Source organism: Allobosea sp. P4_C6 (genome assembly GCF_056402015.1).
The window spans coordinates 111,628-206,185 of sequence record NZ_JBFUIF010000003.1; the positions used below are offsets into that span (position 1 = coordinate 111,628).

A 94,558-nucleotide genomic window follows, 5' to 3' on the forward strand; every position below is an offset into this window, starting at 1 on the left:
CAGATTTCGACCGCTACTTGGTTTCTGCGACGAGGCTCGATCGCACCGGAAAGCCGGCCTGAATTGCGCCGCGCCGCAGGATGGCGCGATCGCGCGCATTGAAGTTGCGCGCATCGAGTTCCGCGTCGAAATCTTTGAAGAAATCCGGCCGCTGCTTCAGGAATTCGGCCCGCGATTGGGCGGTCTCCGCCTGGAGTCCCAGGCGCGAGAAGATGAGGGCAGCGACGAAATGATAGATCGAGAACTGGCGCAGGTTGGCGCGCCGGATCAGATCGGCGGCCCGTATATCGTCTCCTTCCATATAGGCGGCCAGAGCCAGGAGCCCGGTATAATAGCCGGAATGACCGGGGTTCTTTGACAATGCCTCCTCGATGAGAGCCGCGCCACGCGGCCAGTCCCCGGCCTGTGCCACCCGGCTGCCGAACTCCGCGAGCAGTTCGGTGTCGTTGGGATTGAGCTGCAGCGCCCGGGTGCCGATCCGGAGAGCCTCGGCCGGCTGCTTGCTGAAATAGAGGACAGCCATCAAGGCCTGTAGCGCCCGGACATTCTCCGGGTCGATGCGCACGGCGCGCTCTGCGGCCTCTCGCGCCCGTTCGGTGGGGCTTGGCGGGCCCGGCCGCCGGTTCAGCTGGAAGCGATCCTCGTCGAGATAGATATAGGACAACATGGCCCAGCTGGTTGCGTGCTCGGGATAGCGCGCCGTGATCTGCTCGAGGCAGTGGCGCGTCTGAGCATGCGCGCTCGGATCGAGCACGGTGCGATAAAGATAGAAGCGGTATAAACACTGATATGTTTCAAGGCTTTGCACACCTCGTAGCTGCGTCGGTCGTGGCGGTGTGCCGAAGATGATGCCGTAGGGTTGTGCGACCGCCGTAGCGACTTTCGAGGCTATCATCGCTTCGATGTCGACGAGATTATTGGCCTGTGGATCGGCATCGTAAGAACCAGACCAGACGATGGCGGACGTCTCGCCGTCGAGAACGCGGCTGGTCACCCTGAGCTTGCCCTCGAACAAGCGGACGCCGCCTTCCAGGACAAAGCGGCTGCCGAACCGTTGCCAGATCTCTGCCGCCGAGGCCGTCGGCGAGATCGTGTCCGCGGTCTCCCGCCCGAACACCGTCAGTTCCTTGAAGCGCGCAAGCTGCGACAACAGCTCCTCACCAAGCCCAGCCACGTAAAAATCGAGTTCGGGATTTCTCGAGAGGTTGGCGAAGGGCCTGACGACCAGGGACGGTCCCTCGGGCTGGGCAGCCCGTGTCCCGGAAAGCTCGGGCGTCGAGGATGTCGGCATGCGGATCAGCAAGACGGCGACGATCGCTGCCATTGCAGCCACGCAACCTGCCAACCACGAACGGTTCAGCCACGCGACCATTGACGGGCCGGATTCGCTCTGTCCGGGAGGTGGGCGTTGCGGCTCATGTTCCTGGTTTTCCAGCGGCTTCGGTCGCCAATGGAAGTGGGGCACATAGCCACCCTTCGGAATTTCGATCACGACCGGGTCGGCGCTTCCGCTGAGGAGGTAATGACGCTCCAGGGCCCGTCGTAACCGGCCGGCCTCAATGCGAACGACCGGATCGTTCCGAATATCGAAGTTTTCGCTGCGGCCGAAGACTTCCACGGCGATCGAATACGCTTTGATGCGATCCCCACGTCCTTGGAGCGTCTCGTTGGTCACATAGATCAGGAATTGCCGTACCCGCTCCGGTACGCTGAACTGAGCGCTGGCTAAAATTCGCTCCAATTCTGCGCGGACGTCGATTTCGCTTGGCTCCAGCGCGTTTTGAACGCGCGAGCCGTCAATATCCGGGCAGATGGACGGTGGCAGTTCCATGGAATTGGCGCCCCTGACCAAGAATCCACGCTCGAACCAAGTCGCAAACAGCAGCCATATCTGTGTAATCTCCCGTTAGTTACTCCCATTCCGCGGCGGCGACCAGCTAATTGTGGGYATTCGCAGGGGAGCTCGCCCCAATGGACCCAGGCGTTCAGGCAGCTATCCGACGGCTGCCGAGGCACAAGAAGGCCATCGAGGAACTGGTGCTGTTCAGCGAAAGCTTCCGCGGCTTGTGCGGAGATCTCGCCGAGGCGGAGGCCACTCTACGGCTTTGGCAAGAGTCAGGAGAGTCCGGGGCCGCCGCTCGCTGTCTCGAATACACGCATATCATCGACGGGCTGGAAGCGGAACTTCGGCAAGTGCTTCACGAGCGCGAGGCCCCGTCGAGAGAACCCCGCCAAAACTGAACGCGCCTGGCTTTTGAAACGTGGAGAATTCCAATGTCCAAGCACATGAACTGGATCTTCGCCGTCTCGCTGGCGGCAGTGGTCGCGGGGTGCGCCACCTATCCCACGGTGACCAGCCAAACCGTGATCGTTGCCGGCGTCGGGCCGGTCGAGGTCGAACAGCTCAATGTGGAGGTCGTCGACGTCATGCCGGCCGAACGCATGGTGGTTGTCCGGCAGGGCAGCCGCAGCTGGGCTGTGCTGGTGCCGGAACTCTTCGGCGACCTGCAGAACATCCGTGCCGGTGACCGGGTCGAAATCCGACGCGTCGAAGGCGTGGTCCTTAGCGCGAGACGCGCCAGGAAGGGGGCCAAGCCAGGCATCGTCTATACCGAAGCGGTCAGCGGCCCGCCCTTCCAGAACCTGCCTGATAAATACGTCGTCCGCTCGCTGGCAATCACTGCGCGCTTCGAGAGTTTCGATCCGGCAACCGGGATCGTGAACTATGTCGGCCCGGCCGGACCGCGGACCCATCAGGTCGTCGACCCCGACATCAAAATGGATCTCACGCGCCTGAAGCGCGGCGACATGGTCGAGCTGACCTTCGCCGAAGGCTTCCATTTCCAGAAAAACTGAGCCCATCGGCTCTGCCGCGCGCGAGGCACGAGGCGGTCGACCTCAGGCACGAGCAGCGATCAGGAGAGGAGTTCTCGGCTATGTCGATCGCACACGAAAACCTGAAGGCCGACACGCTGGCCGACGAGAGCTTCATGTCCGCCGATGATCTGCGGGCCTACATGACCGACCTCGAAATGGCCAAGGCCTCCAAGATGGTCGGCGCCATGGACAAGGCCGAGGAGGCGCGCCGGAAGCTGGTCGCCACCTTGCAGAAGGAGATCGCCGTAACGCCCGAGAAGATCGCCGAGGTCAAGCAGAGCCTGGCGAACAAGACCCGCATGGCAGCCGGGCGAGGGGAGACGGAGGTTCTCGTCATGCGCTTTCCGAGCGCGCTCTGCACGGATAAGGGCCGGTCGATCAACAATGCCGAACCCGATTGGCCGACGACGCTGACGGGAAGGCCGCGGCAAGCCTATGAGTTCTGGAAGGAACATTTGCAGCCTGCCAATTACAAGCTTCGCGCGATCATCATCGACTGGCCGGGCGGCTTGCCCGGCGATGTCGCTTTCTATCTCAGTTGGTCCTAGCGCAGACGGAGGCCGGCCATGAAAGCCGATGCTGGCGAGCCCCTGAAAAGAAAGCCTTATGAACGCAAGCTGCGTGACCTGCACGAGGAGTTGGTCAAGCTCCAGGAATGGGCGCAGCATGCCGGCGGCAAGGTCTGCATCGTCTTCGAGGGGCGCGATGGTGCCGGCAAGGGTGGTGTGATCAAGGCCATCACGGAGCGGGTCAGCCCACGGGTCTTCCGGGTCGTCGCCCTGCCGCCCCCGACCGAGCGTGAGCGCTCGCAAATGTATGTCCAGCGATACCTGCCCTATCTGCCGGCAGCGGGCGAAATCGTGATCTTCGATCGCAGCTGGTACAACCGTGCGGGCGTCGAGCGGGTCATGGGCTTCTGTACGGAAGACCAGGCCAAGGGGTTTCTTCAGAGCGTATCCGGCGTCGAGAAGGCCATCGTCGATTCCGGCACGATTCTTCTGAAGTACTGGCTCGAAGTCGGTCAGGATGAGCAGACGCGCCGCATGCAGGAGCGCATCAATGACCCCAGGAAGATATGGAAGCTTTCTCCGATGGACCTGAAGTCATACTCGCGCTGGTCTGATTACTCGCGCGCGCGCGACGAGATGTTCCGCGCCAGCGATACGTCGTGGGCGCCGTGGTACGCCGTCCACTCCGACGACAAGCGCCAGGCGCGGCTCAATGTCATCTCTCATATTCTCGGCTCCATTCCGTATCAGGCGCCGCGCCGACACAAGGTAAAACTCCCGAAACGGCAGAAATCGAACGGCCCCGAGGAGCTCGATTTCGCACGGAACTGGATCGGTTAGAGTTAGAATTCTGTTGTTGTGCGATCGCGTAGAATTGCAGAATGGTTTCGGCGAAACCTTTTGCGAAGATCGCCGTCGTACGACGTTTTGCCTGCATTGGGGATTTCGCATGGCAGCTGGCCTCCACCCTTTGGCGCCGCACCATCTGCCGGCTTTCATCACCGCGCCGGGCGAGACCGACACGCTGATGATCGTCACGGGGGTGTTTCTGCTCTTGGCGGTACTAGGCGTGGGCTTGCTTTTCCTGCGCCTGCACACCCTTCCGGAGCGGATGGCGCATAAATCCCAGAAGCTGCAGTTCGAGATCGTGGCCGTACTAGGCCTGCTCGCCCTCTTCACCCACGTGCATCTGTTCTGGGTGGCGGGCCTGTTGCTCGCCTTGATCGAAATCCCGGATTTTTCGGGGCTGTTCGGCAGAATGGCGCACGCGCTCGAACGTATCGCCGGGGTGGCGCCGCGTTCGACGGCAGGAGACGATGCTGCCGCCCAAGCGCAGCCTGACCCCAGACCCATCGAGAAGGTGGGCTCCACCGCCAATGAAGGGGGGCAGGGGGATGCTTGAACTTCTGGTCTGCTCGCTGCTGACGATCGTCCCCGATTACCTCTACCGGCGGTATGGGCAGGGTAAGCGCCTCGGCAAGGAAATCACCTTCTATTCGGTCTGGTTCGAACTGCGATGGGGCATCACAGCCTGCCTGATGCTCACGATCGGCCTGATCACGGTGATCTTCTACAACCACCCGTCCACGACCAACGCTACCCTGTTCTTCCGGACCGTCCCCATCGTTCCTGAGACGAACGGACGCGTCGCGGAGATCAATGTCGGCATCAGCGGCACCGTCGCGAAGGGAGATCCGATCTTCCGGCTGGACAGCAGCAGGCAGCAAGCGGCCGTCGAGGTGGCGCGGCGCAAGATTGTTGAGACCGAGGCAGCGATCACTGTCGCCAAGGCCGAGATTCTGGCTGACGAGAGCAAGATCCTCGAGGCCAGGAGCGCCTACAAGCAGGCGCTCGATGAACTTGAGACCAAGCAGGAACTCCGGCGCCGCAACGATGACATCGTCGCCAGGCGCGAGATCGAACGGCTCGAGAATCTGACGGCCGGCCGCGAGGCCGCCCTCGCGGCCGTCGTCGCGGCAAAGGAGACGGCACAGGCCCGGATCACGACCCTGCTGCCGGCCGAGAAGGCGAGCGCCGAAGCCGCTCTCGCACAGGCGCAGACGGATCTCGACAAGACGATCGTCAGGGCCGGGGTGAACGGACGCATCGAGCAGTTCACGCTGCGCGTCGGCGACGTCGTCAATCCCCTGTTGCGGCCAGCTGGCGTGCTGATCCCCGAGGAGGCCGGACGCGTCGCCTTGCAGGCCGGCTTCTCGCAGATCGAGGCACAGGTCCTGAAGGTCGGCATGGTCGCCGAAGTGACCTGTATGTCAAAGCCCTGGGTCGTCATCCCGATGGTGGTGACGCATGTGCAGGATTTCATTGCCGCGGGCCAGTTGCGCGCTGGCGAGCAACTGGTCGACGCGCAGCAGATCTCGAAGCCAGGCACCCTGCTGGCCTTCCTTGAGCCACTTTATGCCGATGGGCTGGATGGCGTCACGCCGGGCAGCACCTGCATAGCCAACGCCTATTCCAGCAACCACGAATTGATCGTTTCCGGAAAGCTCTCGACGACGCGAAAGATCGTGCTCCACGCCGTCGACGCAGTGGGCCTTGTTCACGCGCTTCTGCTGCGCATTCAAGCGCTCATACTGCCGATCCAGTCGCTGGTGTTTGGCGGCCATTAAATCGACCGGCGCGAATCCTGGGTTTAATTGTGTCTGGCAGATGGCCGGTCGGATCATCCATTCCTATCCGGTCGCGAGGGCGATCCGCAAAGGGGGCGCGAAGCGCCTCAGGGCGATCGTCCTCAAGCCTCGCATCCTGCGCTAACCCACTCAGCCGGTATCAGACGCCGCTGTCGAAAGGCGTAGCGACGTGACATGCGCCTCGTGGACCACAATCAGGCGACGGGTCGATCGATTCGGCGCGACCGCCGGCTTTTGCAGACGCTGTGAACTTGACTGGCCGGCGGGAACCGATCCAGACTCCGCTTTAGCGGTCAGCCCCAAAGATGGCGTCCGATGTGCTCGGCTTCATCGCTTGGTCATTCGAGAATGTCCGCGCCGTTGCGCCAGGCGGTCTCGCCGAACGGGGCCTGCAGGGCCGCCGGATAATTGGCGCGGAAATAGTAGGTTCCTCGCCGCCCTCAGGAGGCGCTCAGCATCTCATCTCCGCCCGGGTGCAGCACTCCGGTGCAGTAGATTCGGGGCTTTTCCCTGAGATTCTCTGCACTTAGAGAAAAACCCACGCCTTGGCGGTGTGATGGCGGAAGGGGTGGGATTCGAACCCACGGTGGGCTTGCACCCACGGCGGTTTTCAAGACCGCTGCCTTAAACCACTCGGCCACCCTTCCGGTGAGCGTTCAATGCCGCCCGGACATTCGATTTGCAAGAGGGCTTGCGTTTCCCGCTGCATTTTGCGGGCGAAAGGGCGCCAAGGACGCCGTCAAGCGGCTGGAAACACATGTTGGCGGACCGTGGCCTCCAAGCCACTCGCGGTGGAAAAATGGCGAAGTTCTGTTCGTCGGGTTGACAGGGGCCGCTTTTCGAACACCTTTGTGCCCGCTCAAGGCAGGGACGTCCTGTTCGGCGAGGCCTCGAATGCAGGTCATTCGCTATTTAACGGTCCCTTAAAGGAATTGGCCGAAAACTCGGTCAAGCCGTGCATGCGGCTTGGGCGAAGCCGTGGTTTTTTGGCGCAGAAAGCGGAACGAGCAGAATGATGCGAGACGCCAGCTCTTCGTCCAAGGCGATTTCCAGCTCAGCCGGGCCGAATGCAGTGTCTCCTCCTGTCCCTTCCATTGCGCGTTTGGGCTGCGTCGTCCTGGCCGGGCTGTTCGTCGCGAACTGCGCCGGCAATCAGGTCGCCGGTCGCCGCTCGAAGGAGATCGGCGCTTTCCCGCAATCGAAATACGGTCCCGCCAGCCCGCGCGTCATCGCTGAGGGCGAAGACGTGCCGAAGGGCGGCGGCCGCCAGCTCGTCGGCAAGGCCTATTCCGTCGCCGGAAAGCGCTACGTGCCCTATGAGAAGCCGACGGGCTTTACGGCCGTCGGCACCGCGTCCTGGTACGGCGAGGCCTTCCATGGCCGGCGCACCGCCAATGGCGAGGTCTACGACCGCAACAGCATCTCTGCGGCGCACCCGACCATGCCGCTGCCGGCATATGCGCGCGTCACGAACCTGATGAACAACCGCTCGATCATCGTGCGGGTCAACGATCGCGGCCCCTATCACGGCGGCCGTCTGATGGACGTCTCCCAGAAGACCGCCGATGCGCTAGCCTTCCGCCATCTGGGTACTGCGCGCATCAAGATGGAATATCTCGGCCAGGCCTCGCTCGCCGGCTCCGACGACAACCTCCTGATCGCAACGTTGCGGACCGATGGCAGCCCGGCCCCGATCCCGGGCACAAGCGCGCGGACCATGGTCGCCAGCGCGGAACCCGTGGCCACCGCACGCTCGCGCAGCGCCGATCTCGATACCCAGGCCCCAACCGAGCCCGAGCCGCTTCCCGTCGCGAGCCAGCCTGTCGCTCATGCCTATGCGCCTCCGGTGACGCGTACCATCACGCCTTCGGCGCCTATGATGGCCACACTGGCCTCGACAAGCTCCACGCCCGTGGAGGCCACGCCGGTCCGTGCCGCGCCGCTCCCTCCGAGTCGGCCTTTCGATCTGGACACCATCGCTAACGCCGGGAAGCCGGTCGCGGTTCCCGCGACGCTTCGATCGACCTTACCGCCGCAGCGCGGGACTTCCGCGAGCCTGCTGAACACGCCCGGGAACGGCCTCGCCAAGGGCCAGCCGGTCAACAGGCTTGCTTTCCAGGCCGTCCTGCCGCCGACGCGGAACTGACGCCAATTCCCTTGACCTGATACGGGCGCTCTGCTTCACATCGAGGCATGAGCGCCTTGTGTTATGCGAAGCTGTCTGCTGCGGCTCTGCCGCCGGTTCGGCGGCTGGGCAACGGCTTGCTCGTCCTGCTCGTCTGGCTGGGTCTCTCAGTCACCGCACACGCACAGAGCTTCCAGTCGCAGGCTCCGTTCGCTGTCCTGCTCGATTCGGATACCGGCGCCGTCCTCTACGAAAAGGCGGCCGACGAGCTGATGGTCCCGGCCAGCATGGCCAAGCTGGCGACGGTGCTCGTCGCCTTCCAGGATATCGGCGCCGGGCGCCTGTCGCTGGATGGCGAGATCGGCATTTCCGAAAACGCCTGGCGCAAGGGCGGTGCTCCCTCGGGCGGCTCGGCAATGTTCGCCATCGTCAACAGCCGGATCAAGCTTTCCGACATTCTGCAGGGCATCATCGTGCAGTCGGGCAACGATGCCTCGATCGCCCTGGCCGAGGCCATCGCCGGCGACGAGCCGACCTTCGGGCGCATCATGACTGAACGGGTGAGGGCGCTCGGCCTGACGAAGTCGGTGTTCCGCAACGCGACCGGCATGGCCGACCCGCAGCAGCGGGTCACGGCGCGCGAGCTCGCGCTCCTCGCGGAGCACATCATCAAGACCTATCCCGAGTTCTACAAGATCTTCGGCCAGCGCGAATTCACCTGGAACAAGATCCGGCAGCAGAATCGCAACCCGCTGCTGGCGATGGATATCGGCGCCGACGGGCTGAAGACCGGGAATATCGATGAGTCTGGTTTCGGTCTCGTCGGCTCGGCCGTGCAGAACGGGCAGCGCCTGATCGTCGTGGTGAATGGCCTGAAGACGGGGCGGGACCGCGCGAGCGAAGCCCGCAAGCTGCTCGAATGGGGCTTTCGCGCCTTCGAGCGCCGTCAACTCTTTGCGGATGGCGAGACCGTCGGCGAGGCCAGCGTCTATGGTGGCGAGAAAGGCCGCGTCGCCCTGCGAAGCAAGGGAGCCGTCAGCCTGCTGATGCCGCGGGGCAGCGCGGAACGCCTGGCGGCACGCATCGTCTATCGCGGGCCCCTGACGGTTCCGGTTCAGGAAGGTGCCGAGGTGGCGCGTCTCCTGGTCACCCGCGGGGACACCAAGACATTGGATGTTCCGCTATACGCGGCCGAGACGGTGAAGGCCGGCTCGCTGCAGAGCCGCGCGCTCGACGCTCTGTTCGAGGCGACGACGGGCTGGGTCCGCAAAGCGTTCGGCCGGAGCTGAGCTAGTCACGTGAGCAGAGGATATTTCATCACGCTCGAAGGCGGGGAGGGTGCCGGCAAATCGACGCTGGCGCGCGCGCTTGCCACGCGCCTCGGCGAGGCCGGCTTCACCGCCAGGACGACGCGCGAACCCGGCGGCTCGCCGAAGGCGGAAGCCATTCGCGAGATGATCCTCGCAGGGCAGGTCAAGGACTACGGCACCTTCGCCGAAGCGCTGATGTTCTCGGCAGCCCGGATCGACCATATCGACAGCCTGATCCGCCCGACGCTGGATCGCGGCGAATGGGTGATCTGCGACCGCTTCATCGATTCGACCCGCGTCTATCAGGGCGCGCTCGGCAAGATCGATCCAACGCTGCTGGCCGAGCTCGAAGCGGTGACCATCGCCGGGCTGATGCCCGATCTCACACTGATCCTGGACCTCGACCCCGAAATCGGCCTCGCCCGAGCCGCCAGGCGTCGTCGGCCGGGAGAGGCGGTCGATCGCTTCGAAGGCGAGGCGCTCGCCTTCCATCGCAATCTCCGGCAAGCCTATCTCGACATTGCCGACAGGGAGCCACAGCGCTGCGTCGTGCTGGATGCGACGCTCCCGGCCGAAGAGCTTGCCGAAACCGCATGGGAAGCCGTAGGTCGGCACCTGCCCATCGAAGCGGAAGCGTGATGCGAGAGACCAGCGACGAACCCGACCGGCTGCCGATTGCGCCGCATCCGCGCGAGACGCTGGGCCTGATCGGCCACGAGGCTCAGGAACGGGCTTTCCTCGATGCCGTCATATCGGGCCGCATGCACCATGCCTGGCTGCTGGGCGGGCCGGAGGGCATCGGCAAGGCGAGCTTCGCCTATCGCGCCGCCCGCTTCATGCTCGCCGCCGGCGATCCTCCCGCTCGCGCCGCGGACAAGACCGATCTCGCCATGCCGGAAACGGATCCGGCGACGCGGCGCATCATGGCGCGATCGCATCCCGATCTGCATGTGCTGCGGCGCATCCCGAAGCCCGACGGCAAGAGCTATACGAGCAACATCCCCGTCGATGCTGTGCGGCGGGTGATCGACCGCTTCGGCGCCAGTGCCGCCGAGGGCGGCTGGCGCGTCTGCATCGTCGATTCCGCCGAGGACATGGACCGCTCGGCCGCCAATGCGCTGCTAAAGCTGCTGGAGGAGCCGCCGCCGCGGGCGCTCTTCCTGATCGTCGCGCATGCGCCGGGGCGGATGCTGCCGACGATCCGCTCGCGCTGCCGGCTGCTGAGCTTCGCTCCGCTGGGAGAGGCGGGCGTGATCGAGGCCGGCCGTCTTGCGCTCGAGCGGATGGAGTCGCCCTTCGACGATTCGGCGCTGCTGCGCGCGGCGAAGCTCGCCGAAGGCTCGGTCAGGCGGGCGCTGACCTATGTCGATCCCGAGACTTTGGCGCTGGTCGAAGCGGTGAGGGCGAGGCTCGACGCGCTGCCCCAGGTCGACATTCCGGCCCTGCTCGCCCTCGCGGAGGATGTCGCCGGCAAGGCCGGCGAACGCGACTTCGCCGTGATGATCGAGACGGTCCAGGGCTGGATCTCGGACCACCTCCACGCGCATGCTGCAGCGCAACCGGCGCGCCTTGCACCACTGGCGGAGGTATGGGACAAGTTGGGCCAGGCGGCGCGCGAGGTCGAGACCTATAATCTCGACCGCCGGCCGCTGGTGATGACCCTGTTTCATGATCTGTCGGCTGCGGTTTCCCGTTCGCGCGCAGCGTGAAGCGAAGCTCTCGGACAGATGATGGCCACGGCCCCGAAATTCTACCTGACGACCGCGATCCACTACACCAACGGGCCGCCGCATATCGGCCACGCCTATGAGATGGTGGCGTCGGATGCGATCGCGCGTTTCAAGCGGCTCGATGGCTACGACGTCTTCGCCATGACCGGCACCGACGAGCACGGCCAGAAGGTGCAGCGCACGGCGGCGCAGAACGGCCTTTCGCCGAAGGAATTCGTCGACAAGATCGCGGCGCGCTTCCAGGAGATGGAGCAGGCTCTCGGCTGCTCCTTCGACCGCTTCATCAGGACCACGGACCCCGACCACAAGGTCTCGACCGACGAGCTCTGGCGGCGGATGGAGGCCAATGGCGACATCTATCTCGCCAAGTATTCCGGCTGGTACTCCGTGCGCGACGAGGCCTTCTACGGCGAGGAGGAGACGACGCTCCAGCCCGACGGCACGCGGCTGGGCGGGCAGGGCACTCCGGTCGAGTGGGTCGAGGAGGAAAGCTATTTCTTCCGCCTCGCCTCCTATCAGGACGGGCTGCTGAAGCTCTACGAGGACGTCCCGGACTTCATCTCGCCGGAGACGCGCAAGAACGAGATCGTCTCCTTCGTGAAGGGCGGGCTCGAGGATCTCTCGATCAGCCGCACGACCTTCGACTGGGGCCTGGCCGTGCCGGGCAATCCCAAGCACGTGATGTATGTCTGGGTCGATGCGCTCAACAACTACCTGACCGGCACGGGCTTCCCCGATCCGGAAAGCCCGCGCGCGCATTACTGGCCGGCCGACGTACACATCATCGGCAAGGATATCGTGCGCTTCCACACGGTGTACTGGCCGGCTTTCCTGATGTCGGCGGGGCTGCCGCTGCCGAAGCGCGTCTTCGGCCACGGCTTCCTGCTCAACAAGGGCACGAAGATGTCGAAGTCGCTCGGCAACGTCGTCGATCCCTTCGACCTCGCCGCGACCTATGGCGTCGACCAGCTGCGCTATTTCTTCCTGCGCGAGGTCTCCTTCGGCCAGGACGGCAACTATAGCCACGACGCGATCATCGGCCGGATCAATGCGGATCTCGCCAACGACCTCGGCAACCTCGCGCAGCGCTCGCTTTCGATGATCGCGAAGAACTGCGAGGGCGGGGTGCCGCCATGCGGAACGCTGACCGAGCCCGACGAAGCCATGCTCGCCATGGCCGATGGCGCGCTCGCGAAGGCGCGCGAGGCCATGACGGACTTCGCTCTTCATAGCCTGCTGGCCGATCTCTGGGCCGTGGTGGCGGAAGCGAACCGCTATTTCGCCGCCAACGAACCCTGGCGCCTGACCAAGACCGATCCGGCGCGGCGCGACACCGTGCTCTACGTCACGATCGAGGTGCTGCGCGAGGTCGCGATCCTGGTGCAGCCGGTGATGCCGGAGGCGGCGGGCAAGCTGCTCGACCTGCTCGGCGTCGCGGCCGATGCACGCAGCTTCGCGTCGATCGGAGCCGGACACCGCCTTGCCAGCGGCACGCCGCTGCCGGCGCCGAGCGCGATCTTCCCGCGCTATGTCGAGCCCGAGGACGGGCAGGCAGCCAAGAGCCTCTAACAAAACCCGGCGGGGTCTCGATGAGCTTTGGAGGAGTCGCATGCCAGGAGGAGCGCGCAGCCGATACCCGTCGGTATCGGCAAGTCGTTCCGACGCCGCAGGCGGCCCTCCAAAGCTCACCTTCGGCGCCGGGAATTCGGCCGCCCGCCGTGTCGCGGCGCTTGCCGATACCAATGGTATCGGCTTCACCCCGCTCCTGGCGGAGCGTTCGAATTGCCGGCGTCGAGACCCCGCCGGATTTTGTTAGAGGCTCTCGATGCTGATCGACACGCATTGCCATTTGGACTTCCCGGACTTCGCCGAGGAACTGCCGGCCTATGTCGGCCGGGCGGAAGCCGCGGGCGTCGGGCGGATGGTGACGATCTCGACACGCGTGGCGCGCTTCGCCGATTATGCCGCCATCGCCGAGCGGTTCGCGTCGGTCTGGTTCTCGGTCGGCACGCATCCCCACAACGCCCATGAGGAGCTCGACGTCACGGCCGAGCGCCTCGCGGAGCTGTCGCGCCATCCGCGCTGCGTCGCCATCGGTGAAGCCGGACTCGACTATCGCTACGATTCGAGCCCGCGCGAGGCGCAGGCGCAAGGCCTTCGCACTCACATCGCGGCTGCACGGATGACGCAGTTGCCGCTCGTCATCCATTCGCGCGAGGCCGACGACGACATGATCGCGATCCTGCGGGAGGAAACGGGGAAGGGCGCCTTCCCTGCGATTCTGCATTGCTTCACGGCCGGCGAGGCTCTCGCCATGGCCGGTGTCGAGCTCGGGCTCTACGTCTCCTTCTCGGGAATACTCACCTTCAAGACCTCGGAGAATCTGCGCCGCATCGCCCGGATGGTGCCGCGCGAGCGCCTGCTGGTCGAAACGGATGCGCCCTATCTGGCCCCTGTCCCGTTCAGAGGCAAACGCAACCAGCCGTCCTATGTGGTTGAAACAGCGAAGGTTCTCGCGGAAACCATCGGGGTTTCCTTCGACGAGATCGCCCGGATCACCAGCGAAAATGCCCGCCGCTGCTACTGGAAGATGGATCATGCCGCGCCCGTCGTGCAGGTCGCCTGATCGCACGCCATGACGCTGACGGTGACGATCCTCGGTTGCGGTTCTTCGGGTGGCGTGCCGCGGCCGGGTTCCGGCTGGGGCGCCTGCGACCCGGCCGATCCGAAGAACCGCCGGCGCCGCTGTTCGATCCTGGTAACGCGCTCAGGACCGGACGGCACGACGCGGGTCCTCGTCGACACATCGCCGGATCTGCGCGAGCAGCTTCTCTCGGCCGATGTGCCGGCGCTCGACGGCGTGCTGATGACGCATGACCATGCCGACCACACCCACGGCATCGACGACCTGCGCGGCCTTGTCCTGCATACGCGTCAGCGCATCCGAATCTACGCGGACACGACGACGGAAGCCTCGCTGCGTTCGCGCTTCGGCTATCTCTTCGAGACGCCGGCCGGCAGCTATTATCCGCCGATCCTCGATCTCGACCAGATCACGGCCGGACGAAGCCAGATCATCGACGGTGCCGGCGGGCCGATCACGGCATTGCCGTTCCGGGTCGAGCACGGGCCCAATTACGAGGCGCTCGGCTTCCGCTTCGGCGACCTGGCTTATCTGCCGGATGTCAGCCTCATCCCGCCGGCCGCGATGGGAGCCATGGCTGGCCTCAACGTCCTCATTATCGACTGCCTGCGCGAGACGCCGCATCCGAGCCATTTCCACCTGGAGCAGTCACTCGAGGCGATCGCGACACTGAAACCGCGACGCGCGATCCTGACCAACCTCCACATCGATCTGGATTATGCGAGCCTGTCCAGTCGCTTGGCGGACAATATCGATATGGCGTTTGATGGAATGACGGTGACGGCCGCGGCATAGGCCGAGGGAGCCAGCCGCTTCTCCGGGCAGCAAGATAGTTCCATAATATGTCTTATGCGAATCCAGGCTACCCCCTGCGCTGACCAGTCCGGTACCGGGTCATAACTACCGGCAAGCCCCGTCAGCCGCCTTTCGGGCCGCTGACGGAGATTGTCTTCAAGCTGGAGAACTCCAGCTCCTGCCCTCACTCCCAGCTGAGCGCGCCGCCGTTCTGATATTCGATGACGCGGGTCTCGAAGAAGTTCTTCTCCTTCTTGAGATCCATCGCCTCGGACATCCACGGAAACGGGTTCTCGGTCTCCCCGAAGACGGGCGCGAGGCCGAGCTGGGCGCAACGGCGGTTGGCGATGAAGTGCATGTACTGCTCGCAGAGCGCCGCATTCAGCCCGAGGAAGCCGCGCGGCATCGTGTCCCGGCCATAGGAGGCTTCCAGCTCGGCCGCATCGCGGATCATGCCGCGCACCTCGTCCTGGAAGGCCCTGGTCCAGAGATGCGGGTTCTCGATCTTGATCTGGTTGATCACGTCGATGCCGAAGTTCAGATGGATCGACTCGTCGCGCAGGATGTACTGATACTGCTCGGCGATGCCGACCATCTTGTTGCGCCGGCCGAGCGAGAGGATCTGCGCGAAGCCGGTGTAGAACCACATGCCCTCGAAGATCGCGTAGAAGGTGATCAGGTCGCGCAGCAGCGCCTGGTCGTTCTCGGGTGTCCCCGTGCTGAAATCGGGGTCCTCGATGCTCTGCGTATGCTTCAGCGCCCACGCCGCCTTGTCGGTGATCGAAGGCACCTCGCGATACATGTTGAACAGCTCGCCCTCGTCGAGGCCGAGACTCTCGACGATGTACTGGAAGGTGTGCGTGTGGATCGCTTCCTCGAAGGCCTGGCGCAGCAGATATTGCCGGCATTCCGGGTTGGTCAGGTGGCGATAGATCGCGAGCACAATGTTATTGGCGACGAGGCTCTCGGACGCCGCGAAGAAGCCAAGATTGCGCTTGAGCATGCGCCGCTCGTCCTCGGTCAGCCCGTCCTTCGACTTCCACAGCGCGATATCGGCCTGCATCGAGACCTCGGTCGGCATCCAGTGGTTGTTGCAGCCGGCGAGATACTTCTCCCAAGCCCATTTGTACTTTAGCGGCAGGAGTTGATTCACGTCGGCGCGGCAGTTGATCATCCGCTTCTCGTCGACGCTGACGCGCCCGCCGGTGCGGTCGATGGCGCCCAGCCCGGTGGCGTCGGCCGCGGGTGTCGGGTTGGTCAGGATGGCGGGGTTGGCCGGGGTCGCGGGCTTGGTGTCGGACCAGTCGAGCATGGGAAAATTCCGTTCGTGAAATGAAGGGCGTCATGCTCGGGCCTGACCGAGCATCTCCGGCCAAAGGAGGGGTCCAGCGCCCTCCTCCGGTCGAGATTCTCGGGTCTGCGCTTCGCTTCGCCCGAGAATGACGGCGGTTGTTACTGGCAGGCTTCGCAGGTCGGGTCGTCGATCGAGCAGGCGTTGGGCACGGCCATGCCGTTCTCCAGCGGGATATCGACCAGGATCGGCGCGGCCACGACAGGCGCCTTTGCTGCGACCGGCACGCCAGACGAGACCGCGTTGAGCTTGCCGTCCGTCCCCTTCAGCGTCGACTTCTCGACATGGGTCGCCGAAAGCGCGCGCAGGTAATAGGTCGTCTTCAGGCCGAGCCGCCAAGCCAAGCGATAAGCCTCGTCGAGCTTCCGGCCCGAGGGCTGCGCCATGTAGAGGTTGAGCGACTGGCCCTGGTCGATCCATTTCTGCCGGCGCGCCGCGGCGCGGATGAGCCAGCTCGTCTCGATCTCGAAGGAGGTCGCGTAGAGCGCCTTGAGGTCGTCCGGAACGCGGTCGATCCCGCTGACCTTGCCGTCATAGTATTTCAGGTCAGAGACCATCACCTCGTCCCAAAGCCCCCTCGCCTTCAGGTCGCGCACGAGCCCGGCATTCACCACGGTGAAGTCGCCGGACATGTTGGCCTTGACGTAGAGCTGGCTGTAGGACGGCTCGATCGACTGCGAGACGCCGACGATGTTGGAGATCGTCGCGGTCGGCGCGATCGCCATCGTGTTCGAATTGCGCATGCCGATGGTCTTCACCCGCTCGCGCAGCGGCTCCCAGTCCAGCGTCGCCGAGCGGTCGAGCTCGACATCGCCGTCGCGGGCTTCCGAGAGGATGTCGAGCGAGTCGATCGGCAGGATGCCCTTCGACCAGAGCGAGCCCTCGAAGCTCGGATAGCGGCCGCGCTCGGCGGCGAGATCGACCGAGGCCGAGATCGCATGGAAGCTGATAGCCTCCATGGAGCTGTCGGCGAAGGCGACCGCGCCTTCCGAAGCCGCCGGCAGGCGCAGGGTCTGCAGCGAGTCCTGGAAGCCCATGATGCCGAGGCCCACCGGGCGATGGCGCAGGTTGGAACGGCGCGCCTCCGGGATCGTGTAGAAATTGATGTCGACGACATTGTCGAGCATCCGCATGGCGGTCTTCACCGTCTTCGCCAACCGGGCCTGGTCGAGCCCCTCCGCCGTCACATGGGCAAAGAGGTTGACCGAGCCGAGATTGCAGACCGCGACCTCATCGGCCGAGGTGTTGAGCGTGATCTCGGTGCAGAGATTGGACGAATGCACGACGCCGGCATGCTGCTGAGGCGAGCGCAGATTGCAGGCATCCTTGAAGGTGATCCAGGGATGCCCGGTCTCGAATAGCATGGTCAGCATCTTGCGCCAGAGATCGAGCGCGGCCACGCGCTTGAACACCTTGAGCTCGCCGCGGTCGGCCTTGGCCTCATAGGCTTCATAGGCCGCCTTGAACGGCTTGCCGTAGAGGTCGTGCAGGTCCGGCGTCTCGTCGGGCGAGAACAGCGTCCACTGGCCGCCGGCCGCGACGCGCTGCATGAACAGGTCGGGAATCCAGTTCGCCGTGTTCATGTCATGGGTGCGGCGGCGGTCATCGCCGGTGTTCTTGCGGAGATCGAGGAACTCCTCGATGTCGACATGCCAGGTCTCGAGATAGGCGCAGACCGCGCCCTTTCGCTTGCCGCCCTGGTTGACCGCGATCGCCGTGTCGTTGGCGACCTTCAGGAACGGCACGATGCCCTGGCTCTCGCCATTGGTGCCCTTGATATGGGCGCCCAATCCGCGCACCGGCGTCCAGTCGTTGCCGAGACCGCCGGAATACTTGGCCAGAAGCGCATTGTCCTTCACCGCCTTGAAGATGCCGTCGAGATCGTCGGCAACGGTGGTCAGGAAGCAGGAGGACAGCTGCGGGCGGAGCGTGCCCGAATTGAACAGCGTCGGCGTCGAGGCCATGAAATCGAAGGACGACAGCAGATCGTAGAACTCGATCGCCCGCGCCTCGCGATCGATCTCGCGGATGGCGAGGCCCATCGCGACGCGCATGAAAAAGGCCTGTGGCAGCTCGAAGCGGTTCCCGCGGACATGCAGGAAGTAGCGGTCGTAAAGCGTCTGGAAGCCGAGATAGTCGAAATGCAGGTCGCGCTCGGGCTTGAGAGCGGTAGCGATGCGGGCGAGATCGAAACGGCCGAGTTCGGGATCGATCAGCTCGTTCTCGATGCCGGTCTTCACATAGGCATGGAAGTAGTCGGCATAACGCCCTGACATTTCGGCCTGCGTCGCCTGTTCGGCATGGCCATGGACGAAGCTCAGCGCCTCGCGCCGCAGCTTGTCGAGCAGGAGCCGCGCCGAGACCTGGGCATAGTTCGGCTCGGACTCGATCAGGGTGCGCGCGGCCAGGATCGGGGCGAGCGCCAGCTCGTCGAGCGAGATGCCGTCGTAGAGATTGCGCTGCGCCTCGGCGAGGACCGGTTCCGCCAAAACGCCATCGAGCCCGGCGCAAGCTTCGCGCACCACCTTGGCCAATCGCCCGGCATCGAGCGGCACCAGCACGCCGTCGGCGAGCTTCATCTGCAGCGACGGGGCTGCGGCTGCGGCGGGCTTCGCCTCGGCCAGCGCCCTCGCCCGCTCCCGCGTCCGCTCGTCGCGATAAAGCACATAGGCGCGGGCGACCTTGTGATGCTCGGAGCGCATCAGCGCGAGTTCGACCTGGTCCTGCACGTCCTCGATATGGAAGGTGCGCCCGGCATCGGCGCGGCGCGTCAGGCCGGCGACGATCTGCGTGGTGAGGTCGGCGACGATGTCGTGGATGCGGCGCGAGGCGGCGGCGCTCGAGCCCTCGACAGCCAGGAACGCCTTGGTCAGGGCCACCGCGATCTTGGAGGCGTCGAAGGGCGTGACCGCGCCGTTGCGGCGGATCACCTGGAAGCCCGGCTCGCTCGCAGCGGCGCGCGGCTGCGAAACGGTTTCGGCACTGTACGACGCCGGCGCAGGCCGTTCGGCTTCAACGGAAAGAGACATCGGCTCCAAACCCCAAGATCAAGATGTTGGGGGCAAAGGCCAAGGCGGACGCGTGGAAAGGGCGCGCGACAAAGAGAGGCCGCGACCTGCCAGCGCACCACCGGGACACCCCGCCCGAGGACGTTAACTAGGGTCGCGGCAGGTCTCCTGGCTCGCGGGTCGTCGTTCTCGTCCGTCTTCCCAAGGCCTTGCGACCTCAGTGACTTAACGCTGGACGAGAACTCACCGCTGACAGTTGCGGGGGCAGCGCCGGCTTCGCACCGGCTTCCCTCTTAGCTCTCGATCTTGCGATTCGAGAGACCGTGACCACTACATTTAGCGGTCATTTCCATTCATCCGTCAATTCTCGTATGTGCTGGATACAAGCCGTTGTGGAAAGCGGGGATGAATGGCTCAGCAGCTGCCGTCGAACCCCTGAAGTGCCGCGCACGCACACGCAACGCCACCGGCGCTCCATCTGAACCACCTCAGGCGAACTGAACGTCGATCTCAGGGCCAGCCTTGCGGACCACATGCGCGAAACGCGAGAAGTTATCGGCTTCGATGGCGAGCTTGAAACGGCTGGGCACCCCGGCCGAATCGATCACGGCAAGGCTGGCGCCCTCGTCGGAAAGGCGTTTGACGGTACAGTCTATCACCGAGCGGCCACCGTTGAACACGATGCTGCCGGCCTTGAGCACGCGCCGACCGAAGGGCGAGCTGCTCGCAGCGCCTGCATGGGCCGCAATGCAGCGATTGCGACCCGCGGTCTTGGCGGCATAGAGCGCCTCGTCAGCCTGCTGAAGCACGGCTTCGAGGTCCGATGCGGCAGTTGAAAGCGCCGCGATGCCGAAGCTCGCGGTCACGGCGAACGGCCCGTCGACGCCTTCGAAGCGCTGGGCGGCGATGCTTTCCCGCAGCTTCTGCGCGACGCTGAGAGCGGCCTGCAGCCCCGTATGCGGCAGCAGGATCGCGAATTCCTCGCCCCCTAGGCGCCCGATCAGGTCGCTCTGGCGCAGCAGGTCGCGGCAGGCGGCCACGGTGCCGGCCAGCACGGTGTCCCCGCCGGCATGGCCCTGCGTGTCGTTCACCGTCTTGAAGTGGTCGAGGTCGAAGGCGATACAGCTCGTCTCATGGCGATGGCGCAGCGCGAGGGCGATCGCCTTGCCGGCTTCATTGCGGAAGGCGCGGCGTGAGAGTGCGCCGGTCAGGACATCGGTGGACACCAGCAGACGCAACCGGAGCTCGTCCATCACGATCGCGGCGAGATCGGCGAGGATCGCAACATCCTCTCCATTGAAGGCGCGGGGCGCGGTGTCCATGGCGCAGAGCGTGCCGATATTGTGACCGCCCTCGCCTCGCAGCGGTATGCCGGCATAGAAGCGCAGATGCGGCGCGCCGGTGACGAGTGGGTTGTCGGTGAAGCGCGGATCGGCACGGGTATCGGGCACGATCAACGGCTCGCCACGGCGGATCGTGACATCGCAGAGCGCGCTACGCCGATCTCCTTCGCAATCGGACAAGCCCTCGCGCGACTTGAACCACTGCCGGTGGCCGTCGAGGAAGGTCACGGTCGCCATCGGCACCTTCAATGTGCGGCGAACGAGGCGCGTGATCCGGTCGAAGGATTCCTCTCCCGGCGTATCGAGGATGTCATACTGCGCCAGCTCGTCCAGGCGGGCCTGCTCGCTCGCGGCGGCGGGGACGGACATGGTTGCTCCCGATTCGATCTTATGCTTATGGCGCGAAGCTCAACGCGTCGGCGTAAAAGAGACGTAAACGGCAGCGTCGTCAGGTGCTTTTGCCGTCAGGCTGGCGGAGTTAGAGGCCCTTAATATGTCAGAGCCTACGGTGTCGACAGCCAGCCCGGCTCCCCGGAGCAAGGTCGTCCAGTCCAACGCGAAGCGGCCATGAGCGAGAGCGTCCAGGGCTCGATCACCAACCAGCCGGCACGATCCGGCTCAACCGCGCGTATTGCCGGAACGGGTGCGCTCGGCAACGGCCTCGCCGGCTTCGGCCTGTTCGTGCTGATGATGTCGCTCCAGCCCTTCGCCGGGCCGCCCGAGGCGACTGCGCCAGGCGAATCCACGGGCAATATCGTCAACCAGATCGGCTATTTCGTCCTTGGCCTCGCATTTTTGGTCGCGATGCTGAGCTTGACGCAGCGGGYGGTTCTGGCTCGGCTCGGCAGCGGCAGTTGGGCGATCATCTTCGGCATCGCAGCGCTTTCAGCCGCCCAGTCGCTCGATCCGACCGCGTCCTTGCGCGGACTTCTGCTCGCGGCGATCGTGATGACCATCATTGCCGGCGTGCTTGTCCTGCCGCGCGACGAACGAAGCTTCGCGACCGCCGCAGCCAATGCCTGCCTCTTGCTGCTGGCACTGGTCTACGGGGCGCTACTGCTCGCACCGCATCTCGCCGTCCACAGCTCGGAAGGCGCCGAAGGCGTCCATGCCGGCGACTGGCGCGGCCACCTCAGCCACAAGAACTTCGCGGCACCGGTTTTCTCGATCATGGCGATGTTCGGCATCTACGCCTGGCGCAGCGGGTTGCGCTGGCGCGGCGGCCTGATCGTGGCGCTCGGCGTGCTCTTCGTGCTCAACAGCGGCTCCAAGACGACACTGGGCTTCCTGCCGCTGACGATCGGCCTCGTATTCCTGAGCCGCATCACCGGACGGCCCGGCCTGACGATCCTGCTGCACCTCGTCCTGGTCGCGGCCATCGCCGCCCTGACCGTCGGCTCCGTCATCTCGCCGCAGCTCCACGCACTCAGTGCGGCGCTGATCTCCGATCCGACCTTCACTGGCCGCGACGAGATCTGGAAATTCGCGCTCCGGCACATCGCCGAGCGGCCCTGGCTCGGCTACGGCTACGCCAGCTTCTGGCAGACGCCGATCGTCACCGGCCTCGAGGAGAACTTCGAGGCAAGCTGGGATGTGCGCGGCATCGGCTCCGGCCACAACAGCTATCTCGACGCGGCGTTGGCCTTCGGCGTCCCGGGTGCGGCGGTGATGATCTATCTGCTCATGGGCAAGCCGCTGCTGAACTATCTCGCGAGTTGGCGTGCGCCGGCCAATCGCAGGCTTGCCGATCTCTTCGTCATGATCGTGATCTTCATGACCTATGTAGGCATGCTGGAAGCGTTCCTGCTCAATCGCGCCGACCCGCTCTGGGTGCTGTTCGCGCTGGCGGTGATGGGGCTTTCGCTGACGGCGCGGATGCGCACTGTCGCGACACCGACTTGATCCTGCAGCTAAAGCGGCTTCCGTCCGACCGTCGCGGCATGCCATGCAGGGCGCGGCAATTCCATCAACCGCCTGCTCGAGACCTCCCATGCCCCAGACCTCAATCTCCTTCGGCCTGATCGGCGCCGGTATCATGGGCGAGCGCATGCTGCGCGCAGCGCTCGACCAGCCGGCCGCGGCCCTGCAGGTCTCCGGCATCTGGGACCCCTCCTCCGCGGCCATGGAACGGATCGCGACCGCCCTGCCCGCGGTCCCGCACCAGCCCGACGCCGCTGCCCTGATCGCCGCCAGCGACTGCGTCTACATCGCCTCCCCGCCCACCTCCCATCTCGCCCATGCCCGGGTGGCGCTTGCCGCCGGCAAGGCCGTGTTCTGCGAGAAGCCGCTGGCGGTCGATCTCGCCGATGCACGCGCCTTCGTCTCGGAAGCGAAGGAGCAAGGCGCCGTGAACTTCCCCTTCGCCTCCTCCCCGGCCGTCGGACGGCTGCAGGAATGGATCGCCTCGGGCGTCGTCGGCACGCCCCGGCGCATCTCGATCGAGGTCGCCTTCGCGACCTGGCCGCGCTCCTGGCAGGCCGATGCGGCCGGCTGGCTCGACGGGCGGGTGCAGGGCGGTTTCACCCGCGAGGTCGTCTCGCATTTCCTGTTCCTGACACGTCGTATCGCGGGGCCTTTCGCCGGCCTCGCTGGCAAGGCTGTCTATCCCGAGCCCGGCAAGAGCGAGCGCCGCATCGAGGCGACGCTGACGGCAGGCGCGCTGCCCGTCACCCTCACCGGCAGCGTCGGCACCACGGCGAAGGACGACCACAACGTCTGGACGCTCGAAGGCGACAAGGGCGCGGTGCGCCTCTGCGACTGGTCGCAGGCCGAGCGGCGTCTAGCCGAYGGCTCCTGGGAGCGCGATCCGGAGGCTCTCTCGCAGAACGAAGCGCGCCCCCTGGCGCTGCGCCGCCAGCTCGAAGGCGTCGCGAAACTGACGCGTGGCGAGCCGCATCATCTGGCGACGTTGCGCGAGGCGCTGGACGTGCAGGAGATCGTCGAGGCGATCCTGAAGAGCGCCTGACGATAGGTCGATCCGGGCGGCGCCCTCCCTTCGTGCCGGACGCTGCCGAGATGGCAAAATTTTGCGACGGATCGGCCCAAAACTCCTTCTTCAGGATAATTCTACTCTACAGCGTCGATAATACGAAAAAACCGACTACCTGATGTGAATTGAGCCATACCCCGCCTGTAGCGTAAAATCCTGTTCGGAAGACCGAACGGGGATGGGCGTTATCGTGGCAGTTCTGAACGTCGTCGATCGACAGGGCCGGAGTCATGCACTGGAAGCCGTAGAAGGCTGGCGGGTCATGGCGCGCGACGGGCTGACGCTGACTCTGCCGGAGGCCGCGTAATGGCCGCCGCGACGAAACGCGTGCCGCTGCCCGCGATCCTGCTCGCCAACGACCTGCTCGACGGCGATGTGGTGTTCGCGAGCAATGACGGCGCCGACGCTCTGGCCTGGACGCGYGATCCGGCGCTGGCGCTCGTCGCCGCCGACGACCCGGCAGCCGACCGGCTCGAAGCCTTCGCCGCCGCAGAGCTTCGCGGAAACAGGGTCGTCGACGCCTATCTCGTCGATGTGGCGGTCGAAACCGGCCGCCCGATTCCACGCCATTTTCGCGAGCGCTTCAAGACGCTCGGCCCCAGCAACCGACCCGATCTCGGCAAGCAGGCCGGTGAAGGCATCGCCTCCGGGCCGAAGGGCTGATCCATGTATCGTTATGACGAATTCGACGAGCGTTTCGTGCGGGAGCGGGTGGCACAGTTCACCGATCAGGTCTCGCGCCGGCTCGACGGCTCGCTGACCGAGGACGAGTTCAAGCCGCTCCGGCTGAAGAATGGCGTCTATCTCCAGCTTCACGCCTATATGCTACGGATCGCCGTCCCCTACGGCACGCTGAACTCCCGGCAGCTGCGCCAGCTCGCGCTGATCGGCGAGCGCTATGACCGCGGCTACGGCCATTTCACCACCCGCCAGAACCTGCAGTTCAACTGGCCGAAGCTGCGCGACATCCCGGAAATCCTCGGGCTGCTCGCCGATGTCGAGATGCATTGCATCCAGACCTCGGGGAATTGCATCCGCAACGTCACGGCTGATCATTTCGCCGGCGTGGCGCAGGACGAGATCGAGGACCCCCGCCCGACCGCCGAATTGATCCGGCAATGGTCCTCGGCCCATCCCGAGTTCAGCTACCTGCCGCGCAAGTTCAAGATCGCGGCGACCGGCGCCGAGCATGACCGCGCCGTGACCAGGGCGCACGACATCGGGCTGCGCCTGCGGCGCCATCCGGACACGCATGAGGTCTGCTACGAGGTCAGCGTCGGCGGCGGGCTCGGCCGCACGCCGATGATCGGCAAGGTCGTGCGCGACTACCTGCCGAAGAATGACCTGCTCGCCTATCTCGAGGCGATCATGCGCGTCTACAATCTCGAAGGCCGGCGCGACAACAAGTACAAGGCGCGCGTCAAGATCCTGGTCCACGAGACCGGCGCAGAGGAATTCACCCGCCGCGTCGAGGCCGAGTTCGCGCAGCTCGACGGCCCGTCGATCAATGCCGATCCCGAAGAGCTGGCGCGCATCGCCGCCTATTTCGCACCGCCGTCCTACGAGACGCTGCCGGCCGTGAGCAACACGCTGGAAGCGGCCAAGGCGACCAATCCGGCCTTCGCCCGCTGGGTCGAGGTCAATACGACGCCGCACAAATTGGCGGGCTACACCGCGCTGACGATCTCGCTGAAGCCGCTCGGCCAGGCGCCGGGAGACGCGACCAGCGAGCAGATGCGCCTCGTCGCCGATCTGGCCGAGCGCTATTCCTTCGACGAGTTGCGCGTCACCCATGCGCAGAACCTCGTGCTGCCGCATGTGCGCCAGCGCGATCTCCTGACAATTTGGCAGAAGCTCGGCGAGGCCGGGTTGGCCGCCGCCAATATCGGCCTCGTCACCGACATCATCGCCTGCCCCGGCCTGGATTACTGCGCGCTGGCGACGGCCCGCTCGATCCCGATCGCTCAGGCGATCCAGCAGCGTTTCGCCGAGGATGCCCGCCAACGCGAGATCGGGCCACTCGGCATCAAGATCTCCGGCTGCATCAACGCCTGCGGCCACCACCATGTCGGCCATATCGGCATTCTCGGCCTGGAAAAGCGCGGCATCGAATCCTACCAGATCACGCTCGGGGGCGACGCCACCGAGAACGCCGCGATCGGCGAAATCCTGGGGCCGGRCCTCGCGGCTGAAGACGTGCCGGACGCGATCGAGAGGATCGTCTCCGTCTATCTGGCGGAGCGCACCGACGGCGAGAGCTTCATCGACAACGTCCGCCGCATCGGCCTCGGGCCATTCAAGACAGCATTCCAGGAGACCGCCCATGCCGCTGCTTGATCGCAATGGAAGCCGGGACGATCGCTGGACCCGCAGCGATGGTGCCGCGATCGGCAACATCCCGGCGGCGCTCGTGCCTTGGGAGGCTCTGACGGAAGCGCTTGCAGCGCAAACTCCTGATCAGGAGATCGGTGTGATCCTGCCGAACTCCGTCCCGTTCGCCGAACTCGCGCCCTTCCTGGCGCGGCTCGCACTCGTTGCCATCGCCTTCCCGGCCTATTCGGACGGGCGCGGTTTCAGCCTCGCCCGGCAGGTCCGCCGTGCCGGCTTCGAGGGCGAAATCCGCGCCAATGGCCCGCTGATCGCCGATCAGTTCGCCTATGCCCTGTCCAGCGGTTTCGACACGATCGAGCTGCCGGAGGCGAGCGCGGCGCGCCAGCCGGTTCCGCAATGGCTGCACGCGCGCGAATCCTTCAGCGCCACTTATCAGCGCGGCTATGACGGCGCCGAGCGCAATATTCTCGACCGTCGCAAGGCGGCGCGGGCCGCATCCGGGATCGCGGCCGAATGAGCACGGCATCGACCACAAGCAGGCGCGGCGACACAGGCCGGGCGAGCCCCATCAATATCGCGGAGGACAGCATGCACGCGGAGATCGAGGCACTGCTTCCGGCACGGCCGGCGACCGAGGCGCGCGGGCGCTGGTTCGATCTTTGCTTTCGCCTTATCATCCTGGCACTGGCCGCGCTGTGGCTATTGACGCCACCGGCGGGGGGCGAGCCCGGCGCGACGAACGAGAAGGCCGTGGCGACGACGCGATGACCGAAAGACAGCCGACGACGACCCCGGGGCGAATCGAGCCGCTGGCCACGCTGCCGCTCTTCCACAAGCTGGACGGGCGCAAGGTCGTTCTGGCCGGCGCGACCGAAGGCGCGGTGTGGAAGGCCGAGCTGCTCGCTGCCGCGGGCGCCGAGCTGCATGTCTTCGCCGAAAGCGAGACGGCGCTGTTCGCCGATCTGTCGAATAGCGAAATCAATAACCGCGTGCATGTCCACGGCCGGGGCTGGCGGGCCAGCGATCTCGATGGAGCGGCGCTCGCCGTTGCCGATCTCGATGATTCCGACGCGATCCGCGCCTTCGTCGCCGCCGCGCGGCAGGCCGGCGTGCCGGTCAACATCGTCGACAAGCCGGACTACTGCGATTTCGCCTTCGGTGCGCTGGTCAACCGCTCGCCGCTGATCGTCGCCGTCTCGACGGACGGTGCCGCCCCGGTCTTCGGCCAGGCGATCCGCACCAAGATCGAGGCACTGCTCCCGGCCGGCCTCAAGAACTGGGCACAGGCTGCGGCCGATTGGCGCCCGGCGGTCCAGGCCCGCGAACTACCCTTCACGCTCCGCCGCGCCTTCTGGGAGCTCTTCGCTGCCAGGGCGATGGCCGAGCCCGAGCGCAAGCCCGGCCCGCAGGACGAAGCGGAGCTTTTCGCACGGCTCGCGCAGATCGAGGCGGTGCATGACGGCAAGGGCCGCGTCACGCTGGTCGGCGCCGGCCCCGGCGATCCGGAACTGCTGACGCTGAAGGCGATCCGCGCGCTCCAGAGCGCCGACATCATCCTCTATGACGACCTCGTCTCGCCCGGCGTGCTCGAACTGGCGCGGCGCGAGGCCAAGCGCATGCTCGTCGGCAAGACCGGCTACGGCCCCTCGGTGAAACAGGGCGACATCAACGCGCTGATCGTCTCGCTCGCCGCCTCAGGCAAGCATGTGGTGCGGCTGAAAGGCGGCGACCCCGGCATCTTCGGCCGCGCCGGCGAGGAGATCGATGCGTGCCATGCCGCCGGCATCCCGGTCGCGATCGTGCCCGGCATCTCGGCTGCGCAGGGCGCGGCCGCCTCGCTCGGGCTGTCGCTGACCCATCGCGACCATGCAAGGCGCCTGCAATTCGTCACCGGCCATTCGCGCAAGGGCGAGCTGCCTGAGGATCTGGACTGGCGCTCGATGGCCGACCCGGCCGCCTCCACGGTGATCTACATGGCCCGCGCCACCCTGCCCGGCTTCCGTGAGCGCGCGATTGCTGCTGGGCTCGATCCGCAGACGCCGGCCGTCGCCGTGCTGTCGGCGACGCGGCCCGACGAGGCGCGTATCGCCGCGACCATCGCGACCCTGCCGGAAAAGCTCTCGGAACTGCCGGCCAGCGGGCCGGTCCTTGTCCTGCTCGGCCATGCCTTCGGTTCGCTTCTGGCCGTGGCGAATCCAGCCGAGGATCGCCGCCGGGCCTGAGAGCCGCCGATGGTTTGGGCGACGGCGGGAACGCCATCGCGGTAGATGCGTTTTCTCTTCCAGCGCTTCAATTTGGAAGGGCCATACTGCCCTAAATCATTGAGAATAGGCCGTAAATTCAGTACGTTTCGTTTGTTATTCAGAACGGATAGAAGATCGCCCTTGCGACTTCGTCGTGCACACAACGGAGCCCTGACATGACGCGACCCGTATTTCGCCGCCTTCTTAGGGCCGGGCTGGTTCTGGGAGCGTTCACGCTCTGCTTCGGCGTCGTCGCCGGCGCGCGCGCCCAGACCGAACTCCTGAACGTGTCCTACGATCCGACCCGCGAGCTCTATCGCGACCTCAACGCGGCATTCCTCGAAGAATGGAACGCCAAGAATCCCGATAAAAAGATCAGCACGATCCGCCAGTCGCATGGCGGCTCGGGCGCCCAGGCCCGCACCGTCATCGATGGCCTCAACGCCGACGTGGTGACGCTGGCGCTGGCCGGCGACATCGACGCCATCGCCGAGCGCTCGAAGAAGCTGCCGCTCGACTGGCAAAAGCGCCTGCCGCACAACTCCTCGCCCTACACCTCGACGATCGTCTTCCTCGTCCGCAAGGGCAACCCGAAGGCGATCAAGGACTGGGGCGATCTGGTGAAGCCGGGCGTGCAGATCATTACGCCGAACCCGAAGACCTCGGGCGGGGCGCGCTGGAACTACCTTGCCGCCTGGGCCTATGCCGAGAAGGCGTTCAACAAGGACGACGCGAAGGTGCGCGATTACATCGGCAAGCTCCTCGCCAATGTCCCCGTGCTCGACACCGGCGCGCGCGGCGCCACCACCACCTTCACCCAGCGCGGCATCGGAGACGTCTTCCTGTCCTGGGAGAACGAGGCCTTCCTGGCGCTGAAGGAATTCGGCGCCGACAAGTTCGACATCGTCGTCCCCAGCCTGTCGATCCTCGCGGAGCCGCCGGTTTCGCTCGTCGACGCCAATGTCGACGCCAAGAAGACCCGCGAGCCGGCGCAGGCCTATCTCGATTTCCTCTACACGCCGAAGGCGCAGGCGATCATCGCCCGGAACTTCTATCGCCCGCGCAACCCCGAAGCGGCCGATGCGAAGGACGTCGCCAATTTCCCGAAGGTCGAACTCGTGACGATCGATGGGGCCTTCGGCGGATGGGCAAAGGCGCAGCCCACCCATTTCGGCGATGGCGGCACCTTCGACCAGCTCTACAAGCCGGCTCGTTGACCCCATGATGGCGGCGACGACGCCCTTCCGCTGGCGCGAGCCCAGCATCCTGCCCGGCTTCGGGCTGGCGCTCGGCATCACGGTGACGGCGCTGTCGCTGATCGTTCTGATACCGCTGGCCGCTCTGTTCCTGAAGGCGGCCAGCGCCGGCCCCGCCGACATCTGGGCGGTGGCCACCTCGCCGCGCACGCTGGCCGCGCTCCGGCTCTCCTTCACCGGAGCGCTGTTCGCCGCGCTGGTCAACGCCGTGTTCGGGCTGATCCTGGCCTGGGTGCTGGTGCGTTACGAGTTTCCCGGCCGGCGCTTGATCGATGCGGCGGTGGACCTGCCCTTCGCCTTGCCGACGGCGGTGGCCGGTATCTCGCTCGCGGCGATCTACGCGCCGAACGGTTGGGTCGGCTCGCTGCTGGCGCCGCTCGCCTTCCGCGTCACCATCCCCTTCACCGATCTCTCCTTCGGCTTCGACGGCAAGGTCGCCTATACGCCCCTCGGCGTGATGGTAGCTCTGATCTTCATCGGCCTGCCCTTCGTCGTGCGCACCGTGCAGCCTGTGCTGGAAGAGCTGCAAAGCGATGTCGAGGAAGCCGCGGCACTGCTCGGCGCCAGCCGTTTCCGGACGATCTTTCGGGTGATCCTGCCGCCGGTCCTGCCGGCACTTATGACCGGTTTCGTTCTCGCCTTCGCGCGGGCCGTCGGCGAATACGGCTCGGTGATCTTCATCGCCGGCAACGTCCCGATGGTCTCGGAGATCGCTCCGCTGCTGATCGTGATCCGGCTCGAACAGTTCGACTATGCCGGCGCGGCCGTGGTGGCGACGATGATGTTGCTGATCTCGTTTGCGCTGATCCTTGCGGGCAACCTGATCCAGGCCCGCGCCCGCCGGAGGTTCGGCGATGTCTGACGCGACGCTGCCCTCGGCCGCCAGGCCAGCCACCCGCAGGGCGCACGGCGAAAGCTTGGGTGTGCAGATCGCCCTGATCGCGATCTCGCTCGCCTTCCTGCTGCTGTTCCTGCTGCTGCCGCTCGTCACCGTCTTCGTCGAGGCCGGTGCCAAGGGCTGGGCGGCTTATCGCGCCGCGATCATCGAGCCCGACGCATTGGCGGCGATCCGGCTGACGCTGCTCGTCGCGGCGATCGCGGTCCCGTTCAATATCGTCGTCGGCATCGCGGCGGCCTGGGCGGTCGCCAAGTTCGAGTTCCGCGGCAAGAATCTGCTGATCAGCCTGATCGACCTGCCCTTCTCGGTCTCGCCGGTGATCTCCGGCCTCGTCTTCGTGCTGCTCTTCGGGGCGCAAGGTTATTTCGGACCGTGGCTGCAAGCCAACGATCTCAAGATCGTCTTCGCGTTGCCGGGGCTGATCCTGGCGACGGTCTTCGTCACCTTCCCCTTCGTGGCTCGCGAACTGATCCCGCATATGCAGTCGCTCGGCTCTGCCGACGAGGAAGCGGCGCTGACGCTTGGTGCCTCGCCCTGGCGCGTCTTCTTCTCGGTGACGCTGCCGAACGTGAAGTGGAGCCTGTTCTACGGCGTTCTGCTCTGCAACGCCCGTGCGATGGGTGAATTCGGCGCCGTCGCCGTCGTCTCCGGCAAGATCCGCGGCCTGACCAACACCATGCCGCTGCACATCGAGATTCTCTACAACGAGTACATGGGCGCGGCCGCCTTCGCGGTGGCCTCGCTGCTGGCGGGGCTCGCCCTCGTCACCCTCGTGCTCAAGAGCTTGCTGGAATGGCACTACGGCGATGTGATCGCCGCCAGCCGCCATCACTGACCCACAGACGAAGGACTTCTCGCCATGTCGGTCGCCGTCACCATCGAAACCATCGAGAAACGCTTCGATACCTTTCCGGCGCTGCGGGGGGTCTCGCTCGATATCCAGCCGGGAGAGCTCGTTGCGCTGCTCGGTCCGTCCGGTTCGGGCAAGACCACGCTGCTGCGCCTGATCGCCGGGCTGGAAGAGGCCGATCGCGGCCGCGTGCTGTTCGGGGAGACCGATACGCGCGATCTCTCGCTGCGCGAGCGCCGCATCGGCTTCGTCTTCCAGCAATATGCGCTGTTCAAGACGATGAACGTCGCCGAGAACATCGCCTTCGGGCTGAAGTCCCGGCCCCGCCACGAGCGCCCCGACTCCGCGGAAATCCGCAAGCGCGTCGGCGACTTGCTTGAACTCGTTCAGTTGCCCGGCCTCGAAAAGCGCTATCCGAGCCAGCTCTCAGGCGGCCAGCGGCAGCGCGTCGCGCTCGCCCGCGCGCTTGCGATCGAGCCGCGCGTGCTGCTGCTCGACGAGCCTTTCGGCGCGCTCGACGCCAAGGTGCGTAAGGATCTGCGGGCCTGGCTGCGCGAACTGCACGGACGCACCGGCCACACCACCGTCTTCGTCACCCATGACCAGGAAGAGGCGCTGGAACTCGCCGACCGCGTCGCGATCCTGAACGAGGGGCGCATCGAGCAGGTCGGCTCGGCCGACGACGTCTACGACCATCCGGCGACGCCCTTCATCTGCGAGTTCCTCGGCGAGGTGAACAAGCTCCCTGTGAAGGTCGTCGGCAGCCAGGCCTTCTTCGGCGACCGGCCGGTGCTGGGCGGCATCACGCAGAACCAGGGCGGTTCGGCCTCGCTCTATGTCCGCCCGCAGCATCTGCGCATCGTCGACGAGACGCCGCTGGCCCTGCCCGGCGTGGTCGAGCATCTGCGTCGCAACGGCCCGCTGCGCCGGGCGGAGGTGGCGGTCGACGGGCTCAAGAAACGGCTTGAGGTCGATCTTGCCAGCCAGGTCGCTCCGGCGATCGGTGAGCGCATCCGGCTGCGCATCACCCATGGCAACCTGTTCGCTGCCGCTTGATCGACCCGATTGTTCGGCATCGGTGATCTGGAAAAGCGGATTCCCCTTTTCGGCTCGATGCCCTAGCCTCCGCTGCGAATCCAGCCGGCCACCGCGCCGGCCGGGCCACGATCCGGATGGGAGATCGCGATGAAAGCACGCGCGAAATGGGTGGAAGGCATGGCCTTCATGGGCGAGTCCGGCAGCGGACACGCCATGATCATGGACGGCGCGCCTGAATATGGCGGGCGCAATCTGGGTATCCGGCCGATGGAGATGCTGCTGATCGGGCTCGCCGGCTGCACGGCTTTCGATGTCGTCGGCATGCTCAAGAAGGGCCGTGAATCGGTCACCGGCTGCGATGTCGAGGTCGAGGCCGAACGCGCCACCACCGATCCCAAGGTCTTCACCAAGATCCACCTCGTCTACCGCATCACCGGCAAGGGCCTTTCGCAGGCCAAGGCGGAACGCGCCGTCACATTGTCGAAGGAAAAATACTGTTCGGCTTCGATCATGCTCGGGGCGACGGCCGAGATGACCTACAGCCTCGAAGTGATCGACGAACTGCACAAGGAGGCCGCTGCATGAGCCAGGTTGAGTTCGCAGGACTGATCTCGCCGGAGGCGCTCGCCGCCCGGCTTGGCGACGAGAAACTCGTCGTCATCGACATCCGCACCGCCGCCGATGGTGGCAAGGACGCCTTCGAGGCCGGGCATGTTCCCGGCGCTGTTCATTCCGACTATGCGGCCGATGGCTGGCGCGCCAAGATCGGCAATGCGCCGGGCCTGCTGCCCCCGCTCGACCATGTCGCCGCGCTGGTCGGACGGCTCGGCATCAAGCCGCATGACGATATCGTCATCGTCCCGGCAGGCACGGCCGCGACTGATTTCGCTGCGGCGGCGCGGGTCTACTGGACGTTGAAATTCATCGGCCACGGCCAGCAGGCAGTGCTCGACGGCGGCTTCAAGGCGTGGGCTGCCGATCCGAAGCGGCCCGTCGAGACCGGCGCATCGGCACCGAAGGGCGCGGATCCCTATCCCATCATCGCCCAGCAGCGCCTGCGCAGCACGACGGACGCCACACTCGTCGCCTCGCGCAGCAAGCAGGCGAGCCTCGTCGACGCGCGCGGACCGAGCTATTTCGACGGGCGCGAGAAGGCGGCGGAGGCAACGCGCGCCGGCCACATCCCCGGGGCGATTCCCCGGGACTACGCCGAGGCCTTCGTGCCGGGTAGCGGCAAGCTCAAAGCGCCCGGAGAGCTGGAAAAGCTCTACGCAACGGTGCCGAACGGCCCGGTCGTGTCCTATTGCAACACCGGGCATTCGGCCGCCGCGAACTGGTTCGTGCTCTCCGAAGTGCTCGGCCGCGACGAGATCGCCCTCTACGACGGCTCGATGACCGACTGGACGCAGGATCCGGAGCGGCCGGTCGCGACCGGCAAGGCGGCCTGACGCGCTTTCGATTGCAAAACAGGTTGAAAAGGTTCAAAGGAAGCGCCGATCGCGTGCCGTGACGCGCGGCGCTTCCTGACATTTTGACCGAGCCACCAGCCGATGAACGCCGTCGCGCCGAAAATCTCCTTCGTTTCGCTGGGCTGCCCCAAGGCGCTCGTCGATTCCGAGCGGATCATCACCTCCTTGCGGTCGGAGGGCTATGAGCTCTCGAAGAGCCATGCGGGCGCAGACCTCGTCATCGTCAACACCTGCGGCTTCCTCGATTCCGCCAAGGCGGAGTCGCTGGAGGCGATCGGCTCGGCCATGGCCGAGAACGGCAAGGTCATCGTCACCGGCTGCATGGGCGCCGAGCCCGAGCAGATCCGCGACGTCTTCCCGAACGTGCTCGCGATCACCGGCCCGCAGGCCTATGAGAGCGTCGTCTCGGCCGTGCATCAGGCGGTGCCGCCCCGGCATGACCCCTTCGTCGACCTCGTGCCCGATCAGGGCATCAAGCTGACACCGCGGCACTACGCCTATCTGAAGATTTCAGAGGGTTGCAACAACCGCTGCACCTTCTGCATCATCCCGAAGCTGCGTGGCGACCTCGTCTCGCGACCGATCGGCGATGTGCTGCGCGAGGCCGAGAAGCTGGCCAAGGCGGGCGTTAGGGAATTGCTGGTGATCTCGCAGGACACCAGCGCCTATGGCCTCGACATCAAATACGCGCCGTCGATGTGGAAGGACCGCGAGGTTCGCACGCGTTTCTTCGAGCTTGCCCGCGAACTCGGGCAGATGGGGATGTGGGTGCGCCTGCACTACGTCTACCCCTACCCGCATGTCGACGAGGTCATCCCGCTGATGCAGGAAGGGCTGGTGCTGCCCTATCTCGACATCCCCTTCCAGCACGCCTCGCCCTCCGTCCTGAAGGCGATGAAGCGCCCGGCCCATCAGGACCGCACGCTCGACCGCATCCGAAAATGGCGCGACATCTGCCCAGACCTCGCCATCCGCTCGACCTTCATCGTCGGCTTCCCCGGCGAGACGGAGGAGGATGTGCAGTTCCTGCTCGATTGGCTGAAGGAAGCGAAACTGGAGCGCGTCGGCTGCTTCAAATACGAGCCGGTGAAGGGCGCCCCCGCCAACGACCTCGGACTTACCCTCGTTCCCGAGGAGGAGAAGGAGGCGCGCTGGCATCGCTTCATGAAGGCGCAGGCCGAGATCTCCACCCGCATCGTCAAGGCCCGAGTCGGCAAGCGCATCCCGGTGATCATCGACGAAGCCGGTCCGACAGTCGCCAAGGGCCGCTCGAAATGGGACGCGCCGGAGATCGACGGAAACGTCTATGTGGCGAGCCGGCGTCCCTTGCGTCCCGGCGACATCGTCACCGTCAAGATCGAGCGTGCCGACGCCTACGATCTGCACGGCGTCGCCGTTTGAGCGCAACCACGATCAGTTGTTGAACTCGCAGACCCGGCGGACGGCGCGTCCGCTGCGGTCCCGCGCGATCCTGAGATCGCCGCCGCAATTGTCGACGAGATGGACGACCGGCTCGCCCCGCTTCGGCGGCTCGTTGCAGGCATGGGTGATGCAGTTCGCACCGGCAACCTCGGTGCTCGTACGGACCGGGCGGGGAACCCGCAAGCGCTCCTGATCCTTCAGCCGGACCGCAATGACCGAGGTGTCGCCGCCGCCGGCATCGCCACCCGCGCCGCCACCCGCTCCGCCGCCCTGCTGGGCCATCGCCACGCCGGAAAGGGTCAAGGTCGCGAAAAGGAAGCCGGTGATCTGAAGCTTGCTGGGCATCGTCCTGGTCCCGAATGGCTGTCAGCGTGTCCCGCTGATGCCGATTTGTCGCGGCGCCGGCCCTTCGGGTTCATGGATGCCAAAACAAAAATGCGCCCGGCTGGCGGGCGCCGATTTTACACGCGAATCCGCCGTCATTCCGGGGCTTCGCGTCAGCGAAGAGCCCGGAACCCATGAACACAGGGTCGGACGAGAAGGCTTGTCGGGATCGGCGCGCTTTTGGATGGGCCGTGGTGTTCATGGGTTCCGGGCTCGGGCCTGCGGCCCGCCCTGGAATGACGGCGCGGTTCGGTCAAACCGGCGAGCGGAAGCACGGGATTGCGGTGGTGCGGCATTCTCGCGCGGAGGCGAGAGCAGACCCGAGAAAACCGGGTCGTCCTTCAATGCCCGGGGTTCCTTCCGGCCCGAGATGCCCGGGTCAAGCCCGGGCATGACGTTGCCGGATCAGGGGATCAGAACCGTCGAGCCCGTGGTGCCCCGCGACTCCAGCAGGCGGTGCGCCTCGGCGGCGTCCTTCAGCGGGAAGGTCGCGTTGACCGGCACCTTGACCTTGCCGCTCGTCACCGCCTCGAACAGGTTCTTCGCCATCGCGATCATGGTCTCGCGCTTGGCGGTGTGGGTATTGAGCGTCGGGCGCGTGACATAGAGCGAGCCTTTCGCGGAGAGGATGCCGAGGTTGAAAGCCTCGACGGCGCCAGACGCGTTGCCGAAGGACGCCATCAGGCCGAAGGGCTTCAGCGTGTCGAGCGACTTCATGAAGGTGTCCTTACCGACGCCGTCATAGACCACGTCGCAGAGCTTCCCGCCGGTGATCTCCTTCACGCGCGCGGCGAAATCCTCCTCGCGGTAGTTGATGACGTGGTCGGCGCCATGCGCCTTGGCAAGCTCGGCCTTCTCCTTCGAGCCGACGGTGCCGATCACGGTCGCGCCCAGTGCCTTGCCCCATTGGCAGAGGATGAGGCCGGTGGCCCCGGCCGCCGCATGGACGAGGATGGTGTCGCCCGGCTTCACCTTGTAGGTCCGGTGCAGCAGGTATTCGGCCGTCAGCCCCTTCAGCATCATGCTGGCGGCCGCCTCATAGGAAATGCCGTCCGGCAACGGGACGACGGAGGCTGCGGGCACGATGCGCTCCTCGGCATAGGCGCCGAGGGTCGAAACCACCGAGACGCGATCGCCGACCTTGAACTCCGTGACGTTCGGCCCGACGGCGAGAACATCGCCGGCGCTCTCGTTGCCGAGGACGAAGGGCAGCTGCGGCGCCGGATAGAGGCCAGAGCGGAAATAGGTGTCGATGAAGTTGAGGCCGATCGCCCGGTTCCGCATCAGAACCTCGCCGGGGCCCGGCTGCGGCAATGTGATGTCTTCGAGCTGGAGGACTTCCGGCCCACCGGTTTTATGCGCGCGGATGGCTTTGACCATGAAAGGCGTCTCCCTTGGGTTTGATGCCCGACCTTAGTGGATCATGCGCGAAAGCAGCAGCTTGCAGAACGCAGAACGCACCTTGCGACTTTGCGGCCCGTGGCCAAAACGCGGTTCATCGGATAGCCAAGTGTCATGAGCACGCACACCGCCGATCCGGTCGATATCGCCATCGTGGGCGCCGGCGCCGTCGGCCTCGCGGCCGCGCTGGCGCTCAGCCGCGAAGGCCGCAGTGTCGCCCTGCTCGGCCCGGTCGCGACGCCGCGTGACGGACGCACCGTCGCGCTGCTCGACGGCTCCTGGCGACTTCTGGCCGATCTCGGCGTGCAGGGCGCCCTGCTCGACAAGGCGGCGCCGCTCACCGTCATGCGCCTCGTCGACGACAGCGGCAGCCTGTTTCGCCAGCCGCCCGTCGAGTTCCGCGCATCCGAGATCGGTCTCGAGGCCTTCGGCTGGAACATCGAGAATGCCGATCTGACGGCGATCCTGGCGGAGAAGGCCGGTGCGGTACCCGGCCTGCGGATGATCCCAGGCCTGGTCCGTGCCATCGAGCCACAAGCCGATAGCATCCGGCTGTCCGGCGAGGGCTTCGCGCCGATGAGCGCCCGGCTCGTGGTCGGTGCCGACGGCCGCAACTCGCAGGTTCGCAGCGCCGCGGGAATCGAGAGCCGGGACTGGCGTTATCCGCAGGTGGCGCTGACCGCGATCTTCGAGCACCGCCGCGATCATCGCGAGGTCTCGACCGAGTTCCATACGCGACAGGGACCCTGCACGCTCGTGCCTTTGCCCGGACGACGCTCCTCGCTGGTCTGGCTGCTCGATCCGCAGGAAGCGGCAGCCGTCGCGGCGCTCGACGATGCCGCCTTCGCACTTCGCGCCGAGAGGCAGGTGCAGTCGCTGGTCGGCGCAATGACTGTGGTAGGCCCGCGCGGGAGGGTGCCGATGAGCGGGCTTTCGGTCGAGCGCTTTGGCGCCGGCCGTATGGCGCTGATCGGCGAGGCCGCGCATGTCTTCCCGCCGATCGGCGCGCAGGGGCTCAATCTCGGCCTGCGCGATGTCGCGGCGCTATGCGATGCGCTCGCAGGCGCTTCGGACACAGGCAGCGAGACCGTGATTGCGGAATACGACGCCGCGCGCCGGACAGATGTCAGGCTGCGGACCGGCGCGGTCGATGCGCTCAACCGCACGCTGCTGACCGACCTGCTGCCGGCCGATCTCCTGCGAGGCGCGGGCCTGCTCGCCCTGTCGCGGATCGGCCCGCTGCGCCGCTTCGTGATGCGGCAGGGGCTCGCGGGCGGGGCGGCTTCCTGACGGACGGTCGTCATGCTCGGGCCTGACCCGAGCATCTCATGCCGAAGCGGGCTCATGTGTTTCTTCCGGCAAGAGTTCTCGGGTCTGCGCGGAGTTTATCCTTGAGCCGAGAAGGCTCCGCCCGAGAACGACGGCGGAGTCAGGTCAGGCTTCGCCCAATGTCTTCCGCGTATCGGCGCCGCTCGCCGCGACGCGCCGGAGCCCCTCCGCCTGCTCTCGGAATACGGGTGCCAATGGCAGCGGCGTCGAGACAAGCCGCCGGCCGCCGGGTTCCTCGACCTGCGTATCGAGCAGGCCGCGCGCGGTCATCTGCGGATCGGAGACCGCCTCTTCCAGCGTCCGCACCACAGTGCAGCAGCAATCCAGCGGCTCGACCACGGCGCGCCAGTGGCTGGCGCTTTCGCCTGCAATGATGCGCGCGATCTCGATGCGGGTCGCCTCGGGATCGCGGCGGTCGTCGCGCAGCCTCTCATCGAGGCTGATCCCCTCGCAGAAGCTCTGCCAGAACTTGGGCTCTAGCGCTCCGACCGCGAGGAACCAGCCATCGGCGGTGGCATAGAGGCCATAGCGCGGGCTCGCCCCGGTCAGCATGCCTTCGCCGCCATCGGGAAAGGAGCCCGTCACCTGGCCCTGCGCCAGCCCGTACCAGGCGAAGGTCGGCATCGCATCGGCCATGGCGATATCGAGATGGCAACCCTGCCCGCTGCGGTCGCGCTGGCGCAGCGCCAGCAGGATGTTGAGGACGGCCGGCATCGTGCCGCCGGCGATGTCTGCGACGAGCGGCGGTGGCAGGGGCGGCGCGTCGCCGCGCTTGAGCGACTGCCCGAGCAGCCCGCCCAGCGCCTGATAGTTGATGTCGTGTCCGGCCTCCTGCGCGCGCGGCCCATGCTGGCCGTAGCCGCTGATCGAGCAGTAGATCAGCCGTGGATTGAGCGCCTTCAGCGCCTCGTAGCCGAAGCCGAGCCGCCCCATCACGCCCGGCCGGAACTGCTCGATCAGGATATCGGCCTTCGCGATCAGGGGGCTGAGCCGCGCCAGCGCATCCGGCGCCTTGAGGTCGACCTCGACGCTCTCCTTGCCGCGGTTGAGCACGGCGAAAGGCGCTGACGTCTCGCCGAAACGGGGCGGAAAGCCGCGCATGTCCTCGCCACCCGGCCGCTCGATCTTGACGACGCGCGCGCCGGCCTCGCTCAGGAAGAGGCTCGCCAGCGGCCCGGGCAGGAGCGTCGAGAAATCGAGGACCAGCAGGTCGTCCAGCGGCAGCATCGGCGTCCTTAGATTCTTTGCTTCATCGCATTTTCTTCACGCGAACCGGCGTCCACTTCGCTCGGAAATGCTCTAGTGAAAGAGATCGGCCGTTATCCTGCCCGTCTTCACCAGCCACAGGAAGCCCGGCAGCGTGACCATCGACACGATCGTGCCGACGAGGATGCAGGCGGAGGCGCGCTCGACGCCGACACGATACTGGGTCGAGATCACGAAGATGTTCAGGGCCGGCGGCAGGGCCGCCATGATGATCGCGGCATAGATCCAGTGGGTCGGGATACCGCCGAGCGCCGAGAGCAGAACCCAGACCAGCAGCGGATGCAGCAGGAGCTTGATCACGACCAGCGCCGGAACCTCGCCGGGCATCGTCTTCATCGGCCTGAGCGCAACGGTGACGCCGAGCAGGAAGAGCGCGCAGGGCGCGGCGGCCTGCGACAGCCAGAGCACCATCCGGTCGAGCGCCACCGGCAGTTCGAACTTCAGATAGCTCGCCAGCACGCCGGCAAGCGTCGCGACGTTGAACGGATGCGTCAGAACCCGCCAGACCACCTCGCGCGCCGTGGCGAGCACGCTCTTCTTCTCGACGCCTGCGATAGCCATGAGCAGGGGAACGAGCGAGAACAGCAGGACGCTGTCGAAGACGAAGATGAGCACGACCGGCGCACTGGCCTCCGGCCCCAGCGCGGCCAGGATCAACGGCGGCCCCATATAGCCGATGTTGGAATAGGCCCCGGCGACGCCCTGCATCACCGCCTGCGGCATGTCGCCCTTGGCGTGTCTCAGCCCGATCGCGAAGGACAGGCAGAAGGCGCAGAAGGTCGCCGTGGTCGTGCCGGCGATGAACTTCCAGTTGGCGAGCTCGCTCAGCGGCTTGTCGGCGATCAGCCTGTAGAACAGCGGCGGCAGCGCCACATAGATCAGGAAGAACTGCAGCCAGGCGAGCCCGGCCTCCGGCAGCTGCTTGTAACGACCGATGGCGAAGCCGAGCAGGATCAGCCCGAAGAACGGCGCCACCAGGTTGAAGATGCTGAGAAGGTCGGCCATCGGTGCGTCAGTCCTGCGGTCAAGGCGCCCGCTCCGAGCCCGAACCCCATCGCGGCCATCTGCATCTAGCGCATGACGCAGGCCCGGCAAGGCCATTCGGACCGTGGCGCCCTGCCATCAACGCAACGGATGGACTTTAAACCTAGGCTTAAATACCCACGCGGCATGGAAGGAAAATAAACCCAGGCATATAGACCTACTGCTTTATCGAAAGGCCGATGGACGCGTGCCATCGGCTCATCCACATTCGCTGCGTTGCAGCACGGAGCGCCCGATGACGACCAAGACGCCGCGCCAGTTCTTTCGTCCGCTCACGATCGGCGCGCCGGAGCCTTACCGCGAGCTGCCGCTGCGGCTCGAGCGCATGATCCATTTCGTGCCGCCCCATCTGGAGAAGGTGCGCGCAAAGGTCGGAGAGCTAGCGCCCCAGGTCGACATCGTGCTCGGCAACCTCGAGGACGCGATCCCGGTCGAAGCCAAGCAGGCCGCTCGCGACGGCTTCATCGCCATGGGCAAGGCCGTGGATTTCGGCAAGACCGGGCTGTGGACCCGCGTCAATGCGCTGAACTCGCCCTGGTTCCTCGACGATATAACCGCGATCACCGCGGAGATCGGCGGCAAGCTCGACGTGGTGATGGTCCCGAAGGTCGAAGGTCCCTGGGACATCCATTACGTCGACCAGCTGCTCGCGCAGTTCGAGGCGCGCCATGCCCTGCCGAAGCCGATCCTGATCCACGCCATCCTCGAGACGGCCGAGGGTGTGAAGAACGTCGATGCGATCGCCACGGCTTCCCCGCGCATGCACGGCATGAGCCTCGGGCCCGCCGACCTCGCCGCCTCGCGTGCGATGAAGACCACGCGCGTCGGCGGCGGCCATCCCGAGTACAAGGTGATCGCGGACCCCTCCCCCGATGGCGGGCCACGCGCCATCGCCCAGCAGGATCTCTGGCACTATACGCTGGCCAAGATGGTCGATGCCTGTGCGGCCGCCGGGATCAAGCCGTTCTACGGCCCCTTCGGCGATTTCGCCGATACGGACGCCTGCGAGGCGCAGTTCCGCAACGCCTTCCTGCTCGGCTGCGCCGGCGCCTGGACGCTGCATCCCTCGCAGATCGCGATCGCCAAGCGGGTCTTCAGCCCCGACCCGGCCGAGGTCGCCTTCGCCAAGCGCATCATCGAGGCGATGCCGGACGGCTCCGGCGCCGTGATGATCGACGGCAAGATGCAGGACGACGCCACCTGGAAGCAGGCGAAGGTGATCGTCGACCTTGCTCGCCAGGTCGCGGCACGCGACCCCGATCTCGCGGAACGCTACGGAATGTGATGGGACAAACGGCCTAATCCATTGATCTCGACGCATTTAGGACGCATTGCTCTCGCAAGGGCGGCGAGGACGTAAGCCGGCGGCGGATCGGCCGGTTCAGTATGGATCAACTATGGAAGCGCGTTCGGCCAAATTCCGGATCGGGCAGGTGGTCAAGCACCGCGTCTACCCGTTCCGTGGCGTGATCTTCGACGTCGACCCGGTTTTCTCCAACACCGAGGAATGGTGGATGGCGATTCCGGAGAACATGCGCCCGTCGAAGGACCAGCCCTTTTACCACCTCTTCGCGGAGAACGAGGAGACGGAATACGTCGCCTATGTCTCGGAGCAGAATCTCGTCAGCGACGATTCCGGAGAACCGGTCCGCCATCCGCGCGCCAAGGAATTCTTCCGGCGAGACCGCAAGGGCCGGTATCGGATCGACCGGACCGAACTGAACTGAAGAAAGCGTCTTCAGCCAAGCAAGTTGAGCATTTCGGTATACGGAAAACAAAAAGGCCGGCTCTTGGAGCCGGCCTTTTCTATTCTTGGCTTCAGCCGGCCGATCAGGGCTTGGGCGGGATCGCCGGGGCAGCGCCCGGAACCGGAAGAGCGCCCGGCGTGGGAGCGGCACCCGGGGCCGCGTTGGCGCCGCCGGCGCCGAGACGCTGGCGCAGCTCTTCCTGGCGCTTCGCCAGCTCGTCCTGAAGCTGCTTCTGCTGGTCCTCGAGGACCTTGGGATCGATCGGCGCGCCGTCGAAGCCCTTGGCGAAATCGGCCAGCGGAATCGCGAAGGTCACCTCACGGGCGCCCTGGTTCTGGACGCTGATGTTCAGCGTGGTGCCCTTCTTCATCGCATTGATGAAGTCGTCCTTGACCTGCGCCTCGGCGAAGCAGCCGTTCGGGAAGCAGATCGCGTAGCGGCCGCCGACCGGCTGGGCGTTGTCGACGCCGAAGCGGATGCCGGGCTGCAGCAGCAGGCCGAGCGGCATCAGGAAGCGGACGATCTTGTTCGGGTCGCCCTTGACGTCATAGATCGCGGCCGCGAGCACCGGCTGGCCCTGATCCGAAACGAAGTCGCGGGTCGTGTAGCAGATTTCCTTGTTGGCGCCCTGGTCCTTGCCGCAGACCTTGGTCCAGCTGGTCTGCGAAGGCTCCGGCTTGACCTGGACGACGGTCGGGCCGGTCGCCGCGGCGCCCGGCTGCTGGGCCGGGGCGGCGGGCTGCTGAGCCGGGGCTGCCGGCCGCGCCGGGGTCGCCGGCCGCGGGGCCTGCGCGAAAGCGGCGACGGGCGAGAAGGCGACCGCCGCGCTGAGGGCGAGCCCTAGGGCAGACGATGACAGGCGAAACGAAGCGGACATTCCTTGGCTTTCCTTATCAGGCGAATTCGGGGATCACGACTTCGCAAGCCGCGCGTGTCACCGCCGACGGCTCAATCGCATGGCGGCGCCAGCCTTTTCAAGCCGTGCACATCAAGGGCGATTGAGGCGTTTGAATGACACCCTGTCCCGCCTTTAGCGAGTTCGCGCGCCAGATTCCAGCCCGAATAGCTGCGTGACGACCTGCAGCCCATGCTATTCTGACGTAGGGAATCAGGTCGGACGATGGATTTTATGCGATTGCCCTCGGTGGCGAGCCGCCGCAGGGTCAACTTGATGCTTGCCTTGAGCCCGTTCGCCCTGCTGGCGCGCGGCAGATCGGCATTGGCCGATTCGGTGCCGGTGCAGCACGCCATCGCGATGCACGGCCAGCCGGCGCTCCCTCCCGGCTTCGCTCACCTGCCCTATGCCGACCCCAAGGCTCCGCGTGGCGGGCGTATCGTCTTCGGCATCCAGGGCACGTTCGACAGCCTCAATCCGCTGGTCGTGCTCGGCGTCGCACCCGACGCCGTGCCGAAATACGTTCAGCAGAGCCTGCTCTTCCGTTCGGCAGACGAGCCTTTCACCGCTTATGGCCTGCTCGCCTTGCGCGTGGAGCTCGACGCAGACCGCAGGAAACTCGCCTTCGATCTCGATCCGCGCGCGACGTTCTCCGACGGCACCCCGGTGACAGCCGACGACGTGCTCTTCACCGTCGAGATGCTGAAGACGAAGGGCAAGCCGTTCCACCGTTCCAGCCTGGCGCGGATCACGAAGGCCTCGGCCCCCTCGCAGCGCCGGGTGGAGTTCGAGCTGGGCGACGGCTCCAACCGCGAATTGCCGCTGGTGATCGGCGCCCTGCCGATCTTCGCCAGGCATGCGACGAATGCGGAGAGCTTCGGCGAGACCAGCTTCAAGCCTGCCCTCGGCTCAGGTCCCTATGCGGTCAGCGAGGTCAGGCCGGGCGAAGCGCTGACTCTGAAGCGGCGCAAGGATTTCTGGGCCGAGGATCACCCGCTGACGCAGGGTCTCTTCAACGCGGACGAGATTCGCTACGATTTCTACCGGGACTCGAACGCGTTGTTCGAGGCGTTCAAGGCCGGGCTCTATGATGTCCGCCTGGAGGGCGACCCGACCCGCTGGATGACGGGCTACGACGTGCCGGCGGTGCATGACGGCCGCATCGTCAGGCAGACGCTGCATTTCGACACGCCAAAGGGCATGACCGGGCTGGTCTTCAACACGCGCCGGCCGGTGTTCTCCGACATCCGCGTGCGTGAGGCGCTCGGGCTGCTGTTCGACTTCGAATGGGTCAACCGCAACCTGTTCCACGGCGTCTATCGGCGCGCCGGCAGCTTCTTCTCCGATTCGGAACTCTCGGCCCTCGGCGTGCCCGCAGACGCGCGCGAGAAGGCGCTGCTCGCAGCCTTTCCCGGTGCCGTGCGCGACGACATCCTGGCCGGGGCCTGGAAGCCGTCCGAGACCGACGGTTCCGGCCGCGACCGCGAGCAGGCGCGCAAGGCGCTCGACCTGCTCAAGGCCGCCGGCTACGCGCTGCAGGACGGCGTGCTGCGCAACGGCAAAAGCGAGCCCTTCGCCTTCGAGATCACCGTCACCAGCCGCCCGCAGGAGCGGCTCGCGCTGAACTACGCGCAGTCGATCGGGCGTCTCGGCATCGCGGCCAGCGTCCGCCTGATCGACGACGTGCAGTACTGGCGGCGTCTCTCGGCCTTCGACTTCGACATGATCCAATGGACCTGGCCTGCCTCGGCCTCGCCCGGCAACGAGCAGATCGGCCGCTGGGGTGCCGCGAATGCCGAGCGTAAGGGCTCGCTCAACTATGCCGGGGTGAAATCTCCCGCCATCGACGCCGTGCTCCAGGCCCTGCTCGGCGCCCGCGAGCGCGAGGATTTCGTCGCGGCGGTGCGCGCCCTCGACCGGCTGCTGCTGTCGGGTTTCTACGTCGTGCCGCTCTATTACCTGCCGGACACCTGGCTTGCTTTGGCGCGCAACGTCGTGATGGCGGGGCGCCAGCCGGGCTATTTCCTTTCCAACGAAATGCTGGCGCGCCTCCCGGCCGCGCCGGCGCCGGCGAACTGAAGGGCCGTCGATGCGGGCTGAACAGGACGAAGCTTCCGCCCTGCTCGACGGGCTCGATATCGACACGCTGCTCAAGGCGCTGATCCGCGGACGCGGCTATGAGGCGGCCTTGCGCGACCCGCCGGGGCGACGCGGCTGGAGCGACGTCAGCCCGGCCTCGATCAATTTTCTCCAGCTCGAACAGCGCATCGACCGGCTGGCGCGGCTCCTGACCGTCAACAAGGGACAGCCGGGGGCAAGCGTGGCGATCCTGGCGCCGCTCGGGCCGGAGGCGATCGTCTCCATGCTTGCCTGCCTGCGCGCCGGCCTTTCGCCACTGATGCTGCCGCTCCATGGGAACGAATTGGAGCTGTTGCGCCTCATCGAGGCTTCGGGCGCCGTCATGGCGCTCGGCGTCAGCAGGGTCGGACCGTTGCGGCCGCTGCTGATGCTGCGCAACCTCGCGATGCGCGCCTTCGGCACCCGGTTCGTCGGCGGCTTCGGCCCCGATGTGCCGGATGGCGTCGCCCCGCTCGACGCGCTGATGGCCAATGCGAGCCTGCATCCCCTCCCCGGCCTTGTGGAGCGGCCGTGGCTGCAGGTCGCCGATGCCATCTCGTTCGAAGGACCGCAGCGAATCTCCGAACGGGAGCTTCTGGGCAAGGCGCTCGAGATTTCGCGTGCCCTCAAGCCGATGACCTCGTCGCGGATCGTCACCACCCTGGTCGGCGGCGACCTCGCCTCGCTCGCCAGCGGGCCGGGCATGGCGATGCTGACGGGAGTCGAGCTGCTGCCGCTCGGCCTATTTAACCTCGGAGACCTGCAGGCCTGCGTCGAGGGCGGGCGCAGCGTCCATCTCGTCCTGCCGGGCGAGATGGAGCCAGCACTGGCGCATTCGCGGCTGGCGGGGCATCCGGCTCTGGCCAGCCTCGTCTTCGTGCAAAGGATGACTGGCAAACCGGCCTATCCGGCAATTGATCGCCCCGATCTCGCCATCGTCGATATCGCGGTGCATACTGCGTCCGATATCACCGTGACCCGGCGCCAGTCGCCCATCGGTTGATCGGCGCGGGGACGGTGTCGGGGCGCATTCCGCGGAGTGTCCACCATGCTTGCCTTCGGCGTTGTTCTGCTCTCCCTCTCGGCCAGCCCGGTCACTCTCGTTGCCGACGGGGTGCCGCGTTTCGATATCGCCGCCTCCTGCGAAGCCGCGGGCAAGTCCTCCACAGGGATCGGCCGCCCTGTCGCCGCCTGCCGCGACGATGAGGAAAAGGCCCGCGGCGCCCTCGAGATGCGCTGGTCGGAATTCCCAGTGCAGGCCCGTACGACCTGTACCGAAGGTGCGAGCCTCGGCGGACCGCCGAGCTACGTCCAGCTCATCACCTGTCTGGAAATGACGAAGCAGTGATGCTCGTCCTGCCCGCCGGCAGCGCCGCGGCGCGCAGCAGCGTGTAGAGCACCACCGCGTTCAGCAGGTGCCAGAGCCAATGGGTGCCCAGCGACAGGGCTCCGCAAAGCGGCCCGTCGATACTGCGCATCGTCAGCGAAACGGCGAACGCCGAGCCGGCCAGAGCAAGCAGCCTCCGCGGCCGGCGGAGGACGGGATCACGCGGCATGGCGAGCGCAATGCCGATAAGCCCCAGCAGAAACGCGGCATAGCCGGCGGAGCCCGCCACCATCGCCGGCAGGATTGATCGCCCCGCCCAGGAGAGGCCGAGCGCGAGGCCGAAGAAGGCGAGCGTCCCCGCGGCCGCCACCCGCTTCGACGCGCCAAAGAATCGCCGAAGCGCAAAGGCGAAATAGCCGAAGGCGAAGAGCTGGATCGGCAGGACATCGGCCGCCACCGTCCAGCGATTTGGCATGGTGTGGAACAGGAAGGACCCGACCCCGATCGCGAAGACCATGAGGATCAGCGCGAGCACGCTCCGGTCACGGACGCCCTGCCGGCCAAAGCCAGAAGGCCGCCAGCGCCGCGGCAAGAAACGCCGCATTGGTCGCCGCGTTGAAAGGCTCGGCCCAGAAGCTGCCGTCCAGTCTTTCGCAATAGCCGAACCGCATCCGATCGCCCATTTACAACCCGACACCGCCAGCCAAGCCCGCGTGTTGCGACATTATCGTGTCGCGGCCGAGGCTTGTCTCGGCGGCTGCGCTCCGCGAAGTTCGCTCCCTGACCATCAGGAACGACCATCATGCGCAGCCTTCGCCTTTCGCTCTCCGGAGTCTTCCTGCTCGCCGTGGGAGCTGCGAGCCCTGCTTCGGCCGACCCGGCAACCTGCGCCGGCCTCTGGACGGCCCGCAACGAGATATACAAGGCGCAGGGCTACTGCTTCCGCACGCAGCGCGCGATCGCGGCCTTCGGCAATGCCGGCTGCCAGTATGACGATATCCAGGACGTGCCGCTCTCCGCCAACGACCGGCGCGCCGTTGCCGACATCGTCAGGCAGGAGCGGGCGCTGCGCTGCCCGCGCTGACGGCGATTGCCTGTGGAATGCATCGCAGCCCTGCGCCCCGCGAGGGCGAGCCCGTGCTAGAAGCGCCGGCCGTGCCTCTGCGCGCGGCCAATCAAGGCGATTTACGACCCGCATGACGACAGCGATCGAGATGGGAACGACACGGACCGGCGAGCCCGGTCTCATCGATCTCGCCGAATTGCTGGCGACGCGGCTGCTCGTGCAGGGCAATTCCGGCTCGGGCAAGTCGCATCTGCTGCGCCGCCTGCTGGAGCAGAGCGCGCCGCTCGTCCAGCAGGCGATCATCGATCCGGAGGGCGATTTCGTCTCGCTCGCCGACCAGTTCGGCCATGTCGTGGTCGATGCCGAATGCGGCGAGGCCGAATTGCAGCGCGTCGCGCTGCGGGTGCGCCAGCACCGCGTCTCGGTCGTGCTCAATCTCGAGAACCTCGAGGCCGACGAGCAGTTGCGCGCCACGGCCGCCTTCCTCGGCGGGCTCTTCGACGTCGACCGCTCGCTCTGGTTCCCGATGCTGATCGTGGTCGACGAAGCCCAGCTCTTCGCGCCGGTGATGGCGGGCGAAGCCTCTGACGAAGCGCGCCGGCTCTCGCTGGGTGCCATGACCAATCTGATGTGCCGGGGCCGCAAGCGCGGCCTTGCCGGCGTGATCGCGACCCAGCGCCTCGCCAAGCTCGCCAAGAACGTCGCGGCCGAGGCCTCCAACTTCCTGATGGGCCGCACCTTCCTCGATATCGACATGGCCCGCGCCGCCGATCTGCTCGGCATGGACCGCAGGCAGGCCGAGATGTTCCGCGACCTCGAACGCGGGCAGTTCGTCGCGCTCGGCCCCGCCTTGTCCAAGCGGCCGTTGCCGCTCAGGATCGGCACCGTCAGTTCGGTGGATCGCGGCGGCGCGCCGGGGCTGATGCCCCTGCCGGAACAGGCCCCCGAAGACGCCGGCAAGCTGATCTTCACGCCGGGCGAGGACGAGCCGCCGCCGATGGCGCGCCCGGTCCGACCCGCGCCCCGGCCGCGCCCGGCCGCCGGCGACGTGCTGAGGCAGATCGAGAACTACCGCCCTGCCCCGCAGGCCGAGCCCGAGCCCGAGATCGAGCTGGAACCGGGCGCGCGCGAGGCGATCATGGTCGAAATCCTGCGCGAGCTGATGGCCGATCCGGAGGCGCGCTCGCGACAGGTCGCGGTGCTCTATCAGGATTTCACCGTGCGCTGCCGGATGCGCCGGCTAGGCCGCACGCATCTGAGCCTGGAGGAGTTCCGCCGCAGGCTCGCCGTCGCGCGGGCCGGCGTCAGCGACAGCATCGCGACCAGCGATGGCTGGCGGACGGCGGTCGAAGCCTCGGGCAGCTTGCCGGAGGATCTGCAGGGGCTCTTCCTGTTCATCGCGCGAACCGCGATCGAGGGCGCGCCCTGCCCGAGCGATGCCGAGCTGGCGCGGGTCTATGGCAGCCATTCGCCCAGCCGGGCGCGGCGGCTTCTCGGCTATATCGAGGAGCGCGGCCTCATCGTCTGCCATGTCGATTTTCGCGGGCTACGGACACTGGCGCTCCCGACGCTCGGCGTCGAGACCGCGCCGGGGCTGGCGCAGCCGCGTACCGCGGGCATGCCGCGCAGCGCGCGAGGCTAGCGGCCCTCGCGGGCTCGATGACTTGAACTCACCAATGCTGTTCCGGTGAGCGGGCTAATCGCGCCGGCTTGGTAACCCCACGTTCCGGCCTCCACAGGAGATCTGGATCATGGAATATCGGCGTTTGGGTCATTCGGGACTGATGGTCCCTGCCCTGAGCTTCGGCGCGGGCACCTTCGGCGGAACCGGGCCGCTCTTCAGCGCATGGGGCACGACCGATGCCCGGGAGGCGCGCCGCCTGGTCGATATCTGCCTCGAAGCCGGGCTGAACCTGTTCGACACCGCCGATGTCTATTCGAACGGCGCTTCCGAGGAGGTGCTCGGCGAAGCGATCAAGGGACGCCGCGACAAGCTGCTGATCTCGACCAAGACGACCCTGCCGATGGGCGACGGCCCCAATGATGCCGGCTCCTCGCGCAGCCGCTTGATCAAGGCGACCGAGGACGCACTGCGGCGGCTCGGCACCGATTATATCGACCTGCTGCAATTGCATGCCTTCGACGCTGGCACGCCGGTCGAGGAGGTGCTCTCGACGCTCGACACGCTCGTCCGCGCCGGAAAGCTGCGCCATGTCGGCGTCTCCAACTTCGCCGGCTGGGAACTGATGAAGTCCCTCGCCGCAGCCGAACGCCACGGCTGGACGCGCTATGTCGCGCATCAGGTCTATTACTCGTTGGTCGGGCGCGACTACGAATGGGAGCTGATGCCGCTCGGCCGCGACCAGGGCGTCGGGGCGCTGGTCTGGAGCCCGCTCGGCTGGGGCCGCCTAACCGGCAAGATCCGGCGCGGCCAGCCGGTGCCTGCCGGCAGCCGCCTGCATGAGACCGCTGAGTTCGGCCCGCCGGTCGAGGACGAACAACTCTACGCCATCGTCGATGTGCTCGATGCCATCGCCGAGGAGACCGGCAGGAGCGTGCCGCAGGTCGCGATCAACTGGCTGCTGCAGCGCCCGACTGTCTCCTCCGTCATCATCGGCGCCCGCAACGAGCAGCAATTGCGCGACAATCTCGGAGCGGTCGGCTGGAACCTGACTGCCGAGCAGGTCGCGCGCCTCGATGCTGCAAGCGTGCGGACCGCGCCCTACCCGTATTTCCCCTATCGGCGGCAGGCCGGTTTCGCGCAGCTGAATCCGCCGGTGGTGTAACTCGCGCACCCCGCGCGAAACTTGACCACCCGGCCCCCGAACGTGCATGACCTCAAGCCGAATTAACAGGTCATGCCATGCGCGTTCTGCTGATCGACAACTACGACAGCTTCACCTGGAACCTGGTCCACCTCATTGGCGGGCTGGGGGCGCAGGTCGACGTCTGGCGCAACGATGCGCTGTCGGTCGAGGATGCGCTCAGTGGCGAGCATGACGCGATCGTGCTCTCGCCCGGCCCCTGCACGCCGAACGAGGCCGGCATCTGCCTCGACCTCGTCCGCGAAGGCGCAGGCGTGAAGCCGATCTTCGGCGTCTGCCTCGGCCTGCAGGCGATGGGCCAGGCCTTCGGTGGTGAGGTCGTGCGGGCGCCCCTGCCGATGCATGGCAAGGTCTCTCCGATCCGGCACAAGGCGCGCGGCCTGTTCCGAGGCATCAACGGGCCGCTGCAGGCGACGCGCTATCACTCTCTGGTCGTCGACCGTTCGACCTGCCCGCCGGTGTTCGACATCGAGGCCGAGACCGATGACGGCCTGATCATGGCGCTCTCTCATCGCGAGCTGCCAGTGCATGGCGTCCAGTTCCATCCGGAGAGCATCGCCTCCGAGCATGGCGCGACGATTCTACGGAATTTCCTCGACCTCGCTCAGCGATGGCGCAGCGAACATGACGCCGCCGCCCTGATCCCAACAGCCTGATTCCGCAGAGTTTCCATGGACGATTTCAAACCCTTCATCGCCAAGGTCGCGACCGGCGCGACGCTCTCGCGCGAGGAAGCGCGCGACGCCTTCGACACCATCCTCTCCGGCGAGGTCACCAACGCGCAGTCGGCCGCCTTCCTGATGGCGCTGCGTGTGCGCGGCGAGACCATCGACGAGATCGCCGGCGCGGTCGGTGCGATGCGCGGCAAGATGCTGCCGGTGAAGGCGCCGCCCGAGGCGATCGACATCGTCGGCACCGGCGGCGATTCCTCCGGCTCCTACAACGTCTCGACCCTGGCCTCGATCATCACCGCCGCCTGCGGCGTGCCCGTCGCCAAGCACGGCAACCGGGCGGCATCCTCGCGCTCCGGCGCGGCGGATGTGCTGACCGCGCTCGGTGTCAAGGTCGGGCTCGATCCGGCCGGCACCGAACGATGCATCCGCGAAGCCGGCGTCGGCTTCATGTTCGCGCCGACGCACCATGCCTCGATGCGCCATGTCGCGCCGGTGCGCACCGAGCTCGGCACGCGCACGATCTTCAACCTGCTCGGCCCGCTCTCCAACCCGGCCGGGGCGAAGCGCCAGCTGATTGGTGCTTTCTCCGAGACCTGGCTGGAGCCGATGGTCAAGGTGCTGGCCTCGTTCGGCTCGACCCGCGTCTGGGCCGTGCATGGCTCGGATGGGCTCGACGAGATCACCACCACCGGCCCGACCCGCGTCGTCTCGCTCGAGAACGGCAAGATCGAGAGCTTCCTGATCAATCCCGCGGATGTCGGTCTCGCGCCGGCCAAGCCGGAAGAGCTGCGCGGCGGCACGCCGGAGCAGAACGCCGCAGCGCTGAACGCCGTGCTCGCTGGCGAAAAGACCGGTTTCCGCGATATCGCCGCCTTCAACGCTGCTGCCGCGCTGCTCGTCGCAGGCAAGGCCACGGATCTGAAGGACGGCTTCGCCCAGGCGACGGCCGCGCTCGATTCCGGCAAGGCCAGGGCGACGCTCGCCGCCCTCGTCAAAATCTCGAACGCGTGAGGGCGGCATGACCGACATCCTCGCCAGGATCGAAGCCTATAAGCGCCAGGAGATCGCGGCGGCGAAGGCCGCCATGCCCCTCGCCGAGATCGAGCGGCACGCCCGCGCTGCCGGCAAGCCGCGCGGCTTCGCCGAGGCGCTGGCAGTGAAGGTCGCGGGCGGCACCCCTGCACTCATCGCCGAGATCAAGAAGGCCAGCCCGTCCAAGGGGCTGATCCGCGCCGATTTCGACCCGCCTTCGCTCGCCCGCGCTTATGCGGCCGGCGGCGCGGCCTGCCTCTCCGTGCTGACCGACGCACCCTCCTTCCAGGGCCGGCCGGAATTCCTGACGCAGGCGCGCGAGGCCTCTGGCCTGCCGGCACTGCGCAAGGATTTCCTCTACGACACCTATCAGGTCTATGAGGCGCGGGCCTGGGGTGCCGACTGCATCCTGATCATCATGGCCGGCGTCGACGACGAAACCGCCCGGGCATTGAACGAGACCGCGCGCGAGCTCGACATGGACGTGCTCGTCGAAGTCCATGACGACGCCGAACTCGATCGTGCACTGAAGCTCGAAAGCCGGCTTCTCGGCATTAACAATCGCGACCTGCGCAGCTTCAACGTCGATCTCGCCGTGACCGAGCGGCTGGCGCCACGCGTGCCCGCCGACCGTATCGTCATCAGCGAGAGCGGCATCTTCACCCATGCCGACGTCGCCCGGCTCAACACGATCGGCGTCAGCAGCTTCCTCGTCGGCGAAAGCCTGATGCGGCAGGCCGATATCACGGCGGCAACGCGGGCGCTGCTGACCGGGCAGGCGCAAGAGAGCGCGGCGTGAGCCGGCTCAGCCACCTCGACGCCCAGGGCCAGGCGCATATGGTCGATGTCGGCGGCAAGGCCGAGACGACCCGCACGGCAATAGCCGAGGGCAGCGTCGTGATGGCACCGGAGACGGTCGCGATCGTGCGCGATGGCAACGCTAGGAAGGGCGACGTGCTCGGCACGGCGCGGCTTGCCGGCATCATGGCGGCCAAGCGCACGCATGAGCTGATCCCGCTCTGCCATCCGCTGCTGCTGAGCAAGATCGCGGTCGATCTCGATCTCGACGAGGCGCTTCCGGGTGTGCGCGTGCGCGCCGAGGTCAAGATGACCGGCCAGACCGGCGTCGAGATGGAGGCGCTGACCGCCGTCTCGGTCGCCTGCCTCACCGTTTACGACATGGTCAAGGCGGTCGACCGGGCGATGCGGATCGAGAATATCCGGCTCGTGCACAAATCCGGCGGACAGTCCGGCGACTACGACGCGAAGGCTGGTTAGAGGAGTGAGCATGATGTCGCCCGAAAACCGGTTCTCACTTTTCGGCATCATGCTCTGATGGCGCTCACCCCGGTCCCCGTCGCGCGCAAGGCGTTGCTCGACAGCATTCCGGGGCCGACCGGAACCGAGACCCTGCCGCTCTCCCAATGCGGCTGGCGCGTGCTCGGCGCCGACGTGAAGGCGCTGCGCACCCAGCCGCCCTTCGCCAACTCGGCGATGGACGGCTACGCGGTTCGCGGTGACGACATGGCGGAAGGCGTCAGCCTTGCCGTGATCGGCGAATCCGCCGCCGGCCGGGCTTTCGAGGGCCGCGTCGGGCCGGGCCAGGCAGTGCGGATCTTCACCGGCGCACCGATGCCGGCCGGCGCCGACACCATCCTGATCCAGGAAGATGCCGACGGCGTCGACAGCCCGACGATCCGGGTGCGCGTGCCGCCGGCGAAGGGCAAGTTCCTGCGCGCCGCCGGGCTCGATTTTCATGAAGGCGATGTGTTGTTGGCGGCCGGACGGGTGCTCGACAGCGCCGCGCTCGGGCTCGCGGCGGCGATGGGGCATCCGGCTCTGCCGGTGCGGCGCAAGCCCCGCGTCGCGATCCTCGCCACCGGCGACGAATTGGTCGCTCCCGGCGAGCCCGTCGGGCGCGATCAGATCGTCGCCTCGAACTCGTTTTCACTGGCCGCGCTGGTCGAGAAGGCCGGCGGCGCTCCCCTCGATCTCGGTATCGCCCGCGACGATCATGCCGATCTCGCCGCCAAGATCGGACAGGCCCAGGCCGCCGATGCCGATGTGCTGATCACGCTTGGCGGCGCCTCCGTCGGCGCCCATGACCTCGTGCAGGAGGCTCTGACGCGGGCGGGCATGGAGCTCGGCTTCTGGAAGATCGCGATGCGGCCCGGCAAACCGATGATGACCGGCCGGCTCGGCCGCATGGTCGTGGTCGGCCTGCCCGGCAATCCGGTCTCCTCGATCGTCTGCGGCCACCTCTTCGTGCTGCCGCTGATAGAGGCTTTGCTCGGCATGGCCGATGCAGATCTGGACCGGAGCATCCCCGCCATCCTGGGTCGCGACATGCCGGCGAATGACGAGCGCGAGGATTATCTGCGTTCCGAGCTGGCGTTGAGCCCCGAGGGATGGGTGGCGACACCTTTCGGCCGGCAGGATTCCTCGATGCTCGGCACGCTGGCGCGAGCCCAGGCGCTGACGATCCGCCCCGCCTTCGCCGACGCGGCCAAGACGGGCGATCCCTGCCGGATCCTGCCGCTGCGGTAGGCCGCTTGCGGAACACAAGCAGAACGCGTATGGTGTTCGTGCTTTGTTTCGAATCTGCGCTTTGAAGGGCTGGCGGCAACCATGCTGACACGCAAGCAACACGAACTCCTGCGCTTCATCCAGGAACGCTTGCGCGAGAGCGGGGTGCCGCCCTCCTTCGACGAGATGAAGGACGCGCTCGATCTGCGCTCGAAATCCGGCATCCACCGGCTGATCATGGCGCTGGAGGAGCGCGGCTTCATCCGCCGCCTGCCCAACCGGGCGCGCGCGCTCGAAGTCATCAAGAAGCCCGACGGTCTCGGCGCCCCGCAGCCGCGCCCCCGGTTCAGTCCGGCCATCGTCCAGGGCGGTCTCGGATCGCAGCCCAGCCTCGGCAAGCCACGCCCGGGTTCCGGAGCCGATGAAGACAGCCGTTCCTCCATCGCGATCCCGGTGATGGGACGCATCGCCGCCGGCACGCCGATCTCGGCGATCCAGAGCCGCAGCCACACCGTCTCGCTGCCGCCCGACATGCTCGGCTCCGGCGAACATTACGCGCTCGAAGTGCGCGGCGATTCGATGGTCGAAGCCGGCATTCTCGACGGCGACACGGTCGTCATCCGCAGGCAGGACACGGCCAATACCGGCGATATCGTGGTGGCGCTGATCGACGACGAAGAGGCTACCCTCAAGCGGCTGCGCAAGCGCGGCTCCTCGATCGCGCTCGAAGCGGCGAACCCGGCCTACGAAACCCGCGTGCTCGGACCGGACCGGGTCAAGATCCAGGGCCGTCTCGTCAATCTGATGCGGCGCTACTGAAGCCGTTCGATGTCGGCGTCGCTGTCGACGGACACCGATGCCGGGTTGGTGGGTGGCTGATTGTTGGCCCGCGGCGCGGGTGGCGTCGCCTGCGTCTGCTCGCGGCGGCGGCTCCAGGGACGGTCTGCGGCGCCCTGCTCCGAGACATGGCTGCTCCAGCCTGTCGCTGTTCGATAGAGCGAGGTCGCGGCTCAGCGCGCCACGGCTGATCAACCTCGCCTTGCAGGCGCCGCTCCAGGAAATCGCGGTGACGACGAGGTCGGCGCGGAGGCAGTCCTCGATGATTGCGAGCCGATCGCGCGTGTAAGACACGGTGCGCTGATCGGCCGTGCGGCCGATGCAGCCCAGGCTGTCGCAAACGATGCCGGCCCGCAGCGTCGGATCGTCCGGCGAGCGGCTGTCACCATCGGACGAGAGCCATTGTTGCAGGACAAAGCGGCTGGGCTTTCCGGCGATGGCGAGCCGGCCATCGGCTCCGCGCAGCGCTAGACCCGAGCCGTCGCGTTCGATCAGGATCTCCGGCCGCTCGGGCTTGCCGGCGACGGCGACGCCGAACATGAGCGGGATGGCCGCCAGCCAGCGCCAGGCCGTTGTCCAGAGCGTCAGCCAGAGCAATGTCAGCACGAAGCAGACGAGCACGGCGGGACCGAAGGCCGCGATCATCACCGTTGAATGGTCGATGGCCGCGACCCAGTGCGCCACCTTCAGCACGACATCCGAGGCGAGCCCCATCAGCGCCCAGGCCGGCCAATCCAGCCCGAAGGGATAGGCCAAAACGCCGAAGACCGCCGCCGGCATGACGAAGAGCGAGACGAAGGGCAGCGCCATGGCATTGCCGAGCAGCCCGAAAGGATTGAAGGTCTGGAAGTGATAGGCGCCGAAGGGTGCGGTCGCCGCCGTGGCGAGCAAGGTGGTGACGACGATGCCGAGCGCTGCGGTCCAGAGCGGGCCGACAGGCCAAGGCAGAACTGGCGGAGGCCGGGCGCGGTCCCGCCGCTCCCAACGTTCGGCGAAGGCGATCAGTGCCGCGACCGCGCCGAAGGACATCTGGAAGCTCGGCCCGAGCAGGGCCTCGGGCTCGCGCAGCAGCACGATCATCGCAGCGAGCGCGAGGTTGCGCATGCTCAACGCCGCGCGGTCGACCAGGATGGCGCCCAGCATCACCAGCGTCATGATCAGCGAGCGTTCGGTCGCGACGTCGCTGCCCGAGAAGATGCAGTAGGCGGTTGCACCGAGCATGGCGGCCACGGCGGCGAGCTTCTTGACCGGCCAACGCAATGCGATCGTCTGCGAGAGCGCCAGCAAGGCTCGCACCAGCCAGAAGATCGTGCCGGCGGCGAGCACCATGTGGAGCCCCGAGATCGAGACGATATGGTAGATGCCGGCGGCGCGCAGGTCGTTGTTGGTCGCCTCGGTGATCAGCCCGCGCTTGCCCGTGACGAGCGCGGCCGCCACCGCGCCGCCCTGCCCGCCGCCGGCCTCGGCGATGCGCCGGGTCAGGGCGTTGCGGGCCTTGTCGATCGCCACATCGATCGCCAGACGCGTCGGCATCGGATAGGGCGGCGGCGCCAAAGCGAGCTTGCCGGATATGCTGCCGACAGCTCCGATTCCCTTGAAGAAGGCGTCGCGGCCGAAATCATAGCCGCCCGCCCGCGCCGGCCCCGGCGGAGGCAGCAGCCGGGCGGTCGCGACGATATGGTCCCCGGGCGCGACGGAGCCGGCGCGGATGTTGACGCGCACCCGCTTCGGGCGCTCGCCCTCCGGCACCCCCGCGAGATCGGTCACCAGCACGACGATGCGGGCGCCGTTGTCCCTTGCCTCCACGGTTTCGACATAGCCTGTCAGCTTGCCGATCCGCGGCCGCTCCAGCATCGGTGCTGATATGTCGGCAGTACGCCAGACCCCCGCCCCAAAGCCGGCAAAAGCGGCGGCCGCAGCCAGGCAAGCCATCGATGGGAGGCAATGGAAGCGCAGGGCAAAGGCAAGTCCGATGCTCAGGACGAGGCCAAGCAACGGCGCCCACAAAGCCGGCTCACGATCTGCCGCGAAATAAAACACGATGCCGGCGCCCATCGCCACGGGCAGCCACAGGAACGGGCGGCGGCGCTCGGCCTCCAGCGCGAGGGCACGGCCGAACTGCGCCCGCCAGCCCTGCAACCAGGCATCGAAGCGCACCGGCGCCAGCCAGGATGGCCGCAAACGCAGAGGCACGGCGCCAACGCGGGCGCCGCGCCGTTCCCCCTGCCCTGACGGCCCCGGCTGCATCGCCTGCCCCATCCCCATCGGCATTGCGATTTGACCGCTTAACCTTTCCGGCCAAGCCATGTTACAGGGCGCGCGCCGGTTGTCATGTCATGACCTGCGCCATTTCCCACGTTTACCCCGGACGGTTTTCCCCGCCCGGCCGGAGTCGCCTCCCATGAGCAACGCCGTCGTCACGCGCTTTGCGCCCTCGCCCACCGGTTTCCTGCATATCGGCGGGGGCCGCACGGCGCTGTTCAACTGGCTCTACGCCCGCCGGCACGGCGGCAAGATGCTGCTGCGCATCGAGGACACGGACCGGGAACGTTCGACCGACGCCGCCATCACGGCGATCCTCGACGGGCTGGAGTGGCTCGGCCTCGATTGGGACGGCCAGACCGTCTACCAGTTCCAGCGCGCGGCGCGCCATCGCGAGGTCGCCGAGCAGATGCTCGCCGCCGGCAAGGCCTATCATTGCTACGCCACCCCGGCCGAGCTCGACGAGATGCGCGAGAAGGCCCGCGCCGAGGGCAAGCCGCTGCGCTATGACGGGCGCTGGCGCGACCGCGACCCGGCGACGGCGCCGGCCGGCGTCAAGCCGGTGATCCGCCTGAAGGCGCCGCAGACCGGCGAGACGGTGGTCAATGACGAGGTGCAGGGCCGCGTCGTCTGGCAGAACGAGAATCTCGACGATCTCGTGCTGCTGCGCTCGGACGGCAACCCGACCTATATGCTCGCCGTCGTCGTCGACGACCACGACATGGGCGTGACCCACGTCATCCGCGGCGACGACCATCTGACCAACGCCGCCCGCCAGACCCAGATCTACGATGCGCTTGGCTGGGACGTGCCGAGCATGTCGCATATCCCGCTGATCCATGGGCCGGACGGCGCCAAGCTCTCGAAGCGCCACGGTGCGCTCGGCATCGATGCCTATCGCTCTATGGGCTATCTGCCGGCAGCATTGCGCAACTATCTCGTGCGGCTGGGCTGGAGCCATGGCGACCAGGAGGTCTTCTCGACGCAGGAGATGATCGATGCCTTCAATCTCTCCTCGATCGGCCGCTCGCCCGCGCGCTTCGACTACGCCAAGCTCGAGAACCTCAACGGGCTCTACATGCGCCAGTCGAGCGACCAGGAGCTGCTCGATGCGCTCAAGGTCATCTTGCCGGAGATCGGGCCGGCACGCGGGGTCGGGCCGACGCTGTCGCCCGAGCTCGAGGCGAAGTTCCTTGCCGCCATGCCGGGGCTCAAGGAGCGCGCCAAGACGCTGGTGGAGCTGCTCGACAGCGCGTTCTATCTCTATGCCCCGCGCCCGCTGAAGCTCGACGAGAAGGCCGCCGGGCTTCTCGACGACGCAGCGCGCCAGCGTCTCTCGCAGATCGCCGAGAAACTCGCTGCCGTCGCCGACTGGATGCCCGCGCCTCTCGAAGCTGCCGTGAGGGCCTATGCCGAGGAGAACGGCCTGAAGCTCGGCCAGGCGGCACAGCCGCTGCGCGCCGCGCTGACGGGACGGGCGATGTCTCCGGGGCTGTTCGACGTGATGGCCGTGCTCGGCCGCGAGGAGACATTGGCGCGGCTCGCAGACCAGGCGTGAGCCGCTCAGGAGCACAGCCGGGCCGATGGATCGCCGTGCTTGCGGCTCCCGCTGCAACGATTGCAAGGGGATGGAAGAGCACCGGCGCCTTGCTCGCGGAGATATGAGCGAGGCGCGGTTCGAACCGCCTTTTGGCTCGGTTGAATGCGCTGGGCAAATGGTCTAGTGACGCGCAAGTGCGTTGCGCTGCAGCACCGTGGCGGGGCACGAATATTGCTTGTATATCAGCTACATGGATCGCCTTCTAACTCCTCCGACGACATGTTCCCGTCATATCGCGGCCTTCGGATGGGGGAAGCCCGGCGCGAAAGCTCCGGCCAGCAGGCGAAACAGGGGCTGAACAGCAGCGAGCCTTGAAAGGATCGGTATCGATGAGCGGAAACACGAGCCAGCTCCAGGTCGGCGACAAGACCGTCGACATGGCGATCAAGACGGGATCGGTCGGTCCCTCCGTCATCGACATCGCCAAGCTCTACGCCCAAACGGGCATGTTCACCTACGACCCCGGCTTCACCTCGACGGCGAGCTGCGAGTCGCAGATCACATATATCGACGGCGATGCCGGCATCCTGCTCTATCGCGGCTATCCGATCGACCAGCTCGCCGAGCACGGCGATTTCCTCGAGACCTGCTATCTGCTGCTTTACGGCGAGCTGCCGACCGCCGCCCAGAAGGCGGATTTCGACTATCGCATCACGCGCCACACCATGGTGCACGAGCAGATGGCCCGCTTCTTCCAGGGCTTCCGCCGCGATGCGCATCCGATGGCCGTCATGGTCGGCTCGATCGGCGCAATGTCGGCCTTCTATCACGACTCGACCGACATCTCGGACCCGCAGCAACGCATGATCGCCTCGATGCGGATGATCGCGAAGGTGCCGACGCTCGCCGCGATGGCCTACAAGTACACGGTCGGCCAGCCCTTCGTGTATCCGCTGAACTCGCTGGACTACACCTCGAACTTCCTGCGCATGTGCTTCGCGGTGCCTGCCGAGGAGTACAAGGTCAATCCGGTGCTGTCGCGCGCACTCGACCGCATCTTCATCCTGCACGCCGACCACGAGCAGAATGCCTCGACCTCGACGGTGCGTCTCGCGGGCTCGTCGGGTGCCAACCCCTTCGCCTGCATCGCGGCCGGCACGGCCTGCCTGTGGGGGCCCGCTCATGGCGGCGCCAACGAGGCGGCGCTCAAGATGCTCGAGGAGATCGGCTCGGTCGACAACATCCCGAAGTATATCGCCAAGGCGAAGGACAAGAACGATCCGTTCCGCCTGATGGGCTTCGGCCACCGGGTCTACAAGAACTACGATCCGCGCGCCAAGATCATGCAGAAGACCACGCATGAGGTGCTGAACGAGCTCGGCATCAAGGACGACCCGCTGCTCGACGTCGCGATCGAGCTGGAGCGCATCGCGCTCAGCGACGAATATTTCATCGAGAAGAAGCTCTACCCGAACATCGACTTCTATTCGGGCATCACGCTGAAGGCGATGGGCTTCCCGACCTCGATGTTCACCGTGCTCTTCGCCGTGGCCCGCACCGTCGGCTGGATCGCACAGTGGAAGGAGATGATCGAGGACCCGTCCCAGAAGATCGGCCGTCCGCGTCAGCTCTATACCGGCTCGCCGCAGCGCGACTATTCGCCGATCGGCCGCCGCTGAACCCAGCGCCGCGAACGATGACGACAAGGGCGCGGTGGCCTCCACCGCGCCCTTATTGTTTCAGATGATTGATGAAAGTCGCGCAGGTGATCCGCCGGCGCGGGCAGCTAAAGTCGGGGCTTCCAACGGAGGCCCGTTCATGACCGACAACCGCTTTCTCGACCGCCGCTCCTTCCTCATAGCGGCAGGAGCCGCCGGGCTCGCCGGCACCCAGGCCCGGGCGCAGGCCGCGTTTCCGACCCGGCCGATCACGCTCATCGTGCCCTTCGCCGCTGGCGGCTCGACCGATATCGTCGCCCGTCTCGTCGGCCAGAAGATGGGCGAGCTCATCGGCCAGAATATCGTGATCGAGAACCGGGCCGGTGCCGGCGGCAACATCGGGTCCACCGCCGTCGCGCGCGCGGCGCCGGACGGCTACACGCTGCTGCTCGGTACGATCTCGACGCACGCCCTCAATCCCGCGATCCTGAAGACGGTGACCTTCGACGCCGTGAAGGACTTCACCCCCATCTCGCTGCTCGCGATCGTTCCCAACGTGATGGTGGTGCACCCCGACTTCCCGGCCAAGACGGTCAAGGAGGTGCTGCAGGTGCTGAAGGACAATCCGGGCAAGTACTCCTATGCCTCGTCCGGCGTCGGCACGCCGCTGCATCTCTCCGGGGAGCTCTTCAAATCGCTCGGCGGCGTCCAGATGAACCATGTGCCCTATCGCGGCGCCGGGCCGGCGCTGAACGACGTCGTCTCCGGCGCGGTGCCGATCATGTTCGACAACCTGCCCTCCTCCGCCGGCTTCATCCGCAACGGCCAGCTGCGGGCGATCGGCGTCACGACCAAGGAGCGCGTCTCGTCCTTCCCCGATCTTCCGACCATCGCCGAGGGCGGCCTCGCCGGCTACGAGACCTATACCTGGAACGCGCTGTTCGGCCCGGCGAACATGCCTCGGCCGATCGTCGACAAGCTCAACCAGGTCGCCAATCAGGCGCTCAAGGACGAGAACGTGAAGAAGAGGCTCAACGACGTCAGTGCCGACATCGTCGGCTCGACACCGGAGCAACTCGGCGAGCACGTCAAGGTCGAGCTGGCCAAATGGGCGCCGATCGCCAAGGCCTCCGGCGCGGTCGTCGAGTAGGCGGCCCTTATAAGTTCAAGCCTCGCGGTCAGCCTGCGAGGCAACCAAGGCCAGCGCCGCTTCGACGGCGTTGGCGGCAGGGCTCGGCCCGGCCGAGCGCATGATTGTCTCGACTTCGGCGAAGCCATCGAGCTGCGCCTGTCGTTCAGTGCCTTCAGCTAGCGCTATGAGCAGCTTTCGGCTCAAGGAGTCCGCCGTCGCGTCATCCTGAATGAATTCGGGGACGACGCTCCGGCCGACGATCAGGTTGGGCAGGATCACGCTCGGCACCTTGATAAGCCGCCGGGCCAGCACCGCCTCCCAGCCTGCCCCGCGATAGGCCGCAACCGTCGGCACGCCGGACAGCGCCAGTTCGAGCGTCACGGTGCCGGAAGCGGCCAGGGCTGCGCGGGCTCCCCGAAAAGCCGCGAGCTTCCCCGCCTCGCCGCTGATGATCTCCGGTGCGACCGGCCAGCGCGCCACCGCCTCCGCTATCATCGGCTGCAGCCGGGCAACGGCCGGCAGAACGAAGCGCGCGCCGGGAACAGCAGCGGCCACCCGTGCGACCGCCTCACCGAAAACCGGCATCAGATGGTGGATCTCGGAGCGCCGGCTGCCGGGCAGGACCAGCACCTGCGGCTGCGCAGAATCATCGCGCATGCCCTGCTCGGCTGGGTTCGGCCTGAATTCGGCGAGGCGCTCCATCAGCGGATGGCCGACATAGATCGTCTCGGGACCGTGAAGCCGCGCCAGCGCGGCGGGCTCGAACGGCAGCAGCGCCAGGATGCGGTCGACATGCGGCGCCATGCGGCGCGCCCGGCCGGAGCGCCAGGCCCAGACACTCGGGCAAACCCAGTGCACGATCGGGATATGAGGCGAGCGCGCGCGAACCTTCTTCGCCACACGCAGGCAGAAATCCGGGCTGTCGATCGTCAGTAGCAGATCGGGCTGGAAATCGGCGATACCGCGGGCGGCATCCTCCATCCGCCTCAGGAGAAGTGGGAGGCGTGCGATCACCGGACCGAAGCCCATCACCGCGATATCGGCCTGCGGAAAGAACGGCACCAGCCCTGCTTGCGGAAGGCCGTGATCGCCGACGCCGCGCAATTCGATGGGGCGATCGCCCAATCGCTCGCGGAAGGCCGCAAGGAAGCGCAGTGCGAGCGCATCGCCGGAGGCTTCGCCCGCTATGATGGCGAGCTTGAAGGGGCGCATCAGGCCACGCCTTCGATGAAGAGCCCGAGCTGATCCGCCTGTCGCCCAAGCGCTTCGCGGTCACCGACCAGCACCTCGCCCGCCCTCAGCCCGATGCCCGACAAACCGGCTTCGGCGATGTTGCGCAAGGTGTCCGGCCCGATGGCTGGCATATCGACGCGAAGATCCTGCCCCGTTTTAGGAGCCTTCACGAGCACGCCGTCGCCCTTGCCGATCTTGAGGCGCCCGCGCGCGACGAGATCCGCGACGCGCCTGATCATCGCGTCCGTACCCTCGGCGGCCTCGATCGCGATGACCCGATGGTCGGCTAGGATCGCCGTCTGGCCGACATCGAACGGCGACAGCGCAGCCAGCAGCGAGAAGCCATGCCCGAGCATGGCCTGCTGCTCTGCCATCGCCTGCCTGCGGCCGAGCGGCCCCCGGGGCGCAGTCAGCTCCGGCGCAATGTCCGCCGGGCCGTGGACGCGGAAGCCTTGCTCCTCGAAGAAGCGGACGACGCCACGCAGCAGATGGTCGTCGCCGCCCTGGAACGCGCGCGCGAAGTGAGGCAGATACTTCAAGGTCGAGGCTTCCGGCCGCAGCGCCCCGAAGCTGGGCCGCGGCAGGCTTCCCAGCATGACGATGTCGCCAATGCTGCGCCGGCGCAACTCGCTCAGCAGGCTGCCGAGCTGGCCGAGACGGTAGCTCCGCACATCGGCATCGCCGAAAGCCGCGGGGTCGGCCGCGCCTTCCAGCGCCGCAATGAAGGGCCGCTCACCATGCCCGGCGAGAATTTGGGCCAATCGGACCGGATACTGGCCTGCGCCCGCGATCATCACGAGCGGGCCGTGCACGGTTCTCCCGGAGCTCACCTCTCCACGGCGGAGACGTCATGCGGCATGCACAGCGCCTTGTCGCCGCCTTCCCTGATGAAATCCAGGATCTCGTGGACCAGCGGATGCGAGGCGAACTCGGCCGCGACGTCCTCGACACGCTCGGTCAAGGTTCCTTCATCGGCGAAGAGCAGGCGGTAGGCGCGGCGCAGCTCGTGGATCTGCTCGCGCGTGAAGCCGCGGCGCTTGAGGCCGATGAGATTCAGCCCGACGAGATGGGCGGGATTGTCACGGATCGTGCCGAAGGGAATGACGTCGCTCAACACCCCGGCTCCGCCGCCGATGAAGGCATGATCGCCGATACGGATGAATTGCTGCAGGCCAGCGCCGCCACCGACGATGACGAAATTGCCGATCGTGACATGACCGGCGCACATCACGTTGTTCGAGAAAATGACGCTGCTGCCGAGACGGCTGTCATGGCCGACATGCGAGTTGGCCAGGAAGAAGCAGCGATCGCCGACGCTCGTGACCATGCCCCCGCCCTCGGTGCCGGGGTTCATGGTGACCCCCTCGCGGATCTGGCATTCCTCGCCGATCGTCAGCGTCGACGGCTCGCCACGATATTTCACGTCCTGAGGCGGATGCCCAATCGAGGCGAAGGGATAGATCCGCGTGCGCGCTCCGACCGTGGTGCGGCCGGCGACGACCACGTGGCTGAGGAGCTCGACGCCCTCACCAAGTACGACATCGGGACCAACGGTGCAGAATGGTCCGATCCGGACCCCCGCGCCGAGTTGCGCCTTGGGGTCGACAACCGACATGGGATGAATGGAAGGGCTCATCGGGAGCTGATCCTGATCTCGCAACGCCGCTGCCTCAAACGACCATGGCCGAAATCTCGGCCTCGGCCACGAGCACGCCGTCCACCCGCGCCTCGCCGCGGTAGAACCAGATATTGCGCTTGCGGGCCAGCTTGGTCATGTGGAAGCGCAGCGTGTCGCCGGGGATGACAGGCTTACGGAACTTGGCCTTGTCGATCGTCGTGAACAGGACCGTCTTGACCTCCTGCTCCCCCGCAGCGCGTGCGTTGACGACCAGCACGCCGGCTGTCTGCGCCATGGCCTCGATCATGAGCACGCCCGGGAAGACGGGCCGCTCCGGGAAGTGGCCGGTGAACTGCGGCTCGTTGACGGTGACGTTTTTGATGCCAACGCCGGACTGGTCCCCATCGATCTCGACGACCCGGTCGACTAGCAGAAAGGGATAGCGGTGGGGAATGCTGGCCATGATCTTCTGGATGTCGATCACACCCAGTGCCGTCGTCGCCTCGCTCATTGTCTGTCTTCTCCCGCGCGCCGTCCCGGGGCGACGCTTCGCATTCTCTTGAACAGGACGATTGCGAAAACCGCTTCCGCAATCGGCAACAATTCCAAAGCCTTCCGCCCCGTTTGCCGGAAACAGGGGGGCTTCGGCAACATAAATCTCTCTGCTTCTTCACGAGAAGGAGCGCAGGCCTCCCGCCCAAATCCGGTCGGGAGCTAGTCAGTCCTGAGGTGTGTCGGGTTTCCGGCCACGCTTGGCGACCAGAAGCTTGAGCAGGGCGATTTCGCGCGCCCACGCCAAAGCCGGCTGTGCCGGAGAGCCGCCATAGCGGGAGCCGCGCGGGACATCCCCGGCTACGCCGCTCTGCGCGGCGATCTGGGCACCCGCGCCGACCGTCATATGGCCGGCGAGGCCGACCTGGCCGCCGAGGACGACGAAGTCCTCCAATGTCGACGAGCCGGCGAGGCCCGTCTGGGCGCAGATCACGCAATGGCGGCCGATCACGCAATTATGCCCGATCTGGACGAGGTTATCGATCTTCGTGCCTTCGCCGATCACCGTATCGCGGCTGGCGCCGCGATCGATGGTGGTGTTGGCGCCGATCTCGACATCGTCCTGGATGATGACCCTGCCGATCTGCGGCACCTTCATGTGCCCTTTCGGGCTCATGGCGAAGCCGAAGCCATCCTGCCCGATGCGGGCGCCGGGATGGATGATCACGCGGTTGCCGATCAGTGCGGACTGGATCGTGCTGCCCGCACCGATCGAGCAATTGCGACCGATCCGGACCTGCGGGCCGATCACCGCATGAGAGGCAACGACGGTTCCTGCCCCGATCTCGGCACCGGGGCCGATGACGGCACCCGGATCGACCGTCACGCCGGGCTCAAGCACGGCGGTGGCGTGGACGAAGGCGCCCGGAGCCACGCCCTGCGAGGCAAAAACGGATTCGGGCCGCAACGCCGCAGGGAAGAACCGCGCCAATATCTTGGCGAAGGCGTGATACGGCGCGGGGCATATCAACGCGACCGTGCCGGCAGGGACGCGATCGGCGAAGCGCGACGAAACCAGACACAGCCCCGCCTTCGTCGCCGCCAGCGCCTCTGCGTATTTGGGGTTGTCCATATAGGCGAGATCGGACGGGCCGGCCGTTTCGAGGGCTGCAGCCCCTTCGACCCGACGCGCAACATCGACACCCGCGGGAAGCGAAGCGCCGGAAATGCTTGCGACCTCGCTGAAGTCGAGCGAGGTCGCAAGCGGAAAGAAGATGGGCTCTGCCATGATCAGGTCCGGAGCGGGGTACGAGACCCCGCCTCGTCAGAAGCGGGTGCCGCCCGAGAAGCGGAACGCCTGGAGGCGGTCGCCGCCGTACTTGCCAGCGATGCCCGTGGCGGGGTTGAGACCCCACTGACCATCGTCCTTGGTCAGGGCATAGGCATAGTCGAAGCGGATCGGACCCAGCGGCGACTGCCAGAGCAAGCTCACGCCAACCGAGGAGCGCAGGATGTTCTTGTCGCGCACGCAGGCGATGTTGGTCTGGGCACCGCCGGTCACAACATTGAACTGCCGCGCCTCCGAGCCCGCCGGGCAGCCCGCAAAAGCGGAAGAGCTGCCGCCGTCGTAGTTGAACAGCGTGCCGGCGTCGGCGAAGAGCGCTCCACGCAGACCCAGATCGCGGGGCAGGCCCCAGATCGGGAACTGCACCTCGACCGAGCCGCCGAAGTAGCTCGTGCCACCCACGGCGTTCGCGGTCGGATCGTTCAGCACGTCGCGCGGGCCGATTCCGGAAGGCGCGAAGCCGCGGACCAGCGTCGGTCCGAGGAAGTAGTGATCGACCATGCGCAGGTTTCCGCTGGTCGCCTGGACGTGACCGCCCTGGACACGCAGGAAGCCGACGACATCGTCGAAGATCTCGCGGTAGTAGCGAGCATCCGCCGCGATGCGCAGGAACTTGGAATCGCCACCCACGCCTGCGAATTCCGGCTTCAGCTCGGCGATGAAGCCGTTGCGCGGGCTCTGCACGCTGTCGAGCGAGTTGTAGTTGAAGTTCAGGCCGACCAGCGAGGTCAGGGTCGTGCCCTGCGCTTCCTTGACCGCCACCGTCGCTTCGCCGTTGGTCACGCAGTTATAGATCGTGTTGGCGCCGCCGGTCGGCGTGATGCCGGGGATCGGGAAGCTACAGTCGTTGTAAGGCCGGTCGGTCGTGTTCGGAATCTCGATCTCGGTCGTGTAGATCGAGTAGCGCGGCGTGATCGAGAACTCTTCCGTGATCGGGAAGGTGAAGCGCACCTGACCACCGGTCACGCGGCTCTCGAAACGGCCGGTGTTGTAGTTGTCGTTGAACTTCGAGAACAGGTCGATACCGGCCGCCACGCGGTAGCCCAGGAAATAGGGCTCCGTGAACGAGAAATCGATGCCCTGCGCGCGCTGGCCGAGCGTGCCCGCGATTCGAACGAACTGGCCGCGGCCGAGGAAGTTCGACTCCGACAGCGAGACTTCGCCGATGGCGCCGTCCGAGGTCGAATAGCCGCCGGCGATGGAGAAAGAGCCGGTCGCCTTGTCCTCGACATCGATGTTGACCACGACACGATCCGGGGCCGAGCCGGGCTCGTTGGTGATGCGGACCTTGTTGAAGAAGCCGAGGTTGTTGAGACGGCGCTCGGCGCGGTCGATCATCACCTTGTTGTAGGCGTCGCCCTCGCCCATATCGAGTTCGCGGCGAACCACATAGTCGCGGGTACGGGTGTTGCCGCGCACGTTGATGCGCTCGACATAGACCCGCGGCCCCTCGTCCACGACGTAGGTGATGCCGATCGTCTGGCCGGAAGCATCGCGGTCACCGCGCGGGCGGACCTGAGCGAAGGCATGACCGCGACGGGCGACCTCGGTCGTCAGCGCGACCAGCGACTTCTCGACCGCCTCGGCGTTGTAGGTATCGCCAGCGGACGTCGCGACATAGCGCTGGAGTGCAGCGGAATCGATATCGCGCAGAGCGGAGTCGACGCCGACATTGCCGACCTTGTACTGCGGGCCTTCCTCGACCTGGATATCGACGACCCAGCCGCCGGCAGCCTCGTCGAAGCGGGCCGAATTGCCGGCAACCTGGAAGTCGGCATAGCCGTTCTTCAGATAGAAGCGCCGGACCAGGTCGAGATCGGAGCTGATCCGCTCGGGATCATAAACGTCGGAGGTCTTGATCCAGCTCAGGAAATTCGATTCGGTCGAGCTCATCAGGCCACGCAGCCGGCTCGACGAATAGGCCTGGTTGCCGCTGAAATTGATCGACTTGATGCCGGTCTTGCCGCTCTCGTTGATCGTGAAGACGATATCCTGGCGGCCATTCGGCAGCGGCGCGATGCGCCCGCTCACCGACGACAGACCATAACCGGCCCGGCGATAAGCCTCGCGCAGACGCTCCACGTCGGAATCGATCAGCGACTGGCTGAGCGGGCCGCCGGCGCGCGACTGGACCAGCGGCGAGAGCTGGTCGCTCTTCAGACGACGGTTGCCTTCGAAGGCAACGCGGTTGACCGTGCCGTTCTGTTCCTGAACCGTCACGACGGTCTGCGAACCGCGGCGGCTGACCTGGACATTGCTGAACAGGCCGGTCGCTAGAAGGCTCTCGCGAATCTCCTGGGGGTTCTCCCGCCCGACGGTGTAGGAGCGGATCGTCTCCGCATCCACGCGCCGATTGCCGTGGACCACCACAGCCTGCGCGAACGCCACGCCACCACTCACGGCCAGCATCAAAGCCGAAAGTCCGATCGATCGAGAGAGCCGCAGCTTGGTCGTCCGGCTCTTTAGGGTCGACGTCATCGGGTCGCCTATTCCATATCTCTGGTCACCACCCCAAACGGGGACCGCCATCAGGCGACGGCAGCACGGGGACATTGCGGTTCAATCGCTTCTACAAAGTTTCCAGCAGGGTGCAAACCGCGATCATCGTTAACAAAGGATTTTTAACGATCTCGTTGCCGGCAGGCCACGCAGCCTGCCGCGATTCCGCCGCAAAGCGCAGCAGTACCCCTTATTTTTCAGAGCATTCCGCGCACATGGACGATGTCGTTCCAGGTCACGAACAACATCAGCATGAGCACCAGCGCGAGGCCGACCCGGAAGCCGATCTCCTGAGCGCGCGGGCTCAACGGCCGGCCGCGCAGTGCCTCGTAAAGATAGAACATCAGGTGGCCGCCATCGAGCATCGGAACGGGCAGGAGATTCATCAATCCGATCGAGACCGACAGGATGGCGGCGAGATTGATCAGCCCGAGAAACCCGCCGCTCGAGGCGACAAGGCCTGAAACCTGCGCGATCCGGATCGGCCCCGAGAGCTGGTCGGTGGATTCGCGTCCGTTCAGCAGCTTCGCGATGTAGTCATAGGTCCGGGTCACCACGAACCAGGTTTCGGAAACGCCCGACCGCAGGGAATCGACCACGCCGAATCGTTGCGTCGTCCAATCCTCCGCTTTCGGCGAGGCCCTGACCCCGATCACGCCGATCCGCTGTATTCCGAGCGGCGTCTTGAGTTCGGACAGAGCCGGCGTAACCGGCAGGTCCACCATGCTGCCGCTGCGATCGACCGTGACGGTCAGGCGCTCTTCGGGCCGGGTGGAAATGAGACGCTGCATTTCGGTAAAGCTGTCGACCTTCCTTCCGTCGATCGCGACGACGATGTCCCCGGCCTTGAGTCCGGCGCTCTCCGCCACGCTGCCGGCCACCACGCTGTCGACGCGCGGAATCAGCATTTGYTTGCCGAAGAAGAAGGCCGTACCGGCGAAGATCAGGATCGCCAGCAGGAAATTCGCGATCGGGCCGGCAGCGACGATGGCCGCGCGTTCGCCGATCGATTGGGCCGGCAGGGAGCGGGACCGCTCTTCCGGGCTCATCCGCCGAACGGCGGTATCGTCGGGAGAGCTGGCGGCATCCGCATCGCCCGAAAATTTGACGTAGCCGCCGAGCGGGATCAGCGCGAAGCGCCAGCGCGTCCCGTGCCGGTCGTTGAAACCGAACAGTTCCCGGCCGAAGCCGATCGAGAAGGTCTGGACATCGACGCCGCACCAGCGACCGACGAGAAAATGGCCGAGTTCGTGGACGAAGACGACAAGGGTGAGAACGAACAGGAACGGCAGCAGATAGCTGAGCGCAAAATACCCGGCATTCCAGAGTGACGCCGCAAATTCCATCGAACTCTCCCGATCCTCGTCCTTAGGTGACAGTGAACGGCGCTTGCGACAAGAGCGAGGCGGCCCGTCGTCTGGAATCGTGGTCAACGGCGAGAGCAGATGCGATGTCTTGCGGCGCCTGTCCTCCGTCGGGAGCAGCAGTACACACCGCCTCCACGAGCGCAGGGATGCCCGCGAAGCGAAGGCGGCCGGCGAGGAAAGCCGCCACGGCCACTTCATTGGCGGCGTTGAGGATGGCGGGCATCGCGCCACCCTCGCGCAGTGCCGCCATCGCCAGGCCGAGTGCCGGGAAGCGCTCGAGGTCTGAATGCTCGAAGCTCAGCGGCGCCGAAGCAGCGAGATCGAGGAAACGGGCCGGCGGCGCATCGAGCCGGCCATCGATGCCGAGGCAATGAGCCGCCGCCACCCGCATGTCCGGCACCGCCATGCCGGCGCTGACCGAGCCGTCGCGGAAGGTGACCAGCCCGTGGACGATCTGCTGTGGATGGACGAGGACGCCGAGCTGATCGGCCTGCAGCCCGAAGAGGAAACGGGCCTCGATCAACTCGAGCCCCTTGTTCATCATGCTGGCGGAATCGACGCTGATCTTGGCGCCCATCGCATAGTTCGGGTGCTTCAGCGCCTGCTCCGGGACGGCTGCGGCAATGCGCTCCGCGCTCCAGGTCCGGAACGGACCACCGGAAGCCGTCAGGGTCATGCTGCGGATCGCCGAGAGCGGCTCGGCGCCCAGGACCTGGAACAGCGCGTTGTGCTCGGAATCGAGCGGCAGCAGGCGCGCTCCGACTTCGGCGGCCCGGGCCATGACGGCCGCGCCGGCGCAGACCAGGCTTTCCTTGTTGGCGAGCGCGATCGTTCGCCCCGGAGAAAGCGCGGCAAAGGTCGCCTCCAGCCCCGCTGCCCCGGAGATCGCGCTGACGACGATATCGGCGGGGCAGGCCACCGCCTCCAACACAGCCGAGCGCCCTGCCCCGCAGCCGATGCCGGTACCAGCCAGCGCCTCCCGCAAAGCCGGGCCGCCGGCCTCATCCGCCAGGGCAGCGAAGGACGCCCCCGTTTCGATCGCGACCCGTGCCAGTGCCAATGCGTCCCGGCCGCCGACGACAGTCCGGATGGCCAGCCGTTCCGGATTCTCGGAGACGATGTCGCGGACCGAGCGTCCGACGGAGCCGGTCGCTCCCAGAAGAGTGACAATACGAAGCGGCATCGGATCAGATGTCGAGGTGGATCGCGAAAAGGACAAGCCCGGACAGAACGAGAATGGCCCAGTAGCCGTCGAGACGGTCGAGGAAGCCGCCATGCCCGGGGATGAGCTTGCTCGAATCCTTGGTGTCGAAGCGGCGCTTCAGGGCGGATTCGAACAGATCGCCCGCTTGGCTGACGATCGAGCCGGCGAGCGATGCCGCGATGACCGGTCCAACAGTGGTCAGCCCGTGGAATGCAGGCACGAACCGCCAGACCAGATAGCCGCCGATCACTCCAGCCACCGTGCCGCCGATCGCGCCGGACCAGGTCTTCTTGGGGCTGACGCTCGGCATCAGCTTCGGACCGCCGAGTCTGCGGCCGGTGAAATAAGCGGCGATGTCCGTGAGCCAGACCACCGCGAAGCTCCAGAGGATCAGTCCCAGGCCGATGCCCGGCAAGTCGCGCAAGGCGGGCGTGACGAGCGCGAAGGCGAGCGCATAGGCGACGCCGCAGAGCTCCAGCGCGAGGCGCGAGCGCACGAAGGGCGTTGCCACAGCGCCGAGCAGCGCCGCCGCTGCCGCCGCGCCGGCGAGCGCGGCGGGGCTCGCCGGAGAGAAGGCGAGCGCAAGGCCGGCGACGACCACGCCGATGCCGGCCGGGACGGCGTTGGAGCGGCTGACGATGGCGAGCCATTCATAGGCGACGAGGCCGGCGACGAGTATCCAGACCAGCCGGAACGGCCAGCCGCCCCAGATCGTCGCGAGCAGGACCAGCGCGGCCAGGACGAGCGCCGAGACGGCCCGGAGCTTCAGTTCGCCCGGGCCCGGTCGCGGCGCAGTTGGCTCAGGCTCATTCACGCGACGCCCACGCTGCGGTCGGCGGGAGCGGTCACGCCGCCGAAGCGGCGCTCGCGCTGCCGGTATTGCGCCAGCGCATCCTCGAAGGCGGCGCGGTCGAAATCAGGCCACATCACCGGCGCGAAGACGAATTCGGCATAGGCAGCCTGCCAGAGCAGGAAATTGGAGATGCGCGTTTCGCCGGACGTACGGATGACCAGCTCCGGATCGGGCAGATCATGCGTGTCGAGGCTCCGCGTGATCAGGGCCTCGTCGATCGCGGCCGGATCGATACGTCCAGCCGCAGCATCGGCGGCGAGCCGGCGCGCCACCCGCACGATCTCGTCGCGCGAACCGTAGTTGAAGGCGATCACCAGCACGAGCCCGGTATTGGCGCGGGTGCTGGTCTCGGCATGCTCGACCAGGCGGCGCAGATCGGCGGCAAGGTCCTCGCGGTTGCCGATGATCCGGACCCGGACATTGGCGGCGGAGAGCTCGGCGAGGTCCTTCTCGACGAAATGCTTGAGCAGCCCCATCAGGAAGGTGACTTCCGCATAGGGGCGGCGCCAGTTCTCGGTCGAGAAGCTGTAGAGGGTCAGGACGGAAAGGCCGAGATCGCTCGCATTGCGGACCGTGCGCCGCAGCGCCTCGAGGCCGCGGCGATGGCCCTCCTGCCGCGGCAGGCCGCGCATCTGCGCCCAGCGCCCGTTGCCGTCCATGATGATGGCGACATGCGACGGGTTGGGCACATCTGCCTCGCGCTGGCCGGATGACATGTGTACGAGCCTCGCTCGGCTAGGCCGGAAGGATTGCGCGGGACGATCCCGCGCAATGGATCAGACGTGCAGGATTTCCTTTTCCTTCGTCGCGAGCGCCTGGTCGATCTCGGCGATGTGCTGGTCGGTCGCCTTCTGGACCAGATCGGAATTGCGGGCGGCGTCGTCCTTGGTCATGTCGCCGTCCTTCTCGAGCTTCTTGACGACGTCGATCCCGTCGCGGCGGACATGGCGCACAGAGACCTTGGCCTCCTCGGCATATTTATGCGCGACCTTGACCATCTCCTTGCGGCGCTGCTCGTTCAGCTCGGGGATGCGGATGCGCAGCACCTGGCCTTCGGTCTGGGGATTGAGACCCAGATCGGATTCGCGGACGGCCTTGTCGACGGCCTGGACCATCGAGCGGTCCCAGACCTGAACGCTGAGCAGCCGTGGCTCGGGCACGGAGACCGTGGCGAGCTGGCTGAGCGGCGTGCGGGCGCCATAGGCTTCGACATGGATCGGGTCGAGCATGTTGGCGGAGGCGCGACCGGAACGCAGCGAGGCGAGATCACCCTTGAAGGACTGCACCGCGCCGGCCATGCGGCGCTTCAGGTCAGCGAGGTCGAACGTCGTCTGGGCCATTTCAATCAGGACCTTGCAGATAATCCAAAATCGGCGCGACCATGGCGGCGGGGCCGCGCAGGGTCAAGAATTACATGCTCGAACAGCATGTTCCCCCGGATTGGGCAAGGGGAAAGCAGCCGATGCGAGCCGTTGATCGGCGAAAGCGGCAGGGCACACTGGTCCACCGCATCCGGATAGCTACGTCAGTCTAGAGGCTCGCACGGCTGCAAACCAGCGCAGCCGGACAGAGAACCACGGAGAAATGACGTGCCCCGCCTGAACCGCATCATCGAGACCGCGCTCTATGTCGACGACCTCGAACGCGCCCGCGATTTCTACGAAGGCAAGCTCGGCCTCGATCCCGTGCTCAAGACCGGGACGCTCTTCGCCTATGATGTCGGCGGCGCGAGCATCCTGCTGCTGTTCCAGCGCGGCGCGTCCCTGCACACCCAGAGCGCCGCCAATGGCAGCATCCCGCCGCATGACGGCCAGGGGCCGCTGCACATCGCCTTCGCCATCGCTGCCGAGGAATTCGACGCCTGGGAGGCGAAGCTGGAGGCGCTCGGCATCACCGTCGAGGGGCGCATGGAGTGGGATCGCGGCGGCAAGAGCCTCTATTTCCGCGATCCGGACGGGCATCTTCTCGAATTGATGACGCCCGGTATCTGGAAGACCTACTGAGGCGGCGCCTCAGGGCGTCACATAGGTCGCCCTGCCCTCGCCGCGCAGGACGGCGGCGAGCGCGCCGGCTTCGGCGATCGAGAAGACGACGATGGTGAGGCCGGCGTCGCGCGCCAGCGCGAAAGCGGCGGTGTCCATCACCTTGAGGTCGCGCCGGATCGCGTCCTCATGGGTCAGCGTGTCGTAGCGGGTCGCGCTCAGATCCTTCTTCGGATCGGCGCTGTAGACGCCGTCGACCTGCGTCGCCTTGAGCAGATGGCTGCAGCCGAGCTCGGCCGCGCGCAGGGCCGCACCGGTATCTGTGGTGAAATAGGGATTGCCGGTACCGCCGCCGAGGATCACGACCTTGCCGTTGCTGAGATGGTCGAGCGCCCGCTTGCGGGCATAGCTCTCGCAAAGCGAGGGCATCGGCACCGCCGACATGGCGCGGGCCGGTGCGCCGGCCGCCTCGATGGAATGCTCCAGCGCGAGCGCGTTCATCACCGTGCCGAGCATGCCGATCGAATCGGCCGTCGTCCGGTCGAGGCCCTTGTTGAGTCCCTGCACACCGCGGAAGAAATTGCCGCCACCGACGACGATGCCGATCTCGACACCCTCGCGCGAGGCATGGGCGATGTCGGTGGCGAGCGCCGTCAGCGTGCCGCCGTCGAGGCCGGAACCCTGAGGTCCCGCAAGGGCTTCGCCGGAGAGCTTCACGAGAACGCGTTGGGGTCTCATCGATGTCTCTCCGTCCGTGCTGCGGTCCGCCTCGAATCGAAACGGGCCTGTCTTCCTACAAAAAAGGCCGCGCGATGCGCGGCCTTTCTGTCATTCACAAGCGGACTTGTCAGCCCGTGGTGCCGCCGGCGGCAGCGACCTCGGCCGCGAAATCCTGCTCTTCCTTCTCGATCCCCTCGCCGAGAGCGAAGCGGGCGAAGCCGGTGAGCTTGACCGGGGCACCGACCTTGCCCTCGATCTCCTTGAGGACCTGCGAGACCGACTTCGAGCCGTCATGGATATAGGCCTGCTCCAGCAGGCAGTATTCCTTGGCGTAGCTCTTCAGGCCGCTCTCGGTGATCTTCTCGAGCACATGGGCGGGCTTGCCGGCGTTCTTCTCGGCCAGGATCGCCTTCTCGCGCTCCAGAACCTCCGGAGCAACCGAGGCGAGGTCGAGCGCGACGGGGTTCGTCGCCGCGACATGCATGGCGAGCTGGCGGCCGAGCGCGGCGAGCTCGTCGCCCTTGCCGGTCGTCTCGAGCGCGACGATGACGCCGATCTTGCCGAGACCGTCGGCGATCGCGCCATGGACATAGGAGCCGATCACGCCCGAGGAGACCTTGAGCGAGGCCGTGCGGCGCAGCGTCATGTTCTCGCCAATGGTGGCGATGGCGTTGGCGATGGCGTCCTGGACAGTGCCGCCGCCCGGATAGTGATGGCCGAGCAGCGCCTCGACATCGCCGCCACGCTCGAGCGCGACATCGGCGATGCTCTTGGCGAGCGCCTGGAACTCGGGGTTGCGCGCGACGAAGTCGGTCTCGGAGTTCACCTCGACGACGACGCCCTCATGACCCTGCACGGAGACGGCGACGAGGCCCTCGGCGGCAACGCGGCCGGCCTTCTTGGCGGCCTTGGCCAGGCCCTTGGCGCGCAGCCAGTCGATGGCGGCCTCGAGGTTGCCGTCGTTGGCGGAAAGCGCGGTCTTGCAATCCATCATGCCCGCGCCGGTCTTGTCGCGGAGTTCCTTCACGAGCGCGGCGGTGATCGCTGCCATCTGTCTTGTCCTTGCTGTCGGTGTGGCGCATGCCCGAGGGGCCGGCCGCGGATCGGAATATCCGGACGCCTTATGGGGAAACGCCGACGCTCCGTTTCCGGTCGTCGGCGCGTCCTCTTAACTTCTTAGAGCCGGCGTCAAATCGAGAGGCTGATTGCGACGCGCCGATGACGCATCGCAATCGTGGGGCCTCGTTACGCGTCGGCGAATTCGCGAGCCTGGGCGACCCAGCCCTCGCGCTCGAGCTTGCCTCCGAGCTTCAGGTCATGGTCGATCTTGGTCACGTCGGCCGGCGACATCGCGGCGATCTGCCAGAAGTGGTAGATGCCACCGTCATTCAGCTTCTGCACCGCGTCGGGGCCCATGCCCGAGAGCTTGGTCAGATCGTCCGGCGCGCCGCGCGGAGCGGTCAGCGTCTCGAAGACCTGGCCTTCAGGGGCAGCGGCGACCGGCTCGAGAACCTCTTCGACCACCGGGGCCTCGGCAGCGCCGACATCGATGCCCTGGTCGCCCGAGGCACGGCCGATGCCGTCGATCGCCGAACGAGCGATCAGGTCGCAGTAGAACTGGATGGCGCGGCCGGCGTCGTCATTGGCCGGGACCGGGAAGGTGATGCCGTCCGGATCCGAGTTCGAGTCGACGATGGCGGCGACCGGGATGCCGAGGCGCTGGGCCTCCTTGATCGCGAGCGCTTCCTTGTTGGTGTCGATCACGAAGATCATGTCCGGCGTGCCGCCCATGTCCTTGATGCCGCCGAGCGCCTTCTCGAGCTTGTCGCGCTCACGCGACAGCATCAGGCGCTCCTTCTTGGTCAGGCCGGAGCCGCCGCCGTTCAGCAGCTCGTCGACCTTGCGCAGGCGCTGGATCGAGGCCGAGATGGTCTTCCAGTTGGTCAGCATGCCGCCGAGCCAGCGGGAGTTGACATAGTACTGGGCCGAACGCTTGGCGGCGTCGGCGATGGCGTCCTGCGCCTGGCGCTTGGTGCCGACGAAGAGAACGCGGCCGCCCTTGGCGACGGTGTCCGACACGGCCTGCAGGGCGCGATGCAGCATCGGCACCGACTGCGACAGGTCGAGGATGTGGATGTTGTTGCGCACGCCGAAGATGTAGGGCGACATCTTCGGGTTCCAGCGATGGGACTGGTGGCCGAAATGGGCACCGGCCTCGAGGAGCTGGCGCATGGAGAAATCTGGCAGAGCCATCGTGTTCTAGTCCTTCCGGTTGAGCCTCTGGAGCGCGAATGAACAAGGCATGAGCTGCCGCGTCACCGGAACGCCTCGGAAATGAGGCGGTACGCTCCATGTGGGATGGGGTGCGCCTTACAGGGGATGGCGCCGCATTGCAAGCCGGCACGGCGCAGAAAAGCCGGGCGGACCCGCGAAAAACCCGCGCGAAGCGCCGCGCGGGTCGTCGTCTCGGCCCCCTGCGGGAGCCAGGCAGCAGGCCGCCTTTTACTGCGGCAGCTTGGCGCCCATCTGCTTCACGAGATCGCCGATCTGCTTGCAGTAGGCAGCCGGCGTCCCGTTCTGCGCCTTGGCGATCACCTCGATGTTCTGTTCCATGCCCATGGCCGAAATCGTGCCCTTGCGACCGGCAGCTTCCGCGGCATCGCCGCCGCTGACGTCGGCCGGGGTCGGGATGAGGCCCATCATCTTTTTCTGCACATCCACGGCGGAGGCATCGATATGCCCCTTATCGGCGCAATAGCCGAGAATGCCGAGCTGATTGCGGGCTGCCTGATAGGCGACCTTGAGCTGGTCGGCCTGCGTCTGTGCCAGGGACGGGGCGGCGGACGCCAAAACAGCGACGGCCGAAGCGGCGATCAACGACTTATAAAAGATCATACTGGATATCCTTAGGCTATTATGTTCCCAAGCATGCCACCATGCTCGCCTCCCACCCCGTCCTGACTAGCTGCTGCGGCCGCCTACCTCAACCTGAGACAATGCAGACCGGACAGGACATCGGCAGCGACTATGGGGCGCGACAGGCTCTCCCCCAACCGCGTTGCGCCTGCCTGTCGGAGAGTGAATCACAGGAATTCAGGACGCACGGCCGGGGCGAACCGGCATGGGCCTGACCCTCGACCTCAGGACCATCTTCGTCACCGGTGCGCTGACCTGCTTCATCATCGGCGTGATGCAGCTGATGACCTTCGCGACCGGCCGCTTCACCCGCAGCCCGGTCTGGTGGGGCACCAGCAGCCTGTGCATCGGGGTCGGCCTGCTCGGCGCCGCTTTCCGCGACACGATTCCGGACCTGCTCTCGATCGAGTTCGCCAACACGGCGATGCTGGCCGGCTGCCTGCTGCTGCTCTTCGGCATCCGCCATTTCGGCGGGCGCGAACTGAACTGGTTCGGCTTCGGAATCGTCCTGCTCGCAGTCTGGATCCTGCTCTCGCTTTCGCCGGGCGAGCAGGGATACGCGGTACGGGTCATGATCGTCGCGATCGTGATGGCCTTCTGCGATGCCGCCATCGTGCGGGAAGCCGTCCGCCTGGCGCGAGAGGAAAAGCTGCGCTCGGCCTGGCTGCTCGCCGCCCTCTTTGCCCCGACGGTCGTGATCTACACCGGGCGGATCGTGCTGGCCGCCTTCGACCAGGTCGGCACCACGCTGTTTCCGAAGGATGCGGGGACGAATGCCTGGCTCGCGGCGGTTGGCGTGACCTTCATCGTCCTGCGCGGCCAGGCGCTGCTGCTGCTCGCCGCCGAACGCTCCAACCGGATGCTGGCGACTCTTGCCCGGCGCGATCCGCTGACCGGAGCGATGAACCGGTCAGGCGTCGAGCAATGGGTGGATCAGCAGATCCGGGGGCTACAGCACGGTGAGGTGCGGGTATCCGTTCTCCTCGTCGACATCGACCACTTCAAAGCCCTCAACGACACGCATGGCCACGCAGCCGGCGACGAGATCCTGCGCGTCTTCGCCAACGCCGTGCGAGGGCAGCTGCGCAGCGGCGACCTCCTCGCCCGGCAAGGCGGCGACGAGTTCGCGATCATCCTCCCCAATGTCGGCGTGCGCGAGGCCGTGCGGGTGGCCGAGCGGATTCGCGGCGTGTTCAAGGATGCGCTCGCCGAATTCGGCAACCTGCCGGGTCCGCCCACGCTCAGCATCGGCGTTGCCGAAAACGATCTGCGTGGGCGCAGCCTCGACCAGTTGCTCGCAGAGGCGGACGAGGCTCTCTACCGGGCCAAGCGGCTCGGCCGCGACCGCGTCCAGGCGCAGCTCAGGCCGATCGAGGCCTGAACCGCCGGCAGCACCGCCCTCAGCCCTCTTCGGGAAGAGGATGAAACACGCGCAGCCTATGTCCGTCCGGATCGCGCACCGTGAAGGTGCGGCCGAAATCCAGGTCGGTCGGTTCCTGCAGAATGGCGATGCCGCGCTTGCGCCAATCGGCGCAGGCTGCGTCGACGGCCTGCGAGTTCGGTACCATCATGGCTATCTCGGCCGCGCCGCCGATCGCAGTCGCGGCCGGCTCGACGGTGTGGCGAGACCACAGGCCGAGCCTCAGACCGGACGGGAGCGCGAACATCGCGAAGGTCGGCGACTGCTCAAGCGGCTCGCTGCCGAGCAGATTCGCATAGAAGCGCGCGCTCGCGGCGGGGCTGTCGACATGGAGCAGGATGAAATGGGCATCGAACATGGCGGGTCTCCCAGGGCTTCGAGATGGCGGGAGAATAGAATCAGATACTGCCAGTTTCCGGCAGCGTTGATCACGCCGGCGCCGCGATCCCTTGCTTCTCGCGCCATGCCTTGAGCAGAACCTGCCGCCGCTGCGGATAGCGGGTATCCAGCATCTCGAACCGCGTGAGCCTGTCGGTTCGGAAATGGCGGAAATCCTGCCTCAGCTCGCACCAGGCGACGAGCACGCGGACATGGTCGAAGAAGGACAGCGCCAGCGGCCAGACCACGCGCGCGCTGGCGCGGCCCTCACCGTCGCCATAGCCGATCGTGGCCTTGCGCCCGGCCCGAATGGCCCGGCGGATGGCCGCAAGATCGATCTCGGGGGAATCGACGGCCCTCTGCCCCGGGCCGAGGATCAGCGCAGTGTCCTCGACACGATCGGTCAGGTCTGGCGGCAGGACGGCGACGATCTTGGCCATGGCATCGCGCGCCGCCAGCGCCAGGGCGCCATCGGCACGGTCCGCCACCCAGCGCGAGCCCAGCACCAGCGCCTCGATCTCCTCCTCGCTGAACATCAGCGGAGGCAGCATGAATCCGGGTTTCAGCACATAGCCGAGCCCCGGCTCGCCTTCGATCGGCGCGCCCTGGCCCTGCAAGGTGACGATGTCGCGGTAGAGCGTGCGGATGCTGACGCCGGTCTCGGCCGCAAGCTTGCGCCCCGAAACCGGGCGGCGATGCCGGCGCAGCACCTGGACGAGGTCGAGCAGGCGCTGCGAACGCGACAAGAGCTTGCGCCTCAGCCCGGCAGATCGCTCACCTTGATCCGCGACACGTCGTTCTCGGCCATCTCGGCCCAGGCCCTCGCAAGCGAGCCGTCGAGATCGATGGCGCGGCAGGCATCCTCCACGACGAAGGTCTCGAAGCCGGCCTTCGCCGCATCCTGCGCCGTCCAACTGACGCAGAAATCTGTCGCCAGGCCGACGACGACCGCCCGCAGGATGCCGCGCTCGCGGAGATAGCCGGTCAGCCCCGTCGGGGTCCTGCGGTCGGCCTCGACGAAACCGGAATAGCTGTCGATATCGCGACGGTATCCCTTGCGGATGATGGTCTGTGCCTGCGGCAGATCGAGATCGGCCCGGAACTCAGCGCCCTTCGTGCCCTGCACGCAATGATCCGGCCAGAGCACCTGCGGGCCATACGGCATCTGGACGGTCTCGAAGGGCTTCTTGCCAGGATGGCTCGAAGCGAAGGAGGCGTGGCCGGAGGTGTGCCAGTCCTGCGTCAGCAAGATATTGGAGAAGCGCTTGCCCAGCGCGTTGATGACCGGCACGACCTCGTCACCCTTCGTGACGGCGAGGCTGCCGCCCGGGCAGAAATCATTCTGGACATCGACGACGATGAGAACGGTGCGCTCGTCGATCACGGGCTTCTCCTGTGCCTTGCCGGCCTGCGAAGCAGCCGTTGCAGCAAGGATCGTCGCTCCTGCGATCAATCCGCGCCTGTCGATCTCGAACCGCCCTGCCATAGCCCGCCTCCCACCGGCTCTACCGTGCTTCAGCAACGCGCATCCTGCAAGGCAACATCCATGCCCGCTGCGAAGCCTGACGCCTACCGCATCTCGACACTGACGACGCCGGGCGCTGCCCGCACCGCGTTGGCGATCTGCTGGTTGACCGGGAACTTGCCCGGCAACTCGATCTCGACCTCCTGCGCCCCGTCGTCGAGGATCATCACGATCGAGACTTTGCCCTCGGCGCGCATGGCCTCGCGCGGACGAATGCGCTCGGCGATCGAAGGCACCGCCTTCTCGTCGCGCAGATAGATCAGCAGGTCCTGCTTCTGGCGGGAAGCGAGATCGTCGAGGACCTCGACATCCTCGATGCGCGGGCGCACCTCCTCGCCGTCGAGCACGGCCGACAGGCGCAGCACCAGCGCCCTGCCCGGCTCGAGCAGGTCGCGATGGCGCTGCAGGCCTTCCGAGAACAGCACGGCCTCGAACTGGCCGCTCGGATCGGACAGGTTGACGATGCCCATCTTGGAGCCGGACTTGGTCCGCCGTTCCGACTTGTCGATGACGGAGACCGCGACCTTGCCGACGCCCGTGCCGTTGGCGCGGACAGTCTGAGCGAAATCAGCGTAACGCTGCACGCGCAGGCGCTTCAGAACATGCTCGTAATCGTCGAGCGGATGGCCGGAGAGGAAGAAGCCGACGGCCTCATGCTCGCGCTTGAGCTTCTCCGCCGGCGCCCAGGGCTCGACCGCCGGGATGCGGAAGGCTTCCTGGATCAGGCCGCCGCCCAGCAGATCGAACTGGCCGGCTGTCGCCTCGTCGCGGGTGCGGTTGGAGAGGGCCAGCATGCCGTCGATCGCCGCGATGGCGCGCGCGCGTTCGCCTTCCAGCTCATCGAGCGCGCCCGCCGCGATCAGGGCTTCGAGCGTGCGGCGATTGACCAACCTGGTGTCGATGCGGCGTGCGAGATCAGCCAGATCGCGGAACGGGCCGGCCGCCTGGCGGGCCGAGACGAGGGCCTCCACCGCCGCCCGGCCGACGCCCTTGATCGCGCCCAGCGCGTAGAAGATCTTGCCCTCCGCGACGTCGAACTCGACGCCGGAATGATTGATCGCCGGCCGCTCGACCTTGATGCCGAGGCGTTCGGCATCGCGGCGGAATTCCGAGAGCTTGTCGGTGTTGCCCATGTCGAGCGTCATCGACGCGGCGAGGAACTCGACCGGGTAATTCGCCTTGAGATAGGCGGTCTGGAAGGCGACGACGGCATAGGCGGCGGCGTGGCTCTTGTTGAAGCCGTAATCGGCGAACTTCGCCAGCAGATCGAAGATTTCGGAGGCCGTATCCTTCTTGATACCGCCGTCGATGGCGCCCTTCACGAAGCGGTCGCGCTGGGCGTCCATCTCCGCCTTGATCTTCTTGCCCATGGCGCGGCGCAGCAGGTCCGCCTCGCCGAGCGAATAGCCCGACAGCGCCTGCGCCACCTGCATCACCTGTTCCTGATAGACGATGATGCCATGCGTCTCCGCCAGGAAGGGCTCCATCTGCGGATGGAGATACGTCGGATCCTCTAGCCCGAGCTTTCGGCGGCAATAGGTCGGGATGTTGTCCATCGGGCCCGGCCGATAGAGTGCGACGAGCGCGATCAGATCCTCGATCCGGTCCGCCTTCATCTCGACCAGCGCCTTGCGCATGCCGACCGATTCCACCTGGAACACGCCGACCGTCTCGCCGCGCGCCAGCATGGCGTAGGTCGGCGGATCGTCGAAGGGCAGTTGCGCGAGGTCGATCTGGATATCGCGCTGGCCGATGAGCTTCACCGCCGTGGTCAGCGTAGTCAGCGTCTTCAGGCCAAGGAAGTCGAACTTCACCAGCCCGGCCTGCTCGACCCATTTCATATTGAACTGGGTGACGCGCATGCCGGTGCGCGGATCGACCGAGAGTGCGACGAGCTGTTCGAGAGGGCGGTCGCCGATCACCACGCCTGCGGCGTGAGTCGAAGCATGGCGGTGAAGCCCTTCCAGCTTCTGGCCAATTTCGAGCAGGCGCGCGACGATCGGCTCCTCCTCGGCGGCCTGCTGCAGCTTCGGCTCACCCTCGATCGCGTCCTTCAGTGAAATCGGCTTGGCCGGATTCTGCGGCACGAGCTTGGTCAGCTTGTCGACCTGGCCGTAGGGCATCTCCAGCACGCGGCCGACGTCGCGCAGCACGCCGCGCGCCAGCAGCGTGCCGAAGGTGATGATCTGCGCGACGCGCTCCTGGCCATAATGGCGCTTGACGTAGTCGATCACCTCTTCACGCCGGTTCTGGCAGAAGTCGATGTCGAAGTCCGGCATCGAGACGCGATCGGGATTGAGGAAGCGCTCGAAAAGCAGGCCGAAGCGCAGCGGATCGACGTCGGTGATCGTCAGTGCATAGGCGACGAGCGAGCCGGCACCCGAACCGCGCCCCGGGCCGACCGGGATGTCCTGGTTCTTCGCCCATTTGATGAAGTCCGAGACGATCAGGAAGTAGCCCGGGAACTTCATCCGGGTGATGATCGAGAGCTCGAAATCGAGCCGCTTCTCGTAATCCTCGACGGTGAAGCCCTCGGCCGGGCCGTGCTTGGCGAGACGCGCCGCTAGGCCGGTCCGGGCCTGGTTCTGCAGCTCCTCGGCCTCGTCGCGCCCCTCCTCCCCGAAGCGCGGCAGGATCGGCTTGCGCGTCGAGACGCGCCAATGGCAGCGCATCGCGATCTCGACCGTGCTCGCCAGTGCCTCCGGCAGGTCGGCGAAGCGCTTCTTCATCTCGGCGCGCGAAGCGAAATAATGCTCCGGCGTGACGCGCCGACGCTCGCCATCCGAGACGAGCCGCCCTTCCGCTACCGCCAGCAACGCGTCATGGGCGTCGAAATCGGCCGGCTTGGCGAAGAAGGGTTCGTTGGTCGCGACAACCGGCAGGTCGGAATCATAGGCCAGCCGCAGGAGATGCGCCTCGACCGCCTCCTCGCCGTCCCGGCCATTGCGCTGGATCTCGACATAGAGCCGGTCGCCATAGATGTCGGCCAGGGTCGCGAGGCGGGCCGTGGCCACAGGAAGCTGGCCATTTCGCAAGGCGGTGTCGACCGGCCCGCCATGGCCGCCGGTCAGGGCGATCAGCCCGGTGTTGTAGGCCGAGAGCCGCTCAATCGTGGTTATGGGCTGGCCGGCTCCGCCGCTGGCCAGGGCGGCCTCGCTGACGAGCTTCATCAGGTTGCCGTAGCCGGCCTCGTCCATGGCGAGCAGGACGATATGCGGCAGGCGCTGCTGCTGCACGGGCCTGCGCCCGCCTTCGCTTTCATCGGCGAAATCGATCGAGAGCTGCACGCCGGCGATCGGCTGCAGGCCCGAGCCCGCCAGCTTCTCGGAAAACTCGAGCCCGCCGAACAGGTTGTCCGTATCGGTCAGGGCGAGTGCCGGCTGCCCGTCGGCGGCCGCCATCTTGGCCAGCGTCGCGACAGTCATCGCGCCTTCGAGCAGCGAATAGCTCGAATGGACATGGAGATGAACGAAGCCGATGTCCAAGAGGACGCGCGCCTCGCCAGATTCCCGCCCCATGCCGTTCTCCTATCGCCGCCGCCGCGCGACTCGCCGATCCGCCCTTCCCCTTATGAAACCTCGGCGCGACCGGCGTCGAGGATTCCTTCGCGGTGCTGTGGATGGCTCCTGCCGCGATCAGACATGCGGGCCGGAGAAGATCGCAGCCCAGAGCCAGATCATGCCGAGGAAGACGCCGAGCGAGGCGATTTCGGCCAGGCCGGCGGCGAACTTACGCGCTGCAGTCATGAGAACCTCCGTCGTTCTTGGTAGGTTCAGATTAGTTCATGTTTTGTTCTCGTCAATGCCGATACGGAAATTGCGCCGGCTGCATGCCTGGAACAGTTAACGAAATGCTACCTTCATAGAAGCGCTGGTCATCCCGGACGCAGCGAAGCGGAGATCCGGGCCCCATGCCTGAACCTCGTTCGGACAGGCTCTGGCATTGATCCCGGGTCAAGCCGGGATGACCAGCGTGGTCCGCGAAAAATCAGCATGCTCCAGTGGCCGCAGCTATGGAGTGCGCGCCTGCCAGCCTGGAGCGATGTCCAGCAGAAGCCCGTCGGTGCGCGAAGATGCAGACAAACCTGTCGTGCTTTCGAGGCGAAGCAGTCCAACCATCGCGCGAACCCTTCCGGATAGCTCCGCCAAGTCTGGCGATGACGCGGCATCCGGCGCCGGTCAGCCTCAAAGGCCGCAGCTCAGCCCAACCCGACGACGAGCCCGTCGCGGATCGTCACCTGGCGGTCCATCTGGCGGGCCAGTTCGAGGTTGTGCGTCGCGATCAGCGCAGCGAGCCCCGATGCCCGCGCCAACGCCATCAGCGTGCCGAAGACGAGCTGCGCCGTCTGCGGGTCGAGATTGCCCGTCGGCTCGTCGGCCAGCAGCAGGCGCGGCCCGTTGGCGACGGCGCGGCCGATGGCGACGCGCTGTTGCTCGCCGCCCGAGAGCTCGCCCGGCAGATGATCCAGCCGCTCGCCGAGACCGAGGAAGGTCAGCAGCTCGGAGGCCCTCTCCTCCGCGACCGGGCGCGACAACCCGCGGATGCGCTGCGGCAGGACAACGTTCTCCAGTGCCGTGAACTCGGGCAGGAGGTGGTGGAACTGGTAGACGAAGCCGATCTCGGTACGGCGCAGGCGGGTGCGCCCGGAATCGTCGAGCTTGGTCGTGGCGAGCCCGCCGACGAAGACTTCGCCGGCATCGGGCTTCTCCAGCAGGCCGGCGACATGCAGCAGCGTCGACTTGCCGGTGCCGCTCGGAGCGACGAGGGCGACGACCTCTCCCGGCCAGAGCGCGAAATCGGCCTTGCGCAGCACTTCGAGCGGCGCATCGGTCTGCGGATAGAAGCGTTCGACCTGCGACAGGAAGAGCGCGGGCATCTCCTGTGCCATCAGCCCATCCTCAGCGCTTCGACGGGGTCGAGCCGTGCCGCCTTCCAGGCCGGGTAGAGCGTCGCCAGCAATGAGAGCGTCAGCGCCATCAGCACCACGCTCGTGACCTCCCGCCAGTCGATGACGGAAGGGATGTCGCTGAGGAAGCGCACGGTCGGGTCCCAGAGATTGGCGCCGGTGATCCAGTTCAGCGCCGCCATGATCGACTTGATATTGTTGGCGAAGACGACGCCGAGCGCGAGCCCCGCCAGCGTGCCGATGACGCCGATCGCGGCCCCGGTGATCAGGAAGACGCGCAGCACGGTGCCGCGCGTGCAGCCCATGGTGCGCATGATCGCGATGTCGGCCGTCTTGTCCTTCACCAGCATGATCAGGCCGGAGACGATGTTCAGCGCCGCGACCAGCACGATCAGGGTCAGGATGATGAACATCACGTTGCGCTCGACTTCCAGCGCATTGAAGAAACTGCGATTGCGCTGGCGCCAGTCCGAGAGCACGAGCGGGCGCGGCGCATCGGCCTCGATCGCGTCGCGCACGGTCTGCGTGCGATCGGGGTTGTCGACGAAGATCTCGATGACGTTCACGTCGCCGTCGCGGTTGAAATAGGCTTGCGCCTCGGCGAGCGGCATATAGACGAAGGTGCCGTCGAACTCGGTCATGCCGATCTCGAAGATCGCCTTGACCGGATAGGCCTTGATGCGCGGCGCCGTGCCGAAGGGCGTCGAGGCGCCCTGCGGCGAGACCAGGGTCATGTTGTCGCCGGCCTGGATGCCGAGCGCATTGGCGAGGCGCCGGCCGATGGCGACGCCCGGCGTCGTGTCGAAGCCGTCGAGCGTGCCGGATTTGATGTTGCCGCCGATGAAGGGGATCGCCTTGATGTCGGCTTCGCGGACGCCGCGGACGAGCACGCCGTTGTTGCCGGTCTGCGAGGAGGCCAGCGCCTGCCCCTCGACCAGCGGAATGGCGAGCTTGACGCCCGGGATCTTGCTCAGCCGCGCCGCGACGCTGTCATAGTCGTCGAGCGGGCGGTCGATGGGCGTCGCGAAGATATGGCCGTTCACGCCGACGATCTTCTCCAGCAGCTCCTTCCGGAAGCCGTTCATCACCGACATCACGATGATCAGCGTCGCGACGCCGAGCAGGATGCCGAGGAAGGAGAAGCCGGCGATGACAGAGACGAAGCCCTCGCGCCGCCGGGTGCGCAGATAGCGGCCGGCGAGCAGCCATTCGAAGCTGGCGAAGGGTTTCGTGCCGGTCGGAACGGCAGCGTTGTCTGCAACGGCATTCATGCGCTGGCTCTGGCCATTGGAAGAGATGTGGCGGTGCGTTCCGTCACGCCGCCCTGCCCTTGAAGCGGTCGAGCGCGGCCTCCAGCGAGACGAGCTCGCGCTCGCCGCCGGCACGGCGCTTGATCTCGACCTTGCCCTCGGCCAGCCCCTTCGGGCCGACGATGATCTGCCAGGGCACGCCGATCAGGTCGGCGGTGGCGAACTTGGCGCCGGGCCGGTCATCCGTGTCGTCGAGCACGGCGTCGTAGCCCTTGGCGAGCAGGTCCTTGTAGATCCGCTCGCTGGCGCCGTCCGTCGCCGCGTCGCCAGCCTTGAGGTTGATGACCGCAATGTCGAAGGGCGCGATCTCGTCGGGCCAGACGATGCCGGCATCGTCATGCCCGGCCTCGATCAGCGCGGCGACCAGCCGGCTCGGGCCGATGCCGTAGGAGCCGCCATGCAGCAGCACCGGCTGGCCGTCCGGCCCGGCCACCGCCGCGCCCATCGGCTCGGAATACTTTGTGCCGAAATAGAAGATATGGCCGACCTCGATGCCGCGCGCCGAGACGCGCTTGTCGTCCGGAACCGCCTCGAAGGCGGCCTTGTCGTGCATCTCTTCCGTCGCGGCGTAGAGGCTCGTCCACTTGTCGACGACGCCCTGGAGGCCCGCGACGCTGTCGAAATCGGTATCGGCAGCCGGCGTCTCGAAGGTCAGATAGTCGCTGTGGCAGAACACCTCGCTCTCGCCGGTCGAGGCCAGCACGATGAACTCGTGGCTGAGATCGCCGCCGATCGGGCCGGTATCGGCCTTCATCGGGATCGCCTTGAGGCCGAGCCGCGCGAAGGTGCGCAGATAGGCCGTGAACATGCGGTTATAGGCGTGGCGCGCCGTGTCCTTGTCGAGGTCGAAGGAATAGGCGTCCTTCATCAGGAACTCGCGGCCGCGCATCACGCCGAAGCGCGGACGCACCTCGTCGCGGAACTTCCACTGGATGTGATAGAGATTGAGCGGCAGGTCCTTGTAGGATTTGACGTAGGCCCGGACGATCTCGGTGACCATCTCCTCATTGGTCGGGCCGTAGAGCATGTCGCGGTCGTGCCGGTCCTTGATGCGCAGCATCTCCTTGCCATAGGCATCGTAGCGCCCGCTCTCGCGCCAGAGATCGGCCGACTGGATGGTCGGCATCAGGATCTCGATCGCGCCGGACCGGTTCTGCTCCTCGCGCACGACCTTGCAGATCTTGTCGAGCACGCGCAGGCCCAGCGGCAGCCAGGCATAGATGCCGGCCGATTCCTGGCGGATCATGCCAGCGCGCAGCATCAGCCGGTGCGAGACGATCTCCGCCTCCTTCGGCGTGTCGCGCAGGAGGGGCAGGAAGTAGCGGGAAAGGCGCATCGGGAAACCTGTCGGAGGGCGCCGCGCGGGAGATCGCACGACGAGTCGCTTCACCTGAGAGACACCATCGCTCTCGGCAAAATGCAAACCAAAATCAGCAGAAAGCGGCGGAAGATGGCGAAGTTGTGCCTTTCGTCCCTGGCCTCGCGAAGGCCGGGATGGCCCTTTGCCTCAACTCTTCGCGAAGCGCTCCTTGAGCGCCCTGAGCACGGGTGCCGGCACGAAAGGCGAGACATCGCCCCCCATCGCGGCGATCTGGCGCACCAGCGTCGCAGTGATGTAGCGCACGCCCGGCGAGGCCGGCAGGAAGACGGTCTGGATGTCCGGCGCCATCGTGCCGTTCATGCCCGCCATCTGCATCTCGTAGTCGAGATCGCTGCCGTCGCGCAGGCCGCGGATGATGATCGAAGCACCTGCCCGACGCGCCGCGTCGACGGCAAGATCTTCGAAGGTCACGACCTCCAGCGAAGCGCCTTTCGCAGCCAGAAGCGGCGTCGCGACCGCGCGCAGCAACGCGGCGCGCTGCTCGACGGAAAGAAGCGGCGTCTTGCCGGGGTGGACGCCGATAGCCAGGACGAGCCTGTCGCAGAGGCTGGCGGCGGCTGCGATCACGTCGGCGTGGCCATTGGTCACGGGGTCGAACGAGCCGGTGTAGAAAGCTGTGCGTGCCATGACGCCAGCGTTAGCTGCTGACCCGGCAGACGACAAGCGGCATCAAGGCCTTGCGGCCCTACGCTGCGGCGCCCGTCAGCACCTGCCCCAAGGCAAACGGATGCAACGTCAGGAGAACGGCACGATCGTGGCGAGGGCAGCGGCACTGCCGATGATGATCGAGGAGAAGACAAGCAGGGAAGCCATGAAAGATACACGGCGAGGATGGGCATAGGACAGGCGGACATACATGGAAACGACCTTCAGCGAATCGCGACATATCCGGTTTCCTTTGGGTGATGGCCGCTGCGGGCCGTCCCAAGGCGAGATCGTGACCAAACAGTGACGCCGGGCCGGTTGTTCCGGCTTTGCATTGCCTTTTCATGCGTCTCGCGCCTAAACGACCCGGCCATGCTGACGATCAACGACATCACCTACCGCCTCGGCGAGCGCCTGCTGCTCGACCATGCCAGCGCCGCGATCCCCGACGGAGCGCGCGTCGGGCTCGTCGGTCGCAACGGCACCGGCAAGACGACGCTGTTCCGCATCATCACCGGCGAGCTCGGCACCGAGGGCGGCTCGGTCAGCCTGCCGAAGGGCCGCCGCATCGGCGGCGTGGCGCAGGAAGCGCCGGGCGGGCCGGAATCGCTGATCGAGGTCGTGCTCGCCGCCGATACCGAGCGCATGACGCTGATGAAGGAAAGCGAGACCGCGACCGATCCGCACCGCATCGCCGAGATCGAGACGCGGCTCGCCGATATCGGCGCGCATTCCGCGCCGGCCCGCGCCGCGATGGTGCTGCACGGCCTCGGCTTCAACGAGGAGGCGCAGCAGCGCCCCTGCTCGGACTTCTCGGGCGGCTGGCGCATGCGCGTCGCGCTGGCGGCCGTGCTGTTCTCCGAGCCCGACCTGCTGCTGCTCGACGAGCCGACCAACTATCTCGACCTCGAAGGCACGCTCTGGCTCTACGATTATCTCGAGCGCTACCCGCACACCGTGCTGGTGGTCAGCCACGACCGCGAGCTGCTCGACACCAGCGTCGACCACATCCTGCATCTCGACCAGGGCAAGCTGACGCTCTATCGCGGCGGCTACTCCTCCTTCGAGAAACAGCGCGCCGAAAAGCAGATGCAGCTCGTCCGTGCGAAGGAGAAGCAGGACGCCGAGCGCAAGCACCTGCAGGCCTTCGTCGACCGCTTCAAGGCCAAGGCCACCAAGGCGCGCCAGGCGCAATCACGCGTCAAGCGGCTGGAGAAGATGGAGACGATCGCGGCGATCATCGACCGCGATGTCCAGCCCTTCGTCTTCCCCGGACCGGAGAAGCCGCTCTCGCCGCCGATGATCGTGCTGGAGGATGCCGCCGCCGGCTATGGCGAGCGCAAGGTGCTCTCCCGGCTCAACCTCTCGCTGGCGCCAGACGACCGGATCGCGCTGCTCGGCTCCAACGGCAACGGCAAGTCGACCTTCTGCAAGCTGATCGGCGGCAGACTCGATCCGCTCTCCGGCGAGATGAAGAAGTCGAGCAAGCTGGAGACGGCCTATTTCGCCCAGCACCAGCTCGACGAACTGCGACCCGAGGATACGCCGGTCGGGCATGTGCGCGACCTGATGCCGGATGCGCCGGAAGCCCGGGTGCGCTCCAAGGCGGCCCAGATCGGCTTCCCCGCCTCCAAGGCCGATACGCCGGTCAAGCTGCTTTCCGGCGGCGAGAAGGCGCGGCTGATGCTCGGGCTCGCCACCTTCCACGGCCCGCATCTCCTGATCCTCGACGAGCCGACCAACCATCTCGACATCGACAGCCGCACGGCGCTGGTCAACGCGATCAACGACTATCCCGGCGCGGTCATCCTCGTCAGCCACGACCGTTTCCTGATCGAATCCTGCGCCGACCGGCTCTGGCTGGTGGCGGGCGGCACGGTGAAGAACTTCGACGGCGACATGGAGGACTACCGCTCCTTCGTGCTCGACAGCGCCAAGGCCGAGCGGCGCGGCAAGCCCGCGCCCGAGTCAGGCGCGGCCAAGCCCAAGGTCGACGAGCGCAAGGAAGCCGCGACGAAACGGGCCGCCCAGGGGCCGCTGCGCCAGAAACTCAACCTGGCCGAGGCGCGCATCGCCAAGCTGACCGGGCTGATCGAGAAGGTCGACGCCGCGCTCGCCAACGGCGCCTTCTCCCGCGAGCCCGACAAGGCTCTTCAGCTTTCGCGCCAGCGGGCGGAGCTGGCGGAGGCCCTGACGGCAGCCGAGGAGGAGTGGCTGATGCTAGGCGAGGAGCTGGAGAGCGCCTGAGGCATCAGGTCTGCCGGACGGCCCGATGTCCGGGATGTGGCACTGCCGCGACCGGCGGCCCTACTGGCGCGGGACGCAAGCGCCGAGCCTCAGCATGGTGCCGGCCGGACAGGCATTGGCGCCGGTGGGCTGTGAGATGGACCGGACGGATTCGCAGCAGAAACCGCGGACGACATAGCCGCTCGGGCAGCCGCCGGAGAGTTCCATCCGGTCCTTGCCGTCTCGCGTCGGACGACACGAACCGGCCGCGAGGGCGTCATGGGCGATCCCCAGCGCGGCAGCCGCAAACAGCGCAGCAAAGGTAGCGCATCTGACCATGGGCGATGATCTCCGATGGCGGCGGAGGGATTCCGACCGCTTCTCCCAGCTTATCCCTTCCCCGGCGCGGGGATGCGAGTCGGGCGATTGCCGGTAAATGGCGTCTGCGACCGGAGCGCGTTGCGTCGTTCTAGCTGGCTGGATCGTACATGAATTCGCGGAGCTCCTGCGAACAACGGCAGGCCTGCGCGAGCTTCGCCGCCCACTTCACCGCCTCTGCGCGCGTCGGCAATTCCAGCACCGTGAACCCGCCATTGAGGCGGCTGCCCGGATAGGTCCCGTCGGATGCCGACCCATCCTCGGAGACAAGCACAGGGTCGACCTGTTCGGCGATCCCTCCTCCGAAGACATAGACGCCCGCCGCCTTGGCCTCCTCGATGACCGCACGAGAGTCGACAGCGGCGGCGGCCAGCTGCTCGTCCGTGAGCACCATCGCCTCGCTCGGAAAGGAAATGAGGTATTTGGTCATGACGCGATGATGCGTGACGGTTTCGGCAGAAACAAGCAGGCTGCTTGGCGGCTCTCCTTGCGGGAATGTCTGAAACGGGTCGGGAGCGGACCGCACCGAGAGGCAGCTCAGGAAGGCGCACATGGAAGACAAGCTGGCCTACTCGTTCTTTACCGCCGTCCTCGCATCGCCGCTTCTCATCGCTGCTTTCAGCGCGAACTTGTTAGTACGAGGCGTTGGTATTCTGGGGACCGCCGCCGTTACGCTTTGGATCGCGGCAATCCTCTTCTTATAGCAGCGCGCACGTCTCGGCGAAGAATATGCAGGCGGCCTTGGCGATAAATGGCCCGCAACGGGTGGAAGCAGGCGCCTGACCTGCATCCATCTCAAGGCAATGGGTTTCACCGCAGCATTACGCCCGCCGCCGCGAAACCACGACGCGGCAGATCAAATGCCAAGTAGCGGCGCGGTCGCCGCTTTAGCAGTGCCCCCACGTCATCAGGAGATCGGCTGTCCGAGCAGATAGAGATACGGCGCAAACAACACCTTGAGATAAGGGATGTTGCGGCCGCCCATTGTGCTCGCGACATCGCCCCAGCGCGCAAGGCCGAAGGCGCAGCCGATCCAAATGATCGCTGAGAACTGCCAGAGCTCTAGCATGCGCCTGGTGCTGAGCGAGAGACCTAGCCGATTGAAGCAGGCGGCTAACAGGAGCAGAGGCGGCGCGAAATTCGCGACGATACCGATTGCCCCGAAGACGAGTATAGGGAAGACCACCATCGACGACACAAACGTCACGAACGGAATTGCAAGAATGACCGAAAACACGGTCGCTCCGATCAACTGGCGGTGCGTCAGGACCATATCGGCTCCAGRGGGCATCAACCCAATTTGYRGCGATACGCTAACCAGAAGCGGTTCATAACTGATGAAAAGGGAGCGTCGGCGCCGATCGGCCCACTGCTACCAATGAGGCTTCATCACCGAGTCCGCGGCCGCGCGCCGAAACGCCCGGAGCCTAAGGATTGTTTTAGGCCGTGAAACCGCAACCCGGGGACGTCCGGTCGGGAGCGGACAGCAAGGGCATTACAAATTCAAAACCACATATTCCGGCGTGCCGCACTTCATGCTGCCGATCAGCGGTGCCCGGTACTGATAAGTGACGGTCCCGCCGCATATTGGACACGGAGCCTGAGAGACGAAAGGCTGATGGCCGTGTTCTCGCTCAAACCGTTTCTGCAATTCGTAGACCGGGGCCATGAGTGCATCGAGGCGCTTCTGAACTTCTGGACGCTGCAGCGCCTCGGGAGAGGCCTTCATCTCGGCAGCGAAGCCATCCCAAAGGGCCTTTGGGTTTTCGGTCATCTCGCCACCTTTGAGGGCTGCCGCCTAGAGGCGAAAAACGCGCCTGCGACCAGAGTTATCCCAGAGGCCATGGGCAAGAAAACATGGAACATAAAACAGGCCGAAAGAAACGCCGGAGACAGTGAGAAAGGAGCCGGCGGCGCCAATGTAAAATTGAGCAAAGCCGAGAAAGAGACACCAAATTCGGATGATTGCTGATCTCTTCTCACAGCGCCCATTTTCCCAAAAAATTACCGACGGGGACAAACGTCCGCAACGGGTGGTGGTCTCAATCGGTAATCGCAACACGCTACTTTTCCTTTGGAGATGGAGCGTGGGTGATGAAGCAGCGGCGGCGGATCTACTATTCGGCGGCCCAGCGGGCTGAGATCTGGGATCGCTGGAAGGCCGGCGAGTCGATGAGTTCGATTGGGCGGCGGTTCGATCGGGAGTCCTCTTCGGTGTTCTCGGTGCTTTCGCCGACGGGCGGCATTCGGCCTCCAGACC

At 66.3% G+C, this 94,558-nt stretch carries 86 protein-coding genes, 1 tRNA gene, 1 pseudogene and 1 riboswitch; of the genes and pseudogenes, 50 read left to right on the top strand and 38 right to left on the bottom strand.

Translation table 11 applies throughout. The annotated features are described in order from the left end of the window. Window positions 1–13: 13 nt before the first annotated feature. Window positions 14–1,831: an adenylate cyclase gene (locus AC1DVA_RS03410; protein WP_476804967.1), complete on the bottom strand. Its 1,818-nt coding sequence runs from the start codon at window positions 1,829–1,831 to the stop codon at window positions 14–16. Window positions 1,832–2,274: 443 nt separating this feature from the next. Between AC1DVA_RS03410 and AC1DVA_RS03415 the strand changes: the two genes are divergently transcribed. The 5 genes from AC1DVA_RS03415 (at window position 2,275) to AC1DVA_RS03435 (ending at window position 6,013) form a co-directional block, all read left to right on the top strand. Continuing rightward, the gene (locus AC1DVA_RS03415; protein ID WP_476804968.1) at window positions 2,275–2,856 is read left to right on the top strand and encodes a hypothetical protein; all 582 of its coding nucleotides are present in this window, start codon (window positions 2,275–2,277) and stop codon (window positions 2,854–2,856) included. Window positions 2,857–2,936: 80 nt separating this feature from the next. Beyond that, complete coding sequence (locus AC1DVA_RS03420) at window positions 2,937–3,425, top strand: hypothetical protein (protein WP_265053472.1); 489 nt, start codon at window positions 2,937–2,939, stop codon at window positions 3,423–3,425. Window positions 3,426–3,443: 18 nt separating this feature from the next. Beyond that, the gene (gene ppk2, locus AC1DVA_RS03425) at window positions 3,444–4,226 is read left to right on the top strand and encodes a polyphosphate kinase 2 (protein ID WP_476804969.1); all 783 of its coding nucleotides are present in this window, start codon (window positions 3,444–3,446) and stop codon (window positions 4,224–4,226) included. Between the two features lie 109 nt (window positions 4,227–4,335). After that, window positions 4,336–4,788 carry a hypothetical protein gene (locus AC1DVA_RS03430; RefSeq protein WP_476804970.1) on the top strand — a complete coding sequence of 151 codons (453 nt, stop codon included), beginning with the start codon at window positions 4,336–4,338 and terminating at the stop codon, window positions 4,786–4,788. Next, on the top strand, window positions 4,781–6,013 hold the full coding sequence (locus AC1DVA_RS03435) for an HlyD family secretion protein (protein WP_476804971.1): 1,233 nt from the start codon (window positions 4,781–4,783) through the stop codon (window positions 6,011–6,013). Before AC1DVA_RS03430 ends, AC1DVA_RS03435 begins: the two co-directional genes overlap by 8 nt. Window positions 6,014–6,591: 578 nt before the next feature. Here AC1DVA_RS03435 and AC1DVA_RS03440 read toward each other — a convergent pair. Continuing rightward, window positions 6,592–6,681, bottom strand: a tRNA-Ser gene (locus AC1DVA_RS03440). A 425-nt stretch (window positions 6,682–7,106) separates the two neighbouring features. Between AC1DVA_RS03440 and AC1DVA_RS03445 the strand changes: the two genes are divergently transcribed. The 7 genes from AC1DVA_RS03445 (at window position 7,107) to AC1DVA_RS03475 (ending at window position 14,638) form a co-directional block, all read left to right on the top strand. Then, a complete protein-coding gene (locus AC1DVA_RS03445; RefSeq protein WP_476804972.1) occupies window positions 7,107–8,180 on the top strand; it encodes a septal ring lytic transglycosylase RlpA family protein in 1,074 nt (357 codons plus the stop codon). Window positions 8,181–8,227: 47 nt separating this feature from the next. After that, window positions 8,228–9,448 carry a D-alanyl-D-alanine carboxypeptidase family protein gene (locus AC1DVA_RS03450; protein ID WP_476804973.1) on the top strand — a complete coding sequence of 407 codons (1,221 nt, stop codon included), beginning with the start codon at window positions 8,228–8,230 and terminating at the stop codon, window positions 9,446–9,448. Between the two features lie 9 nt (window positions 9,449–9,457). Then, window positions 9,458–10,108, top strand: a complete 651-nt coding sequence (gene tmk, locus AC1DVA_RS03455) for a dTMP kinase (RefSeq protein WP_476804974.1) — start codon at window positions 9,458–9,460, stop codon at window positions 10,106–10,108. Further along, a complete protein-coding gene (locus tag AC1DVA_RS03460) occupies window positions 10,108–11,178 on the top strand; it encodes a DNA polymerase III subunit delta' (RefSeq protein WP_476804975.1) in 1,071 nt (356 codons plus the stop codon). Before tmk ends, AC1DVA_RS03460 begins: the two co-directional genes overlap by 1 nt. Before the next feature lie 21 nt (window positions 11,179–11,199). Next, window positions 11,200–12,768, top strand: a complete 1,569-nt coding sequence (gene metG / locus AC1DVA_RS03465; RefSeq protein WP_476804976.1) for a methionine--tRNA ligase — start codon at window positions 11,200–11,202, stop codon at window positions 12,766–12,768. A gap of 256 nt (window positions 12,769–13,024) precedes the next feature. Then, the gene (locus tag AC1DVA_RS03470; protein ID WP_476804977.1) at window positions 13,025–13,825 is read left to right on the top strand and encodes a TatD family hydrolase; all 801 of its coding nucleotides are present in this window, start codon (window positions 13,025–13,027) and stop codon (window positions 13,823–13,825) included. Window positions 13,826–13,834: 9 nt separating this feature from the next. Beyond that, complete coding sequence (locus tag AC1DVA_RS03475; protein ID WP_476804978.1) at window positions 13,835–14,638, top strand: MBL fold metallo-hydrolase; 804 nt, start codon at window positions 13,835–13,837, stop codon at window positions 14,636–14,638. Window positions 14,639–14,822: 184 nt separating this feature from the next. Here AC1DVA_RS03475 and AC1DVA_RS03480 read toward each other — a convergent pair whose 3' ends face one another. The 3 genes from AC1DVA_RS03480 to AC1DVA_RS03490 all read right to left on the bottom strand — a co-directional run bounded on the left by AC1DVA_RS03480 (window position 14,823) and on the right by AC1DVA_RS03490 (window position 20,709). Continuing rightward, a complete protein-coding gene (locus tag AC1DVA_RS03480) occupies window positions 14,823–15,950 on the bottom strand; it encodes a ribonucleotide-diphosphate reductase subunit beta (protein ID WP_476804979.1) in 1,128 nt (375 codons plus the stop codon). A gap of 140 nt (window positions 15,951–16,090) precedes the next feature. After that, window positions 16,091–19,018, bottom strand: coding sequence for a ribonucleoside-diphosphate reductase subunit alpha (locus AC1DVA_RS03485; RefSeq protein ID WP_476804980.1), 2,928 nt, complete (start codon window positions 19,016–19,018; stop codon window positions 16,091–16,093). A 120-nt stretch (window positions 19,019–19,138) separates the two neighbouring features. Further along, a riboswitch (cobalamin riboswitch) is annotated at window positions 19,139–19,338 on the bottom strand. A gap of 147 nt (window positions 19,339–19,485) precedes the next feature. Beyond that, a complete protein-coding gene (locus AC1DVA_RS03490; RefSeq protein ID WP_476804981.1) occupies window positions 19,486–20,709 on the bottom strand; it encodes a sensor domain-containing diguanylate cyclase in 1,224 nt (407 codons plus the stop codon). Window positions 20,710–20,907: 198 nt separating this feature from the next. Between AC1DVA_RS03490 and AC1DVA_RS03495 the strand changes: the two genes are divergently transcribed. The 14 genes from AC1DVA_RS03495 to rimO all read left to right on the top strand — a co-directional run bounded on the left by AC1DVA_RS03495 (window position 20,908) and on the right by rimO (window position 34,815). Next, window positions 20,908–22,242, top strand: a complete 1,335-nt coding sequence (locus AC1DVA_RS03495; RefSeq protein WP_476804982.1) for an O-antigen ligase family protein — start codon at window positions 20,908–20,910, stop codon at window positions 22,240–22,242. Between the two features lie 88 nt (window positions 22,243–22,330). Continuing rightward, window positions 22,331–23,305: a Gfo/Idh/MocA family protein gene (locus AC1DVA_RS03500; protein ID WP_476804983.1), complete on the top strand. Its 975-nt coding sequence runs from the start codon at window positions 22,331–22,333 to the stop codon at window positions 23,303–23,305. A 330-nt stretch (window positions 23,306–23,635) separates the two neighbouring features. Next, on the top strand, window positions 23,636–23,992 hold the full coding sequence (locus AC1DVA_RS03505; protein ID WP_476804984.1) for a DUF2849 domain-containing protein: 357 nt from the start codon (window positions 23,636–23,638) through the stop codon (window positions 23,990–23,992). Window positions 23,993–23,995: 3 nt separating this feature from the next. Then, complete coding sequence (locus tag AC1DVA_RS03510) at window positions 23,996–25,666, top strand: nitrite/sulfite reductase (RefSeq protein ID WP_476804985.1); 1,671 nt, start codon at window positions 23,996–23,998, stop codon at window positions 25,664–25,666. Further along, complete coding sequence (locus tag AC1DVA_RS03515) at window positions 25,653–26,177, top strand: DUF934 domain-containing protein (protein WP_476804986.1); 525 nt, start codon at window positions 25,653–25,655, stop codon at window positions 26,175–26,177. The genes AC1DVA_RS03510 and AC1DVA_RS03515 overlap by 14 nt, the downstream gene beginning before the upstream one ends. 71 nt (window positions 26,178–26,248) lie before the next feature. Next, the gene (locus AC1DVA_RS03520; protein WP_265053512.1) at window positions 26,249–26,428 is read left to right on the top strand and encodes a hypothetical protein; all 180 of its coding nucleotides are present in this window, start codon (window positions 26,249–26,251) and stop codon (window positions 26,426–26,428) included. Continuing rightward, window positions 26,425–27,882 carry a siroheme synthase CysG gene (cysG, locus tag AC1DVA_RS03525; protein WP_476804987.1) on the top strand — a complete coding sequence of 486 codons (1,458 nt, stop codon included), beginning with the start codon at window positions 26,425–26,427 and terminating at the stop codon, window positions 27,880–27,882. Before AC1DVA_RS03520 ends, cysG begins: the two co-directional genes overlap by 4 nt. 197 nt (window positions 27,883–28,079) lie before the next feature. Further along, on the top strand, window positions 28,080–29,120 hold the full coding sequence (locus tag AC1DVA_RS03530; protein WP_265053514.1) for a sulfate ABC transporter substrate-binding protein: 1,041 nt from the start codon (window positions 28,080–28,082) through the stop codon (window positions 29,118–29,120). A 7-nt stretch (window positions 29,121–29,127) separates the two neighbouring features. Then, window positions 29,128–30,021, top strand: coding sequence for a sulfate ABC transporter permease subunit CysT (cysT, locus tag AC1DVA_RS03535; RefSeq protein WP_476804988.1), 894 nt, complete (start codon window positions 29,128–29,130; stop codon window positions 30,019–30,021). Continuing rightward, a complete protein-coding gene (gene cysW, locus AC1DVA_RS03540; protein ID WP_476804989.1) occupies window positions 30,014–30,892 on the top strand; it encodes a sulfate ABC transporter permease subunit CysW in 879 nt (292 codons plus the stop codon). Before cysT ends, cysW begins: the two co-directional genes overlap by 8 nt. A gap of 24 nt (window positions 30,893–30,916) precedes the next feature. Continuing rightward, window positions 30,917–31,963, top strand: a complete 1,047-nt coding sequence (locus AC1DVA_RS03545) for a sulfate/molybdate ABC transporter ATP-binding protein (RefSeq protein WP_476804990.1) — start codon at window positions 30,917–30,919, stop codon at window positions 31,961–31,963. 129 nt (window positions 31,964–32,092) lie between these two features. Then, the gene (locus tag AC1DVA_RS03550; protein ID WP_265053518.1) at window positions 32,093–32,530 is read left to right on the top strand and encodes an OsmC family protein; all 438 of its coding nucleotides are present in this window, start codon (window positions 32,093–32,095) and stop codon (window positions 32,528–32,530) included. Next, entirely contained in the window at window positions 32,527–33,393 is an 867-nt protein-coding gene (locus tag AC1DVA_RS03555; protein WP_476804991.1) for a sulfurtransferase, read from the top strand. The genes AC1DVA_RS03550 and AC1DVA_RS03555 overlap by 4 nt, the downstream gene beginning before the upstream one ends. Window positions 33,394–33,495: 102 nt before the next feature. Continuing rightward, on the top strand, window positions 33,496–34,815 hold the full coding sequence (gene rimO / locus AC1DVA_RS03560; protein WP_265053520.1) for a 30S ribosomal protein S12 methylthiotransferase RimO: 1,320 nt from the start codon (window positions 33,496–33,498) through the stop codon (window positions 34,813–34,815). A 12-nt stretch (window positions 34,816–34,827) separates the two neighbouring features. Here rimO and AC1DVA_RS03565 read toward each other — a convergent pair whose 3' ends face one another. Next, entirely contained in the window at window positions 34,828–35,181 is a 354-nt protein-coding gene (locus AC1DVA_RS03565; RefSeq protein ID WP_476804992.1) for a hypothetical protein, read from the bottom strand. A gap of 444 nt (window positions 35,182–35,625) precedes the next feature. Continuing rightward, complete coding sequence (locus AC1DVA_RS03570) at window positions 35,626–36,600, bottom strand: quinone oxidoreductase family protein (RefSeq protein ID WP_476804993.1); 975 nt, start codon at window positions 36,598–36,600, stop codon at window positions 35,626–35,628. A gap of 135 nt (window positions 36,601–36,735) precedes the next feature. On the opposite strand from AC1DVA_RS03570, the gene AC1DVA_RS03575 reads away from it, so the two are divergent. After that, window positions 36,736–37,911 (top strand): UbiH/UbiF family hydroxylase, encoded by a 1,176-nt coding sequence (locus tag AC1DVA_RS03575; RefSeq protein WP_476804994.1) that lies wholly within the window; start codon window positions 36,736–36,738, stop codon window positions 37,909–37,911. Window positions 37,912–38,055: 144 nt separating this feature from the next. On the opposite strand, the gene AC1DVA_RS03580 is transcribed toward AC1DVA_RS03575, so the two are convergent. Further along, window positions 38,056–39,177, bottom strand: coding sequence for a CaiB/BaiF CoA transferase family protein (locus tag AC1DVA_RS03580; protein WP_476804995.1), 1,122 nt, complete (start codon window positions 39,175–39,177; stop codon window positions 38,056–38,058). A 72-nt stretch (window positions 39,178–39,249) separates the two neighbouring features. Then, complete coding sequence (locus tag AC1DVA_RS03585; protein ID WP_476804996.1) at window positions 39,250–40,221, bottom strand: AEC family transporter; 972 nt, start codon at window positions 40,219–40,221, stop codon at window positions 39,250–39,252. A 274-nt stretch (window positions 40,222–40,495) separates the two neighbouring features. On the opposite strand from AC1DVA_RS03585, the gene AC1DVA_RS03590 reads away from it, so the two are divergent. Together AC1DVA_RS03590 and hspQ are read left to right on the top strand one after the other, a co-directional pair. Beyond that, window positions 40,496–41,545, top strand: coding sequence for an HpcH/HpaI aldolase/citrate lyase family protein (locus tag AC1DVA_RS03590; RefSeq protein ID WP_476804997.1), 1,050 nt, complete (start codon window positions 40,496–40,498; stop codon window positions 41,543–41,545). Window positions 41,546–41,657: 112 nt separating this feature from the next. Beyond that, complete coding sequence (gene hspQ, locus AC1DVA_RS03595; RefSeq protein ID WP_265053527.1) at window positions 41,658–41,987, top strand: heat shock protein HspQ; 330 nt, start codon at window positions 41,658–41,660, stop codon at window positions 41,985–41,987. 103 nt (window positions 41,988–42,090) lie between these two features. On the opposite strand, the gene AC1DVA_RS03600 is transcribed toward hspQ, so the two are convergent. Then, window positions 42,091–42,885: an invasion associated locus B family protein gene (locus AC1DVA_RS03600; RefSeq protein ID WP_476804998.1), complete on the bottom strand. Its 795-nt coding sequence runs from the start codon at window positions 42,883–42,885 to the stop codon at window positions 42,091–42,093. Window positions 42,886–43,179: 294 nt separating this feature from the next. Between AC1DVA_RS03600 and AC1DVA_RS03605 the strand changes: the two genes are divergently transcribed. From AC1DVA_RS03605 to AC1DVA_RS03615, 3 genes are read left to right on the top strand one after another with little or no spacing between them, the layout of a single operon-like run. After that, window positions 43,180–44,982, top strand: coding sequence for an extracellular solute-binding protein (locus tag AC1DVA_RS03605; RefSeq protein WP_476804999.1), 1,803 nt, complete (start codon window positions 43,180–43,182; stop codon window positions 44,980–44,982). A gap of 10 nt (window positions 44,983–44,992) precedes the next feature. Then, on the top strand, window positions 44,993–46,024 hold the full coding sequence (locus tag AC1DVA_RS03610; RefSeq protein WP_476805000.1) for an AMP-binding protein: 1,032 nt from the start codon (window positions 44,993–44,995) through the stop codon (window positions 46,022–46,024). Window positions 46,025–46,069: 45 nt separating this feature from the next. Continuing rightward, complete coding sequence (locus AC1DVA_RS03615; RefSeq protein ID WP_265053531.1) at window positions 46,070–46,369, top strand: hypothetical protein; 300 nt, start codon at window positions 46,070–46,072, stop codon at window positions 46,367–46,369. On the opposite strand, the gene AC1DVA_RS03620 is transcribed toward AC1DVA_RS03615, so the two are convergent. Next, the gene (locus AC1DVA_RS03620) at window positions 46,341–46,883 is read right to left on the bottom strand and encodes a ceramidase domain-containing protein (protein WP_476805001.1); all 543 of its coding nucleotides are present in this window, start codon (window positions 46,881–46,883) and stop codon (window positions 46,341–46,343) included. The genes AC1DVA_RS03615 and AC1DVA_RS03620 overlap by 29 nt on opposite strands. A 267-nt stretch (window positions 46,884–47,150) precedes the next feature. On the opposite strand from AC1DVA_RS03620, the gene AC1DVA_RS03625 reads away from it, so the two are divergent. The 9 genes from AC1DVA_RS03625 to lexA all read left to right on the top strand — a co-directional run bounded on the left by AC1DVA_RS03625 (window position 47,151) and on the right by lexA (window position 55,290). Further along, window positions 47,151–47,432, top strand: a complete 282-nt coding sequence (locus AC1DVA_RS03625) for a YARHG domain-containing protein (protein WP_476805002.1) — start codon at window positions 47,151–47,153, stop codon at window positions 47,430–47,432. 112 nt (window positions 47,433–47,544) lie between these two features. After that, complete coding sequence (locus AC1DVA_RS03630; RefSeq protein WP_476805003.1) at window positions 47,545–49,056, top strand: helicase HerA domain-containing protein; 1,512 nt, start codon at window positions 47,545–47,547, stop codon at window positions 49,054–49,056. Between the two features lie 109 nt (window positions 49,057–49,165). Further along, entirely contained in the window at window positions 49,166–50,200 is a 1,035-nt protein-coding gene (locus tag AC1DVA_RS03635) for an aldo/keto reductase (protein ID WP_476805004.1), read from the top strand. 77 nt (window positions 50,201–50,277) lie between these two features. Next, a complete protein-coding gene (locus tag AC1DVA_RS03640) occupies window positions 50,278–50,895 on the top strand; it encodes an anthranilate synthase component II (RefSeq protein ID WP_265053536.1) in 618 nt (205 codons plus the stop codon). A 15-nt stretch (window positions 50,896–50,910) separates the two neighbouring features. Further along, on the top strand, window positions 50,911–51,924 hold the full coding sequence (gene trpD / locus AC1DVA_RS03645; RefSeq protein ID WP_442864981.1) for an anthranilate phosphoribosyltransferase: 1,014 nt from the start codon (window positions 50,911–50,913) through the stop codon (window positions 51,922–51,924). Between the two features lie 7 nt (window positions 51,925–51,931). Beyond that, the gene (gene trpC / locus AC1DVA_RS03650) at window positions 51,932–52,744 is read left to right on the top strand and encodes an indole-3-glycerol phosphate synthase TrpC (protein WP_476805005.1); all 813 of its coding nucleotides are present in this window, start codon (window positions 51,932–51,934) and stop codon (window positions 52,742–52,744) included. Further along, a complete protein-coding gene (moaC, locus tag AC1DVA_RS03655) occupies window positions 52,741–53,223 on the top strand; it encodes a cyclic pyranopterin monophosphate synthase MoaC (RefSeq protein WP_476805006.1) in 483 nt (160 codons plus the stop codon). Before trpC ends, moaC begins: the two co-directional genes overlap by 4 nt. Window positions 53,224–53,280: 57 nt before the next feature. Continuing rightward, on the top strand, window positions 53,281–54,492 hold the full coding sequence (locus AC1DVA_RS03660) for a molybdopterin molybdotransferase MoeA (protein ID WP_476805007.1): 1,212 nt from the start codon (window positions 53,281–53,283) through the stop codon (window positions 54,490–54,492). 81 nt (window positions 54,493–54,573) lie between these two features. Further along, window positions 54,574–55,290 carry a transcriptional repressor LexA gene (lexA, locus tag AC1DVA_RS03665; RefSeq protein WP_476805008.1) on the top strand — a complete coding sequence of 239 codons (717 nt, stop codon included), beginning with the start codon at window positions 54,574–54,576 and terminating at the stop codon, window positions 55,288–55,290. Window positions 55,291–55,938: 648 nt separating this feature from the next. Here lexA and AC1DVA_RS03670 read toward each other — a convergent pair. Continuing rightward, window positions 55,939–57,363: pseudogene (locus AC1DVA_RS03670) on the bottom strand (ComEC/Rec2 family competence protein); the annotation flags it as partial. On the opposite strand from AC1DVA_RS03670, the gene AC1DVA_RS03675 reads away from it, so the two are divergent. From AC1DVA_RS03675 to AC1DVA_RS03690, 4 genes are all read left to right on the top strand, one after another. Further along, the gene (locus tag AC1DVA_RS03675) at window positions 57,253–57,540 is read left to right on the top strand and encodes a hypothetical protein (RefSeq protein ID WP_476805009.1); all 288 of its coding nucleotides are present in this window, start codon (window positions 57,253–57,255) and stop codon (window positions 57,538–57,540) included. The pseudogene AC1DVA_RS03670 and the gene AC1DVA_RS03675 sit on opposite strands and share 111 nt — an antisense overlap. A gap of 169 nt (window positions 57,541–57,709) precedes the next feature. Continuing rightward, the gene (gene gltX / locus AC1DVA_RS03680; protein ID WP_476805010.1) at window positions 57,710–59,128 is read left to right on the top strand and encodes a glutamate--tRNA ligase; all 1,419 of its coding nucleotides are present in this window, start codon (window positions 57,710–57,712) and stop codon (window positions 59,126–59,128) included. A 371-nt stretch (window positions 59,129–59,499) separates the two neighbouring features. Continuing rightward, window positions 59,500–60,789, top strand: a complete 1,290-nt coding sequence (gltA, locus tag AC1DVA_RS03685) for a citrate synthase (protein ID WP_265053543.1) — start codon at window positions 59,500–59,502, stop codon at window positions 60,787–60,789. A gap of 139 nt (window positions 60,790–60,928) precedes the next feature. Then, on the top strand, window positions 60,929–61,918 hold the full coding sequence (locus AC1DVA_RS03690) for a Bug family tripartite tricarboxylate transporter substrate binding protein (RefSeq protein WP_476805011.1): 990 nt from the start codon (window positions 60,929–60,931) through the stop codon (window positions 61,916–61,918). A 15-nt stretch (window positions 61,919–61,933) separates the two neighbouring features. Here AC1DVA_RS03690 and lpxB read toward each other — a convergent pair whose 3' ends face one another. The 11 genes from lpxB to frr form a co-directional block, all read right to left on the bottom strand. After that, window positions 61,934–63,112 carry a lipid-A-disaccharide synthase gene (lpxB, locus tag AC1DVA_RS03695; RefSeq protein ID WP_476805012.1) on the bottom strand — a complete coding sequence of 393 codons (1,179 nt, stop codon included), beginning with the start codon at window positions 63,110–63,112 and terminating at the stop codon, window positions 61,934–61,936. Beyond that, window positions 63,112–63,945, bottom strand: a complete 834-nt coding sequence (locus tag AC1DVA_RS03700; protein WP_476805013.1) for an LpxI family protein — start codon at window positions 63,943–63,945, stop codon at window positions 63,112–63,114. Before AC1DVA_RS03700 ends, lpxB begins: the two co-directional genes overlap by 1 nt. A gap of 14 nt (window positions 63,946–63,959) precedes the next feature. Continuing rightward, entirely contained in the window at window positions 63,960–64,769 is an 810-nt protein-coding gene (gene lpxA / locus AC1DVA_RS03705; protein WP_265053547.1) for an acyl-ACP--UDP-N-acetylglucosamine O-acyltransferase, read from the bottom strand. A 34-nt stretch (window positions 64,770–64,803) separates the two neighbouring features. Beyond that, window positions 64,804–65,262: a 3-hydroxyacyl-ACP dehydratase FabZ gene (gene fabZ, locus AC1DVA_RS03710; RefSeq protein WP_476805014.1), complete on the bottom strand. Its 459-nt coding sequence runs from the start codon at window positions 65,260–65,262 to the stop codon at window positions 64,804–64,806. A gap of 207 nt (window positions 65,263–65,469) precedes the next feature. Next, window positions 65,470–66,531 carry a UDP-3-O-(3-hydroxymyristoyl)glucosamine N-acyltransferase gene (gene lpxD / locus AC1DVA_RS03715; protein ID WP_476805015.1) on the bottom strand — a complete coding sequence of 354 codons (1,062 nt, stop codon included), beginning with the start codon at window positions 66,529–66,531 and terminating at the stop codon, window positions 65,470–65,472. A 36-nt stretch (window positions 66,532–66,567) separates the two neighbouring features. Next, window positions 66,568–69,066, bottom strand: coding sequence for an outer membrane protein assembly factor BamA (gene bamA / locus AC1DVA_RS03720; protein ID WP_442864982.1), 2,499 nt, complete (start codon window positions 69,064–69,066; stop codon window positions 66,568–66,570). A gap of 218 nt (window positions 69,067–69,284) precedes the next feature. Further along, window positions 69,285–70,433 (bottom strand): RIP metalloprotease RseP, encoded by a 1,149-nt coding sequence (gene rseP, locus AC1DVA_RS03725; RefSeq protein WP_265053550.1) that lies wholly within the window; start codon window positions 70,431–70,433, stop codon window positions 69,285–69,287. A gap of 22 nt (window positions 70,434–70,455) precedes the next feature. Next, window positions 70,456–71,637, bottom strand: coding sequence for a 1-deoxy-D-xylulose-5-phosphate reductoisomerase (gene dxr / locus AC1DVA_RS03730; protein ID WP_476805016.1), 1,182 nt, complete (start codon window positions 71,635–71,637; stop codon window positions 70,456–70,458). A gap of 4 nt (window positions 71,638–71,641) precedes the next feature. Beyond that, the gene (locus tag AC1DVA_RS03735) at window positions 71,642–72,472 is read right to left on the bottom strand and encodes a phosphatidate cytidylyltransferase (RefSeq protein WP_476805017.1); all 831 of its coding nucleotides are present in this window, start codon (window positions 72,470–72,472) and stop codon (window positions 71,642–71,644) included. Further along, the gene (locus tag AC1DVA_RS03740; RefSeq protein WP_476805018.1) at window positions 72,469–73,227 is read right to left on the bottom strand and encodes an isoprenyl transferase; all 759 of its coding nucleotides are present in this window, start codon (window positions 73,225–73,227) and stop codon (window positions 72,469–72,471) included. Before AC1DVA_RS03740 ends, AC1DVA_RS03735 begins: the two co-directional genes overlap by 4 nt. A 60-nt stretch (window positions 73,228–73,287) precedes the next feature. After that, on the bottom strand, window positions 73,288–73,851 hold the full coding sequence (frr, locus tag AC1DVA_RS03745; protein ID WP_265053554.1) for a ribosome recycling factor: 564 nt from the start codon (window positions 73,849–73,851) through the stop codon (window positions 73,288–73,290). A gap of 249 nt (window positions 73,852–74,100) precedes the next feature. Between frr and AC1DVA_RS03750 the strand changes: the two genes are divergently transcribed. Continuing rightward, the gene (locus tag AC1DVA_RS03750) at window positions 74,101–74,514 is read left to right on the top strand and encodes a VOC family protein (protein WP_265053555.1); all 414 of its coding nucleotides are present in this window, start codon (window positions 74,101–74,103) and stop codon (window positions 74,512–74,514) included. Between the two features lie 9 nt (window positions 74,515–74,523). Here AC1DVA_RS03750 and pyrH read toward each other — a convergent pair whose 3' ends face one another. The 4 genes from pyrH to AC1DVA_RS03770 form a co-directional block, all read right to left on the bottom strand. Then, entirely contained in the window at window positions 74,524–75,231 is a 708-nt protein-coding gene (gene pyrH / locus AC1DVA_RS03755) for a UMP kinase (protein WP_476805019.1), read from the bottom strand. Between the two features lie 109 nt (window positions 75,232–75,340). Continuing rightward, the gene (tsf, locus tag AC1DVA_RS03760) at window positions 75,341–76,264 is read right to left on the bottom strand and encodes a translation elongation factor Ts (RefSeq protein WP_265053557.1); all 924 of its coding nucleotides are present in this window, start codon (window positions 76,262–76,264) and stop codon (window positions 75,341–75,343) included. Window positions 76,265–76,458: 194 nt separating this feature from the next. Beyond that, window positions 76,459–77,466 carry a 30S ribosomal protein S2 gene (locus AC1DVA_RS03765; RefSeq protein WP_265053558.1) on the bottom strand — a complete coding sequence of 336 codons (1,008 nt, stop codon included), beginning with the start codon at window positions 77,464–77,466 and terminating at the stop codon, window positions 76,459–76,461. Between the two features lie 249 nt (window positions 77,467–77,715). Next, a complete protein-coding gene (locus tag AC1DVA_RS03770) occupies window positions 77,716–78,108 on the bottom strand; it encodes a pore-forming ESAT-6 family protein (RefSeq protein WP_265053559.1) in 393 nt (130 codons plus the stop codon). Between the two features lie 226 nt (window positions 78,109–78,334). Here AC1DVA_RS03770 and AC1DVA_RS03775 point away from each other — a divergent pair, with 226 nt between their 5' ends. Further along, window positions 78,335–79,510 (top strand): GGDEF domain-containing protein, encoded by a 1,176-nt coding sequence (locus AC1DVA_RS03775; RefSeq protein ID WP_476805020.1) that lies wholly within the window; start codon window positions 78,335–78,337, stop codon window positions 79,508–79,510. 19 nt (window positions 79,511–79,529) lie between these two features. Here the strand turns inward: AC1DVA_RS03775 and AC1DVA_RS03780 are convergent, their stop codons facing one another. From AC1DVA_RS03780 to AC1DVA_RS03820, 9 genes are all read right to left on the bottom strand, one after another. Beyond that, a complete protein-coding gene (locus AC1DVA_RS03780) occupies window positions 79,530–79,907 on the bottom strand; it encodes a VOC family protein (protein WP_476805021.1) in 378 nt (125 codons plus the stop codon). A 70-nt stretch (window positions 79,908–79,977) separates the two neighbouring features. Then, entirely contained in the window at window positions 79,978–80,673 is a 696-nt protein-coding gene (locus AC1DVA_RS03785) for a helix-turn-helix transcriptional regulator (protein ID WP_476805022.1), read from the bottom strand. 11 nt (window positions 80,674–80,684) lie between these two features. Continuing rightward, a complete protein-coding gene (gene pncA, locus AC1DVA_RS03790; protein WP_476805023.1) occupies window positions 80,685–81,413 on the bottom strand; it encodes a bifunctional nicotinamidase/pyrazinamidase in 729 nt (242 codons plus the stop codon). An 83-nt stretch (window positions 81,414–81,496) separates the two neighbouring features. After that, a complete protein-coding gene (gene dnaE, locus AC1DVA_RS03795; RefSeq protein WP_476805024.1) occupies window positions 81,497–84,970 on the bottom strand; it encodes a DNA polymerase III subunit alpha in 3,474 nt (1,157 codons plus the stop codon). A gap of 680 nt (window positions 84,971–85,650) precedes the next feature. After that, window positions 85,651–86,340 carry an ABC transporter ATP-binding protein gene (locus AC1DVA_RS03800; RefSeq protein WP_265053565.1) on the bottom strand — a complete coding sequence of 230 codons (690 nt, stop codon included), beginning with the start codon at window positions 86,338–86,340 and terminating at the stop codon, window positions 85,651–85,653. Then, window positions 86,340–87,629 carry a lipoprotein-releasing ABC transporter permease subunit gene (locus AC1DVA_RS03805; RefSeq protein ID WP_476805025.1) on the bottom strand — a complete coding sequence of 430 codons (1,290 nt, stop codon included), beginning with the start codon at window positions 87,627–87,629 and terminating at the stop codon, window positions 86,340–86,342. The genes AC1DVA_RS03800 and AC1DVA_RS03805 overlap by 1 nt, the downstream gene beginning before the upstream one ends. A 43-nt stretch (window positions 87,630–87,672) precedes the next feature. Then, on the bottom strand, window positions 87,673–89,004 hold the full coding sequence (proS, locus tag AC1DVA_RS03810; protein WP_476805026.1) for a proline--tRNA ligase: 1,332 nt from the start codon (window positions 89,002–89,004) through the stop codon (window positions 87,673–87,675). A 171-nt stretch (window positions 89,005–89,175) separates the two neighbouring features. Beyond that, window positions 89,176–89,676, bottom strand: a complete 501-nt coding sequence (coaD, locus tag AC1DVA_RS03815; protein ID WP_476805027.1) for a pantetheine-phosphate adenylyltransferase — start codon at window positions 89,674–89,676, stop codon at window positions 89,176–89,178. A 108-nt stretch (window positions 89,677–89,784) separates the two neighbouring features. Next, a complete protein-coding gene (locus tag AC1DVA_RS03820; RefSeq protein ID WP_476805028.1) occupies window positions 89,785–89,994 on the bottom strand; it encodes a hypothetical protein in 210 nt (69 codons plus the stop codon). Between the two features lie 72 nt (window positions 89,995–90,066). On the opposite strand from AC1DVA_RS03820, the gene AC1DVA_RS03825 reads away from it, so the two are divergent. Beyond that, on the top strand, window positions 90,067–91,941 hold the full coding sequence (locus AC1DVA_RS03825) for an ABC-F family ATP-binding cassette domain-containing protein (RefSeq protein ID WP_265053570.1): 1,875 nt from the start codon (window positions 90,067–90,069) through the stop codon (window positions 91,939–91,941). A 448-nt stretch (window positions 91,942–92,389) separates the two neighbouring features. On the opposite strand, the gene AC1DVA_RS03830 is transcribed toward AC1DVA_RS03825, so the two are convergent. Further along, window positions 92,390–92,851 carry a YciI family protein gene (locus tag AC1DVA_RS03830; RefSeq protein ID WP_476805029.1) on the bottom strand — a complete coding sequence of 154 codons (462 nt, stop codon included), beginning with the start codon at window positions 92,849–92,851 and terminating at the stop codon, window positions 92,390–92,392. Here AC1DVA_RS03830 and AC1DVA_RS03835 point away from each other — a divergent pair. Further along, complete coding sequence (locus AC1DVA_RS03835; RefSeq protein WP_265053263.1) at window positions 92,850–93,002, top strand: hypothetical protein; 153 nt, start codon at window positions 92,850–92,852, stop codon at window positions 93,000–93,002. The two genes, AC1DVA_RS03830 and AC1DVA_RS03835, sit on opposite strands and share 2 nt — an antisense overlap. Before the next feature lie 203 nt (window positions 93,003–93,205). Here AC1DVA_RS03835 and AC1DVA_RS03840 read toward each other — a convergent pair whose 3' ends face one another. Beyond that, complete coding sequence (locus AC1DVA_RS03840; RefSeq protein ID WP_476805030.1) at window positions 93,206–93,571, bottom strand: hypothetical protein; 366 nt, start codon at window positions 93,569–93,571, stop codon at window positions 93,206–93,208. 345 nt (window positions 93,572–93,916) lie between these two features. On the opposite strand from AC1DVA_RS03840, the gene AC1DVA_RS03845 reads away from it, so the two are divergent. Beyond that, a complete protein-coding gene (locus AC1DVA_RS03845; protein WP_476805031.1) occupies window positions 93,917–94,270 on the top strand; it encodes a hypothetical protein in 354 nt (117 codons plus the stop codon). Window positions 94,271–94,558 lie beyond the last annotated feature (288 nt).

Coding starts and splice junctions, on each gene's coding strand:
- AC1DVA_RS03770 (WP_265053559.1), bottom strand. CDS start 78,108: ATGATCTTTTATAAGTCGTTGATCGCCGCTTCGGCCGTCGCTGTTTTG.
- dxr (WP_476805016.1), bottom strand. CDS start 71,637: ATGCCGCTTCGTATTGTCACTCTTCTGGGAGCGACCGGCTCCGTCGGA.
- AC1DVA_RS03835 (WP_265053263.1), top strand. CDS start 92,850: ATGGAAGACAAGCTGGCCTACTCGTTCTTTACCGCCGTCCTCGCATCG.
- ppk2 (WP_476804969.1), top strand. CDS start 3,444: ATGAAAGCCGATGCTGGCGAGCCCCTGAAAAGAAAGCCTTATGAACGC.
- gltA (WP_265053543.1), top strand. CDS start 59,500: ATGAGCGGAAACACGAGCCAGCTCCAGGTCGGCGACAAGACCGTCGAC.
- AC1DVA_RS03615 (WP_265053531.1), top strand. CDS start 46,070: ATGCTTGCCTTCGGCGTTGTTCTGCTCTCCCTCTCGGCCAGCCCGGTC.
- AC1DVA_RS03485 (WP_476804980.1), bottom strand. CDS start 19,018: ATGTCTCTTTCCGTTGAAGCCGAACGGCCTGCGCCGGCGTCGTACAGT.
- AC1DVA_RS03775 (WP_476805020.1), top strand. CDS start 78,335: ATGGGCCTGACCCTCGACCTCAGGACCATCTTCGTCACCGGTGCGCTG.
- AC1DVA_RS03600 (WP_476804998.1), bottom strand. CDS start 42,885: ATGTCCGCTTCGTTTCGCCTGTCATCGTCTGCCCTAGGGCTCGCCCTC.
- AC1DVA_RS03520 (WP_265053512.1), top strand. CDS start 26,249: ATGCACGCGGAGATCGAGGCACTGCTTCCGGCACGGCCGGCGACCGAG.
- lpxD (WP_476805015.1), bottom strand. CDS start 66,531: ATGGCAGAGCCCATCTTCTTTCCGCTTGCGACCTCGCTCGACTTCAGC.
- AC1DVA_RS03610 (WP_476805000.1), top strand. CDS start 44,993: ATGCGGGCTGAACAGGACGAAGCTTCCGCCCTGCTCGACGGGCTCGAT.
- AC1DVA_RS03450 (WP_476804973.1), top strand. CDS start 8,228: ATGAGCGCCTTGTGTTATGCGAAGCTGTCTGCTGCGGCTCTGCCGCCG.
- pyrH (WP_476805019.1), bottom strand. CDS start 75,231: ATGAGACCCCAACGCGTTCTCGTGAAGCTCTCCGGCGAAGCCCTTGCG.
- trpC (WP_476805005.1), top strand. CDS start 51,932: ATGACCGACATCCTCGCCAGGATCGAAGCCTATAAGCGCCAGGAGATC.
- AC1DVA_RS03565 (WP_476804992.1), bottom strand. CDS start 35,181: ATGCCCAGCAAGCTTCAGATCACCGGCTTCCTTTTCGCGACCTTGACC.
- AC1DVA_RS03690 (WP_476805011.1), top strand. CDS start 60,929: ATGACCGACAACCGCTTTCTCGACCGCCGCTCCTTCCTCATAGCGGCA.
- AC1DVA_RS03640 (WP_265053536.1), top strand. CDS start 50,278: ATGCGCGTTCTGCTGATCGACAACTACGACAGCTTCACCTGGAACCTG.
- AC1DVA_RS03780 (WP_476805021.1), bottom strand. CDS start 79,907: ATGTTCGATGCCCATTTCATCCTGCTCCATGTCGACAGCCCCGCCGCG.
- AC1DVA_RS03470 (WP_476804977.1), top strand. CDS start 13,025: ATGCTGATCGACACGCATTGCCATTTGGACTTCCCGGACTTCGCCGAG.
- AC1DVA_RS03480 (WP_476804979.1), bottom strand. CDS start 15,950: ATGCTCGACTGGTCCGACACCAAGCCCGCGACCCCGGCCAACCCCGCC.
- AC1DVA_RS03475 (WP_476804978.1), top strand. CDS start 13,835: ATGACGCTGACGGTGACGATCCTCGGTTGCGGTTCTTCGGGTGGCGTG.
- AC1DVA_RS03625 (WP_476805002.1), top strand. CDS start 47,151: ATGCGCAGCCTTCGCCTTTCGCTCTCCGGAGTCTTCCTGCTCGCCGTG.
- AC1DVA_RS03660 (WP_476805007.1), top strand. CDS start 53,281: ATGGCGCTCACCCCGGTCCCCGTCGCGCGCAAGGCGTTGCTCGACAGC.
- AC1DVA_RS03515 (WP_476804986.1), top strand. CDS start 25,653: ATGCCGCTGCTTGATCGCAATGGAAGCCGGGACGATCGCTGGACCCGC.
- AC1DVA_RS03585 (WP_476804996.1), bottom strand. CDS start 40,221: ATGGCCGACCTTCTCAGCATCTTCAACCTGGTGGCGCCGTTCTTCGGG.
- AC1DVA_RS03570 (WP_476804993.1), bottom strand. CDS start 36,600: ATGGTCAAAGCCATCCGCGCGCATAAAACCGGTGGGCCGGAAGTCCTC.
- trpD (WP_442864981.1), top strand. CDS start 50,911: ATGGACGATTTCAAACCCTTCATCGCCAAGGTCGCGACCGGCGCGACG.
- frr (WP_265053554.1), bottom strand. CDS start 73,851: ATGGCCCAGACGACGTTCGACCTCGCTGACCTGAAGCGCCGCATGGCC.
- AC1DVA_RS03575 (WP_476804994.1), top strand. CDS start 36,736: ATGAGCACGCACACCGCCGATCCGGTCGATATCGCCATCGTGGGCGCC.
- AC1DVA_RS03420 (WP_265053472.1), top strand. CDS start 2,937: ATGTCGATCGCACACGAAAACCTGAAGGCCGACACGCTGGCCGACGAG.
- proS (WP_476805026.1), bottom strand. CDS start 89,004: ATGCGCCTTTCCCGCTACTTCCTGCCCCTCCTGCGCGACACGCCGAAG.
- cysT (WP_476804988.1), top strand. CDS start 29,128: ATGGCGGCGACGACGCCCTTCCGCTGGCGCGAGCCCAGCATCCTGCCC.
- AC1DVA_RS03410 (WP_476804967.1), bottom strand. CDS start 1,831: ATGGAACTGCCACCGTCCATCTGCCCGGATATTGACGGCTCGCGCGTT.
- AC1DVA_RS03545 (WP_476804990.1), top strand. CDS start 30,917: ATGTCGGTCGCCGTCACCATCGAAACCATCGAGAAACGCTTCGATACC.
- AC1DVA_RS03630 (WP_476805003.1), top strand. CDS start 47,545: ATGACGACAGCGATCGAGATGGGAACGACACGGACCGGCGAGCCCGGT.
- bamA (WP_442864982.1), bottom strand. CDS start 69,066: ATGACGTCGACCCTAAAGAGCCGGACGACCAAGCTGCGGCTCTCTCGA.
- AC1DVA_RS03825 (WP_265053570.1), top strand. CDS start 90,067: ATGCTGACGATCAACGACATCACCTACCGCCTCGGCGAGCGCCTGCTG.
- fabZ (WP_476805014.1), bottom strand. CDS start 65,262: ATGAGCGAGGCGACGACGGCACTGGGTGTGATCGACATCCAGAAGATC.
- tsf (WP_265053557.1), bottom strand. CDS start 76,264: ATGGCAGCGATCACCGCCGCGCTCGTGAAGGAACTCCGCGACAAGACC.
- AC1DVA_RS03740 (WP_476805018.1), bottom strand. CDS start 73,227: ATGTCATCCGGCCAGCGCGAGGCAGATGTGCCCAACCCGTCGCATGTC.
- hspQ (WP_265053527.1), top strand. CDS start 41,658: ATGGAAGCGCGTTCGGCCAAATTCCGGATCGGGCAGGTGGTCAAGCAC.
- rimO (WP_265053520.1), top strand. CDS start 33,496: ATGAACGCCGTCGCGCCGAAAATCTCCTTCGTTTCGCTGGGCTGCCCC.
- cysG (WP_476804987.1), top strand. CDS start 26,425: ATGACCGAAAGACAGCCGACGACGACCCCGGGGCGAATCGAGCCGCTG.
- AC1DVA_RS03805 (WP_476805025.1), bottom strand. CDS start 87,629: ATGAATGCCGTTGCAGACAACGCTGCCGTTCCGACCGGCACGAAACCC.
- AC1DVA_RS03635 (WP_476805004.1), top strand. CDS start 49,166: ATGGAATATCGGCGTTTGGGTCATTCGGGACTGATGGTCCCTGCCCTG.
- AC1DVA_RS03430 (WP_476804970.1), top strand. CDS start 4,336: ATGGCAGCTGGCCTCCACCCTTTGGCGCCGCACCATCTGCCGGCTTTC.
- AC1DVA_RS03490 (WP_476804981.1), bottom strand. CDS start 20,709: ATGTCCGTCCCCGCCGCCGCGAGCGAGCAGGCCCGCCTGGACGAGCTG.
- AC1DVA_RS03460 (WP_476804975.1), top strand. CDS start 10,108: ATGCGAGAGACCAGCGACGAACCCGACCGGCTGCCGATTGCGCCGCAT.
- AC1DVA_RS03415 (WP_476804968.1), top strand. CDS start 2,275: ATGTCCAAGCACATGAACTGGATCTTCGCCGTCTCGCTGGCGGCAGTG.
- metG (WP_476804976.1), top strand. CDS start 11,200: ATGGCCACGGCCCCGAAATTCTACCTGACGACCGCGATCCACTACACC.
- gltX (WP_476805010.1), top strand. CDS start 57,710: ATGAGCAACGCCGTCGTCACGCGCTTTGCGCCCTCGCCCACCGGTTTC.
- AC1DVA_RS03840 (WP_476805030.1), bottom strand. CDS start 93,571: ATGGTCCTGACGCACCGCCAGTTGATCGGAGCGACCGTGTTTTCGGTC.
- AC1DVA_RS03580 (WP_476804995.1), bottom strand. CDS start 39,177: ATGCTGCCGCTGGACGACCTGCTGGTCCTCGATTTCTCGACGCTCCTG.
- AC1DVA_RS03590 (WP_476804997.1), top strand. CDS start 40,496: ATGACGACCAAGACGCCGCGCCAGTTCTTTCGTCCGCTCACGATCGGC.
- coaD (WP_476805027.1), bottom strand. CDS start 89,676: ATGGCACGCACAGCTTTCTACACCGGCTCGTTCGACCCCGTGACCAAT.
- AC1DVA_RS03845 (WP_476805031.1), top strand. CDS start 93,917: ATGGCCGTGTTCTCGCTCAAACCGTTTCTGCAATTCGTAGACCGGGGC.
- lpxB (WP_476805012.1), bottom strand. CDS start 63,112: ATGCGCCCCTTCAAGCTCGCCATCATAGCGGGCGAAGCCTCCGGCGAT.
- dnaE (WP_476805024.1), bottom strand. CDS start 84,970: ATGGGGCGGGAATCTGGCGAGGCGCGCGTCCTCTTGGACATCGGCTTC.
- AC1DVA_RS03555 (WP_476804991.1), top strand. CDS start 32,527: ATGAGCCAGGTTGAGTTCGCAGGACTGATCTCGCCGGAGGCGCTCGCC.
- lpxA (WP_265053547.1), bottom strand. CDS start 64,769: ATGAGCCCTTCCATTCATCCCATGTCGGTTGTCGACCCCAAGGCGCAA.
- AC1DVA_RS03800 (WP_265053565.1), bottom strand. CDS start 86,340: ATGGCACAGGAGATGCCCGCGCTCTTCCTGTCGCAGGTCGAACGCTTC.
- lexA (WP_476805008.1), top strand. CDS start 54,574: ATGCTGACACGCAAGCAACACGAACTCCTGCGCTTCATCCAGGAACGC.
- pncA (WP_476805023.1), bottom strand. CDS start 81,413: ATGGCAGGGCGGTTCGAGATCGACAGGCGCGGATTGATCGCAGGAGCG.
- AC1DVA_RS03530 (WP_265053514.1), top strand. CDS start 28,080: ATGACGCGACCCGTATTTCGCCGCCTTCTTAGGGCCGGGCTGGTTCTG.
- AC1DVA_RS03675 (WP_476805009.1), top strand. CDS start 57,253: ATGGAAGCGCAGGGCAAAGGCAAGTCCGATGCTCAGGACGAGGCCAAG.
- AC1DVA_RS03550 (WP_265053518.1), top strand. CDS start 32,093: ATGAAAGCACGCGCGAAATGGGTGGAAGGCATGGCCTTCATGGGCGAG.
- AC1DVA_RS03605 (WP_476804999.1), top strand. CDS start 43,180: ATGCTTGCCTTGAGCCCGTTCGCCCTGCTGGCGCGCGGCAGATCGGCA.
- AC1DVA_RS03765 (WP_265053558.1), bottom strand. CDS start 77,466: ATGGCTCTGCCAGATTTCTCCATGCGCCAGCTCCTCGAGGCCGGTGCC.
- AC1DVA_RS03830 (WP_476805029.1), bottom strand. CDS start 92,851: ATGTGCGCCTTCCTGAGCTGCCTCTCGGTGCGGTCCGCTCCCGACCCG.
- cysW (WP_476804989.1), top strand. CDS start 30,014: ATGTCTGACGCGACGCTGCCCTCGGCCGCCAGGCCAGCCACCCGCAGG.
- AC1DVA_RS03435 (WP_476804971.1), top strand. CDS start 4,781: ATGCTTGAACTTCTGGTCTGCTCGCTGCTGACGATCGTCCCCGATTAC.